This is a genomic window from Allobosea sp. CRIB-10, from assembly GCF_900112185.1.
Lineage (GTDB): Bacteria > Pseudomonadota > Alphaproteobacteria > Rhizobiales > Beijerinckiaceae > Allobosea.
Map to the genome: position 1 here is coordinate 112,184 of NZ_FOKP01000005.1, position 109,744 is coordinate 221,927.

Below are 109,744 nucleotides of genomic sequence, written 5' to 3' on the forward strand. Positions count from 1 at the left end.
ACCACCGGCGACACGGTCCGCCTCGGCGACACCGAGCTCGTCATCAAGGTGGAGAAGGACTTCACCACCTATGGCGAGGAGGTGAAGTTCGGCGGCGGCAAGGTCATTCGCGACGGCATGGGCCAGAGCCAGGTCAGGAACGCCGACGGCGCGGTCGACACCGTCATCACCAATGCGCTGATCCTCGACCACTGGGGCATCGTCAAGGCGGATATCGGTATCCGGGCCGGCCGCATCTGCGCCATCGGCAAGGCCGGCAATCCCGACATCCAGGCGGGCTTTGGCAATTTCGCCCCCGAGGAGACGATCATCGTCGGCCCTGGCACCGAGGTCATCGCCGGTGAGGGCAAGATCGTCACCGCCGGCGGCTTCGACAGCCATATCCATTATATCTGCCCGCAGCAGATCGAGGATGCGCTGATGAGCGGGCTGACCACCATGCTCGGCGGCGGCACCGGCCCGGCCCATGGCACGCTGGCGACGACCTGCACGCCCGGCCCCTGGCATCTCGGCCAGATGATCAGGGCGGCCGACGCCTTCCCGATGAACCTCGCCTTCGCCGGCAAGGGCAATGCCGCGCTGCCCGGCGCGCTCACCGAGATGATCGAGGCCGGCGCCTGCGCGCTCAAGCTGCACGAGGACTGGGGCACGACGCCGGGCGCGATCGACAATTGCCTCTCGGTTGCCGACGAATACGACATCCAGGTGATGATCCACACCGACACGCTGAACGAGTCGGGTTTCGTCGAGGACACGGTCGCCGCCTTCAAGGGCCGCACCATCCACGCCTTCCATACCGAAGGGGCGGGCGGCGGCCATGCGCCCGATATCATGAAGGTCGCCGGGCTGCCCAACGTGCTGCCGTCCTCGACCAATCCCACCCGGCCGTTCACGGTCAACACGCTCGACGAGCATCTGGACATGCTGATGGTCTGCCATCATCTGTCGCCGTCGATCCCGGAGGATCTCGCCTTCGCCGAAAGCCGCATCCGCAAGGAGACGATCGCCGCCGAGGACATCCTGCACGATCTCGGCGCGCTCTCGATGATGTCCTCCGACAGCCAAGCCATGGGCCGCATCGGCGAGGTGATCACCCGGACCTGGCAGACCGCCCACAAGATGAAGGTCCAGCGCGGCCCGCTGCCGCAGGATGCCGGCACCGGAGCCGACAATTTCCGCGCCAAGCGCTATGTCGCGAAATACACGATCAACCCGGCGATCGCGCACGGCATTTCCCGCCATATCGGCTCGGTCGAGGTCGGCAAGCTCGCCGATCTCGTCGTCTGGTCGCCGGCCTTCTTCGGCGCCAAACCCGATCTCGTCGTCAAGGGCGGCTCGATCGCCGCTGCGCCGATGGGCGATCCCAACGCCTCGATCCCGACGCCGCAGCCGGTGCATTACCGGCCGATGTTCGGCGCCTTCGGCAAGGCGGTGACGGCGACCTCCCTGGTCTTCGTTTCGCAGGCCGCCATGGCGAACGGCCTCAAGGGCCGGCTCGGCACCGACAAGGAGATGGTCGCGGTCGAGAACACCCGCGGCGGCATCTCCAAGAAGAGCATGATCCACAACGACGCGACGCCGGACATCCAGATCGATCCGGAGACCTATGCGGTGGTGGCGGACGGCGAGCTCTTGGTCTGCGAGCCCGCCAAGGAGCTGCCGCTGGCGCAGCGTTATTTCCTGTTCTGAGCGGAGTCCCCACCCCTCGGCCCTCATCCTGAGGAGCAGCCGGAGGCTGCGTCTCGAAGGATGTTCCAGTGCGCTCTGGAGCATCCTTCGAGACGCCGCTACGCGGCTCCTCAGGATGAGGGCTGTGTCTCGGCCGCATGCGGAAAGCCGCAGCGGAGCGGCGGCTCGGCGTGTAAGGTTGACAGGCGGAAGCACCTCCTTTCCTGTGTCGGCTAATAAAATCGGCCGTCCAGGGAGGTTACCTTGCTTCGTTTTTCTCGCGCCGCCATGCTCGTTGGTGTCGCTTTTGCCGCTCTCGCGACACCCGCTGCGGCGCAAGGCCAGGTTACCGTCTACTGCTCGATCCTGGAGGAGCAGTGCCGCGAGGGCGCCTCGATCTTCGAAAAGGCAACCGGCATCAAGGTCCAGATGGTGCGCAAGTCGACCGGCGAGGTCTACGCGCAGGTCAAGGCTGAGGCGACCAATCCGCGCGGCGACGTCTGGTGGGGCGGGCCGGGCGAGCCGCATCTTCAGGCCGCCGACGAGGGCCTGCTCGACGAGTACAAGTCGCCGAAGCTGGCCGAGCTGCATGATTGGGCCCGGCGCCATGCCGAGCAGTCGAAGTTCCGTACCTCGGGCATCTATCTCGGCGCGCTCGGCATCGGCTACAATCTCGAGACCCTGAAGGCCAAAAAGCTCGCCGAGCCGAAATGCTGGGCCGATCTGCTCGATCCAAAGTTCAAGGACGAGGTTCAGGTCGCCGATCCCAGCTCGTCGGGCACGGCCTATGTCTTCCTGGCGACGACCGTCCAGCGCCTCGGCGAGGAGAAGGGCTTCGAATTCCTCAAGAGCCTGCACAAGAACATCAGCCAGTACACCAAGTCCGGCATCGCCCCGGTCAAGGCGACGGCGCTCGGCGAGACGGCGGTCGGCATCGCCTTCATGCACGACATGCTGACGCAGAAGCTGCAGGGCGCGCCGATCGGCATCGTCGCCCCCTGCGAGGGCACCGGCTATGAGACCGGCTCGGTCTCGGTGATCAAGGGCGGCAAGAACCCGGAGGCGGCCCGCAAATTCGTCGACTTCACGCTCTCCCCGGAGGCGCAGGACATCAACGCGAAGCTCAAGATCAACTCGATCCCCTCGAACAGGAATTCCAAGCTCTCGCCCGACGCGCCGAAATTCGAGGAGATCAAGCTGATCGACTACGACACCCTGCGCTGGGGCAGCCCGGCCGAGCGCTCGCGCCTGCTGAAGAAGTTCGACGACGAGGTGAAGGCGCTGCCGCGCTGAGGGGCCGCGGGTTTAGCGCTTGCTGGCTCGCACGAAACGACGGTCGTCATCTGGGCGAGCGAAGCTCGTCCCGGGATCCATCGTAGGGCTCCGGCCCCCCTACGATGGATCCCGGAGCTGCGCGGCTTCGCCGCTTGTCCAGGATGACGCGGGATTCCGAGTCAAATCGGCGTGCTGCTGGGCGCCTGAGATCACCGCACCGGCGGGGCGTATTGCAGGCCGCCCTGCGTCCACAGCCGGTTCATGCCGCGCGGCAGGTTGAGCGGCGACTTGGCGCCGAGATGCCGGTCGAAGCTCTCGCCGTAATTGCCCACCGCCTTGACGATCCGCACCACCCAGTCGTTGGTCAGGCCGAGGCTCTCGCCGAACTTGCCCTCGGCGCCGAGCAGGCGCTTGATCTCGGGATTAGCCGATTTCACCATCTCCTCGACATTGGCCTGCGTGATGCCGAATTCCTCGGCGTTCAGCATGGCGTAGACGGTCCAGCGCACGATATCGAACCAGCCATCGTCGCCCTGACGGACCCAGGGGCCGAGCGGCTCCTTCGAGATCATCTCGGGCAGCAGGTCGTGCTCGGCCGGAGCCTTGAGCTTCATCCGGTTCGCCGCCAGCTGCGATAAATCGGTGGTGTAGGCGTCGCAGCGCCCGGCCTCATAGGCCTGGATCGTCTCGTCGAGGCCGGCATAGGCGATGACCTCGTATTTCATGCCGTTGTTGCGGAAATAATCGGCGAGGTTCAGCTCGGTCGTGGTGCCCTGCGCGACGCAGATCGAGGCGCCGTTGAGCGCCTTGAGCTCCTTCACGCCCGTGCTCTTGCGCACCAGGAAGCCCTGGCCGTCGAAATAGTTGATAGCGGTGAAGTTGAGGCCGAAGCCGGCGTCGCGGCCGAGCGTCCAGGTCGTGGTGCGCGACAATACGTCGATCTCGCCGCTCTGCAGCACCGTCAGCCGGTCCTTCGAGGCCAGCGAGATGTACTTCGCCTTCTCCTGATCGTTGAAGATCGCCGCGGCCAGCGCCCGGCACAGATCGGTGTCGAAGCCGCGCCATTGTCCCTGCGCATCCGGCAGCGAGAAGCCGGCGACACCCTGGCTGGTGCCGCAGATGAGATGGCCGCGCTGCTTGATCCGCTCCAGCGTCGTCTGCGCCTGGGCGGCCAGCGGAAGCGCCGCAGCGAGGCAGAGGCCGGCCAACGCGCTGCCGAAATTGCGGGCGCGCCGTGCTGAAATTCTGAGCATGAGATTCCCCTGATTATTGGCCTGTCGATCTAACAGCGCCGGCGTCGAGCGAGCCAGAAGTATTTATGCGGCTAATCGATTCCGTGCTGCATCCAGAGACGCGTCTCCCGCGTATCGGATCGGCCTGCAGCTGTGGAGACCCGTCCGGCATGTCCGATCCCGTCCTCGTTATCGCCCGTGCCAGGGTTCTTCCCGCCGAGCGCGAACGCTTCATCGCGGCGGCGCGCGATTGCATTGCGGCAACACGACGCGAGCAGGGCTGCCTCGGCTACGACATCTGTGAAAATCTCATCGACCCCGGCCATTTCGTCAGCGTCGAGAGCTGGGAGAAGCGCGCCGACGTCGACCGGCACATGCAGCAGGCTCACCTCAAGGCTTTTCTCGCCATCGCTAGGACTTGCGTCAGCGCCGCTCCGGTGATCGAAGTGGTGGAACCGCGATCGGTCGATCGCCTCTGATCCACACGGGTTTCGTCATGCAGCGTGCCATCTCCGTCGTCCGCAAGGCCGCGGTCAAGCAGGACCGGGTCGTCGAGACCCTCACCCTCGACCATGAGGACCGCAACCGCCGCCGCGTCGCGCTGAAGGGCGATGGCGGGCAGGACATCCTGCTCGACCTCGACAAGCCGACCGCGCTGAACGACGGCGATGCGGTCAAGCTTGAGGACGGCTCGCTCGTCCTGATCAAGGCGGCGGCGCAGAAGCTGATCGAGATCACCGCCGAGAACCCGCTGCGGCTGGCGCGTGTCGCCTGGCATATCGGCAATCGCCACACCCCGGCCGAGATCACCGCGAACGCGATCTATATCGAGCACGACCATGTGCTGGCCGAGATGGTTCGCGGTCAGGGCTGCGCGATGGCCGATGTCGAGCGGCCGTTCCAGCCCGAGCGCGGCGCCTACGACCATGATCACGCCAATTGCGGCCATGATCACCACGGCCATGATCATCACGGGCATGAGCACGGCCACGACCATGGTCATTCCCATGCCGGCCACGACCATGATCACAAGCATGCGCACGAGCACGCCCACGGCGCCGCCTGCGGCTGCGGCCATGATCACCACCATCATCATGACGACCACGGCCACAAGCATGACCATGGCCATCACGGCCACGAGCACAGTCACAAGGGCCACAAGCACGACCACTGAATAATGACCTGTCGTTCAGCCGCAGCCCTCATCCTGAGGAGCCGCGCAGCGGCGTCTCGAAGGATGCTTCAGAGGGCGCTGGAGCATCCTTCGAGACGCGATCTGCGATCACTCCTCGGGATGAGGGCTGACGATACTGCCGAGCGATCGCCATGACCGGGGCGCTGCTGCCCCTGATGGTCTGGCTCTCGCCGGCCTTTCCGGTCGGCGGCTTCGCCTATTCGCACGGGCTGGAATGGGCCTTCGAGACCGGCGATCTCACCGATGCCGAGGGGCTTGCCGACTGGCTCGATGCCCTCGTCGAGCACGGCGCGCTCCGCAACGACCTCATCCTCTTCGCCACCTCCTGGCGCGCGAGCGGCGAGGAGGACGGCAAGGCGTTGTGCGAGGTCGCGGAGCTGGCCCTCGCTCTGGCGAACTCGGCCGAGCGCCGGCTGGAGACGGTGACGCAGGGCAACGCCTTCGTCGCGGCGATCGCTGCTTCCTGGCCCTGCGCGTCGATCGACAGGCTGCGCGCCGCCTGGCCCGGCGACGTCGCCTATCCGGTTGCGGTCGGCGCCGCCGCCAGCGGCCACGGCCTGCCGTTGGCATCTTCGCTCGAGGCTTTCGCGCTCGCCTTCGTCGCCAATCTCGTCTCGGCCGCGGTCCGCCTCGGCATCGTCGGCCAGACCGACGGGCAGAAGGTCATCGCCCGGCTGACGCCGGTTTTGCGCGAGGCGGCCGTTCGGGCCGAGGCCATGGCGCTCGACGATCTCGGCGCCTGCGTTTTCCGCTCCGATCTCGCCTCGTTGCGGCACGAAACCCAGTATTCGCGGCTCTTCCGCTCATGACCACGGCCATCGCCATCGCACTGGCCTTGCTTCTTGCGGTCATCGCAGGCCTGCACGCCTATTGGGGCAGGGGCGGCCTTTGGCCGGCGGCGAGCGAGGATGAGCTGATCGCGACCGTCATCGGCAATGCCCGCGCGAAACGCATGCCGTCGCCCGGCCTGTGCCTGCTGGTCGCGCTGGCCATCGCGTTGACCGCCATGTGGCCGCTGCTTTTGGCGCGCATGGCCGGCCCGGCCGCCTTGCGTCCGCTGCTTCAACTCGGCGGCTTTGCGATCATGGCGGTGTTCTTGCTTCGTGGCGTCGCCGGCTTCCTGCCGGCCTGGCGGCGACTGCATCCGCGCGAGCCTTTCGCCAGTTATGACCGCCGCTATTATTCGCCGCTCTGCCTGCTGATCGCCGCGGGCTATGCGGTTCTGCTCCTGCAAGGACCTGATCGATGACCCGTTCTCCCCATGGCCCGCTGCGCGTCGGCATCGGCGGCCCGGTCGGCTCCGGCAAGACCGCGCTGATGGAGGCGCTGTGCAAGCGCATGCGCGACCGCTACGAGATCTGCGCCATCACCAACGACATCTACACCAAGGAGGATGCCCGCATCCTCACCGTCTCCGGTGCTCTGCCGGAGGAGCGGATCATGGGCGTCGAGACCGGCGGCTGCCCGCATACCGCGATCCGCGAGGACTGCTCGATCAACCTCGCCGCCGTCGCGGAGATGCGCGGCAAGTTCCCGACGCTCGACCTGATCCTGATCGAATCCGGCGGCGACAACCTCGCCGCCACCTTCTCGCCCGAGCTCGCCGACCTGACGATCTATGTGATCGATGTCGCCGCCGGCGAGAAGATCCCGCGCAAGGGCGGGCCGGGCATCACCCGCTCCGACCTGCTCGTCATCAACAAGACCGACCTCGCCCCGCATGTCGGCGCGGATCTTGCTGTGATGGACAAGGACTCGAAGACCATGCGCGGCAGGCGCCCCTATGCCTTCACCAATACGCGGGCAGGGGAGGGCGTCGACCTGGTCGTCGATTTCATCGAGACCGCCGGCGGGCTCAAGGCGCCGGTCCTGAGCTGAGGACGATTTCATGACGACGATGCGCGCGACGGGACCCTTCGCCATGCTGCTGACCCTCGCTTCGGCCCCCGCCTTCGCCCATACCGGCGCCGGGCCGGTCGATGGCTTTGTCCACGGCCTGATGCATCCGCTGACCGGGCTCGACCATGTGCTGGCCATGGTCGCGGTCGGCCTCTGGGCCGGGCTGGTCGGCGGCAAGGCGCGCATCGCCTATCCAGCCGCGTTCGTCGGCACCATGGCGCTGGCCGGCGCCTGGGGCATGGCCGGCGGCGAGTTGCCGGGCGTGGAGATCGGCATCGCCTTCTCGGTGATCATCCTCGGCGCCGCGGTCGCGCTGAAGGCCTCGCCGCCGTTGATCGCCGGAACCCTCGCTTGCGGCATCCTCGCCATCTTCCACGGCTTCGCCCACGGCGCGGAACTGCCGGAGAACGCCAGCGGCCTCGCCTATGCCGTGGGCTTCATGCTCGCGACGGCGGTACTCCATATCATCGGCATCGTCCTGGCCGGGGTGGTCGCCGTTCGCGCACCGCTCTTTGCCCGCGTCGCCGGCGGCGGGCTGGTCCTGGCCGGTCTTGCGATCCTCGCCGGGTGACGCGAGCGTCTCGGCATGTGACGGGGAGCAGCCCAGCGCGCATCGGATTGGCCCTTCAGGACAGCTCCCTCATGCCGGCCGGCGTCTCGATCTGCGCGCGATAGCACAGCGCGCTGCCGCGCGCGATCGTTGGCGGACGATCGATGTCGAGTGTTCGGTAGAGCTCGGCGATCGCGTCCGCGTCGGGATGGCTCAGGCTGAACGATCGCAAACGGGCGCCGAGATCGGCCATCGTCGCCATCGAGCGCGGCTTGCCGCGCCGGTCGATGAGCGATGGAGCCGCGCCGCCGAGCGGAAGCGAGCCGTCCTCCGGAATGGCGAAGTCGAACAGCGGCTCGGCCCAGGGCAGGGCGACTGTCCTGCCGAAGACATGTTCGCGACCGGCGATGACCACGTCGAGCGCGTCGGTCCGCGCCACCCAGCCACGCAGGCGGCGGCCGGCATCCCAATCCGCCCGGACCTGCCGCTGATCGTCCAGGCCGAACCAGCGCGGGCAGGGCGGTGTATCGCCTTGTGGATCGAGGGCGACGATTTCGAGATAGGTCGTGTCGCCAAGCTGAAGCAGGTGGTTGTGCGTGCCCATGTAGAGGTGGCGCTGCCCGAACGGAACGTCGAGGTCGAGGCATGCCCGCACATGCGCGACCCCCTCGGCCAGCGTCGGGGCGATGACCGTCAGATGGTCGAGCGTGAGCATCGTAGCCGCGCCGCCTCCCTCAGCTCGCATACCCCTTCACGCTCGACAGCGCCGTCATCACCCCGCGCAATTCCGCCAGGCCGCGCAGGCGGCCGACCGCCGGATAGCCCGGGAACGAGCCCTTCTTGGCGTCGTCGAGCAGTTCGTGGCCGTGGTCGGGGCGCATCGGGATGCGCCAGTGCTTCCAGCCGGCAGCCTTGCGCCGGGTCTGCTCGGCCATCAGCGCGTCGACCAGCGCGACCATGTCGGTGTCGCCGCCGAGATGCTCGGCCTCCATGAACGAGCCGTCCGGATCCTTGGCGACATTGCGCAGATGCGCGAACCAGATCTTGTCGGCGAAGCGGCGCGCGATTGCCGGCACGTCGTTCTTCGGATTGGCGCCGAGCGAGCCCGAGCAGAGCGTGAGCCCGTTCGAGGGTGAGTCGACCGCGCCCAGGATGAAGGCGATGTCGTCCTCGGTCGAGCAGATGCGCGGCAGGCCGAACAGCGGCCGCGGCGGGTCGTCCGGATGGATGCACATGCGGATGCCGACCTCTTCGGCGGTCGGGATCACCGCTTCGAGGAAACGCTTGAGATTGGCGCGCAGACCGTCATGGCTCATATCGGCATAGCGGGCGAGGATGCGCTTCAGCCCCGGCACGTCGTAGCGGTCATAGGCGCCGGGCAGCCCGGCCATGATGTTGGCCATCAGCTTGGCACGATCGGTCTCGGATGAGTGCTCGAACCAGGCCTTGGCCTTGTCCATCACCTCGGCGGAATGGCCCTCGTCGGCGCCCGGCCGCTGCAGCATGAAATGGTCGACGACGACATATTCGTGCAGGTTGAAGCGCAGCGCCGTGCCGCCGCCGGGCAAAGGCTGGGCGAGGTCGGTGCGGGTCCAGTCCAGCACCGGCATGAAATTGTAGCAGACCACCTCGATGCCGCAGGCGGCGAGATTGCGCAGCGACCGGCGATAATTGGCGAAGATCGTCTCGAGGTCGCCTTCGCCGATCTTGACGTCCTCGTGGATCGGCAGGCTCTCGACCACCGCCCAGCGCAGGCCGAGGCTCTTGTCGGCCTCGATGATCGCCTTGCGCTTCTCGATCTCCTCGACCTCCCAGACCACGCCATAGGGAATCTGGTGCAGCGCGTTGACGATGCCGCGCGCGCCCGCCTGCCGGGCCTGTGCGAGCGTCACCACATCGTCCGGGCCGAACCAGCGCCAGGTCTGTTCCATCGTCGTCTGTCCTCTTGGGGCGGGCCGATAGGCCTTTTATGTGGGTTTGCTTAGCCCGCCGCTCGCGGCGAAGGCGTCGACATGGTCACGTGCGATCGTCTCGATCGCGTCGAAGACGGTGCGCAGATGCGCACGCATGGTGCGCTCGGCCCGGGCCTCATCGCCCGCGCTGACGGCCTGCGCGATCTCGCGATGTTCGCCCAGGATCATCTCGGACCAGCCGCCGGTGTCGAGCGACAGGCAGCGGACCCGGTCGAGCTGGGCCTTGACGCTCTCGATCAGTCCCCAGACCGAAGGGTGGCCGGAGAGCCGCGCCAGTTCGGCATGGAACTCCTCGTCGCCGCGAAAGAAGCCGGCCCGGTCACCATCGGCGAGCGCCTGCTCCTGCGTTCGGATCAGAGCGGCGAGGGCGGTTCGCCCGGCCTCGTCGATGTTCTTCGCTGCCAGTGCGACCGTGCGGCATTCCAGCGTCTCACGCACGAACTGGCTGTCATAGACGGCGGCGAGATCGATCGGCGCGACGAAGGTGCCGACCTGCGGCACGACGACGAGGAAGCCGTCTTCGACCAGCCGCTTGAAGGATTCGCGCACCGGCGTGCGGCTGACGCCGAACTGCAGCGCCATGCGGGCTTCCGAGATCGACTCGCCCGGACGCAGTACCGCGTTCAGGATGTCGCCGCGCAGCGCCCGGTAGATCTGGTCGGTGCTCTGTCTCGCTGCGGCGATGCCCATTGCCAAGCTCTTGTTCACTAGTATACTAGGATACCGGCCCAAACGGAGGCGTCAACTCCGAAAGCGGCCAATTCAGTAAGCGCCGGTGCTAAAAGTGCTGCAAGAGCGCGCTTTTCACGGGCTGGGGAAACAGCAGGCGGTGCAACCGCCGGGAGGGGAGAACATGGCTCAAGACACCATCCATCGCCGCACATTCCTCGGCGGCGTCGCTGGCATGGCCGGTATCGCGGCCGCGCCCGGCGTCTTCGCCCAGGGGCTCAAGCTGCCGAGCTCGCCGGTCGCCCTGTCGATCGTCGACGTCGCCGGCAATCTGGCGCTGACCCAGAAGGCGTTCGAGAACTATCGCAAGGCCAAGCCGAACCTGGTCTCGCGCATCACCTTCACCAAGGCGCCCGCGCCCGAACTGCCCGGCAAGATCAAGGCACAGCAAGCGGCGAACCGGGTCGACATCGACATGGTGCTGACCGGCACTGACGCGCTCTCGGCCGGGGTCGAGCAGGGCCTGTGGATTCCGCTGCTGCCGCAACAGGCCGGCGCGCTGCCCAAGCTCGGCGAGATCTATCTCGACGGCGCCAACAAGATGCAGGGCCTGGCGAGCGGGCAGGGCGTGGTCGTGACCTACTACCCCTCAGGGCCGCTGCTTGAATACATGCCGGACAAGGTCAAGACCGTGCCGACGACGGCGCAGGAGCTGCTCGACTATACCAAGCAGAACAAGAACCGCTTCTTCTATGCCCGCCCGGCCAATTCCGGCCCCGGCCGCACCTTCATGATGGGCCTGCCCTATATCCTCGGCGACAGCGACCCCAAGGATCCGGTCAAGGGCTGGGACAAGACCTGGGCCTATCTCAAGGCGCTCGGCGAGAACGTCGAATACTACCCCGCCGGTACCGGCGCCGTGATGAAGGAGCTCGGCGAGGGCTCGCGCGACATGACGGTCACCACCACCGGCTGGGACATCAACCCGCGCGTCCTCGGCGTTGTGCCGAAGGAGGCGAAGGTCGGCGCGATCAAGGGCTTCCACTGGGTCACCGATGCGCACTACATGTGCGTCCCCAAGGGCATCGGGGACGACAAGCTCGCCGTCCTGCTCGACCTGATGAGCTTCATGCTCACCAAGGAGCAGCAGGCCTACACCTATGACGAGGGCTATTTCTATCCCGGCCCGGCGGTGAAGGGCGTCACGCTCGACATGGCCCCGGAGGAGAGCCAGAAGGCGATCAAGGAGTTCGGCCGGCCCGAATACGAGAAGCTGATCGCCGAGGCGCCTCTGGAGACCCCGCTCGACCCCGACAAGATGGTCGTCGCCTTCCGCATGTGGGACGAGCAGGTCGGCGGCGCCAAGCGCAAGTAATGCAAGCGACCCTCGAACGCTTCCCTGTTCGAGGGCCTGCCAATCAGCGCGGGTCGTCCCGGGCGACCGCAGGGACACCCGGGACCCATTCCTGAGCCTTTCCGATAGAGGCTCTGGCATGGATCCCGGATCTGCGCTTCGCTCCGTCCGGGATGACCAACCTTTTCCAATATCGGCCGCAACCTCCGGCCGACGCCCATCCGTTCGAACCCGATGGTCCTTCATGTCGATACATGCCGCGAATTTCCGTGAACTCAGGCTCGACCGGCTCTGCCGCGACTTTGGTACGCATAACGCCGTCAAGGATGTCTCGCTGACAATCAGGCAGGGCGAGTTCATCGCGCTGCTCGGCCCCTCCGGCTGCGGCAAGTCGACGACGCTGAACCTGATCGCCGGCCTGCTGCCGGCGACCGGCGGCGGCATCTGGCTCGACGAGAAGCGCATCGACCCGCTCCGTCCGGAGGAACGCGGCTTCGGCATGGTCTTCCAGAGCTATGCGCTCTTCCCGCATATGAGCGTCAAGAAGAATATCGGCTTCGGCTTGAAGATGCGCGGCATGCCGAAGGCCGAGAGCGAGCAGCGCATCGCCGACGCCGTCGCCCTGGTCCGCCTGCAGGGCCAGGAGGAGAAGCTGCCCGGCCAGCTCTCCGGCGGCCAGCAGCAGCGCGTCGCCATCGCCCGCGCCATCGCGGTGCAGCCGCCCCTCGTGCTGATGGACGAGCCGCTTTCCAATCTCGACGCGAAGCTGCGTCTCGAGATGCGCGCCGAGATCAGGCGCATCCACAATACGCTCGGTGCCACCACCATCTATGTCACCCACGATCAGGAGGAGGCGCTCTCGCTCGCCGACCGCATCGTGGTGATGCGCGATGGCGAGATCCGCCAGGTCGGCGGGCCGGAGGACCTGTTTTCGCGGCCGGACCATCTCGACGTCGCCGAATTCATGGGCTTCCGCAACAAGGTCGCCGGCCGCGTCGCCTCCGTCGCCGGCGAGCAGGCGACGGTCACCGTCGGCGAGGTCGGCGTCGCCGGGCGCGTGAGATCGACGGTTGCGGCCGGGCAGGGCGCCCATATCTCGATCCGGCCCGAGGACCTGCACCCGGTGGCGGATGATACTCCGGGGCTCAAGGCCAAGGTGGTCTCGACCGAATTCCATGGCCGCGAATTCGTCGGCTTCGCCCGGATGGCGGACGACACGCCACTGACCTTTCTGGCGGAGAGCCGCATCGCGCCCGGCACCGAGATCCGCCTCGCCGCGGCTCCCGATCGCGTCCTCGTTTTCGGAGAGGGCGCATGAGCATCGTGTCTGGCACGGCGCCCGGCACCGCCGAGATCCCGTTCAAGCAGCGCCTCGCCGCGCGCGGCCTCGACGGGCTGACGCTGCTCGTCCTGCCGGCGGTGTTCTTCCTGCTGGCGCTGTTCATCTACCCGTTCTTCTACGGGCTGTTCCTCTCGTTCAATCCCAAGGCCGGCGGCGCGCTGGCGAACTATCAGCGCTTCTTCTCGGATTCCTTCCTCTACGGCACGATCGCGACGACGCTCTGGCTCGCCATGCCGGTGACGATCGTGACGCTGCTGCTGGCGATCCCGATCGCCTTTCGCGTCAGGCTGATGAAGAACCAGCGCCTGCTCACCACCATACTGGTCATTCCGATCACGCTCGGCACCGTGCTGGTCGCCGAAGGGCTCCTGAACTATCTCGGCCCCCAGGGCTGGTTCAACCGGACGCTGATGACGTTCGGCATCATCTCTTCGCCGGTGAAGCTGCTGCACAATTACTGGGGCGTGATGCTCTCGCTGGTCATCACCGGCTTCCCCTTCACCTTCCTTTTGACGCTGTCCTATCTCTCCGGCATCGACCCGGCGCTAGAGCAGGCCGGGGCGACGCTCGGCGCCGGGCCCTGGGAGCGCTTCAAGCACATTCTCTTCCCGCTGCTGCTGCCCGGCCTCGCCATCACCTTCTGCCTCAGCTTCGTCCAGGCCTTCTCGGTCTTCCCCTCGGCGGTGCTGCTCGGCGCTCCGGCGGGGCCGACGCGCGTCATCTCGATTGCCGCCTACCAGGCCGCGTTCGAGGAATACGACTACTCGATGGCTTCGGCCGTCGCGATGATCATGGGCATGGTCCAGCTCGCCATCGTCGTCGCGGTGCTGGGCCTGCGCGGGATGCTCTATCGCGGCCCGGCCGGCGGCGGGAAGGGCTGATCCTATGGTCAAGGACACCCGCCTTTCGACCAAGCTCTGGGCCGCGGCCAACTGGACGCTGATCGGCTTCTTCATCGTCAACCTGTTCGGCATGATCGCCGCGGTGGTGACGAGCTCTTTCTCGACGCGCTGGTTGCGCTCCTGGCTGCCCGATGGCTGGACGACGCGCTGGTATGGCGCCGCCTGGGCCGAGTTCCAGCTCGGCGACGTGCTGACGGTCACCTTCCAGATCGTCTTCCTCGTCGTCTTCCTCTCGGGGCTGATCGGCGTGCCGGCCGCCTATGCGCTGGCGCGGCGCGACTTCCCCGGCAAGAAGCTGGTGATGCTGCTCTTCCTGCTGCCGCTCTTGGTGCCGCCGATCACCTTCGGCATCCCGCTCGCGACAGTGCTCTACCGCACCGGGCTCGCCGGCTCGATGTCGGGCGTGGTGCTCGCCAATCTCGTCCCGACCGTGCCCTTCGTCATCCTGGTGATGATCCCCTTCATCGAGCAGATCGACACCAAGATCGAGGCGGCGGCGCGCGTCTTCGGCGCCAACACCTTCAAGCTCTTCATCCATGTCCTGCTGCCGCTGCTGATGCCCGGCATCCTCGCCGCGCTGCTGCTGGTCCTGGTCCGCACGATCGCGATGTTCGAGCTGACCTTCCTCACGGCCGGCCCGACCAGCCAGACGCTGGTGGTCGCGCTCTACTACGCGGTCTTCGCCGCCGGCGTGCGCGCCGTGCAGTCGATCGACGCCATGGCGGTGATCTACATGGTGACGACGCTGGTCTGGCTCATCATCGCGCTGCGCTTCGTCAACCCGACGCAGATCGTGGCGCGGGCGAAGCGATAGGGAACCTCCCGCCACTTCCCGCATTCCTCCGCAGCCGGTCGAGCTGCGGAGGCGCTGAATGGTCACGAAGGGCAGAGAAGGCGCCAAGACGAGCCAGGGCCGCCTGCGCCGCGCGACCATCGACGATCTCACCATCCGCCGCGTCAGGGTCGGCCGCAATTTTGGCTATCGCGACGTCGATGGCGGCAAGATCACCGACGAGGAGACGCTGGCCCGCATCCGTTCTTTGGCGATCCCGCCGGCCTATGAGGATGTGCTGATCGCCGCCGATCCGCGCGCCCATCTTCAGGCCGCCGGTCGCGACGACGCCGGTCGCATCCAGCATCGCTACCATCCCGATTGGGAGAAGGTGCGCGAACGCCGCAAGCTCAAGCGCTTAGGCCGCCTGATCGATGCGCTGCCGAAGCTGCGCGAGCGCATCGCCAACGATCTCAAGGACCGCACGCTCTCGCGAAGCAAAGCGCTCGCCTGCGCCGCCGCGATCATCGACCGTTGCCATATCCGCGTCGGCAACGAGGTCTATGCCCGCACCAATGGCAGCCATGGCGCCTCGACCCTGCTCAAGCGCCATGTCGACGTCAGCGGCAAGCACGTCGGGCTCGCCTTCCGCGGCAAGGGCGGCAAGGACATCGTCTGCGGACGTGACGACGCCCCGCTGGCGCGCGCCCTGCTGCGGCTGAAGACACTGCCCGGCAAACGCATGTTCCAGTACCGCGCCGAGGACGGTTCGGTCGCGGTGATCAACGCCGGCGACATCAACGCCTATCTCAAGGAGGCGGCAGGCTTGCCTATTTCGAGCAAGGACCTGCGCATGCTCGCCGCCAATGCCGCGGCCGCCGAGCTTTTGCTCTCGACCGAGATCGCCGCCAGCGAGCGCGGCCGCAAGCGCCAGCTCGCCGACATCATGCGCGCCATCGCCGAGCGGCTGGTCAACACGCCGGCCGTGGTCCGCAAGAGCTATGTCCACGCGATCGTCGTCGACGCCTATGCCAGCGGCCGGCTCAGCCGCGCCTATCGCAAAGCGCGCGGGCGCGGCGGTTGCTCGCGGATCGAGCGAGCCTTGGGGATGCTGGCGGCGTGAGCGGGATGCATGACCGTCTGCTTGGGTCGGGTGGCGATAGGGGTTGAACCCACCGCCGCGCTGGTGATGCTCGGAGCAAATCACCCGAGGAAGCGCCAGGCATGTTTCTCACCAATTCCGACATGGTCGAGCTGATCGAGCTGCGTCACGCTCTCCACCGCGCTCCCGAGATTTCTGGCGAGGAGCGCGAGACGGCGAAGGCTATCGTGGGCTTCCTCGCGCCGAGCGCGCCCGACCGCCTCGTCACCGAGCTCGGCGGCCATGGCGTCGCGGCGATCTATGAAGGCGCCGAGCCCGGCCCGACCGTGCTGGTCCGCTGCGAGCTAGACGCTTTGCCGATCGAGGACCTGTCCGGCGTACCGCATTCCTCGCAGGTGCCGGGCAAGGGCCATCTCTGCGGCCATGACGGCCATATGGCGACCGTCGCGGCGCTATCGCGCGGGCTCGGCCGGCAGCGGCCGCGGCGCGGGCGCGCCATCCTGCTGTTCCAGCCGGCGGAGGAGACCGGGGCGGGCGCCGCCGCCGTAACTGCCGATCCGAAATTCAAGGAGATCGCGCCCGATTTCTCCTTCTCGCTGCACAACAAGCCCGGCCTGCCGCTTGGCGCGGTCAGGATTTCGGAAGGGCCGGCCAATTGCGCCTCGCGCGGTCTCAAGATCGTGCTGACCGGCCACACCTCGCATGCGGCGACGCCGGAACACGCGGTCTCGCCGATGAAGGCGCTGGCCAGGCTGATGCCGGAGCTGACAGCGCTCGGCCCGGGCGGCGCGCTCGAGGGCAATTATCGCCTCGTTACCGTCACTCATGCCACCATGGGTGAGCCGGCCTTCGGCATCACGCCCGGCCGCGCCGAGCTCTGGGCGACGTTGCGCACGCTCAACGATTCCCTGATGGGCTCGCTCTGCGCCGAGGCCGAGGCGCTGGTGCGCGAAGCGGCCTCCGCCGGCGGGCTCTCCGTTTCGATGGACTATCACGACGTCTTCCATCATTGCGAAAACCATCCCGAAGCGGTGGCGCATCTGCGCCAGGCCTGCGACGAGGAGGGCATCGCGCGCGGCGAGACGCCGCCGCAGCGCGGCTCCGAGGATTTCGGCCTGTTCGGCCGCTCCTCAAAATCGGCGATGTTCCTGCTCGGCTCTGGCGAGAATACCCCGCCGCTGCACAATCCCGACTACGACTTCCCCGACGCAATCATCGCGCCCGGTGCCCGCGTCTTCATGCGCACGATCCGCAATCTGCTGGGTTAGCCGTCGCCTGCTCCTGCGTGCTATGCGGCGCCTCGAACACAGCAGAGGTGCCCATGCGCAGGATCAGGATCATCGGCATCGGCGCCGGCAATCCCGAGCACGTCACGATCCAGGCGGTGCGGGCGCTGAACAGCGTCGACGTCGTCTTCGTGCCGGACAAGGGCGCCGAGAAGGGCGCCCTGCGCGAGCTGCGCGAGGAGATCTGCCGGCGCTATATCGAGCATGGCAACTGGCGCACCGTGCCGCTGACGGTGCCCAAGCGTGCCGAAGCGGGGAACGATTATCGCGGCAGCGTCGATGATTGGCATGCGGCGCTGGCCGAGAGCTATGAGCGCCTGTTCCGCGACGAGCTCGGCGAGGACCAGACCGGCGCGCTGCTGGTCTGGGGCGATCCCTCGCTCTACGACAGCACGCTGCGCATTATCGAGGCCGTGCGCACCCGCGGGCTGGAATTCGACTACGACGTCATCCCCGGCATCACCTCCGTCCAGGCGTTGGCTGCGGCGCACCGGCTGGTGCTGAACCGGATCGGCGAGCCCGTCACCATCACCACCGGCCGCAGGCTCGCCGAGGGTGGCTTCCGCGACGAGGCCGGCAGCACCGTGGTGATGCTCGACGGTGAGCAGGCCTTCGCCAAGATCGACCCCGTCGGCCTCGACATCTGGTGGGGCGCCTATCTCGGCGCGCCGCAGGAGGTCCTGGCCTCCGGCCCGCTCGCCGAAATCTCGGACGAGATCGTCCGCAGGCGCGAGGCGGCCCGTGCCGAGAATGGCTGGATCATGGACACCTATCTGCTGCGCCGGCCGGACGGCTGACCTGCGGCGTTTGCCGTTAGGCCACCATACCGGTATCATGTCGGAACGGCTGGCCGAGGGAGTTTCGCTCATGGACGTCCAGCTCCGCCTTCGCGACCCGATCGCGCCGCAGCTCGTCGCGGCCCTGCGCCAGGCGATCATCGCCAGCGAGCTGCGGCCCGGTGAGGCGCTGTCGGAGAAGGAGATCGCCGGCCGCTTCGGCGTCAGCCGCCAGCCGGTGCGCGAGGCCTTCATCAAGCTCTCCGAGGCCGGGCTGGTGCAGATCCTGCCGAGCCGCGGCACCTATGTCATGAAGATCTCGCTGCGCGAGGTCGCCAATGCCCGCTTCGTGCGCGAGGCCGTGGAATGCGCGCTGGCACGGGCTGCGAGCAAGCTGATCGATCCGAATGGCGTCGCGCTGCTGCGCCGCCTCATCGCCGAACAGAGCGCGGCGGCCGGGCGGAGCGACTACACCCGCTTCACCGTGCTGGACGAGGCCTTCCACCAGGCGATCGCCGAGATCGTCGATTGCGACTATGCCGGCAAGGTGGTCGAGAGCGCCCGCGCCCAGACCGACCGGGTACGCTATCTCTCGCTGCCCGGCACATCGCCGATCCCGCTGCTGATCACCCAGCACAACGCCATCGTCGACGCGATCGAGACCGGCGATGCCGACACGGCCGCGACTGCCATGCGCATCCATCTGCGCGAGATCCTGAACGCGCTGCCTCGCATCGCCGCCGAGCATCCGGAGCTGTTCGAGGACGAGGAGATGCCGGCCCATACCAAGGCGCTGCGTCAGCGATAGCTCGCTTCCCCGCCGCGATTTGCCGCCTTGCGGCCAGACGCGGCCGTCACGCCTTGCCGCGCTTCTTGCCGGCTTGCTCGAGATTGTGCTTGGCGTGGAGCGCCGCCATTTTTTCGATGAGCTCGATCGGAAGCGGCTCCTTCTTCGGCAGTTTCAGCGCCGATTTCGTCTTGGCGTAGCGCGCGAGCTCGTCGCTGAACGCCTCGAAGGACGGGATCGGCGGCGGACAGGCGAGCGAGTAGTGGTCCTTGTGGGCCGAGACATAGAAGATCCAGCCGCCATTCTGGCGAAAGGCCGGGATCTGGTAGCTGATGACGCCTTCGGCCCCCGGGGCAGCTCGCCTGATCGCGTCGCATATGGCCTGTACGCCGGTCCTGTTCTCCTCGCTCAGGCTGGCGAGATAATCGTCGATCGTCTTGAAGTCGGTCAGGGCCATCGCATGCTCCTCGGTCGGACACGCTTGCGTTGCAGTATCGATGCGTCGCTCGAGCTTCGCACGAACAGCCCCGTCAGGCGTCGCTTGTAGGGAATCCCACCACCATCGTTGAGTGGCGGGAACGGGATCGTGCTGGAGCGCGCAGCATTGATCCCCGTTCTTCACAGACACTCGGCTAACGGCATCACGACCTATTGACAGGTGGAGTCTCTTTGCCACTAAATCTGGTGGTCGATGGTCTCTCGAATCGCAAGATCGAGAGCTAAGAGGGAAGCCGGTGCGAAGCCGGCGCTGCCCCCGCAACTGTCAGCGGTGAGTTCGCGTCCATGTAAGTCACTGAGGCTGCAAGGCCTTGGGAAGACGGGCACGAGCGACGACCCGCGAGCCAGGAGACCTGCCGCGACGCTGGTTTTTCGTCCTCGGGCGGGGTGTCCCGGTGGTGCGCTTGGCAGGTCGCGGCCTTGGGTTGCCGCGCGCCTTCTCGACGCAACCGCTTTGGCCTTTGCCCCCAACATCTTGATTTTGGGGTTTGGAGCCGATGTCTCTTTCCATTGAAGTCGAACGGCCCAACGCCGTCTCGCCGGTCGCAAGCTCTGCTCCGCTGCTCCCCGCGGCGAACGAGCCCGGCTACCAGCTCATCCGCCGTAACGGCGCCGTGACGCCCTTCGATCCCTCCAAGATTGCGGTCGCGCTGACCAAGGCCTTCCTTGCCGTCGAGGGCTCCAGCGCCGCCGCCTCGCGCCGCATCCACGACGTCGTCGCCGAGTTGACCGAGCAGGTCGTCGCCGGATTGACGCGTCGCGCCGCCACGGGCCGCACCTTCCATATCGAGGACGTGCAGGACCAGGTCGAGCTCGCGCTGATGCGCGGCGAGCACCACAAGGTCGCCCGTGCCTATGTGCTCTATCGGGCGGAGCGCGCGCGCGAGCGCGCCAAGGCGGTCGCCGAGGCGAAGCCTGCCGCCGCCGCTGCGCCCTCGCTGCAGATGAAGCTCGCCGACGGCACGCTGGTTCCGCTCGATGCCGCGCGTCTCGACAAGGTGGTGCGCGAAGCCTGCGCCGGTCTGGACGGCGTCTCGTCCGAGCCGGTCCTGACCGAGGCGCGCCGCAATCTCTATGATGGCATCTCGCTCGACGAGTTGGCGCTGGCGCCGATCCTCGCCGCGCGCACGCTGATCGAAAGCGAGCCGAACTATGCGAAAGTCTCGGCCCGGCTGCTGCTCGACAAGCTCAGGCGCGAGGCGCTGAGCTTCGTCAGCGGCCGCGCCGAGCAGGCGACGCAAGGCGAGATGGCTGGCCGCTATGGCGATTACTTCGAAGCCTATCTGAAGGTCGGTATCGCCAACGAACTGGTCGATCCCGAGCTCGGCCGCTTCGACATCGCCCGCATCGCGGCGGCACTGAAGCCCGAGCGCGACCTGCAGTTCGACTATCTCGGCTTCCAGACACTCTACGACCGCTATTTCCTGCATGTCCGCGGCAACCGCTTCGAGCTGCCACAGGCCTTCTTCATGCGTGTCGCCATGGGGCTGGCGCTGCGCGAGATCGACCGCGAGGCGCGGGCTATCGAGTTCTACGACCTGCTCTCCTCCTTCGACTTCATGGCCTCGACGCCGACACTGTTCAATTCGGGCACGCTGCGGCCGCAGCTCTCCTCCTGCTTCCTGACCACGGTCGCCGACGATCTTGACGGCATCTTCAAGGCGGTGAAGGACAATGCCCTGCTCGCCAAGTACTCGGGCGGCCTCGGCAATGACTGGACGCCGGTGCGCGGCCTCGGTGCCCATATCAAGGGCACCAATGGCGAGAGCCAGGGCGTGGTGCCGTTCCTGAAGGTCGCGAACGACACTGCCATCGCGGTCAACCAGGGCGGCAAGCGGAAAGGGGCGGTCTGCGCCTATCTCGAGACCTGGCATGTCGACATCGAGGAGTTCCTCGACCTTCGCAAGAACACCGGCGACGACCGCCGCCGCACCCACGACATGAACACGGCGAACTGGATCCCCGACCTGTTCATGCAGCGCGTCGAGGCCGGCGCCGACTGGACTTTGTTCTCGCCGGACGAGGTGCCGGAGCTGCACGATCTCTATGGCAAGCCCTTCAAGGCCGCCTACGAGGCCTATGAGGCGAAGGCCGCGACCGGCGAGATCAAGGTGTTCAAGCGCGTGAAGGCGCTCGATCTCTGGCGGCGCATGCTGACCATGCTGTTCGAGACCGGCCACCCCTGGATCACCTTCAAGGACGCCTGCAACCTGCGCTCGCCACAGCAGCATGCCGGCGTGGTCCATTCCTCGAATCTCTGCACCGAGATCACGCTCAACACTTCGGCCGACGAGGTCGCCGTCTGCAATCTCGGCTCGGTGAACCTGGCCGCCCATGTCACGGCAGAGGGGCTCGACCAGGCGCGCCTCAAGCGCACGGTGACGACCGCGATGCGCATGCTCGACAATGTCGTCGACATCAACTTCTACACGATCCCCGAGGCGCGCCGCTCGAACCTGCGCCATCGCCCGGTCGGGCTCGGCCTGATGGGTTTCCAGGACGCGCTGCAGGCACTGCGCCTGCCGGCGGCGTCGGAGGAGGCGGTCGCCTTCGCCGACAGCTCGATGGAGGCGATCAGCTTCCACGCCATCTCGGCCTCGGTCGATCTCGCCGCCGAGCGCGGCCGCTATCCGAGCTTCGAGGGCTCGCTCTGGTCGAAGGGCATCCTGCCGATCGACTCGCTCGACATCCTGTCCGAGGCTCGCGACGGCGATGTCGAGCTCGACCGGTCCGCGACGCTGGATTGGGAGACCTTGCGCGAGCGGGTGAAGACCACTGGCATGCGCAACTCCAACACGATGGCGATCGCCCCGACCGCGACGATCTCGAACATCGTCGGCGTCTCGCAGTCGATCGAGCCGAGCTACAGCCAGCTCTACGTCAAGGCGAACATGTCGGGCGACTTCACCGTGGTGAATGCCGGGCTGGTCCACGACCTGAAGGCGAGGGGGCTCTGGGACGAGGTGATGGTCTCGGACCTGAAATACTATGACGGCAAGGTCAGCCAGATCGACCGTGTCCCGGCCGATTTGAAGGCGCTCTATGCCACCTCCTTCGAGATCCCGACGGAATGGCTGATCCGCGCTGCCGCGCGCCGGCAGAAATGGATCGACCAGGGCCAGTCGCTCAACCTCTACATGGCGCAGCCCTCCGGCCGGAAGCTCGACGAGGCCTACCGCCTGGCCTGGCGGCTCGGCCTGAAGACGACCTATTACCTGCGGGCGCTATCGGCGACCCATGTCGAGAAGTCGACGCTGAAGGGCACCGACGGCAAGCTCAACGCCGTTTCGGCCACCGTGCCGGTCGCGGCCAAGGCGGCCGCACCGATCATCGTCGACATCCCGCTGGAGAATGGCATGGCCGTGCCGAACGCCTGCTCGATCGACGATCCGACCTGCGAGGCCTGCCAGTAACGGCCGCTCCTTCTCCGGCGCCTTCATCGTCATGGTCGGACTTATCCCGACCATCCACGTCAAGACGTGGATGCTCGCCACAAGGGCGAGCATGACGGGGAAGGCTGACCTGCCTCATTCAATCGAACGGAACATCCCATGCTCGACTGGTCCGACACCAAGCCCACGCCCGCCGCCAACCCCGCCATCCTGACCAATACCACCCCCGCCGACGCCACCGGCCTCGGCGAGATCGATCGCAATGGCGGGCGCGTCAGCGTCGACGAGAAGCGCATGATCAATGCGCGTGCCGATGTGAACCAGCTCTTGCCGCTCAAGTACAAATGGGCCTGGGAGAAATACCTCGCCGGCTGCAACAACCACTGGATGCCGACCGAGGTCTCGATGCAGGCCGACATCGCGCTGTGGAAGTCGAAGGACGGCCTCACCGAGGACGAGCGGCGCATGCTCAAGCGCAATCTCGGCTTCTTCGCCGCGTCCGAGAGCCTCGTCGCCAACAACATCGTGCTGGCGATCTATCGCCACCTGACCAATCCCGAATGCCGGCAGTACCTGCTGCGTCAGGCCTTCGAGGAGGCGATCCACACCCACACCTTCCAGTACATCGTCGAGAGTCTCGGCCTCGACGAGGGCGAACTGTTCAACATGTACCGCGAGGTGCCCTCGATCACCGACAAGGCGGCCTGGGCGCTGAAGCACACGCAGAGCATCGAGAGCCCGGAATTCCGCACCGGCACGCCGGAGAACGACCAGGCGCTGCTGCGCGACCTCATCACCTTCTACGCGATCTTCGAAGGCATGTGGTTCTATACCGGCTTCGCGCAGATCCTCTCGCTCGGCCGGCGCAACAAGATGGTGGGGATCGCCGAGCAGTATCAGTACATCCTGCGCGATGAATCGATCCATCTGAACTTCGGCATCGACGTTATCAACCAGATCAAGATCGAGAACCCGCATCTCTGGACCAAGGCCTTCCAGGACGAGGTCCGCGGCATGATCCGCGATGCGGCCGAACTCGAGGCCGCCTATGGCCGGGACACGATGCCGAGGGGCTTCCTCGGTCTGAATGCCGCGCTCTGCGAGCAATACATGCATTTCATCGCCAACCGCCGCTGCGGCCAGCTCGGCCTCACCCCCGTCTTCGCCGAGACCGAGAACCCGTTCCCCTGGATGAGCGAGGCGATGGACCTGAAGAAGGAGAAGAACTTCTTCGAGACCCGCGTGATCGAGTATCAGAACGGCGGCGCGTTGAGCTGGGAGTGAGCCGGGTGAGCGAGGTTGGGGAGACGGCCTTGCCAGCGCCGCTGACAGTGCTGCTGCTCGCGCGCTCGGCGATCACGGCTCCGCCGCTGAAGGAGATGGAACGGCTGCGCGACGCGCTCGCGATGCACCCCGGCGTCGATGAAGCCTTGTTCGCCTTTTCCGAACAGGGCTCGCCCTCGCTGCGGCACGCACTCGACACGCTGACAGCCTCCGGCTGCGGCCGGCTGGTCATCCTGCCGATGCTGATCCCGGCCGAGCCGAACTTCCAGGCCTGGCTCACACGCACCCTGACGCGCTGGCGCTCGCGCGACGAGCGGCCCTGGCCTGCCATCGAGGTCGCGGCCTTGCTGCCGAACGAAGCGAGCCTGGTCTCGCTGCTCCACGCGGCGCTTGCGGCCGAGCGGACCGAACTGTCGCTCGGCGCGGCCAAGGCGTCGCCGGAGGGCTCGCTCGTGCCGGCCCAGAAGCGGCGCGTGCTGGTCTGCATGGGCGGCCCCTGCAATGTCGCGGGCGCCGAAGTGATCTGGGGCCACTTCCGCAACGAGCAGGATCGCCTGTCGCTGCGGACCTCCGGCGATGGCTGCATGAGCGCCAAGACGAGCTGTCTTGGACCGTGCAATCTGGCGCCGGTCGTCCAGGTCTGGCCTGAGGGCACCTATTATGGCGGCGTCGACGAAGCCGCGGTCGACCGCATCATCGCCGAGCATGTGCTAGGAAACACGCCGGTCGCGAACCTCGCTTATGAGCCGACCGGCAAGAAGCAGTTTCTGCGGGCTCGCGAAGCCTGACGCCGTCATGCGGGGAGGGGCGGATAGATAGGCGAAATAAACACCTCGTGATGGAGTGTTGGCAAACAGATAAAATCAATGGCTTATGATGATTTGTATGTAAGGTATGCTCGCAAAAATTCCCCGTCGATTTCATTTCGTTCTCGCGATTGAGGCGCTGACAGGCTCCTGGAATTCTCCTCTTTCTCGCTTGGTCGCGTTCCATGGCGCGAAGGCCATGCCGCTGGCGAAAGCGGGCGACGCGACGACCGGCGGCAGCAGTCCTTCGAAGCGCTCGTCGGTGCCCGGCAGAGACGCGCGGCGCGCCGGGATGCACCTCGGCGCCGACATGGCGGGCGAAGAGACGGATGATGCGCTCGCCTTCAGGAGGCGATAATCGCTCACCCGTATCGGCCAGGCCGTCGGCGAGGCGGTCGATCCACAGCCGACCGTGCCGATTGAGCATCACCTCGACGATGCTGGGGTCGTCGAGGAACTCGGCGATGGCTGGTCCGAGCGCGGTCCGCAGCATGCGGGCGCTGCGCAGGAGCGTATCGGAATTGCTGCGAGAGGTAGCCCATCTCCTTCCCGTATCGGCGCGGACGCGTCGTGAAGATCCCGTGCGGGGCTGATTAAGAAAGCCGCGAGTTCGGCGGATTCAACAAGCTTGGAGGCGTGGTCGTGGTCTAGAGTATTTCCGCATTTCTCCGAATCACGGAAATACTTTAGCTCATTATTTTATCGCATTTTCTTCATGCGAACTGGTATCCACTTCGCTCGAAAACGCTCTAACGCGCAAAAACAGGGCGGCGGCGGACCGCGTTCATGGTTGAAACGTCGGAGCTGAGCGGTGGCCACATCGGGCAGGCGAGCTCCCGGAGCTACTCGATTTGCAAGCATGCAATCCTCGCCCAGCGGCCCGCTGGATCACCGGGTGCGTGCGATCAGCTGCAGGCTATCGCCTGCGGGGGGCATTCTTGACGCCCCAATTGCCAATACTTGCGGGGATTGAAGCCTTGTTCAGGACGATAGCATCGGCGCGCAAGCAGACTCAGTTCGGCAGTCGCAGAATGCGTGACGCAACTTTCTCCGCCAGCGCGACCTCATGCGTGACCATGAGCAGTCCGAGGCCGCGCTCGCGGACCGCTTCGATCAGGATGGCGAAGACCTGCTTCTGGCTGATCGGATCCAGCCGCGAGGTCGCTTCGTCAGCGAAGAGGAAAACCGGATCGAGCAGCAGCGCCCGCAAGATCGCGAAGCGTTGCAATTCCCCGCCGGACACCTCGTTCGGACGACGATCGAGAAGCTCCTGCCCAAGACCGAAACGGCCCATACTCGCCTCGGCCTGAGACCAGGGGAGCCCGTGCAGCTTCAACAGGTCACCGAGGCCTTGCCGCAAGGTCTGGTGCGGCGCAAAGGCAGCTGGCGGATCCTGGTAGAGCTTCTGGAAGCGGATCTGAGCAATATCCGGTGCGCGCTGAACCTCGCCCCGGTCGGCCCGGACCAGGCCCAGGAGGATGTTGCCGATGGTCGTCTTGCCACAGCCGCTCGGGCCGACGATCGCGACGATCTCGCCGCGCCGGACCGAGATGTCCAGACCGTCGAAGAGTGTCCGCTCGCCGAAACGCTTGGCGAGCCCGCGCGCCGAGGCCACGGCCTCGCCGGCCGGCGGCAGGGCAGGGGCCGTCCAGCGGGCCGGGTCGGCGGCGATCAGCGTGCGGGCGTAGTCGTGGCGCGGCCGTTCCAAGACCTCTGCCGCCGGGCCGAACTCGACGAGAGCGCCGTCCTGCATCACGCCGATCAATCCGCCGAGCGCGGCTGCGACCTCGATGTCATGGGTGATCGTGAGCAGGAGGCGGCCCTGCTCGACCTCGCGGCGCAGCCTGTCGACGACGCCGTCGCGCAGAGCCGCATCGAGTCCCTTGGTCGGCTCGTCGGCAATCAGTAGCGAGGCGCCTGCGGCATGGGTAACCGCGATGGCGGCGCGCTGGCACATGCCGCCTGAGAGCTCGTGCGGATAGGCTTGCGTTCGATCGCCCAGCCCGACCTCGGCAAGGTCTGAACGCATGCTCGTCCCGGCTTCCGCCGAGCCGAGGCCGTGCAGGTATTCGTGGACCTCGCCGACCTGCCCGGCGATGCGCATGGTCGGATCGAGCGCGAGCCAGGGCTCCTGCGGCAGGATGGCGATCGTCCGCCCCCAACGCGCGCGCGTCTGCGCGGGGCTGGCGGCGAGCAGGTCGGCGTCGTCCAGCTTGATCTCACCACGCGCCGAGAGCCCCGTCGGCAGGCTTCCCATGATGGCATGAGCAACCAGCGACTTGCCCGAGCCGCTGGCACCGAGCAACGTGACAGGCCGGCCCTGCGAGATTTTTAAAGCGACGTCTCGGACAATCGTGGTGCCGCTGGCGCGGATCTCCAGGCCGGCGACTGTCAGGGACTGAAAGCGGACCGGGGCGTTCATCGAATATCGCTCCGCGTCGCGAGCTGGAGCCCGAGCACGAGCAGGAAGATGAGGAGGCCCGGCATCAGCACATGCAGTGGCGCCTCGGCATAGTATGGCAGCAGCTCGACGATCATCGCGCCGAGCTCAGGCGTCGGCGGGCGAAGCCCGACGCTGATCGCGCTCAAGGTCGAGATCGCGATGATCGCGGTCGACATGGCGAAGGCGGCGAGCGTGATCAGGATCGGCCGGATCTCGGGCAGGACAAGGCTGCGCAGGATATAACCGGTGCCGAAGCCGAGCAGCCGCGTCGCCTCGACATGGGGCTGCTTCAGCACGCCGGCCGCCGTGACGCGGGTGACGCGGTAGAACTCGATCCAGAGCGTCAGCGCGAGGCCGAGATAGAGCGGCCCGAAGGTGCCCGGCGCAAAGGCGAGCAGGATCAGCACCAGCAGCAGCCCCGGCAAAGCGAGGAGGACCGTCGAGAACAGTTCGAGCGCCCGTTCGAGCAGGCCCCCGCGCCAGGCGGCGAGCAGGCCGAGCAGGATGCCGGGCACGGCTGCCGTCGCGACGGTGAGCAGCGCCATGCCGAAGGAGAGGCGCGCGCCATAAGCGAGGCGGGCGAGCATGCTGCGGCCATAGTGGTCGGCGCCGAGCCAATAATCGGACCCGGGCGGCGCGAGGCTCGCTGCGAAATCCTGCTCGGTGGGATCGGCCGTGACCAGCAGCGGGCCAAGCAGCGCGAACAGCGCCAGCAGGCCGAGCAGAATGAGCCCGGTCGTGCGCGCCGGCGTCAGCCAGACGCGCTTCGCCGCTGGAATGAGGGTGGCGTCAGCGATGCTCATGCGCGTTTCGGCCTGGGATCGAGCCAGTGGCAGGCGAGATCGACCGCCATGGCGATGACGACGAAGAGCAGACCCATGGCAAGCGCCGTGCCCTGCACCATCGGCACGTCGCGGGCGATCACGGCATGGACCAGAGCATGGCCGATGCCGGGGATACCGAACAGCGTTTCCACCACGACGACGCCCTCGATCAGATAGATCGCCTGCAAAGCGAGATAGGAGACGACGGGAATGGCGGCGTTGCGCAGCACATGCCGGCGCACGACCACCGGCTCCGGCAAGCCCTTCAGCCGCGCGAAGGCGAAATAGGGCGTGCGCACCACGGCCGCGACGGCGTCGCGTGCGACGCGGCTGGAGACAGCGGCGAGGCCGAGCGCGAGCGTCAGCGCCGGCAGCGCCAGATCACGCCAAGTGCCATAGCCCGCCGGCGGGAACAGGCCGAGCAGCATGGCGAAGACGAGGATCAGGATCAGCCCGAGCACGAAAGGCGGCAGCGAGCGCAGGACGATCGCGCCGCCGAGCGAAGCGTTGTCGACCCAGCCGCCGCGCCTCAATCCCGCGAGCAGCCCGATCGGCGGACCGAGCAGCAGCGACAGCACGAGCGCCGATCCCGAGAGCCAGAGCGTCGCGCCGAGCTGGATCCGCAACTCCTTCGTGATCGGCAGGCCGGTGACGACGGAGTGGCCGAGATCGAGCCGCGCCAGCTGCCCGAGCGAAGCGCCGAGCTGGACGAGGAGCGGCTGGTCGAGGCCGAGTTCGCGCCGGACGATCTCGGCAGCTTCGGTGATGTTGGCGTCGGGCCCATAGCGGCCGGCTGCGATGCGCATGGCAGGATCGCCCGGCAGGGCCCGCACAAGCACGAAGCAGAGGATGCCGACGACGAGCACGACCAGCCCGGCCTGAAGCAGCCGGGCGAGAACGAGGCGTTGCATGCCTATTGGGCCCAGCGGATCGAGGCAAGCCCGTAGTTCACTTCGAGCGGGTCGATGCGCAGGCCGGTGACGCGCTTGTTGGCGACGATGGCGAGCTCCGACCAGGTCACCGGGATGCTCGGCAGCTCGCTCTGCAGGATCGCGATCGCCCGCTTCTGCATCGGCGCGCGTGCAGCGGGGTCGCTGGTCTGCGCCATTGTCTCGACCAGCGCGTTGAGCTCGTCACTGGACCAGCCGGTCGCGCCCCAGTCGCTGCCGCCTGACTTGTAGTCGTCGCGCAGCGTGCCAATGGCGTCCGGCACGATCGAGTAGAGCCGCGAGACCAGCCCCATCTCCAGCGTGCCGTCCTTGTGCCGCGCCGGGATCTCGGAGCTGTTGCCGACCGAGACCTTGGCGTCGATGCCGACCTGCTTGAGCTGCGCCTGGATCGCGGTGGCGATAGGCGGAAGCTCGGGCCAGCTCGCATAGGTCAGCAGCGTGAAGGAGAAGGGCTTGCCGTCCTTCTGCAGGATACCGTCGGCGCCCGGCGTCCAGCCGGCTTCGGCGAGCAGCGCCTTCGCAGCCGCCAGATCGCGCTTCAGCGGAGGAAGCTCCGGGTCGTTCCAGCCGGCCAGCGCCTTCGGGAAGAGCTGGGTCGCCGCGAGATCGGCGTTGCGCAGGATGACGCGCGTGGTGCCCTCGCGGTCGAGCGCGGCGCTGATCGCACGCCTGACCCGAACATCGCTGAACAGGGGCGAGGCAGCATTGACCTTGAGCATGCGCGTGCGCGGGATCGTGGCGATGCGGACGTCGAGATTCGGGTTGCGCTTCAGGCGCTCGACCGAGACCGGCAGCATCGAGAAGACGAGATCGGCCTCGCCGCTCTCGGCCATCAGGGCACGGGTCTCGCCCTGGCCGACGGCCTGATACTCGACCTCGGCAATGCCGGGCTTCGCGCCGGTCCATTCCGGAGCGGATTCGAGCTGCATGTTGAGCGGCGGCGTCAGGCTCTTCACGCGATAGGGGCCTGAGCCGACGATCCGCTCGACCTTGCCCGACGCGCCGACCGAAGACGGAGCCAGGATGATGGTGGTGAAGTTGACCAGATAGGCCGGCAGCGCGGCGAACGGCTTCGACAGGCGGATGACCACGTCCTGGCCGTCGGGCTCGACGCCAGCGACCGGCACCTGGCTGAACACGCCGGCGCCGCCATGGACCTTGCGCAAGCTGTCGGCGACGATCGTCGCGGTCACCGGGCTGCCGTCATGGAAGCGAGCCCCATCACGCAGCCGGAAGCGCCAGGCCAGACCATCCGCGCTGGCGGACCAGGAGGTCGCGAGACCGCCGGTCAGCTTGCCATCGGCATCGACAGAGACCAGCGTCTCCGCGACCTGCATGCGGCTGAAGACGAAGCCCGATTGGGCCGGATCGATGCCTGCGATTTCCCAAGGCCCGACGACCTTCAGTGGCTTGGCCGCGGCCATGCCAGTCATGGCCAGCACCGCGACGGCGATCGCAACGAACTTCCTCGACACGCACGGCTCCATGAAATGTTATAGTGTTGCGGCCATAGCTGTACCGTGACCGCCAGGCAAGCCTGAATCAGCCAGGGTGCGAGAGGCTCATCCGCCGGCGACAATCGGAGCAGTCGCCTTCGACCTCCATCAGGCGCGAGGCGGGCGTGAAGCTCGCCGCGGCCAGCGTCGATCCCAGCGTTTGCCCTACGGCCGGCGACGAAACTTCATCGACCTCGCCGCATGACCGGCAGACGAGACAGAGCAGGGTCTCGTTCTCCGCCGGTGGCCGCTTGAGCAGCACATAGGCGCTTTGGGTCGCCAAGCGGTGCACCAGGCCGATCTCCATCAGGAATTCCAGCGAGCGATAGATGGATATGGGCGACATGTGCTTGCTAGCGCTCAACGCCCGCTGGATGTCGTAGGCTCCTAGCGGACGAGACTGCGCAGCCAAGACGGCGAGCACCTGGGTCCGCAGCGGGGTCAGGCTCTGCCTGCGGGAGCGGGCGCGAGCCGTGCCGAGCGCGATCAGCCCGTCGAGATCCGTCGAACGCGTCATCTGAGCCATACGATGTGCTTATCCCCAGCACCGAAGCGAGCGGTTGACATGTTATGTTATAGTGTAACACATGATTTCCATCAATCTACCGCCGAGTGTCGCCATGTTCTCTGCCCAAGCCACAGACTCGCGCCTTCCCGTCACCGTGTTGTCCGGCTTTCTCGGCGCCGGCAAGACGACGCTGCTCAACCACGTCCTCAACAACCGCGAGGGCCGCAAGGTCGCGGTCATCGTCAACGATATGAGCGAGGTCAACATCGACGCCGACCTCGTGCGGGCCGGTGGCGGCGATCTCTCGCGCACCGACGAGAAGCTGGTCGAGATGAGCAATGGCTGCATCTGCTGCACCTTGCGCGACGATCTCCTGGCCGAGGTCGGCCGGCTCGCCCGCGATGGCCGCTTCGACTACCTGCTGATCGAGGGCACCGGCATCGCCGAGCCGCTGCCGATCGCCGCGACCTTCGAATTCCGTGACGAGGACGGCTTCTCGCTCTCCGATCTTTCCCGGCTCGACACCATGGTGACGGTGGTCGACGCGGTGAACCTGCTCAAGGACTATGGCTCGCGCGATTTCCTGCGCGAGCGCGGCGAGACCGCCGGCGAGGGCGACGAACGCACGCTGGTCGATCTCCTGGTCGAGCAGATCGAGTTCGCCGATGTCGTCGTGCTCAACAAGGTCGCTGACGCCGGGCCGGAGGCGGTGGCGCAGGCGAAGCTGGTCATTCGCGCGCTCAATCCGGATGCGCGCTTGATCGAGGCCGATTTCGGCCGGGTGCCGCTTACCCAGATCCTCGATACCGGCCTGTTCGACCATGAGAAGGCGCAGGAGCATCCGCTCTGGCACAAGGAGCTCTACGGCTTCAAGGATCATGTGCCGGAGACCAAGGAGTACGGCATCTCCTCCTTCGTCTACCGGGCGCGCCGGCCCTTCCACCCCGAGAAGTTCAACGCCTTCCTCGCGAAGACCTGGCCTGGCCTGATCCGGGCCAAGGGCCATTTCTGGCTGGCGACGCGGCCGGAATGGGTCGGCGAGATGTCGCTCGCCGGTAGCATCTGCCGGACCGAAGCGATGGGCTTCTGGTGGGCCGCCGTGCCGCGCCCGCGCTGGCCCGATCATCGCGAATGGAAGGCGATCCTGAACCGGCACTGGCACTCGGTCTGGGGCGACCGCCGGCAGGAACTGGTCTTCATCGGGGCCGGGGTCGACGAGCGTGCCATCCGCGCCGGCCTCGATGCCTGCCTGCTCGGCGAGACGCCGACCATCGCCTTCAAGCCCGAGCGCTATCGCGATCTGCCCGACCCGTTCCCGGCCTGGCGCCGGGCAAACGCCGCCTGAGGCAGCAGCTGTTCCTCCGCGCGCCGGGCAAGCGACAACGCACGCGCCCGGCACGGAGCAATTCAAACCATATATGCAATGTTATATCGTTGAGGTCAGCGATGCCGTGGGCGCGTGGGCGATGGGGTAACAGGTCGACGCTATGCGATTATCGCACGAGACGTCGAAGTCGGAGCGCAGTGCTGATATCCGGTCTGGCATTGATCAGCGCTTCCACCGCGGTGGCCCAGCCGCGGACGCGGACGGAGCCTTCCGAGATCCTGCTGGAGACGATCACTGTTTCGGGCAGCGGGCCCGGCACGATGAGCCCGACCTTCGAGCAGCAGCGCGAGCGCTTCCTGCGCCGCCCGGGCGCCGAGACCGTCGTCGACGTCGCCAATGCCGAACCCGGCCGCAAGTCCAATCTCAACGACATGCTGGTGCGCACGCCCGGCATCTTCGTGTCCGAGCGCGGTCCCGGCTTGAGCGGCTTCATCTCGATGCGCGGCAGCGACATCTCGATCGACGGCTCCCGCAATGGCCGCGGCATCAGGGGCTATATCGACGGCATCCCGCTCGGTCGCACCGATGCCGGCCTGACCAATGTCCTGATCGATCCGCTGGCGGCCGACTTCATCGAGGTCTATCGCGGCGCCAACAGCCTGCGCTACGGCTCGATCGCGACCGGCGGGGCACTCAACGTCGTGTCGAAGACCGGCCTGACCGCGCCCGGCAGCAGCGTCACGATCTCGGGCGGCAGCTTCCGCAATTTCGGCACTCAGCTCGAAACCGGCGGCTCCAAGGGCAATGTCGACTGGTATGTCCAGGGCAACGTCACCGGCAGCGACGGCTACCAGCGCCATACCCGCGACCGCAACTACCGCTTCAGCGGCAATATCGGCATCCAGCTGACGCCCAACATCGAGAACCGCACCTTCTTCTCGGCCGGCGCCACCCGCCAGGATCTCGCCGAGACGCTGGCGCTCAACACGCTGAGATGGACGCGCAAGACCGCGCCGGCGAACTCCTATCTCTTCGACGAGGACAGCAACTTCAACTACCAGCGGCTGGCCAATCGCACGACCATCCGTGACGGCGCGACCAGCTATGAGCTCGGGCTCTACGTCCTGAACACGCAGCTCGACCATCTGCCGACGCCCTTCGCCGGCATCGTCGACTATGGCTGGCGCGACTACGGCGCCTCCTTCCGCGTCGCGCACAAGACCAGCATCGCCGGCCTGCCGACCGAGTTCGTCGGCGGCGTCCGGATCAACTACACCGATGCCGATTTCGAGCGCTTCCAGCACAGGAACAACGGCCGAGACAAGGGCCGTAAAATTCATGACAACCGCTTCACCTCCTGGCTGGCGGAAAGCTATGGCGAGGGCTCGATCGAGCTGCTGCCCGGTTTCCGCGCCTTCGCCGGCCTGCAGGGTGTCTTCACCAACCGCGATCTCAACGACCGCTATCGCGGCGGCGTGGTTGCGGCGCTCGGCCCGACCGCTGTTGGCGGGCCGCAGCCGGGCCGCACGGCCGGGCTTCAGCAATATGATCGCGATTTCGGGGCGGCCAACCCAAAGTTCGGCGTGAACTGGGAGCACAGCGCCGGGCATTTCCTCTTCGCCAACATCGCGCGCAGCTACGAAGTGCCTTCGGGAGCCGATCTCTCCGACGTGCTGAGCCTGCAATCGCAGACCGGCCGCAGTCTCACACCCCTGCGCGCGCAATCGGCCTGGACGGCCGAGCTCGGCGCTCGCGGCGGCTGGGATCGCTTCTCCTACGACGTGACCTTCTACCACATGCGGCTCAGGAACGAGATCCTGACCCGCTGCGCCACAGAGATCAATGCGAGCTGCTCGACCACCGTCGCCTTCAACGCCGACAAGACGATCCATAACGGCATAGAGCTCGGACTGAAGACCAGGCCCTTCGTCGATGTCTTCGCGCCGGGTGACAGCATCTTCGCCAACGCGGTCTACAACGTCACCGACTTCGCCTTCGACGGCGATCCGATCTATGGCGACGGCCGCCTGCCGGTGATCCCGAAGCACCAGTTCTTCGGCGAGGTCGGTTACCGCCATCCTGCCGGCTGGTTCGTCTCGGGCAATCTGCGGGCGCTGAGCGACCGGCGCACCACCTTCGACGGTTCGGGCGGGCCGGCCTTCGTCGTCCCGGGCTATGTGCTGTTCGGCGCCAAGGCCGGCTGGACCTCCAGCGACAAGGCCTGGACGGTCTTCATCGAGGGCCGCAACCTTGCCGACCGCACCTATGTCGCGGAGTTCGCCTCGACCCCGACCGTGCCGGTGGTGCAGTCGGGCCCGCCGGGCCGCTTCGTTGCACGCACCTCGCCGCAGGTGCGTCCCGGTGACGGGCGTGCCGTCTATGCCGGCCTGACGCATCGGTTCTGAGCATGCGTAGGCAGATCCAAAGGGTGGGCGAAGCGCTGCGACGGCTTGCTCCGGTTGTCTTCGCCGCGCTGGCGACCTGCCTGATCGCCTCGCCCGGCCTCGCGCAGCCAAGCGGGGGAGAGCAGCCACGAGAACTGCGCCTGCTGATCGTGACCACCGACTTCGTCCTGCCCGGCAAACTCGACAAGGTCGCCCGCATCGCCGCAGCCGAGCGGGTGACGGTGAGCTCGCTTCGGCTCGGTGCGGCGCCCAAGCAGGCCGCGCGGCTGGACGATGTCGACCTCGTCATCCTCGACACGCCGCGCCCCAACGATCTCGCGCGCGTGCAGGGCGAAGTCGGCGCGGCTCTGGCCGCAAGCTCAGTCGCCTGGATCCGGATCGGCGGCGGGCCGCCCGCCTTCGGCAATCTTCCGCCGGAACAGGCCCGGCGACTGATCGGCTATTATGCCGGTGGGGGTGAGAGCAACCTGCGCCAGCTTGCGGCCTATGCGCGGACCTGGAAGGCAGGCGGCGATCTGAAAGCGTTTCCGGAACCTTCCCGCATCGGCGCAACCGGCATCTACCACCCCGATGCTCCCGGCTCGTTCGCCAGCCTCGAGGCCTATCTCGCCTGGGGCAAGGACCGCTGGGCGGCAGGCGCGCCCCGGCTCGCCTATGTGATCCATTCCGGACTCATCTCCGGCATGGAGACGCGAACCATCGACGCCTTCATCCGCCACGCCGAGTCGGCAGGGGCCATGCCGCTGGTCTTCTGGTTCGAGGCCGCCAAAGCCGACGGGCTGACCTCCGTGCTGAAGCCGGCGCAGGCGGATCTGCTGGTGATCGGCACCCATTTGCAGAACGGCGCGGCGCGTGCAGCGGAATTCCGCGAACTCGGCATCCCGGCGATCCAGACGACGGGGTTCCGCGGTGGCAATGCCGAGGCGTTCGAAGAGGCCAAAAGCGGCCTTTCCATGCAGATGGTGGCGCCCTTCCTTGCCGTGCCCGAGAGCTGGGGCGCAAGCGATCCAATCGTGATCGAGGCGCTGGAGGGCGGCGAACTCGCGCCGCTGCCGCGGCAGATGGATGCACTCGTCGCCAAGGCGTTGAAGCTGACGGTTCTGCGGCGCAAGCCGGCCGCGGAGAAGACACTCGCTTTGATGTTCTGGAACTATCCGCCGGGCGAAAAGAACCTCTCCGCCTCGGGCCTCAACCTGCCTCGAAGTCTGGAGGCGTTGACGGCGGCGCTGGCCAAGGCCGGCTACGATGTTCCGGCCACGGCCGAGGCGAGCCTCACGGCCTCGGCCCAGGCGATGCTCGGCGCCGTCTACCATCCCGAGCGCGCATCTGCGCTGCTGGCGGAGGGGCTCGCAGTGACGTTGCCGCTCGCTCGCTACGAGCAGTGGTTCGATACCTTGCCGCTCGATCGGCAGATCGAGGTGACGCGGCACTGGGGCGAGCCCGCCAACCATGCCGCCCTGCGCGAGGTCGACGGCGAGAAGGTCTTCGTGCTGCCACGCCTCAGGCTCGGCAAGCTCGCGATCATGCCACAGCTTCCGCGCGATGGCGTGCCGGGTGGCCATTACCACGACAGCAAGCTCGCGCCCGATCATCTCTATCTCGCGCAATATCTCTATCTGCGCGAGGCGTCCGGCGCCGACGCCCTGATCCATTTCGGCACCCATGGCACGCAGGAATGGACGCCGGGCAAGGATCGCGGCCTCTCGGTCGACGATTTTCCCTATCTCACGCTCGGCGACCTGCCGGTCTTCTACCCCTATATCCAGGACAATGTGGGCGAGGCCGTGCAGGCGCGGCGGCGCGGCCGTGCCGTCACGGTCAGCCACCAGACGCCGCCTTTCGCGCCGGCGGGGCTTTATGACGAGCTGCGCGACCTGCACGCGTTGATCCATGAATACCAGCAGCTCGAAGAGGGGCCTGTTCGTGACGCGACTGGTGAACGCATCATCAGGGCGGTGACGGCCGCCTCGATCCAGCGCGACATGGGCTGGGAGGACGCAGCGCTTCGGAGCGACTTCACGAACTTCCTGCCCCTGCTACACGATCACCTCCATCGTCTGGCCGCTCAGGCGATGCCGCTCGGCTTGCATGTCTTCGGCCAGTCTCCGGCTCCTGAGCAGCGCCTCTCGACAGTGATGCAGCAGCTTGGCAGTGACTTCTACAAGCTGCTCGGCCACGAGCCGGACGAGTTCTTCGCGGTTGAGGCCGAAGCGCTCAAGCGCAGTCCACCTTACGCCTTGCTCGGCCGGCACCTGCGCGAGGGCGAGCCTCTCGCGGCCATCGGCGATCCGGCCCTGCGCGCCACGGTCGAGCGCGGCGCGACGCTCGATCGCCATCTGGCGGAAAACCATGAGATCCCGGCCCTGCTGGCGGGGCTCGCCGGCGGCTTCGTCCTGCCGGGACCGGGCGGGGACCCGGTTCGCAAACCCGACGTGCCGAACGGGCGCAACCTCTTCCCGTTCGAGCCCGACAAGATCCCGACGCAGGCCGCGTTCGAGGCCGGCGAGAAGGCGCTGCGGCAACTGGTCGAGACCTACCGCGCCAGCCATGGCGGGCAGGCCCCGAACAAGCTCGCGTTCAGCCTCTGGTCCTCAGAGACCATGCGTCATCTCGGCGTGCTCGAGGCGCAGGTTCTGCACGCGCTCGGACTGCGTCCGGTCTGGGATGCGGGCGGGCGCGTGACCGCACTGGAGATCGTGCCCGCCGCCGAGCTCGGACGTCCGCGTATCGACGTGATGCTGCAGGTCACCAGCGTCTATCGCGACCAGTTCGACGGCTTCATGCGCCTGCTGGCGGAAGCGATCGATCGCCTCGCCGCGTTGGACGAGCCGGGCAATCCGGTCTTCACCAACAGCCGCGCCGTCGCAGCAGGTCTCGTAGCGCAAGGCCGCGAGCCGGCTGAGGCGGCACGTCTCGCCAGCCTGCGCATCTTCTCGGGCGAGCCGGGCGATTACGGCACCGGGCTCCCGGAAGCCGTGCTCGCATCGGCGTCCTGGAACAAGGACGACGCCCTGGCTTCAGGGTTCCTGAAGCGCATGCAGTATGGCTACGGCGCCTCGGACTGGGGCGTGAAGGTCAAGGGCGCCAACCTGCTGGCCGAGCAGCTGCGCGGTGTCGAGGCAGCGGTTCTGTCGCGCTCCTCGACCCTGCATGGGCTGCTCTCGACTGACCACCCCTTCGAGTTCCTCGGCGGATTGTCGCTCGCCGTCCGGCATCTCACCGGCCGCTCGCCGTCGCTCTACGTGTCCGATCTGCGCCAGCCCGAAGCACGCGTGACAGGCACGGCCGCCTTCCTCTCCGACGAGATGCGCACACGCTATCTCAATCCGCACTGGATCGGCGGCATGAAGCAGGAGGGCTATGCCGGCACGCTGGAGATCGTGAATGCGGTCAACAATCTCTGGGGCTGGCAGGTCACGGATCCCGCCTCGGTGCGGGCCGATCAATGGCAGGCGGTGCACGACACCTTCGTGCGCGATGCCCGCAAGCTCGATCTGGCGCGCTGGTTCGAGCAGAGCAATCCGACCGCGCAGGGCCAGCTGATCGAGAGGCTCGTCGAGGCTATCCGAAAAGGCTACTGGGACGCATCTGAGCAGACCCGGCGCGAGCTCGCGGAACGCTGGCGGGAACTCGCCGAGCAGCATGGTGTCGCGATCGGAGCACAACCGACGAAGGACTTCGTGGCGACACTGGCGTCGGGTTTCGGAGTCTCGGCTCAACCCCCGGCAGCATCGACGCCGCCGGAGTCGGCCTCGCTCCCTCCTTCGGGGCAAGCTGAAACCGTTTCCGGCCAGATGATGACCCCTGTTCCTCAGCCGCGCGATGCCGAGCCTGACTGGCGCCGCTGGCTCGGAGCGGCGCTGGTCCTGCTCTGCTTACTCGGCGGCGCCGTATCCCAGTCACTCGCCAACAGAAGCCGCAATGCAACCGGAGCAGCCTCTTGAACGCCTTCGAAGCGGGGCTTTACGACCTCGCCAAGCTCTTTCTCCTCCCCGTCCTCGTGCTCATCGTCGCGGCGCTGGCCTATGCCTTCGTGGCGTTGGGCAGCTTCCTGGTCGAGGCGCTGCAGCGTCGGCAGGGGCGCTACAACTCGCGGCTCGCGGCGTTTCACACGGTTAGCGGCGCCGCGAGCGACGATCTCGAACTCTGGATCATGCAGCGCCTGGAGTGGCTGCGGATCGTCGCGCGTTCGGCCCCCATGCTGGGGCTGGTGGCGACGATGATCCCGATGGGGCCGGCATTGCTCGCTCTTTCGAATAACGACGCCAAGGGCATCGGCGACAACCTCGCCGTCGCCTTCGCGGCCGTGATCCTGGCTCTAGTCGCGGCAGCGATCGCGCATCTTGTCCTGACGGTTCGGCGGCGCTGGTTGCTTCAGGAACTGCGCATAATCGAACTGGGCCGGGAGCGAGACTGATGCGGTTTCTCGACGAAGAGGAAAACGACGATCCGCTGCTCTCGGTCGTCAACCTGATCGACGTCTTCCTGGTCGTGATCGCGATGCTGATGATCGTCATCGTCCGCAATCCGCTCAACCCTTTCGTGGCCGAGAACGCGGTCGTGGTGGAGAATCCGGGCAAGCCGGAGATGCGCATCACGGTGAAACAGGGACAGGAACTGACCCGCTACGAATCCAGCAGCGAGATCGGCCGAGGCCAGGGCGTTCGCGCCGGAATCGCCTACAAGCTCCCGGATGGACGGATGATCTACGTGCCTGAGGGGCAGTAAGAAACATGATGCGGCAAGAACGGGCGACAAGGAAAGGGCTTCGCTCATTCTCTTTCCTGCGGCTCTGGGTCGGCAGCACCGCTTCCAGCCTCGCCACGCCGAGCGGTTTCAAGTGTTCGGCGCCTCGCCTGGGCTGATCCCGTCCGGGCCGAGCCGAAGCCCTGGGGGGCTGCGTGATCGCTGAGAAAGCTCGGCTTATCGTCCCGCGGCCGTCGTGAATTGCTGCCGACATCTCTCTACGGCGAGGGGCTTGACCCGACGAGAGCGGCAACCAAAATCAGGGCAGCCGCCGATAGTGACAGCCTGCCACAGGCGGCGATCGACCGAACCGGATCCATGTTGCTTCCAGGAGGATATGGCTATGGCAACGTTGGCAACCGCTCCCGGCCCTGGGAGGACTGCATGATGACATCCGACGACTTCGAACGGCCGGTTGTGATCCTGACCGGCTTTGGCCACCCGACGGCGATCGCGTCGGCCATGGAGGCCTACATGTTCTTGGCCGACTGGCCGGCGCGCAAGCGCGACCCAGCCCATGGGTTTGTCTTGAAGGCCTGCCTGGCTGCGATCCGCGGCGAGATCGAGCCCGACACGGCGCGCGGATTGTTCGCGTCATGGGCCGAAAAACACGATCTGCTCGCACCCGATATCGCTGCGTTCGTCGGCGGCCGAAAAGAAGGCTCGCGAGGCGTCGCCTGACCCGGATGAGCCCGGCGTCGCGAGCGGGCCGGGCCATTCTGGACGATACGCGGAAAACTCCGAACTGCCCCCTATGCGCCGATCAGGCCGGCGCTAACGCTTGGCCGTCTGGCGCCAACTGCAGACATTGGAAGGTCGCCCGGAAGTGGACATCAGACCGGCCTGGATCAGAGGACGGTTATTGTCGCGAAACGCTGCGCGCCAACAGAAGCAGCGCGAGCGCCGCGGCACCTGAAAGCGTGACCAGCACCGCCGTGCTCGCCGCGAGCCCCGCGCGCTCCATCATCACGGCGAATGTGAGCGGCGCTGCGGCGCGGATCGCGAGACCGGGGGCGGACAGCTTGCCAAGCATCGCGCCATAACCGGCAGGACCAAAAAGCTGGAGAGGCACTGTCCCGCGCACGATCGAACTCAGTCCCATGCTGACGCCATAGGCGATCGTGAACAGCGCGGCGAGCACGGCCGTGCCGCCGCCGATGACGAGCAGAACGAATCCGAACGGCATCAGCGCTCCCGAAACCCAGGCGGTCGTCACCGGTGCCACATTCGTGCCGAACAGCATCTCGATGAGCCGCGCGGTCACCTGTGATGGGCCGACCATGGCGCCCAGCGCAACCGCCAGCGCCGCGCTGAAGCCGAAGCCCTGCAACAGCGTCAGCATGTGAACGGACATCGCCGAGACGACGAAGCCCTGCAGCGAGAACGCAATCGCGAGGAGGACAAAGGCGCGTTTGCGAGCTGCGCCGCCGAGATAACCGACAGGGTTCGGCGTCTCGCCCGGCTGGATTGGTTTTGCGGCCGTCGCCCGGCCGCGGGGCAAGGCAAGCGCATGCAGCGGCAGCGCCAAGGCCAGATAACCGAGCGCATAGATCTGGTAGATCACGCGCCAGTCCGCATGCGCCAGCAAAGCGGTCGTCAGCGGCCAGAACAGTGTCGAGGCAAAGCCGCCGATCAGCGTCAGCTTGCTGATTGCCCGCCTGGCGCCGGCTCCATGGGCCTGGGTGAGCGCTGTGAAGGCCGCGTCATACAGGACGAGTGTGGCGACCATCTCAAGGACGATCATGGCCGCGTAGTAGCTGAGCAAACCATCGGCCTTCGACAGGGCAAGGAGCGCCAGGCTCGCCAGCACGCTGCCGATGCTCATCATGCGGCGCGTGCCGTAGCGGTCGACCAGGCGTCCGGCAAGGGGAGCGGCAAGACCGCCTGCGAGCAGCCCGAGAGCGAAGCCGCCATAGGTCCATTCGGGCGCCCAGCCGAAGCTCGCGGTCATGCCGGGCGCGAGCACGGCAAAGGCGTAGTAGAGCGCGCCGTAGCCGGCTACCTGCGTGACGCCGAGCGCGAGGATGAGCGCGAGCCCGGCCCGAGCGGCGGGATTCGTCTCCGATGCGGCCAGCGTCGTCATTGGGCTGGGGCGGCCTCGTTCGCCTTCGCGGAGCTCCCGCAACCGCAACTGGATTGGCCCTGTGCCTTAGCCGCGGCATCGTCCGCGCAGCAGGCTTCCGTCGCGGCCGGCGCCGCTCCACCGCAGCATCCGCCGGAGCTCGCTGGCGCGGTCGTGCAGACGCCGGTCTCCGGCAGGACCAGCCGTACGTCATCGGCAGCGGCCAGATCGCCAGCGATCGCCGCGACCACCGACCGAACCTGCTCGTAGCCCGTCGCCATCAGGAAGGTGGGCGCTCGCCCATAGCTCTTGACACCGACAGTGTAGAAGCCGGACTCGGGGTGGGACAGTTCGCGATGTCCATGCGGTGGCACCGAGCCGCAGGAATGCAGATTCGGATCGACCAGCGGCCCGAGCGCCCGAGCGCTTTCCAGCCAGGGATCGAGCTCGACGCGCAGCTCGCGGGTCAGCGAAAGATCGGGACGCTGACCGGTGCAGGCGACGATCCGGTCGACAGGCCCGATCGTTCGACTGCCTGCGGATGTCTCGCCCTCGATGACGATCTGCCCGGCCGCTTCGCGAACGGCAACACAAGCGAAGCCGGCGACGAGCTCGACCCTGCCGCCGTCGACAAGTTGTCGGAGCCTCCGGCCGAGGTCGCCACGTGCGGCAAGCTGGTCATTGGCTCCTCCGCCATAGACGCGTGACAGATTGGTGCCGCGCGTCGCCCACACCGCCCTGGTCGCGGCATCCTGCTTTGCGAGCTCGGCAAGGTCGAGCAGCACATTCGCGGCGGAATGGCCGGCGCCGACAACCAGCGTGGTGCGACCGACGAAGCTGGCGCGGTCGCGGCCGAGAACATCCGGTATCCCATAGTCGATCCGCTGGACCTGAGCTTGCTCGCCTTCCGCTGCAATGCCGCCGGCCCCGAGCGGATTGGGCGATGTCCAGGTCCCGGAAGCGTCGATGACCGCGCGAGCAAGCTCGCGGCGAACGCGGCCGTTCTTGTCCGTGACCGACAGCTGGAAGGGGTGCAGCTCGCGATCCCGGCTGACGACCTTGTCGATGCCTCGCCGGCCGATCGCCGTGACGCGGGCGCCGCACTCGATAACGGGGGCCAGTGCGGGCGTCTGCGCCAGAGGCACGAGATACTCGCCGACGAGCTCAGCGCCTGTCGGATAGGCCGCAGCATCCGGCGCGCGCCAGCCTGTCGGCTCGAGCAACGCCCGCGCGGCGCGGTCGATGTTGAACTCCCAGGGCGAGAACAGGCGAACATGGCCCCAATCGGAGACGTTGGCGCCAGCCTGGGCACCGGACTCGTAGACCTTCACGGCCAGGCCGTGGGCGATGAGGTTGGCGGCCGCGGCGAGCCCGACTGGCCCTGCTCCGATGACCGCGACGGGAAGCTCTGTCATTCGATCTTCCTCCTGTTATCCTAGAATCATGGAATTATCTGGCAAATAAAAAGGCCGATCAGGCAGCCTTTCCGGAGGCTGCCGAGCAGCCTTCCTCGATGCAGCATTCGTCGGCAAGGAAGCCGAGCAGCGCTTCCATCGCCGGATAGACGGCCCGGCAGATCAGCGTCGTCGCCTGGCGCTCCTGGGAAACCAAGCCATTCTGAACGAGACGCTGAAGATGATGCGAGAGCGTCGAGGCTGGGATGCCGAGACGCTCCTGAATCTGATTGACCGGCAGGCCGCCATGGCCGGCGCGGACCAGGACGCGGTAGAGCTGAAGACGCGTCGGATTGCCGAGCGCTTCGAGCTGCCTTGCTGCTTCTTCGACATTCATGGAAATAAACTGCATCGTCACAAGGATGCCGTCAAGGCGTATTTCGACGAATGCCGAATTACTCGGCTGCGCGGACCTTTGGGCGGGCGCCGCCGCGCTCGTACCAGCCTTTCGAGCGGTTCACGATCCAGACCACGCTTAGCATGACCGGAACCTCGATCAGCACGCCGACCACGGTGGCGAGCGCTGCACCGGAGTTGAAACCGAACAGGCTGATCGCGGCGGCAACGGCAAGCTCGAAGAAATTGGAAGCTCCGATCAGGGCGGATGGGCCGGCGACGCAATGCTCCTCGCCGGCGATCCGGTTCAGGAGATAGGCGAGTCCGGCGTTGAAATAGACCTGGATCATGATCGGCACCGCCAGGAGCGCGATCACCATCGGCTGCGCCAGGATCTGCTCGCCCTGGAAGCCGAAGAGCAGCACGAGCGTCGCGAGCAACGCTATCAGCGAGACCGGGCCGAGCCGTGCAAGCAAGCGATCCAGCGCCGCCTGCCCACCGCTCGCCAGGATGCGGGCCCGGACGAGCTGCGCGACGATCACCGGAATGACGATGTAGAGGATGACGGACAGGACGAGCGTGCCCCAGGGCACGGTGATCGCGGAGAGGCCGAGCAGGAGGCCGACGATCGGCGCGAAGGCGACGACCATGATCGCGTCGTTGAGCGCGACCTGGCTGAGCGTGAAATGCGGCTCGCCTCTGGTGAGGTTCGACCAGACGAAGACCATCGCGGTGCAGGGCGCCGCCGCGAGGATGATGAGGCCGGCGATGTAGCTGTTGATCTGCTCGGCCGGCAACCATGGCCGGAACAGCCAGGCGATGAAGAGCCAGCCCAGCGCCGCCATCGAGAACGGCTTCACGGCCCAGTTGATGAAGAGCGTGACGCCGATGCCGCGCCAATGCCGCCCGACCTGGCCGAGCGCCGCGAAGTCGATCTTGAGCAGCATCGGAACGACCATCAGCCAGATCAGCACGGCGACGGGCAGATTGACCTTGGCGATCTCTGCCGCGCCGATGGCCTGGAAGATGCCGGGCACGAGATGCCCGAGCGCGATGCCGGCGACGATGCACAGCGCGACCCAGATGGTGAGATAGCGTTCGAAGGTGGACATGACGACCTCAGGCCAGAGCGACGGGGCGGCCGGAGGCGTCGACGACAAGCTCGCCGTCCTCCTTGCGGAACTCGCCCCGCTGCGGCGGCAGCAGGGGCAAAACGGCCTCGGAGGGCCGGCACAGCCGCACCCCCTTGGGCGAAATGACGAGCGGCCGGTTGATCAGGATGGGATGGGCTTCGATCGCGTCGAGCAGTGCCTCGTCTGAAATGCCCGCGTCGCCAAGGCCGAGCTCGGCGAAGGGCGTGCCCTTCTCGCGCAGGATGTCCCGCACGGTCAGCCCGGCACGGCCGAGAAGCTGCGTCAGCAATGCCCGCGCCGGCGGCGTCTTCAGGTATTCGATGACATGTGGTTCGACGCCCGCATTGCGGATCAGGCCCAGCGTGTTCCGGGAGGTTCCGCAGGCAGCGTTGTCGTAGATGATGACGTCCATCACGCCAGCTCCGGGCGACCGCCGCTCGCTCCGTCGAGGCTGCCGATCCGCCGGACCTGCTGTGCCAGCGCCATCTGATCGAGACTTGCGACCGGAAGCGACAGGAGGACGTTGATTCGGTTCCTGAGATAGCGCAGCGCCGTCACGAAGGCGCGCTCGCGCTCGATCTCGCTGCCCTGCGCATTCGACGGATCCTCGATGCCCCAATGCGCCGTGATCGGCTGGCCCGGCCAGTAGGGGCAGGCTTCACCGGCTGCCTGATCACACACGGTGATGACCATATCCATGATCGGGGCGCCGGGCGCGGCGAACACGTCCCAGGTCTTCGACGACAGTCCCGCGGTCGGAATGCCCTCGGCCTCCAGCACTTTGAGCGCCATCGGCTTGGGACCGGGACCGCCTTCGCTCCCGGCGGAGAAGGCGCGAAAGCGTCCCTCGCCGAGATGGTTCAGCAGCGCCTCGGCCATGATCGAGCGGGCGGAATTGTGCGTGCAGAGAAACAAGACGTTGTGGATGCGATCAGGCATCGGTCGTGACCTTCGATGGGCAGCAGGGGGTGAGCTCGGCAAGGAGCGGAGCACAGATCTCGGCACGGCCGCCGCAGCAATCCTTGAGGAGAAACGCGACGACCGAGCGCAGGGCGTCGAGATCGGCGCGATACACGATCGAGCGACTGAAGCGCTCGGAACGGATGAGCCCCGCGCGGCTCAAGATGCCGAGATGCGACGACATCGTATTGTGCGGAACCTCCAGCCGCCGGGCGACCTCGCCGGCTGGCAGGCCGTCAGGCTCCGCCGAGACCAGTAGGCGAAACACGTCGAGCCGGGTGCTCTGGGCCAGTGCGGCCAGCGAAAGGATGACTTGCTCATTCTCCATATGTCGAGACTTATCGACATAATACTCTCGATGCAAGCCACTGGCCGCTGAACCCTGGCCTCAGCTGCGGCGCGCTGGCGAGTCCGAAGAGATCAAAACTGAACAGCGCGCCATGTCAGGTCATGGGGCGACCGCTGCGGAAGCGGACACTCAAGAACGCGGCAATGCGGAGCTCCTCCGCATCAGACCCATATCGTGGTCGACACCTCCGGCCGAACCCGATGGGGCGCTTATCCCGTCTTGCACGGCCGGCAACGACCTTCCGGGCTGGCTGGCAAGCGGCCGGAAATCGCCAGCCGCTTCCAAAGCGCAGAAAATCACATGTCGGGATCGTCGAGCATGTCGGGCGGGACGACGTCCGACGAGGTCAGGACAACTTCCTTGTCGGTCTTGTTTTCCCACCAATGGGCGTGGCCCTGGCCGAATTCCGGCGTCCATTCGCCTTCGCGGTGCAGGATCGGCACGGCGCAGAAGGAGCTGTGCTCGACGATCTCGCCCTTGACCACATAGACGATCGAGGGACGGTCGTCGTGCTGGTGGGTCGGCACGACGCCGCCGACGGCCACGGTCAGCCGGCGGGTGCGCAGGCGCAGATCGCCGGTGCCGCGCCAGCCTGTCAGGTTCACGATCGACAGGGTCTCGCGCTTGATCCCGACATCGGGCGCCTCGGCGATCTTGCGCGGCTCGGTCAGGACCTTGTCCTTCGGGCAGCTGCCCGCCTGCGCGGTTCCGGCGCCAAGGATCGCAAGGGCGGCGGCGAGGGCGGCGCGCCGGGCAGGGCGGCGGTTTGAAACTGGGCGATTCATCATCTCTCTCCGGATCGGGGCGGCGCCGGACCATTCCGGCGCCTGCCGATGAAATCGCTGGTTTTCCAAGATGTTGGAAATGCTTCCGGCCTGTGCTTTCGATAGCCGCGGAGCATGTTCGCCATGGCGGCGAGGCCGACGCGAAGAGCCGGCCGCGGAGCGCGTCCGCGGCCGGTCCTGGTCCGGACTGCGTCGATCAGGCCGACCTGGCCCGCGCCTCCTGCGTCTCGAAGACGAGGGCGAGCAGATGGCCGTAGATGGCATGGCCGATCAGGCTCATCAGCGAGAGCAGGCCGTTCTCGCCGATCAGCAGGAAAGGCAGGCCGGCGAGCGGCGCGAAGACGCCGAGGGCGATGAAGTAGGTCGCGACGCCCCAGAGCCAGCCGGCAGCGGGAGGGCCGACCCGCAGGATGCGCGAGACGATCCAGTAGCCGAGCGGATAGAACAGGAAGCCGGTCAGGAAATGCAGGGCCTTGGCCCAGACGTCGGGCACATGCAGGCCGAGCTGGTGGTGGAACAGCGACTTGATCAGCGCCGGCGGCTCGAGCGGAAAGCCGGCGAGCAGCGCCGTCGGCCAATTCGCCCAGACCTCGTAGAAGCCGGTGGCGGCGAAGCCGCCGAGCATCAGGTGCCAGAGCGAGCGGGCGGGGGGGACGAGGCCGTCCTGCGGCCGGGCATCGGTGAAGGTCATGGACATGTTTCGGGCCTTTCGCGAGGGCTTCGGGGCTTGCGGTCAAGATCAGGCGGCCTCGCGCCGCTGCGCCGGCATGGGCGGCGGCTCGGCGCGGGCGATCTCCTGGCCGGTAATCAGCCGCGCGCCGCGCTCCCAGGTCAGGTAGGACCAGAGCCAGCTCGTCGCGACGCTGACGCGGTTGCGGAAGCCGACCAGGAACCAGACATGCGCCAGCGACCAGAGCAGCCAGCCCAGCAGTCCGGTCAGGCGCAGTCGGCCGAGATCGACGACCGCGGATTTGCGGCCGATCGTCGCCATGGCGCCGCGGCTGCGATACTGAAACGGCGCGGGCGTGACGCTTCCGGCGAGGCGCGCGGCGATCAGGGCGCCGACATGGCTGCCGGCCTGCTTGGCGGCGGGGGCCACGCCGGGCAGCAGCCGACCTTGCCCGTCGGCATGCGCCGCGGCGTCGCCGATGACGAAGATCTCGGGCGCGCCCGGCACTGAGAAGTCCCGTCCGACGCGCACCCGTCCGGCCCGGTCGGTCTCGGCGGCGAGCCAGCGTCCCGCGGCAGAGGCCTTGACGCCGGCCGCCCAGACGATGGTGCCGGCGGACATGTGCCGGCCGCCGACGGAAACACCCTCGGCGGTGACCTCGCCGACGGCCTTGCCGAGCTCCAGCGTGACGCCCATGGCCTGCAGCGAGGCTGCCGCGGCCTGGGCCAGATCCTCGCGGAAGCTCGGCAGGATGCGCTGCCCCGCCTCGATCAGCACGATGCTGGCGCTCTCCGGCGTGATCGTGCGGAAGTCGCGGGGCACGGCCTTGCGCGCCAGCTCGGCGATCGCGCCGGCGAGCTCGACGCCGGTCGGGCCGGCACCGATGACGAGGAAGGTCAGCAGCGCCCGGCGCTTGGCGGGATCAGATTCGAGCTCCGCCTTCTCGAAGGCGAGGAGGATACGGGCCCGCAGGCGTGTCGCATCGTCCAGCGTCTTGATGCCGGGGGCCAGGGCGGCCCATTCCTCATCGCGGCCGAAATAACTGTGGCGTGCGCCGGTGGCGAGAACGAGATGATCGTAAGGTACGCGGCGTCCGCCTTCGGTCAGGACGAGGCGCTGCTCCCGGTCGATGCCCGTGACCTTGTCGAGCATGACCCGGGCATTGGCCTGGCCGCGCAGCACCGAGCGGATCGGCGCGGAGATATCGGCCGGCGACAGCGCCGCCGTGGCGACCTGGTAGAGCAAGGGCTGGAACAGGTGGAAATTGCGCCGGTCGATCACCGTGACCTCGGCGCGCGCCCGTCTCAGCGCCCGCGCCGCGGCGAGACCGCCGAAGCCGGCGCCGACGATGACGATCCTCGGCAGGGCGGCCGATGCATGGGCGTGCGCCATGGCTCGCTCCTTCTCTGGCAGGGTTGCAGCGTTCAGTGCGCGGTCCAGCCGCCGTCGACCGGCAACGCAGCCCCGGTGATCGAGGCCCCGCGAGCGGAGGCGAGGAAGGCGGCGAGCGCGCCGATCTCGTCGACTGTGGCGAAGCGCTTGTTCGGCTGCTGCGCCAGCAGGACGTCGCGCACCACCTGCTCGCGCGGGATGCCGTGAGCGAGGGCCTGCTCGTCGATCTGCTTCTCGACCAGGGGCGTCCAGACGTAACCCGGGCAGATCGCATTCGCGGTGACGCCGAATTCGGCGGCCTCGAGCGCTACCGTCTTGGTCAGGCCGACCAGGCCGTGCTTGGCGGCGACATAGGCCGCCTTGAACGGGGAGGCGACCAGGCCATGGGCGGAGGCGATGTTGATGATCCGGCCATAGCCGCTCTCCTTCATCGCGCCGAGCACGAGCCGCGTCGCGTGGAAGGCGGCCGAGAGATTCAACGCCAGGATCGCGTTCCACTTCTCGACCGGGAACTCCTCGACCGGCGCGACATGCTGGATGCCGGCATTGTTGACGAGGATGTCGATCTTGCCGAAGGCGTCCACCACTCCGTCGACCAGCCGGGCGACGCCGGCAGGCTCCAGCAGGTTGCTGTCGTCATAGCGGACGTCGACTCGGAACCGCTCGGCGATATGGCGGCGGACCTTGTCGATCTCGCCCACCTCGCCGAGGCCGTTGATGACGATGCGCGCGCCGGCCTTGAAGGCCCGCGAGGGGGCTGGTTGCCGTCATATAGCTTTCCATCCCTCGAAACCCCTGGCCTATTTGGCCAACGAGCTCGACTCGACGATCACCACCTATGCCTGGGACAGCGAGAAGGGCGTGCTGACGCCGTTGCAGATCGTGCCGGCCGCTCCTCAGGATTTCACTGGGGACAACACGGCGGCAGGGATCGCGACATCATCAGACGGTCGCTTTCTCTATGTATCCAACCGAGGCCACGATAGTATTGCCATCTCCGCGATCGGCGCGGAGAACGGCCTGCTGAAGTCTGATAGCTGGACCTCGACGCAGGGGAAGCAACCGCGATTTTTTGCGCTCTCCCCGACCGGCGATCATCTTTATGCGGCCAACGAGAACAGCGATACGATCGTCGACCTTGCTATCGACAGGATATCCGGACGTTTGACACCGACAGCTCAGATCATCCGTACGGGAAGTCCGACCTGCATCGTGTTTCGTCATGCCTGACCGAGGCCGCCTGACAACGGGGGACAGAGCATTCCATCAAAGTACCCAACTATTCGATCAATTTCATCTTGTGTGGGTCGCCGGTCGCGCGCTTCTCCCTTCCCGACGAGCCCAAAGCGCTCGAGTGCGATGCGCGCGAGGTCAACCGGTCCGACCCGCACGGGAAGACCATGCACAGCGGCGGCATGAGACAGAATGAGCTTGGTTGTCCGAGATCGATAACAAGAGTAACTGGGCCTGCACCCAGCGCCGCTCGCTCACGACCAAGGAGAACACGACCAAGGAGAATGAGCCGCTCGCGATCGAGCGACACTATGCTGCACGTTCCAAGTTGTCGCCTTAGCAAGTCCAGCGTGGCAGCTTTGGAGCGCAAAGGAGCCTTGCCGACGTCGCGCATGTCGTCGATATGAGGTCGATGAGGTCCCCGAACGTCTTCAGCCGCACGATGCGCGAGTCGTTCGGAGCCTCGCCACGATCAATCTGACGCTCGGCCTCGGTGGCCCAGCGTCGCGCATCATCCCGGCGCAGGAAGGTCTCGCTCACATAGCGTCCCTTGCGTCGGACCTGGACGCGCCAGGACCCGGAGGAGAGCTTCGTGAAGGTGGCCATTTTTCGTGTGCGCTGCGTGTGATCTCAGCGATCGAACGTGGCAAAAAGCGTCGCATCACGGCGTGATCTCGTGTGCGCTCGGACCGACCCAACAAGTTGATGTTGCGGAAAAAATCATGAAAAATCAAGAGCTTAGATTCTCCGTGGCACCTATGATGGATTGGACTGATCGGCATTGCCGGATCGTCCATCGCCTGCTGTCGCGGCGTGCCCGGCTCTATACCGAGATGGTGACGGCGCAGGCGGTGGTGCGCGGCGACCGGCAGCGGTTGATCGGCTTCGACGATGTCGAGCACCCGGTCGCGCTGCAGCTTGGTGGCAACGATCCGGCGCTGCTGGCGCAGGCGGCGAAGATCGGCGCCGATTTCGGCTATGACGAGATCAACTTGAACTGCGGCTGCCCCTCCGACCGCGTCCAGGGCGGGGCCTTCGGCGCCTGCCTGATGCGCGAGCCGCAACTGGTCGCCGATTGTGTCGCGGCGATGAAGGCGGCGGTTTCCATTCCCGTTACGGTGAAGTGTCGGATCGGTGTCGATGACCAGGATCCCGAGGCTGCGCTCGACGCGTTGACCGCCGCCGTGCGTGCGGCCGGCGTCGATGCGCTCGTCGTCCATGCCCGCAAGGCCTGGCTGCAAGGGCTCTCGCCCAAGGAGAACCGCGAGATCCCGCCACTCGATTATGAGCGCGCCTATCGCCTCAAAGCGGCCAATCCCGACCTGATCGTCTCGCTCAACGGCGGCATCCGCCAGCCCGGCGAATGGCTGCCGCATCTCGCCCATCTCGACGGCGTCATGCTCGGCCGCGAGGCCTATCAGAACCCCGAAGTGCTGCTCGCCGTCGATCCGCTGCTCTTCGGCGAGGATGCGCCGGCCGCGGACGCCTTCGACATGCTGGAAGCGCTAGAGCCTTACATTGCCGCCCATCTCGAACGGGGCGGGCGTTTGCATGCCTTCACGCGCCATCTCGTCGGGCTGTTCCCGGGCCGGCGCGGCTCGCGTCTGTTCCGCCGCCATCTCGCCGAGCATTGCGTCGCGGCAAGCGCTGGACTTGCCGAGCTGCGCGCTGCGATCGCCCATGTCGAGCGCGAGGCTCCGCCCGCGATTGCAGCCGAGTGAGCACCGATGACTGAACAGCCGATCGATCCCGCCCTCGTCGCCCGGATCGAGACGAGTTTCGCCAAGCAGGCGATGATGAGGACGCTCGGCGCCCGGCTCGTGCGCGTCGCGCCGGGCGAGGTCGAGATCGCCATGGCGGCTGCGGCACATCTCTCCCAGCAACACGGCTTCGTCCATGCGGGGGCGGTCGCGACCATTGCCGACAGCGCCGCCGGCTATGCCGGGCTCACCACCATGCCGGCCGGCAACGGCATCCTCACCGCCGAGTTCAAGATCAACCTGCTGGCGCCCGCCACCGGCGACGAGCTGATCGCCAAGGGCAGGGTGGTCAAGGCTGGCCGCACCCTGACGCTCGCCATGGCCGAGGTCTTCGCCGTGACGGACGGCAAGCCCAAGCTCTGCGCCATGCTGACGGCGACGCTGATGGCGATCGTCGCGCGCGAGGGCGTCAGCGACTAGTCGAAGCGCGCGAGCCGGCGGCGATCGGCGGGGTACCCCGCTCGGGCAATCTCCTGCCCGTTTGCTCGTCTTCTGGACCTTTACGATCTGAGGTCAGCTCGAAGCGGGCGAGGGCGCGGTCGAGGCTCTCGCAGACGTCTCCATGCGGACGTCTTCGTTCGCGTCGGCCGGATCGAATTCGCCCGTGACCTGGTTCGCCAGGGCAAGCCATGCCGCCGACCAAGAGGCGTCAGCCATATGCGCGACGCGATCGACAGCGCATCGGGAGATGGGAAAGCCGTCATCGCCAGGGATGACGCGGGCTTGACCATCGATACCGCTCACTGGACCGGGCCGTGGCTGGCAGGCAAGCCGCCGGCCGGGCAGGATCGCAACGCGGCCCCCGATGCTCGGCAGGAGTTCCCGGCCAAACCCGGCCTGCAGCGCGACGCCTCGCGCCCCGGCCGGGCGTCGCTGCGCCGCCGCTTCATCCCGCTGGCGAGCGGTTTTGCGGTCGCGGCCCTGCTTCTGCTGGTGCCTCGGAATGCGGATCGGCTCGAGCCTGCTCACGTCGGACAGCTTGCGCCGGCGGCCCTGTCATACGGCGAAGCCCCGGTCGCCGCCGCGGCGGCGCCATCGCGGCGGCATCCCGAACCGGACGCCGGCAGAGCGCCGGCCCAGGCGCAGCCTGCAGCTGCGGCGCCGGAGCTGGACGAGGCCAGGAGCACGATCGCAGCCCTGACTGCGCAATTGCGGGACGAGGCCGCCAGGAGCGAACAGTCGTTGCGACGGGCGCAGGATGAGGCCGCCGCCAAGGCGCGGGAGGCCGCAGCCGCGCGAGACGAGCTAGTCGCAGCCGCGGCGCAACATCGCCGGGCCATGGATGGCGAGCGTGCGCAGCATGCGGCGCTGGCGGATCAGCTTGCGGCGTCGCAGCGTGAATTGCAGGCACGGTCGGTGCAGCTGCGTAGTGCGAACGAGGACATCGAACAGCTCAAGCAACTGGCGACGGCTATGACCTCCCAGCCGCTCCAGGAGCGTCAGAAGGCCGCCGCTGATGTGCAGGAGCTGGCTGCCGCGCGTCAGGAACTCGATTTGCTCGCCACCCAGCATCGCCAGGCGCTCGAGCAGGAACGCGCGCAACGGACGGCGCTGGCGGCCGAGCTCGCGGGGGCCCAGCGCGAGGCCGCCGCACAGGCGGCGCAGCTGCGCAAGGCGGGCGAGGAAGCAGCGCAGCTCAGGCAGGCAGAGTCCGCCAGGGCCGCGCAAGCGCTGGAGCTGGAGCGGCAGAAGACTGCGGCCGTTGCGCAGGAGCTGGCGGCCGCACGGCAGGAGTTGGGCTCACTTGCCGCCCAGCATCGCCAGGCGCTCGACCAGGAACGCGCGCAACGGACGGCGCTGGCGGCCGAGCTCGCGGGGGCCCAGCGCGAGATGGCGGCACAGGCGGCGCAGCTGCGCAAGGCGGGCGAGGAGGCAGGGCAGCTCAGGCAGGCGGAGGCCGCCAGGGCCGCGCAAGCGCTGGAACTGGAGCGGCAGAAGGCGGCCGCCATAGCGCAGGCCGTGGCCGCGCGTCAGGCGCTGAGCGCGGCCGCAGCGCAGCATCGTCAGGCCCTCGACGATGAACGAGGGCAGCGCATCCCACTGGCGGCCGAGCTCTCCGCCGCGCGGCGCGAGACCGAGGCGCAGGCGGCGCAGCTGAGACAGGCGGAGGCCGCGAAGGCGCAGGAGCTTGAACGTCAGAAAACGGCGCTGCTCGCACAGGTCGCGGCGGCGCGGCAGGAGCAGGTCGCCAGCATCGCACAGCATCGTCAGATGCTCGAGCAGGAGCGCGTACAGCGCTCTGCGCTTGCAGCCGAGCTGTCGGCGGCGCAGCGCGAGCTTGAAGCCCGGACTGCGCAACTGAGCAAGGCGCGCGACGAGGCCGGACGGCTCGGGCAAGCGAGCGAAGCCGCGATCACTGATCTGCGTCAGCTTCTCCAGCAGGAGCGCGACCGCGCCGCGACCATGGCGCAGGAACTGGCGTCGCTGCGCCCCGCGCCGGCACGTCCCGCGCCCCCGGTCGGCGAGCCGTCCAAGCCTCTGCAAGCCGTGGCTGCCGTCACGGCAGCGCAGCCCGTGGTCGCCGAGGCGCGCAACAGCTCAGAGGCGGCGCGTTTGATCGCCAGGGCCAGCGCATTGCTCGGCCAGGGCGACATCGGCTCCGCCCGGATCGTGCTGGAGCGCGCGGTCGAGATCGGCAGCGCCCGGGCGAGCTTCATGCTCGCGGAGACCTATGATCCGCGCGTCCTGTCGGCCTGGGGAACCTATGGCACGCGTGGCGAAGTGACGAGGGCGCGCGCGCTCTACGCGAGGGCGCAGGCCGGCGGCATCGCGGAGGCGAAGGATCGCGTCGAGGCGCTGCGGCAGGCACCGGATGGCTGAGACAGCGGCCGGCCGCCATGCGACAGGGAGGTCGAGAATGAGCATGATGCGGGGACGACATCTCTTCCTGCTGATCGCGCTTGCAGGACTGGTCGGGGCGGTGCCGGCATTCGAGGCGTCTCTGGCGCAGACCTCGCAGGTCAGCGCTCCTACGCAGCGACGCATGATCCGGCCGCCGCCGACCGAACAGGAGAAGATGAACGCCTGGACCGTCGGTCTCGCGGCGGGGCTGCTTGAGGGCGCGCCGCTTCGCCTGGGGGCCGAGATGGCCCGCGTCGTCGATGACGGGCCGAACCTGCACCTGCTCCCGATCGTCACCCGCGGCGCCACCGAGAACCTGAACTCGCTGCTCTATCTGCGCGGCGTCGACACGGCGATCATCAATTCCGATGCGTTGGAGGAATACAAGGCCCAGATGCCGCAGATTCGGCGCAAGGTCACCTATGTGCTCAACCTCTTCCCCTCGGAGCTGCACGTCTTCGTGCGGCCGGAGATCCAGAGCCTGCAGGATCTCGCCGGCAAGAAGGTGAATTTCAACACGCTCGGAACCGCCGCCGCCTATTCGGGGCCGCTGATTTTCAGCCGTCTCGGCATTGCCGCGCAGAACACCTTCATCCCGCATCAGCTCGCGCTCGAGCAGATGCGCAAGGGCGAGATGGCCGCAGTGGTCTTCATCACCTCGAAGCCGGTCGACGCCTTCGTCCGCGGGCGCTTCGAGCCCGGCTTCAAGTTCCTTCCCGTGCCCTACGACAGCAAGTTCGAGGACTATTACCTGCCGGCCGTGCTCGAGGCCGGCGAATATCCCGGATTGATCAAGGCCGGCGAGCGGGTCTCGACGATCGCGGTGCCGACTGCGCTGGTCGCGTTCAACTGGGCGCCGCAGACCAATCGCTACGAGCGCGTCGCCCGCTTCGTCGACCAGCTCTTCAGCCGTGTCGACAAGCTGCAGGCGCCCGGCTTCGACCCGAAATGGAAGTCGATCAATCTCGCCGCGACCGTCCCCGGCCTCGACCGCTTCCCGGCCGCCCAGGACTGGCTGGATCGCAAGGCGCAGACGCAACGTGCGAGCCAATGAAGCTGATCATGCTCTCAGTCGTCTTCGAGATCGCAAGCGAGATCGCCCTCGCGCAGGGCGCCCCCGATCCGATGGCGCAGCTTCGTGCCTGCTCGCTGCTCGACCCGGCCGAGCGGCCTGCTTGCCTGAACAAGCTGCCGCAGCCGGGGAAGGTACCCGCGCCTGCGGCAGGCGACGCCGAAGGCTGGATCATCAGCGAGACCACGTCCCCGGTCGACTACACGCCCATCGTCACCGCAACCACTTTCGCCCAGGGCAATGCAAACCCTGCGCTGAAACAGCTTTCCATTCACTGCCGCGGCGGCCGGACTGAGATGGTGGTCGCTGGGGCGGCCGTCTCCGACAGCGGCGTCGACTACGCTCTGTCCTATCGCCTCGACGGCGGCCAGCCTGTGTCGGTGGCGGCGGGGCGACCATCCTTCGGGACCGGCGTTGCTTTCAGGGGCGATGTCGTCGGCCTGCTGCTGTCGCTTCCCGATGACGGCGGCATTGCGATCCGTCTCGGCACGCGCGCAGGCGCGGTCCATGACGGGCATTTCAGCCTGGTCGGCCTGAAGGCGGCGCGCGACAGGGTTGCTGTGGCCTGCAAATGGCCGCGCACTCTCGCCAGGCCACGTAGCGAATAGTCCTCGAACCATGGGTGGAATGCGATGACGATCAGCTTCAAAGATGCTCTCGGCACGGTCTTGCTGGCCGGCCTCGCTTTCACCTTCGTCGCCCCGCCTGCGACGGCGCAGGCCACGAAGCACAGCGCCGTGCAAGCGCCGAAACCGCCGGTACCCGACAGGAAGCCGCACCGGCTGATCCTGCAGGTGAACACGAACGAGCCGGCGACGATGAACCTCGCGCTCAACAACGCGACCAATGTGGCGCAGTACTATCAGGAACTCGGCGAGAAGGTGGAGATCGAAGTCGTGACCTTCGGCCCCGGGCTGCACATGCTGCGCGACGACACCTCGCCGGTGAAGGCGCGCATCAAGGCGATGGCGACGAGCACGCCGGCCATCACCTTCAAGGCCTGCGGCAACACCCAGGGCAATATGAGCAAGGCTGAGAACAAGGAGATCGCCCTGATCCCGGAAGCTGCGGTGGTGAAGTCCGGCGTCGTGCGGGTCATGGAGCTGCAGGAGAAAGGCTGGACCTATGTCAGGCCGTAATCGGCCAGGACCGGCGCTCTGAAACGGGCGCCCGGCCGCTAGATGATCTTCTGCCGAGGCGCGTTCGCGCATGCCTGCCCTGCCGGCTGAACCTTGCCCTTTCCGGTGAGGGAGCTAAGAGCACTCCGTCTTTTCCAGATTGAGTGCATGATGATCGCTGGCATTGCCTTGAATGACTTGATTTTCCTTGCGGTGTCGCTGGTCGCGGCCGGCGCTGCCACTGGCCTGCTCGCTGGTCTGTTCGGCGTCGGCGGCGGCGCCGTCATCGTGCCGGTGCTCTACGAGGTCTTCAAGGCCATCGGCGTGCCGGACGAGGTGCGCATGCCGCTTGTCGTCGGCACCTCGCTGGCGGTGATCATCCCGACCTCGATCCGCTCCTACCGGGCCCATCTCGCCAAGGGCCTGGTCGATACCTCGATCATCAAGATCTGGGCGGTGCCGGTCGTGCTCGGCGTCGTCGGCGGCAGCGTGATCGCGCGCTACGCCCCGCCGGACGTGTTCAAGGCGGTCTTCGTCGCAGTCGCCTTCGCCAGCGCCATGCGTCTGCTCTTCGCCTCCGACCGCTGGAAGCTTGGCGACACCATGCCTGGACCGTTCCTGATGCGCATTTACGGCCTGGTTATCGGTGTGCTTTCGTCCCTGATGGGCATCGGCGGCGGCCAGCTCTCCAGCCTGTTCATGACCTTCTATGGTCGGCCGATCCACCAGGCGGTTGCGACCTCCTCGGGCCTCGGCATCCTGATCTCGATCCCGGGCGCCCTCGGCTACATCTATGCCGGCTGGCCGAAGATGGACCTCCTGCCGCCGCTCTCGCTCGGCTATGTCTCGCTGATCGGCTTCCTGCTCTTCATCCCGACCTCGATCTGGACGGCGCCGATCGGCGCGCGCCTGGCGCATCGCCTGTCGAAGCGCCGGCTGGAGGTCGCCTTCGGCATTTTCCTGCTGGTGGTCTGCGCCCGCTTCTTCTGGTCGCTGATCGCCTGAGCGGGAGACGGGTATGGTTGCCGTCCGTCCCTGCGAGGAAGCCGATCATCCCGCCCTTGCCCAGCTGATGGGCGCGATGCAGGCGCACTACGGCGTGCCTCGCCCGCCGGACGATGAGATCCGTGCCGGCCTGGCGAACCGGCCGGCGGGAACCGAGCTGCTCATCGCCGAGCATGACGGCAGAGTCGTCGGCTTCGCTGCCTTCTCGGCGATCTACCCCGGGCCGGGTCTCAAACCCGGCTTCTTCCTCAAGGAAATCTATGTGGCGGAGGCAGCCCGTGGCCTAGGCGCCGGCAAGGCGCTGCTCGCCGAACTGGCGCGGCTTGCGTTGGGGCGCGGCTTCGGCCGGATCGACTGGACGGCGGCGCGCGACGATGAGCGCCTGCTGCGCTTCTACGAGAGCCTTGGCGGGAAGCAGCACCCGGAAAAGGTCTTCTTCAGGCTGACCGGCGAGGGGCTTGCCCGTCTCGCGGAGGGCTGAGCCGCTCGTCCAGTGTGGCCATGATCGCGAGCCGCTCGGCCTCCGAGAGCCGCGACCACTGCGCGATCTCCTGCAAGGTCCGTCCGCAGCCCTGGCAGAGCTTGCTCGCCGGATCGATCACGCAGACCTTGATGCAGGGGCTGGAGACCGCGCTCATCGCCCGCCCCAGCCGATGACGATGGCGAGGCCGAGATAGATCGCGATCTCGCCGAGCTGTTGCGCCGCGCCGAGGATGTCGCCGGTCTGGCCGCCGATCAGGCGGATGGCGGTGCGCGATAGCCAAAGCGTGGTCAGCGCTGACACCGCGAGACCGAGCACGATGCCGGTGAGGGGGAGGGCGCCGGCCGCGACCAGGACCAAAGCGAGCCCGGCCGACAAGCCGTAGGCGACCGGCAGCACTGACCGCTCGGGCTGTCCGACCGCGGCAGAGGCGCCGTCGCGCCGGGTTGGCGGGGTCGTGGCGAGGATGCGGAGGCCCTCGACGCGCGACCAGGGCGCGGCGACGAGGACGGCCGCCGCGACCGTCCAAGCGCCGGCCCCTTGCAGGATCGCGGCGAGCGCGCTCACCCGCAGCAGCAGCGACAGGCCGAGCGCCAGCGCTCCGAAGGTGCCGACGCGGCTGTCCTTCATGATCTCCAGCCGCCGCTCCGGCGTATGCCCGCCGAACAGGCCGTCGGCCGAGTCGGCGAGCCCATCCTCGTGAAAGGCGCCGGTCGTTACGACGAGCGCGGTGACGGCGAGGGCTGCGGTCAGCAAGGCATTGACGCCGGCAAGGCCTGCAAGCAGCGCGATCAGCGCCGCCGGCAATGCGATCACCAGCGCTGCGAAGGGCAAAGCCCGCGGCACCAGCTGGAAGTCCGGCAGGGCATGCACGTTTTCGCCTGGCAGCGCCGGCACCGGCAGGCGCGAATAGAAGCGGATGCAGGTCGCGGTCGCGATCAGCCAGCCCGGCCAGGCGGGCGGCGTCACCTGCGTCGCATCATCGCTGTCGGTTTGCGTCACGCTGCCCCCGGATTGTCTTCGTCCGCTCCAGCCTATAGCAGCAGCGGCTGCGCGGCGGCGATCTCGTGCTGCCCGATTCTCTAGATCATCGCGCGTCCGAACAGACGCGGTCACGATGATCTATCACATTGTTATAGCATCGGATTATTCCGAAAAGTGGATTCCACTTTTCGGTCCGATGCTATAGGTTTTCAAGATCGGCTCCTCAGATGTCTGCGATGCCCGCCTCCGGCCTGCCCTTCGACGATATCCGCAACCTCATCGCCAACATGCCCGGCCCCGATATGGCGGCGGCCAACACGGTGCGCGCCCGCGATAAGGAGCTGACCAAGCCGGCCGGCAGCCTCGGGCGGCTGGAGGAGATCGCCGAATGGCTCGCCGCCTGGCAGGGCAAGGCGCCGCCGCGGGTCGACCGGCCGCTGGTCTGCGTCTTCGCCGGCAACCACGGCGTCGTCGCCCAGGGCGTCTCGGCTTATCCCCAGAGCGTGACGCGCCAGATGCTGGAGAACTTCGCCGCCGGCGGCGCCGCGATCAACCAGATCTGCGCCGCTTATGATCTCGGCTTCAAGGTCTTCGATCTCGCGCTCGACCTGCCGACCGGCGATTTCACGGAAGGAGACGCGCTCGACGAGCGCGCCTGCGTCGCGACCATGGCCTTCGGCATGGAGGCGCTCGCCGGCGGCGCCGACCTGCTCGCGCTCGGCGAGATGGGCATCGGCAACACCACATCGGCCGCCGCGATCTTCGCCGCGCTCTATGGCGGCGGCGCGGCCCAATGGTGCGGCCGCGGCACCGGCGTCGACGACGAGGGCTTGAAGCGCAAGATCGCCGCGGTCGAGGCCGGGCTGAAGCTCCACGCCAACCATCTCAGCGATCCGCTCGAAGTGCTGCGTCGCTTCGGCGGCCGCGAGATGGCGGCGATCTGCGGCGCCATCCTCGCCGCCCGCCTGCAGCGCATTCCGGTGATCCTCGACGGCTATGTCGTCACCGCCGCCGCCGCGATCCTGCACGCGCTCGACTCCTCCGCGCTCGACCACTGCATCGCCGGTCATCTCTCGGCGGAGGGCGCGCATGCGCAGGCGCTGGTCAAGCTCGGCAAGCAGCCCCTCCTGGCGCTCGACATGCGGCTCGGGGAAGGGACGGGCGCCGCACTCGCCGCCGGGCTTGTGAAGGCAGCGGCCGGGGTCCATTCCGGCATGGCGACCTTCGCCCAGGCGCAGGTCTCGCAGAAGGGCGAGTAACGAAAAAGACGCGCCGGACATCGAGCCCGGCGCATCTTTGGCTCGTCAGGCGCCGAAGCGCTCGATCACCTCGGCCAGTGGCATGTGCCCCTTGAAGGCGCCCTTGCCGGCCGGCGTCTCGCCGTTCTCCAGCGCAGCCGCGAAGGTGACAGCTGGATCCGCCTCGACCCGCTGGCGCAGCGCCTGCAGCTTCGGCCAGCGCGAGATGTCGGCGACCTCATGATACTCCAGCCAGCGCGCCACGCCGGCGAGCAGGCCGTCGGCGAGGCTGTGCTTGTCGCCGACCAGCCAGTTCCCACCGTCCAGCATCTCTTCCAGCCGGTCGTGGCGTTCGATCACCTGCTCCCGCCCGAAACGCCGCAGCGCCGCCTCGAAGTCGGGGGCGGGCTCGGGCAGTTCCAGCGCGACCCAGAGCGGGGTGAAGGCGCCGGTGAAGCCGGTGTTGAGGAAGCCCATCAACTGGTGCATCCGGTCGGCTTCGGCTGAGAGCGGATCGAAACTGATCTTCCGCTGCGTGTCGCGCGCCTCGAGATAGGCGGCGATCGCCATGGTCTCGGTCAGCGGGCGGCCCTGATCTGTGATCAGCACCGGGGTCTCGACGCGCTGGTTGATCCGCTTGTAAGGCGGCTCGCGCATCTCGCCGAGCATGTCGACGCGGCTCAATTTGTAGGGCTGGCCAAGCCATTCGAGAGCCGCGACCAGGCCCATAGACGTGCCGGACGGGTAGCCATAAACGAGGATCGGTTCCATGTTGCGTTTTCCATTGGGGTCGGGAAACGCTGCGCAGCGGGGTGGAACCTAGTCGCTCGCCGCCCCAAGTAAATTACGCACTTTTCTGTAACCAGGCGCGGAACGGATCATGAAGGACGTCGTGTCCGACTGCTCGATCGAGAGCGTCATGCGGGTATTGAGCGGCCGCTGGCCGACCCTGCTGCTCTACTATCTCAAGGACGGGACCAAGCGCTTCAACGAGCTCCGGCGCGATAATCCGACGGTGTCGCACCGCATGCTGGCGCTGGAACTGCGCAAGCTCGCGGCGGCTGGCATCGTCCGGCGGATCGACCATGACGGCTACCCGCGCCGGGTCGACTATGAGCTGACGGAAGCGGGCCTGCGTCTCGTGCCGCTGATCGACGCGCTCGGTGACTGGTGGGAGGAGGTCGAGGTCGAGCGGAAACGTGCGGCAGGCGTGCGTCACGCCGCGTAGCGCTTCCGCGGCAGGAGAGCTTAGGCCGCTGAGCGCTCGCCGGGCTGCGGCAGGGCCGGCAGCGTATCCATCACGCGTTCGGCCGGCAGCGTGATCGTGACTTCGGTGCCGGCGCGGGGGCTCGACTTGATGCGGAAGCCGCCGCCATGGAGGTCGATCAGCCCCTTCACGATCGGCAGCCCCAGGCCCGAGCCCTGTTCGGCCGTCTTGATCGCCAGCGAGCCGCGTCCGAAGGTCTGCATCACCACCGGGATCTCGTCCTCGGGGATGCCGGGGCCGGTATCGGTGATCGAGACATATTGTCCGCCGGTCGCGGTCCAGCCGACCTTGATCGAGATCTCGCCACCCTGCGGGGTGAACTTGATCGCATTCGCCAGGATGTTGAGCACGGCCTGGCGGATGGCTCGCTCGTCGGCCCAGATCCGCGGCAATTCAGGCTCGGTCGCCTGGCGGATCGTCTGGCTCTTGGCCTTGGCGCGCAGGTTCAGCATGTGCGCCGCATCGTCAGCGATCGCGGCGAGGCTGATCGCCTCCTCGTTGAGTTCGTATTTGCCGGATTCGATGCGGGAGAGGTCGAGGATCTCGTTGATCAGCGCCAGCAGGTGCTGGCCGGAGGAATGGATGTCGCCCGAATATTCCTTGTAGGAGCCATTGGCATGCGGGCCGAACACCTCGTTCTTCATCACCTCGGAGAAGCCGAGGATGGCGTTGAGCGGCGTGCGCAGTTCATGGCTCATTGTCGCCAGGAAGCGCGACTTGGCAAGGTTGGCCTCCTCCGCCTTGCGCCTGGCCTCGTCGGAGTTGGCCTTGGCGGTTTCCAGCTCGGTGATCAGCGCGTCCTTCTCGGCCCGGAATTCGATCGTCTCGACCGAGGTCGAGTAGAGTCGGTTGGTCAGGAAGATGAAGAAGAGCTGGGCGCAGGCCGCCATCAGCAGCATGGTGACGCTGTCGATGTCGCTGCGCCCGCTGAAGGAGAGGACGATCGCGCCGACGATCGGCACGAGGCCGGAATAGACCGCAATCGGCATCGTCGCAGCGAGCGTGACCATCAGCGCGCTGACGATCAGCAGCGTCGTCATCAGGAAGAAGCGGGCGCCGGGCGCATCGACGCCGACGAAAAGCCCGGCAAGCAAGGCCCAGGACAGGCCATGCAGCAGTTCGGCGGCGGGCAGGAGCTTGCGCCAGAAGCCGACGCGCGCGGCAGCAGAGGGCTCGGCCAGGAAACGCCGGCACAGCACGGCGGTGACGCCGGTCGACAGCACCACCAGCGTGAGCCAGCCCGAGACCGTATAGAACGGCACCCAGACGCACGCCGCTGCCGCCACCAGGAAGGCGAGCAGCAAGGTGCCCGCCGAACCGTTCAGCCGATACTGCGCGAAGACGCGGACGAGCTCGTAGTCGAAGGCGCGCTGCAGCCCGGTCGACGAGGTCAGCTTCTCGCGCGCCGACCGGACCTCGCGGTTGATCAGCTTGCGGCGCGCGAGCACGGTCGGATCGGGTCCGCGACCGCGTTGCACCTGTTCGGCTGTCAGTTCCGCCATGGTCCGAAGGCAAACGCTCCCGCCCGGCGGCGCAACCGTCGCGCCCCGGCTCGCCATGATTGGCGAGAAATCGTTAAGCTTGTCCTGATGGCGCGCTTCGGATTCAGGACAAGCAATTACGGACCGTTCGGCTGGCGGCGGGTCGGCCGCTCGGTCGACTTCGTCGTAGCCCTTGGATTCCTTCTGCTTTTGGCGATCGCGGGCGCCGTTCTGCAATACCGGCTCGGCTCTGGCCGCAACCTCGCCGGGGCGGCCGAGGCGATCGATGGCGATTCGTTGCGGCTGCTTGGCGAGGAGCTGCGCCTGGAAGGTATCGATGCGCCGGAATATCGGCAGATTTGCCGCGACCGCTCCGGCGGCGAGGTCGCCTGCGGCCGGCAGGCACGGCGCGCGCTCGCCGCCATGCTGGCGCTCGGCAATGTCAGCTGCACGGTCTCGCGGGCCGATCGCTATGGCCGCGGGCTGGCGCGCTGCAAGCAGGGCGATGCCGAGATCAATGCGACGCTCGTCCGCCAGGGCAATGCGGTCGCCTACGGCGCCTACCAGGCCGAGGAGGCCGAGGCGAAGGCGGCCGGGCGCGGAATCTGGGCGTTGAGTTTCGAGCGGCCGGAGCAGTGGCGCAAAAGCCATCCGCGCTGAGCTGCCGGGCGGCCATGCGGATTCCTCAATCCCGCTGCCGGCTCAGGTATTTTCGTCTCCGGCAATGGCGACCTAAAGAAGGATCCTCTTTCCGCCTGCCTCAATGCTGGATTCGCCACCGGATGACACCGCTGCCCGCTCGGCCGCCCGCTCGTGAGTTCCTGGCATGATCGGCGCGATCCTGCTCGCTCTGGCGCCGATCGCGCTCCTGATCGCGCTCGGCCATGCCATGCGCCGCCTGCGCTTCCTGCCGGACTCGTTCTGGCCGCAGGCCGAGCGCCTGAGCTATTACGTGCTGCTGCCGGCTCTCTTCATGCACGCTCTGGCGATGGCCGATCTCAGGGGGCTGCCTGTAGCCACCCTGGCCCTCACCCTGATCGCAGCGATCATCACGGTCTCGGCGCTTCTCGTGTTGGCCAAACGTTGGCTCGGCTACAGCGACGCCGCCTTCACCTCGGTCTTCCAGGGCGGCATCCGCTTCAACAACTATGTCGGCTTGAGCGCCGCGGGCAGCATGCTGGGCCCATCGGCCCTGCCGCTCGCGGCCGTTGCCAACGCCGCGATCGTGCCGACCGTCAACGTGATCTGCGTCCTGGTCTTCGCCCGCTGGGGCTCGGCCCAGCCGACGCTGCGTGGCATCCTGCGGGGCCTCGCCCTCAATCCGCTATTGATGTCCTGCGTGCTCGGCATCGCCATCCAGCTTTCCGGCCTGGGCCTGCCACCCGGCGTCGAGGGCTGCCTCAAGGCGCTCGGCCAGGCCTCGCTGCCGATCGGCCTGCTCTGCGTCGGCGCGGCGCTCGACTGGGGCGCGTTGGGTCGCGGTCTGAAGCCGGCGCTGGTCGCCTCCGTCGCCAAGTTCGTGCTGATGCCGCTCACGACCTATGCGGCCTTGAAGGGCTTCGGCCTCGGCGGCCAGGCGGCGACGCTCGCCATCTTGTTCCAGGCGCTGCCGACGGCCTCCTCCTCCTATGTGATGGCGCGTCAGCTCGGCGGCGATGCGCCGCTGATGGCCGGCATCTGCGCGTTGCAGACCGTGCTGGCTGCGGTCGCGGTGCCGCTCGCGCTGATCCTGCTTGCGCCTGGATAGAGTTGCCGTGCCGCTCACATCACGCCGACGGTGATCTTCGTTTTCTTCGCATGGGCCGCTCTCGGCGCGGTGACCAGATAGGTCGTATGGAAGCCGCCCACTCTCTCGGAGGCGGTGAACCAGAATGTGCGGGTCTCGTCCTTGGGGACGCGCAGCTTCAGCTTGCCCTTGACGCTGACATCGTCCGCGTCGGAGTTCACCCAGGTCGAGAACTTCATGTTCGTCGGCGAGACGAAGACATCGGCCTGCAAGGCCGTGACCTGGAGCTCGGCCCATCCGTCCTTCATCAGGATGATGTTGAACTCATGGCTGCTGGCGGTGGACCTTTCCCCGAACGAGGGAGCGCTGGCGGCTTTGCCGCCGAAGCTGGCGATCTCGGTCAACTTGGCCATGATGTCCCTCCGGACGCTCGATGCGGGAGCGTCGGAGCATTGGAGAGGGAAACGCGCCGGCGTTCGTCGTGCGAATGCATGAGATCGCCGCAGCCGCGGGACTTCGGCGTTATGGGCGTGGCGAGCCGCAGCCATGTTCGTGCCGTCTTGTCCGGCTTTGTCTTGACAGGGCAAGCTCGCCGCCCTGAATGCGGCTGTGGCGTCCTGGGCGAAGAGGCAAGGCATGAAGCTCTATGATGGCGGGCGCGCGCCCAATCCGCGGCGGGTCCGCATCTTCTTCGCCGAGAAGGGCTTGCCCTTGCCCGAGCTCGTCCCGGTCGACATCGGCAAGAAGGAGCATAGGACGCCGGAGTTCACCCGGATCAATCCGTCGCAGCGCTTGCCGGTGCTGCTGCTGGAGGACGGGACGGCGCTCGCCGAGACCATCGCGATCTGCCGCTATATCGAGAGCCTGCACCCGGCGCCGGCCCTGTTCGGCGCCGCTCCGAAGGAGGCGGCACTGATCGAGATGTGGAATCGCCGCATCGAGCTCGGGCTGTTCACAGCAGTCGCGGCCGTGTTCCGCCACAGCCACCCCGCCATGGCCGAGCTCGAGGAGCAGGTGCCGGAATGGGCCGAGGCCAATCGCGAGCTGATCGACGATCATCTCGTGCTGCTCGACCTCCAGCTCGGCGCCAACCGCTTCGTCTGCGGCGACGAGCTGACGGTGGCCGACATTACCGCCGGCATCGCCATCGATTTCATGAAGCCCTCGCGCATCCCGCTGCCGGAAGACTTCGCCAATATCCGGCGCTGGCATGGCGAGCTCTCGGCCCGGCCGAGCTGGAAGGCCTGATCATGCGCCTGCTGGCGGCCCTGCTCGCGCTGATGCTCCCGCTCGCCGCTGCGGCGGCGGAGAAGCTGACGGGCGAGCAGATCAACCGCGCCTTCACCGGCAACACCGTCAGTGGCCGCTATACCGGCGGCGGGTTCTTCACCGAATACCACGATCCCGACGGCCGGGCGCTCGGCAATAATGGCTGGCAGGAGAACCGCGACGCCTGCTGGATCACCAAGGGTGACGCCGTCTGCTATTATTACGGCCCGCCGGAGGAGCGGACGACGCATTGCTTCACGGTCGAGCTCACCGACCGGCTCTACATCCTACGCAATCTCGACAATGGCCGGATCAACGCGGTGGCGACCATCGAGCTCGCGAACCCGCGCAATCACAGCGATGGCGGCAAGCCCTGGTACTGCGACGGGCTGATCTCCCGCGGCCCGCAGGCGCCGATGTCGCGGCGGGTGGCCGCACGGTGATGCGGCTCCGCGCGATCGCGGTGTTCCTGCTGCTGTGCGCCGGTGCGACTGGCGCCGGTGCGGTCGAGCGGCTAACCGGCCAGGACATCCGCCAGCTTTTCGAGGGGAACACTGTCGCCGGGCGTTACAGCAATGGACCGCCGTTCAGCGAATACCATCACAAGGACGGCCGCGTGACCGGCCATAACCGGCACGTGAACAACACCGACGCCTGCTGGACGACGACGGAAGACGCCGTCTGCTACTATTACGGCCCCCATGAGACGCGCCGGACCTATTGCTTCTGGGTCGAGCGCAGCGGCACGCTCTATGTGCTGCGAACCTATCGCTCGGGCCGCATCAACGGCGTCGCCACCATCCAGCCCGGCGATTCCGAGAAGCACGCCGCCAAGGCGCCGCCCTGGCATTGCGACGGGCTGATTTCGCAGCACCCCGGCGGGGCGCGCTTGGCCGGTCGATGAGCGGGCAGGGGGCCGGCTCGCCGGAGGCGCTCGACGACGTTCTCGCCGACCTGCGCGCCTGCCGGATCTGCCGGGACGAGCCGGTCCATCTGCCGCGCCTGCCGCATGAGCCGCGGCCCGTGATCCAGGCTGAAGCGAGCGCGCGCCTGCTGATCGCAAGTCAGGCGCCGGGAACGCGGGTCCATGCCAGCGGCAGGCCGTTCACCGACCGCTCCGGCGACCGCCTGCGCGACTGGCTCGGCCTTGATCATGCCCGCTTCTACGACGCCTCGCGCGTCGCGATCGTGCCGATGGGGCATTGCTTCCCCGGCCTCGACGGCAAGGGCGGCGACCTGCCGCCGCGCCGCGAATGCGCGCCGGCCTGGCGAAGCCGCGTGCTCGCCGGTCTGCCGAACATCGAGCTCGTGCTGGTGATCGGCCGCTACGCTCAGGCCTGGCATCTCGGGGGCAAGGCGGCCGCCGACCTGACGGCGACCGTCGCCGACTGGCGCAATATCGTCGCCGGGGAGCGCCGGCCGCGCATCCTGCCATTGCCGCACCCCTCCTGGCGCAACAATGGCTGGCTCAGGAAGAACCCCTGGTTCGAAACCGAGCTGGTGCCGGTGCTGCGGGCGGAGGTGGCGCGGCTGGTCGGCTGAGCCTTACGGCTCCAGACGCTTCAGCAGGCTCGAGGTGTCCCAGCGCCCGCCGCCGAGCTTCTGCACATCGGCGTAGAACTGGTCGACCAGCGCGGTGACGGGCAGGCGGGCATGGTTGCGGCGGGCTTCGTCGAGCACGATGCCGAGATCCTTGCGCATCCAGTCGACGGCGAAGCCGAAATCGAACTTGTCGGCGTTCATCGTCTTGCCGCGGTTCTCCATCTGCCAGGAGCCGGCGGCGCCCTTCGAGATCACCTCCAGCATCGCCTCGACATCGAGCCCGGCGCGCTTGGCGAAGTGGACGCCTTCGGACAGGCCCTGGACCAGGCCGGCAATGCAGATCTGGTTGACCATCTTGGTGAGCTGGCCGGATCCGGCGGGGCCCATCAGCCGGCACATGCGCGCGAAGCTGGCGATCACCGGCTCGACCTTGGCGTACACAGCCTGGTCGCCGCCGCACATCACGGTCAGCACGCCGTTCTCGGCTCCCGCCTGGCCGCCGGACACCGGCGCGTCGATGAAGCCGAAGCCGGCGGCGGTCGCCGCGGCGTCGAGCTCGCGCGCGACATTGGCCGAGGCGGTGGTGTGATCGACGAAGACCGTGCCCTTGCCCATCGCGGCGAAGGCGCCACCTTCACCGATCGTCACCGAGCGCAGATCGTCGTCATTGCCGACGCAGCAGAACACGATCTCCTGGCCCTCGGCCGCCTGGGCCGGCGTCGGAGCATAGACGCCCGCATGCTGCGCCACCCATTTCTGCGCCTTTTCCGGCGAGCGGTTGTAGACCGTGACATCATGGCCCTTGGCCTTGAGATGGCCGGCCATGGGATAGCCCATCACGCCGAGACCGAGGAAAGCGACTTTGGCCATGAGGTGCTCCGCTGCATCGTCGAAAAGGTCATTGCGGCTTTAGCGCGCCGGGGAAGGCGAGGGAAGCGATGCCGATGCGATTGCAGCGATCGTGATTCCGCAGGGATCGTGCATGGGGAGGCGGCAAGGCGCCCGCTTGCCGCCTTCGCCGAAATCGGTCAGGAACCCGCCATGACCATCACCAATGACGACGAGCTTCAGGGGCTGCGCGAGATCGGCCGTATCGTCGCCGATACGCTGGCGGCGATGGGGAAGGCGCTCGAGCCGGGCATCACCACGGCCGAGCTCGACGCGATCGGCCGCGACATGCTCGAGCGGCACGGTGCGCGGTCGGCTCCCGAGACCGTCTACGGCTTCCCGGGCGCGACCTGCATCAGCATCAACGAGGAGGTCGCGCACGGCATTCCCGGCGGGCGCCGGATCCTGGCGGGCGACCTCGTGAACATCGACGTCTCCGCGCAGAAGGCGGGCTATTTCTCCGATACGGGCGCGTCCTTCACGGTGCCGCCGGTCGATCGCCGCATCGAGAAGCTGTGCCGCGACGGCAAGCGCGCGCTCTGGGCCGGGCTCGGCCAGGTCGGCGCTGGCAAGCCGGTCGCCGGGATCGGCGAAGCCGTCGGGCGCTTTGCCCAGAAGAACGGCTATACGCTGGTGCGAAACCTCGCCAGCCACGGCATCGGCCGCTCGCTGCACGAGGAGCCGAAGGAGATCGCCACCTGGCCCGAGCGCTCCGAGCGCCGCGTCATGCAGAAGGGGCTGGTCTTCACCGTCGAGCCGTTCCTGTCGCTCGGCGCCGACTGGGCCGAGCATGCCGAGGGCGACCGCTGGACGCTCTATTCCGAACCGCGCGCGCCGACGGTCCAGTACGAGCACACCGTGGTCGCGACCGCCAACGGTCCGCTGGTGCTGACCTTGCCGGGCTGAGCATTCAGCCTGCGCCCCAGTCTTCATGCGCATGGCGAATGCGGACGACCAGCACATCGCCACCCGCTTCGACTCGATAGATGACGAGATGCGCCTTGAACGGGTAGATGCGCATCGGCGGGGACAGCTCCATCCGCTCTCGCGCGATGTGCGGATAGGCAGCGATCATATCGAAGATCGCGAACAATTCGTCATGGTATCGTCTGGCCTGCGTCGGGCCGAACAGGCGTATTCCCTGCTCGGCAATGCCGATGATGTCTTCTTTCGCTGCCAGCGATAGGCGAAAGCGCACTATCGATTGCCGGGCGGAGTGGCGACGCGCTGAAGGGCCGTAGCGAAGAGCGCGTCGCTCGAATCTGTGCTGATCCCGCTGCTCAGACCCTCGTCGACGAAGCGCTGCATCGCGGCGATCTTGTCGTTGCGCTCCTGATCGCGCCGGATCAGGTCGCGTACATAGTCGCTCGCATTGGCGTAGCGACCGGTTTCAGCCTGCGCCTCGACCCATTCCTTCATCGAGGCCGGCAGGGACACGTTCATCGTCGCCATATTGATCTCCGTAAAGATTAATATGGCAATCTTTGGCAAAGATTGTCAAATGTCACCGCAACGCCATATGCCGCGTCAGCCTGATCTCGATCCGGTCCCAGACGCGGCGGATGATCTCGGTCAGCACGAGATAGATCAGCGCCGCATAGAGATAGATCGACAGGTCGAAGGAGCGGGCGAAGGCGAGGCGCGTCGCGCCCATCAGGTCGAACAGCGTTACCAGCGAGGCGATGGCGCTCGCCTTGATCATCACGATCAGCTCGTTGCCGAGCGGGCGCAGCGCCAGGATCATCGCCTGCGGCAGGATCACCCGGCGCAAGGTCGCCCAGCGATGCAGGCCCAGCGCGAGTGCGCCCTCGAACTGCCCGCGCGGGATCGACTGGATCGCGCCGCGCAGGATCTCGGCCTGATAGGCGGCGGTGTTGATGGTGAAGGTGAAAAGCGCGCAATAGAACGGCTCGCGGAAGAACCACCACAGCCCGATATCCTGCCAGAATACCCGGAGCTGGCCGAAGCCGTAATAGACTAGGAAGAGCTGGCAGAGCAGCGGCGTGCCGCGGAAGAACGTGGTGTAGCCGTTGATCGCGATCTGCGCCCAGCGCGGCCCGTAGAGCCTGGCGATGGCGAGGCCGAGCGCCAGCACGAAGCCTAACGCGACCGAGAGCACGACCAGCTGGAATGTGATGCCGAGGCCGCTGGCCATGCGGCAGCCATAGTTCTGCAGGACCTCGCTGCCGATCAGATAGCCGGGATATTCGCACCAGGTCATCGCGTCGCTCCGCCGAAGGCGGCGAAGCCGCGATTGGTGCGTTGCTCGAGCTTGCCGATGCCCCAGGCCGAGACCAGCGAGAAGAAGAAATAGAGCATCATCGCCGTGCCGAAGAACAGGAACGGCTCCTTGGTCACGACATTGGCGCGCGTCGCGATGAACATGATGTCCTGCAGCGTGATCACCGAGATCAGCGAGGTCTCCTTCAGCAGCACCATCCAGTTGTTGCCGAGGCCGGGGAGGGCGACACGGATCAGCTGCGGGAAGACGACGAGCCGGAAGGCCTGCGCCTTCGACAGGCCGAGCGCCGCCGCAGCCTCGCGCTGGCCCTTCTGGATCGAGTTAAGCGCGCCGACCCAGACCTCGCTGGAGAAGGCGGCGAGCACCATGCCGAGCGCGACCATGCCGGCGACGAAGGGCGGGATCGAGAAGCCGCTCCAGACCTTCTGCAACAGCACCTGGATGCCGAAATAGATGATGTAGAGCGTGAGCAGCTCGGGCACGCCGCGGAAGACGGTGGTGTAGATCGTCGCCAGCGAGCGCAGCAGCATGCTGTCCGAGCGCTTCCACAGCGCGATGATCAGGCCGAGCGCCAGGCCGAAGGGCAGGGTCGCGAGCGCGACCGAGATTGTGTTGGCCGCGCCTTGCAGCAGGGCCCAGCCCCAGCCGCCTGGGCCGAAGCCGAGCAGTGCGAGTTTATCGAACATGGGAGGGCCGGCGCGCGAGGGACTGGAGCGTTTCCAGGCGAAGTGGCTACCGGTTCGCCGTCCGGAAACGCGACAATACAAGGAACTGGTGCAAGTCCGCGCTTCGAAGAAGAGTGGATTTGCGCCAGAACCCGCCGGCCTGGGCCGGCCGGCGGGCAGGCGTCAGCAGAAGTTAGATCACTCGTACTTGAACCACTTGTCCTCGAGCTTCTTCAGCGAGCCGTCGGCGACGGTCTCGGCGATCGCCTTGTTGACCAGGTCCTTCAGCGCGGTGTCGGCCTTGCGCACGGCGCCGGCGACGCCCGCGCCGTGGATCGCGTCGTCGCGCGTCACTTCGGCGATCTTCTTGCAGCAATCCTTTCCCTGGCCCTTGAGGAAGTCGGCGAGGGCGAGCGCGTCGGCGACGATATAGTCGAGGCGGCCGTTGAGCAGGTCGAGATTGGCCTCTTCCTGGGTCGGATAGAGGCGCGCGCTCGAGTCCTTATAGAACTTCTCGACATAGTTGGCGTGGATGGTCGAGCCCTGCGCGCCGATCGACTTGCCCTTCAGGGTGGCGGGCGAGATGTCGTTCGACTTCGTGGCCTTGGGACCGATCATCCAGATCGGCGTCTTGCTGTAAGGCGTGGTGAAGTCGACCTGCTTCTTTCGCTCCTCGGTGGCGTTCATGCCGGCGAGGATGATGTCGTACTTGTTCGCCTGCAGCGCCGGGATGATGCCGTCCCAATCCTGCACGACCCAGCTGCACTTCACCTTCATCTTCTCGCAGAGAAGGTTGCCGTAATCGATCTCGAAGCCTTCCAGCTCCTTCTTGGCGTTGAGGTTGTTGTAGGGCGGATAGGCGCCCTCCGTGCCGATTCGGATTTCCTTCCACTCCTTCGCCTGGGCGAGTGCGCCCGTAGCGCCGGCGACCGTGAGCGCCGCGGCTGCGACGAATTTTGCGAAACCTTTCATGGGACCTCCCCTTGGATCTGGCCGACCGGGCGTTTCGAGTTCCCGGATCGGCTTGTGCGCGACAGCTTGTGCGATCATCGGGGCGGGCCGCAAGTAGGCTCTTGCAGCTTTTCCGAGCGTGCCCGCACAAGGATCGTGCAAGGCAAGGCGCTGTTCTTGTTATGGAAACCGAACCGCAGCAGCCGTTTTCCCGCGCTCTTGCGCAGGTGGCCGCACACGGAATTTGTTGCAGCGCTCAGCGCGCCTGCTCGGCGAGGACGCTTTCGCAGCGCTCCAGCCCCCAGTCGAGCTCGTCCCGGCTGATCGTCAGCGGCGGCGCGAAGCGGATAGTGCGCTCATGCGTCTCCTTCGTCAGGACGCCGGCATCGGCGAGGCGGGCGACGATCTTTTTCGCATCACCGGCGCCGGGCGCGATCTCGACGCCGACCCAGAGGCCACGGCCGCGCACCTCGCTGGCAAGGCCCGCCGTCATCGCGGAGAGCCGCTGCTTCATATAGGCACCGAGCTCGGCCGAACGCTCGACCAGCTTCTCGTCTTCGATCACGCAAAGCGCCTCATGGCCGATCGCTGCGGCGAGCGCGTTGCCGCCGAAGGTCGAGCCGTGTGAGCCCGGCCCGAACAACTGCATCACCGCGCGCGAGGCCAGGAAGGCCGAGACAGGGTAGACCCCGCCGCCGAGTGCCTTGCCGACGATCAGCCCGTCCGGCTTCACGCCCTCGTGCTGATGCGCGAACCAATGGCCGGTGCGGCCGAGCCCGGACTGAATCTCGTCGAGGATCAGGAGGACGTTGTTGCGGTCGCAGAGCGCGCGCAGCGCCGTGAGATAGCCGTCCGGCGGCAGCACGATGCCGGCCTCGCCCTGGATTGGCTCGATCAGGATCGCGGCGGTGTTCGGCGTGATCGCGGCCTCGACAGCGGCCGCATCGCCGAAGGGCACGCTGATGAAGCCGGGCGCGAACGGGCCGAAGCCGTCGCGATAGCTCTCATCCGTGGAAAAACCGACGATCGTCGTCGTGCGGCCGTGGAAGTTGTTGTCGGCGACGATGATCTCGGCCTTGCCGTCGGCGATGCCCTTGACCTTGTGGCCCCAGCGCCTGGCGGCCTTGATCGCGGTCTCGACCGCTTCGGCGCCGGTGTTCATCGGCAGCGCCATCTCCTGGCCGGCGACGGCGCAGAGCTTGGCCAGGAAGGGGCCGAGCGGCTCGGTGTGGAAGGCGCGGCTGGTGACGGCGAGGCGCTTGGCCTGCTCGTTCAGCACCTTGAGGATGCGCGGATGGCCGTGGCCGAGACTGACGGCTGAATAGCCGCTCATCATATCGAGGCGCCTGACGCCGGCGACGTCGGTGAGCCAGACCCCTTCGCCATGGGAGAGCATGATCGGGAGGGGTGCGTAGTTCTGGGCGCAGACCTCGCGTTCGAGCACGATCGCATTCATGGCGGTTCTCCCTCGTTTCCCCGAGGGTAGGCCCGCTCAGGCGACGGAGCCGGCTGGAAGCGCCGGCTCCCGCAGCCGAATCTGTCGAGTTTGCGACAGATTCGGGCGACGGCGAGTGCTGCGGTCGCTGGGACAGATCAGGGCAGGGTTGTTCCGTTCTCCGCGAGCCAGGTGTCGTCCAGCCATTTTTCGGTCTTGCGATGGCCGGGCAACGTCACCCAGACGATGTCGCGCTCGAACACCATGACCTTGCGGTCGGCACCGACGATGACCCACATCCAGCGCCCATCGGCCCTGTTGCGCATCTTCACCTTCATGCCGGTGAGCGTGAGGTTTTCGGTCTTCCCGTTGCGCACGACGCGCAGTGGTTCATCATGCGGCTCGATCCAGCTGATCTCCTGCGCCGGCAGCAGTTCGGGCGCCGCCACGCGCAGAAAATCCATGGCGATGGCCCGGGTTTCCTCGCGCGACGGGAGCTGGCCACCGGCCAGGTCGAGATCCATGCGGGTAAAGCCCTTCAGGCGGCCATCTGCGGCGATCACCGTGCTGAAATGCTCGCCGCCGAGGACGGCGTTGCGGCCGTCGCTCCGCTGATAGCGGACAAGTTCGGCCCGCTCACCGTCGACCGCGACACGGCGCCGGGCCATCTCGGCATAGCCGGCCGGCATGAAGGCGCCGGCCGTCGCGGCGGCGGGTTGGACTGTGAGAGTTGCAGTCGTCACGGCGTTGCCTTTCTTCGGGTTCGTGAAGGCGAGGGCGGTGCTACCGGTAGGGGCTGGCTGGCAGACAAGGAGCGCGATCGCGCCGGCCAGCGGGATTGCGATGCGGCCGGGCGTCATGAGCGGACCTCGTTGCCGGAGGCGGCCACGCGATGCGCAGGAGGGGCGCTGGCGCGGCGTGCCAGCGGCATCACCAGATAGACCATGCCGAGCACCATGGGCGGGACGGCGAGGGCGGTGACGGACCAGATCGGCCAGCTGGCGGTCAGCGGCGCCAGGGCCAGCAGCAGGGCGTTGATCAGCAGATAGGCGCCGAGCATCAGCGTCCCCAGGAAGCGCAGACGGGCCAGAAGGGGATTTGGGGCAGGTGTGGGCATGGCGGTCTCCATAACGGAACGTTCCGTTTCGTTTTGTTTGATAGATACGGTCCGTATCGATATCAAGGCTTCTGCTGCAAGGTCCCGCTTGCAGCGCAAGGCTTGCCAGTCTGTGCCGACAGCGCTGTCGCGGGAGCAACGCAGAAGGGAAGGCAATATGAAGGCTGAAAAAGCCGCGACCCCGATCCGCCGCGCCTCGATCGGTGCGCGGCGCAATCCGGCCTCGCAGGCGGCGATCCTCGCTGCCGCCCGCGCGGTGCTGGCGGAGCAGGGCTATGCCGGCTTCTCGATCGACGCGGTCTCGCGCCGGGCCGGAGCCGGCAAGCCGACGATCTATCGCTGGTGGAAGAACCGCGCCGATCTGCTGATGGAGGTCTATGCGGCGGAGAAGGCGCGGATCCGGGCGGTGCCGACGGGCGATCTTGCCCGCGATCTCACCGAGCATACTAAGCAGCTCTGGGCTTTCTGGTGGGGCACACCGTCCGGGCGCACTTTCCGGGCGCTCCTCGCCGAGGCCCAGAGCGACCCCGATGCGCTTGCGGCGCTGCGCGAGAAATTTCTGCCGGAGCGCTTGCTGGATGTCCGCGGCCTCTTCGCCGCTGCCGCAGCGCGCGGCGATATTCCGACCGAGGAGATCGAGGCCAGGCTCGCGCTCTATATCGGCTTCAACTGGTTCTACGTGCTGACCGACCAGCTCGAGGCCGGTCAGGCCGCGATCCCGGTGGCGATGCGCCTGATCGCAGCGTCGTCTCGATCCTAAAGAGCGTGAGTCGTCCCGGGCGACCGCAGGGAGACCCGGGACCCATTCCGGAACCTCTTTCGGACAAGCTCAGGAATGGATCCCGGATGGGCGCGGCTGCGCCGCTTGTCCGGGACGACCTAGTTTGTTGGTCGGCGGGGAGGCGATATCAGGCCGCCGCCTGCCGACGTCCCCGCGCATCCCAAGCTGTCACCAGCCAGATCGCGAAGCCCGCCAGTGCAAGGCCGGCGCCGACCCAGCCGGTCGAGGTCCAGCCATAGCCGGCGGCGATCGCCATGCCGCCGAGCCAGGGGCCGAGCGCATTGGCGGTGTTGAAGGCGCTGTGGTTCAGCGCCGCGGCCAGCGTCTGCGCATCCTGCGCGACATCCATCAGCCTGGTTTGCAGGGGCGTGCCGAGTCCGCCGCCGCAGCCGATCATGAAGGCGACTGCCGAGATCGCCCAGATATTGCCGGCGGCGAAGGGATAGAGCGCCAGCGAGCCGGCGGTCCAGATCAGGATGATCGCGATCGAGGCCATCGGCATCCGGTCCGCCAGCCAGGCGGCGGCGAGCGTGCCGATGGTCAGGCCGAGGCCGAAAATCGCCAGCACCAACGGCACCATCGTCGGCGCGACCTGCGTCACCTCGATCAGCGTCGAGGCGATGTAGGTGTAGACCGCGAACAAGCCGCCGAAGCCGACCGCGCCGATCGCCAGCGTCAGCCAGACCTGGCGATGGCGCAGCGCGCCGAGCTCGCGCAGGGCGCTGGCGCCGGGCTGTGGCCTGTCCTTCGGCGCAAACAGCGCGATCAGGACCACCGTCGTAAGCGCCAGCGCCGCGACGACGCCGAAACCCCAGCGCCAGCCGAGCGCCTGGCCGAGCCAGTTCGCCAGCGGCACGCCGAGGATCGTCGCGATCGTCAGGCCGAGCATCACCCGCGCCACGGCGAGTGCGCGCCGGTTCGCCGGCACCAGCGAGGCGGCGACCAGCGCCGCGACGCCGAAATAGGCGCCGTGCGGCAGGCCGCTGAGGAAGCGGAACAGCAGCATCCAGCTATAGCTTGGAGCGAGCGCCGAGAGCCCATTGCCGAGGGCGAAGGCGGCCATCAGTCCAATCAGCAACGTGCGGCGCGACAGCTTCGTCGCCAGCACGGCGATGATCGGGGCGCCGACGACCACACCGGCGGCATAGGCGCTGATCACATGCCCGCCCGTCGGCTCGTCGATCCCCAGTCCCACCGAGAAATAGGGCAGCAGGCTCATCACTGCGAACTCGGCCGTGCCGATGGCAAAGCCGCCCATCGCCAGGGCGAACAGGATGAGGCCGACACGCGGCGCGGCGGTGGAGCGGGCAGGGCGCGCGAACGCGTCTCCCGTGCTCGAGAGGCTCATGACGATGGTCCGGAGATGGATTGTTTTATGGCGCCGCGCGATGGCGCGCATTGCACTGCAGCATATGGCTCAGGTCATGCGTGAAGCGCAAGCGCTTGTTGCTTCAACACGATGTGAGGGCGGTGGCCATGCTGACTGCGCATAGCGCTGCGCTACTCCTCCAGCAGCGGGTAGCCCTCGAAATCCTTCAGCGCCTTGAGCGCGAACGTGGTCGCGATCCGGGCGATGCCGAGCTGGTTGTCGGCGAGCCAGGCGCCGGTCAGTTCCTCATAGGCGGCGAGCGAGGGTGCGACGATGCGGGCGAGATAGTCGGCCTCGCCGCTGATCACCAAAAGCTCGACGACATCCGGGCAGGCGCGCAGCACCTTCTCGACCCGCTCGCGCCGGCCGACCGAATGATCGCGCAGCGAGATCTGCGCGAAGGCGATGATGGCGTGGCCGGCGAGCTCGGGCGACAGCCTTGCGCCATAGCCGGCGATCAGCCCGGAGGTCTCCAGCCGGCGCATTCGCTCCAGGCAGGGCCGGGCCGAGAGCCCGACCCGTTCCGACAGGGCCTGGTTGGTGATCCGGCCCTCTGTCCGCAGGATCGCGATGATCTGGCGATCGATCGCGTCGAGCTGGAGCGCCTTTCGCTTCACGGCCTGCCCTTGCCGGCGGCACGGGCCTCGGCGATCAGGCAGAGCTCGAGGAACAGCACCTGCGCTGCGCATTGCGCCGTATTGCTGGTCGCATCATATTGCGGAGCGACCTCGACCACGTCGGCGGCGACGATGTTCTGCCCCTTCAGGCCGCGCAGGATGGCGAGCGCCTCGCGCGGGGTCAGGCCGCCGACCTCGGGCGTGCCGGTGCCCGGCGCGAAGGCGGGATCGAGCGAATCGACGTCGAAGGAGACATAGGTCGGCCCGTCACCGATCACGGCGAGCGCCTTGGCGATGACGGCGTCGAGACCCATGCTGTCGACCTCGTCGGCATGGATCACGGTCATGCCGGACTCGTAGGAGAACTCCCAGAGATATTCGGCGCCGCCGCGGATGCCGATCTGGATGACGCGCTCGGGGTCGAGCACGCCGTCGAGCACCGCCTGGCGGAACGGCCCGCCATGGTGGAATTTCGAGCCCTCATAGGGTCCGGACGTGTCGCAATGCGCGTCGATATGGACCATGCCGACCGGGCGCTTCTCGCCGACGGCCTTCAGGATCGGATAGGTGATCGAATGGTCGCCGCCGACGCCGAGCGTCGAGACGCCGGCCTTCACGATCTGCTTGAAGGTCGCCTCGATGTCCTCATGGCAGCTCTCGAGCGAATAGCGCGAGCGGAACGGCACGTCGCCGATATCGGCCGCCTTGATCTGGTTGAACGGCGCGGTGCCGTTGACATGGTCCATCGGCCCCATCCGCTCGACGGCGCGCACTGCGCGCGGGCCGAGGCGCGTGCCGGCCCGGTTGGTGACGCCGAGATCCATCGGCAGGCCGATGATCGCGACGTCGAGCCCGCCGAGATCGGGCTTGCTCAAGGCGTCCGGCCGATAGGGTGCGTTGATGAAGGTCGCCACATCGGAGAACGGCCATTTGCGCCGGTCGCCCTGGAACTGGCCGGCGGCGACCTTGGCGAAGCGGGGATCATGGATGTCGGCGCCGCTCGCTCCGGCATAGCGCGCCCTGAGTTTTGCGAGTTTATCCTGGTCCATCGCTTGGTCCCCGAGGTTTGAGCCAGCCGCGATAATGCGCCAGCAGGCCGAAGAAGGGCAAAGTGAGCTTGACGTCGAACCGGAAGCGGCCATCGGCGTCAACCGTCTCGCGCGCCTCGGCCGATGGCATGAGAAAGCGCGGCAAGGGCAAGCCGAAGACGCGCCAGCCCGCGATCGGCAGCACAAGGCCGTCGTGGTTTCCCACCGCCGCGAGGGTGAAGGAGAACGCGCCGAAGGCTTCCCGCAATTCGCCGTTGCGATCAACGCTCAGGCGCGACTGGAAGCGCTGGCCGGCGAAGTTGCGTGTCCAGATCTCGCAATTCTCGTCGAGCGAATCGCCTCTGCTGACGCTGACCGTAACCGGCAGCTCCGTCCCGGCGGCAGGCAGGCCGAAGACCCTACAGATCAAGCCGATCCCCGCCCCGTTTCCGCGCGTGACTTCGGCCCGGCCCTGCCAGACCGGCTCGGCATCGTTGGCGTGGAACGCCCGGATTGCCGCGGGCATCATCGCGACCGCCTGCGCTCCCAGCACGGTCTCGAACAGGGCAGGACCGATAGCGCGCTCGTCCTGGCTGGTGCTGATCGCGTAAGGCGTCATCTCGGCCTCGATCATGGCGAGATCGAGCGCCTCTGCGGCTGAGCGCGCGCCCGGGGCGATCGCATCCGCGAGCATGGCGCGCACCGCCGCAGCCGCCGCCAGCGTCGGCACTTGCGGGCCGTCATCGTTCTCGGCCAGCAGCGACCAATAGGCCCGGCGTGGCCGCCCCTTGCCGTCGATGCCGCTGATCGCGACCCTCATGCCGCCGCGATCCGAGGTCCAGAGGCGTGTGATCCTGCGGGCCTTCACGAGATAGGGCACGAGCGGCGCAAGATCCCTGACCCAGCCGCGGCGCCGCAGCCAGGCGAGCAGCGCCAACCCCCATTGCTCGATGCCGGCTTCCAGTCCGGCCGCAAAGCTGACGCGCGAGCGTATGGCGAGGGCGGGGCCAAGCGTCTCAGCGTCGACCGTCTCGACCGGCGCGACCCGTCGCGGTCCGAGCCCCGGCATGTCGATGACCTCGCCGGTCTCCCAGCCGGACGTCGTCTGCAATTTGCCTTCGCGCCAGACCGGCACCGGCTTGCCGGCATAGCTCAGGACCGCAGCGATGACCGCCGGCCCGACTTCGCTGCGTCCGCCCGGCGTGATCGCGATGTCGATGCTGTCGAGCCGCTGCCAGCCTTCGCTCAGCTCCCGCGCCGCGGCGGCCGAGAGCGCCGGCGTCGAGCTGGCGCCGGCGAGCGCGACCAAGCCGCGCTGCTTGGCGAGCGCGTCGAGCTGTGGGCCGTAGCCGCTGAGATAGCTGCGCGCATCGGCGAGGTCGACGACGTGGGCGCCGAGCAGCAGCGCCGCGGTGGGAACTTCATAGCCCTGCTGCTGGAACGGCCCGGAGGCGTCGATCACCAGCCAGGGCTTCAGCGCGGCGAGCGAGGCGACGAGCTCCCTGTCGCGGTCGAGCCCCGCGCCGCTGACCGGCACACTCGCCTCGGTCGCCAGTCCCTGCGCCAGCGCCTCGGCCTTGTCGGCGCTGCGCGAGGTCAGCACGAGCTCTATTCCGGCCATGCGCGCGAGATGGCGCGCCAGCCGCCGGCCGAAGACGCCGGTCGCGCCAATCAGGACGACGCGCTTCACGGAGCGTCCGGCAAGGTGAAACGGTGGCGCGTCGCCGGATCGGGCATCTCGCAGGAGGTTTTCTGGCCGAAGAGCCGGTAGCGATTGCGCGCGACGCGATCGTAAAGCCAGTCGCGCCAGCGCTTCGGCAGCGCGCGGCCGAGCAGCAGTAGGCGCACCGGCCCGTTCAGATGGCGAGCGAGCGCCAGAACGCCCTCGGACTTCGCCAGCGCCAGCCCGTTCTCGATGAAGAGGAAGCTGTCCGGCTCGTCAGGGTCGATGCCGTGCGCCTGCGCGAGCGAGCGCCCTTCCTGCGACTGGATCGCGACGAAGCGAATGTCGTGGTCGCGCTCATGCCGCAGCGTGTAGCGCACGCCGCCTGAGCAGAGAACGCAGACGCCGTCATAGAGCCAGATCGGGGCGGGGATGCTGGTCATCGGGCCTCTTTACGGGAGAGGTTGACCGGGCGGAGAAAAAGTTTCATGCGCTTCCTGCGCAGCGGTGCCATGCTCTGCGTGCAATTGTCGAGCGACCTGAGACAGTTGACGATCTTGCAACGATTGGGGGGAGTGCTGCGCAAATCTTGTGCAAGTATAGATTCGAAGCGAGCCGACTAACCGTGGGTCAACCCGGGCCGCCGCTTCCGATCACCGCTGCATAACACCAAGGTCGTCCTACAAATGTCGCCTGCGCTGGTGCTATTGCTGCCGGGGCGCGGCGATGAACGTCGAAACGAGGAGATGCCCCATATGAAGCGTCGTCAATTCCTGCAGGTCGCTGGTACCGGTGCGGCAGTGTCCGCTGTCGCCATGCCGGCTGTCGCGCAGTCCAATCCCGAGGTGAAGTGGCGCCTGGCGTCGAGCTTCCCGAAATCGCTCGACACGATCTATGGCGGCGCCGAGGTCATGGCCAAGATGGTCTCGGAGCTGACCGACGGCAAGTTCCAGATCCAGGTCTTCGCCGCCGGCGAGATCGTGCCGGCCCTGCAGGCGGCCGACGCGGTCAGCAACAACACCGTCGAGATGTGCCACACCGTCTCGTATTACTATGTCGGCAAGGATCCGACCTTCGCGGTCGCGGCTTCGGTGCCGTTCGGCCTCAACGCCCGCCAGCAGAACGCCTGGCTCTTCCAGGGCGGCGGAAACGAGCTGTTCAACGAATTCTACAAGAAGTTCAACATCTACGGGCTGCCCTGCGGCAACACCGGCGCCCAGATGGGCGGCTGGTTCCGCAAGGAGATCAAGAGCGTCGCCGACATCAACGGCCTGAAGATGCGTATCGGCGGCATCGCCGGCTCGGTCCTGCAGAAGCTCGGCCTCGTGCCGCAGCAGATCGGCGGCGGCGACATCTATCCCGCGCTGGAGAAGGGCACGATCGACGGCGCCGAGTGGGTCGGCCCCTATGACGACGAGAAGCTCGGCTTCGCCAAGGTCGCGCCCTACTACTATTATCCGGGTTTCTGGGAGGGCGGCCCCTGCGTCCACGCCTTCGTCAACCTGGAGAAGTGGAACGCGCTGCCGAAGGCCTACCAGGCTGCGCTGACCGCCGCCTGCACCTATGCCAACACCCAGATGGCGGCGAAGTACGACGTGCAGAACCCGGCCGCGCTGAAGCGTCTCGTCGGCGCCGGCACCCAGCTGCGTCCGTTCCCGCAGGACGTGATGGAAGCGTCGCTCAAGGCCTCGAACGAGCTCTATGCCGAGATCTCGGCCAAGAACGCCGACTTCAAGAAGGCGATCGACTCGATGGTCGCCTTCCGCGGCGACCAGTACCTCTGGTGGCAGGTTGCGGAGCTGACCTTCGATATCTTCCAGGTCCGCAACCGCGGGAAGTAACGATCGCCGTCAGCGGCGACGGAACGAAGCCCGGCCGAACGGCCGGGCTTTTTTTGAGCGATGTGGTGCGACAATACCAAGATGGGTTAGACCAAATACCTATGCGAAAACCGCATGGGCGCTATGTCGCACGCTTGCGCTCGCGGTTGAGATGCCCTTTCCTGACGCCCTTGGGCGCGAACCGGAAACACCGGCGCGCCTTGCACGCTCTGGGAGGAGCTCTTCACGATGAAGCGTCGTCAGTTTCTGAAGGTCGCCGGTGCCGGCGGCGCCGCGAGCGTCATTGCGGCTCCGGCCATTGCGCAGTCCATGCCCGAGGTGAAGTGGCGCGTCACCTCCTCGTTCCCGAAATCGCTGGACACGATCTACGGCGCTTCGGAAGTGCTGGCCAAGGCGGTTTCCGAGGCGACCGACGGCAAGTTCCAGATCCAGGTCTTCGCCGCAGGCGAGATCGTGCCGGCGCTGCAGGCGGCCGACGCCGTGACCAACGGCACGGTCGAGATGTGCCACACCGCTTCGTATTATTACGTCGGCAAGGACCCGACCTTCGCCTTTGGCACCGCCGTGCCTTTCGGTCTCAACGCCCGCCAGCAGAACGCCTGGTTCTATCATGCCGGTGGCATGGACCTGCTCAACGAGTTCTACAAGAAGTACAACATCTACGCGCTGCCCGGCGGCAATACCGGCTGCCAGATGGGCGGCTGGTTCCGCAAGGAGATCAAGACGGTCGCCGACCTGCAGGGCCTGAAGATGCGCATCGGCGGTTTCGCCGGGCAGGTGATGAGCAAGCTCGGCGTCGTGCCGCAGCAGATAGGCGGCGGCGACATCTATCCGGCGCTGGAGAAGGGCACCATCGACGCGGCCGAATGGGTCGGCCCCGCCGATGACGAGAAGCTCGGCTTCAACAAGGTCGCGCCGTATTACTACTATCCCGGCTGGTGGGAAGGGGGCGCCTCGCTGCATTTCTTCATGAACACGGCGAAATGGGAGGCCCTGCCGAAGGTCTACAAGTCGATCCTGACCACGGCCGCCGGCCTCGCCAATATCGACATGCAGGCGAAATACGATGCGCGTAATCCGGCGGCGCTGAAGCGCCTGGTCGGCGGCGGCGCGCAATTGCGGCCGTTCTCGCAGGAGATCCTCGAGGCCTGCCTCAAGGCGTCCAAGGAGGTCTATGCCGAGACCAGCGCCAAGAATCCCGACTTCAAGAAGATCTACGACGCGATGTCGGCCTTCCGCGGCGATGAATATCTCTGGTTCCAGATCGCGGAATACACCTACGACAACTTCCTGATCCGCGCCCGTGCGGGCAACATGCTCTGAGAAGAGGGCGTTCTGCCGGTTCGCCGGCCAACTTTGGAATCCCCGGCCGTGAGGCCGGGGATTTTTGATTCAGACGCTGCCGGCGCGCTCGATCACCAGGACACGCGCCGGGCCAACGGGGTGGGCGACATGGGCGTCGCCGTCCTGCGCATGGAAGATGTCGCCGCGCACGAGCCGCTGCACGGCTTCGACACCCTCGGCGCGGGTGTGCATGTCGACCTCGCCGTCGAGGACGACGAAGACCTCGGGGCCGTCATTCACGTGCCATTTGTAGGGCTGGTCGGTCCAGTGCAGCCGGATGGTGGCGTCGTCGATGCGCTCGATGTCGAGCGCCTCCCAGGCGCGGCTGCCAGTGAAGTCCTGCGGCTTGATCGTCCTCATTCCCGTTTCTCCAGATTGGAAGAGGCCTGGAATCTTCACCGGCGGCGGCGCCCATGCCATAGGCAAGATGCCGGCGATGCCTGCGATCGGCGGTTTCTGGAGGGATCTCGCTTGCGAAACGACGGTGAGCTCGACGCCATCGACCGGAAGCTGCTCGCGCTGCTCCAGGCCGATGCGCGCGCCTCCTTCACGGCGTTGGCGCGCGAGGCCGGGCTCTCGCGCACCGCGATCCAGGAGCGCATGGCGAGGCTCGAGCGCGAGGGCGTCATCCTCGGTTACGGCGTCAGGCTCGCCGACAGGCCAAAGGCGCCGGCCACGCGGGCAATCCTGTCCTTGCACATTCGCACGCGCCCCTGCGCGGCCGTGCTCGATCGCTTCAGGCACTGGCCGGAGATCGTCGCCTGCTATTCGCTGGCCGGTCCCGTCGACGCGATGCTGGTGGTCGAAACAGAGGACGCGCCGTCCCTGTCCCGACTGGTCGACAGGCTGAGCGCCGTGCCCGGCGTCGGTGAGATCGCGACGGCGCCGATCCTGGCGGAGAGCGCCAGGGCCGGCTGAGCCGCGGCTGCCCTAGCCCGGCCTTGTTCGAAGCGCTATCCTGCCGATCTCCGCAAATCGGGGCACTCATGAAGCTGCCACTCGCCATCATCGTCGCCACGCTGGCCCTGCCAGGGCTCGCTGCCGCCCAGTCGATCGGCGAGCCGCTTCCCGGCCGTGGACCGGTCAAGGCCAAGCCAGCTGCCGCGCGTCCTGCGCCGGCGCAGGCGACACGCCCCTGCCCGGAATATGGGCCGGGCTTCGTTCGCGTCGAGGGCTCCTCGGCTTGCGTCCGCGTCGGCGGCGGTGTCCGCGTCGAGTTCGGCAAGACGTCCGGCCGTCGCGACTATGGCTCTGGCGCCGGTGCGATGCTGTATGGCGAGGCGCGCGGTCAGACCTCGGCCGGCGAGGTCCGCGCCGTGATCAGCGGCCGGGGCAGGCTTGACAACAACCTGAATAATGGATGGCAGCGCTGGTGAGGTCAGCGTCATTCTCGGGCTGAACGAAGCGCAGACCCGAGAATCTCCTGACGAGAAGGTGCCTATAGGCGCCTCTTCCGGCCTGCGATGCTCAGGACAAGCCCGAGCATGACCGGTGAAAAGAACAAAGCCCCGGATCGCCGATCCGGGGCTTCATCGTTTCAGGGCGCCACCTTACTGGAGGTTCAGCGTCGGCGGGGCGTTGAGGTCGAGCCCCGGCAGCCCGCCGCCGGAGCCGCCCAGGCCCGGAATGCTGATGCTGTCGAGCTGCTTGTTGATCTGCTGCTGGTCGAGCTGCACGCCGGAGCTCTTGTAGTGCATCACCATCTGCGGGAAGAGCACGACGAGCGCGACCATGATGCACTGGATCACCACGAAGGGCACCGCGCCCCAGTAGATCTGCCCGGTCGTCACCGGCTCCATCATCTTGCCGGTGATCTTGTCCTTGTAGGCATTCTTCGGCGCCACCGAGCGCAGGAAGAACAAGGCAAAGCCGAAGGGCGGGTGCATGAACGAGGTCTGCATGTTCACGCCGAGGATGATGCCGAACCAGATCAGGTCGATGCCGAGCTTCTCCGCCGCCGGGCCGAGCAGCGGCACGATGATGAAGGCGAGCTCGAAGAAGTCGAGGAAGAAGGCGAGCAGGAACACCATCACGTTGACGACGATCAGGAAGCCTGTCGCGCCGCCAGGCAGCCCGACGAGCAGATGCTCGACCCAGACATGGCCGTTCACCCCGTAGAAGGTCAGCGAGAACACGCGCGCGCCGACCAGGATGAACAGCACGAAGGCCGAGAGCTTGGCCGTTGATTCCGTCGCCTGGCGCAGCAGATCGAAGGTCATGCGCTTCTTGCTCAGAGCGAGCAGGATCGCGCCGGTGGCGCCCATCGCGCCGCCCTCGGTCGGCGTCGCGACGCCGATGAAGATCGTGCCCAGCACCAGGAAGATCAGCGCCAGCGGCGGCACCATCACGAAGATCACCTGCTCGGTCATGCGCGACAGCAGGTTGAGCTTCAGGAGCTTGTTGAGCAGCGCGATCACGAAGGCGACCGCGACGGCGATCGACATGGTCAGGATGACGAAGTCCGCGCCGGCGCCGACCTTGGTGAAGAATTTCATATAGGCGATGGCGAGCGCGAAGGCGATGATCGTCACCACCAGCAGCGAGAAGCGGCGGGTCTGCCCGTCGGCGTCGCGCAGTGTCTGCGCCTCGGGCGGCAGGCCGGGCGCGCGTTTCGGCCACACCATCGTGACCAGGAAGACGTAGCCGGCATAGAGGCCCGAGAGCACGAGGCCTGGGATGAAGGCGCCCTCGTACATGTCGCCGACCGAGCGGCCGAGCTGGTCGGCGAGCACGATCAGCACCAGCGAAGGCGGGATGATCTGCGCCAGCGTGCCCGAGGCGGCGATCACGCCCGTCGCGAGGCGCCGGTCATAGCCGTAGCGCAGCATGATCGGCAGCGAGATCAGGCCCATCGAGATGACGGAGGCGGCGACGACGCCGGTGGTGGCGGCGAGCAGCGCGCCGACGAAGATCACCGCATAGGCGAGGCCGCCGCGGATCGGCCCGAAGAGCTGGCCGATCGTGTCGAGCAGGTCCTCGGCCATGCCCGAGCGTTCCAGCACCAGCCCCATGAAGGTGAAGAATGGGATCGCCAGCAGCACGTCGTTGTTCATCGTGCCGTAGATGCGCTCGGGCAGGGCCTGGAGGAAGTTCTCCTGGAACATGCCGAGCTCGATGCCGACCACCGCGAAGAACAGGCCGTTGGCGGCGAGCGCGAAGGCGACGGGATAGCCGAGCAGCAGGAAGAACACGAGCGCGACGAACATCACCGGCGCCATGTTGGTGCGCAGGAAGTCGCCGATCCCCGCGGCGTGGGCGTCGCCGGTGTGCAGGCTAAGGAAGGCGACGAGCGTGAGCGTGAGCAGCAGCGCGGCGGCGCGGACGGAACGGGCTAGGATCATGGAACGGGTCCGGGAAACGGCGGCTTGGCTCACGGGGCGAGGCCCTCGGCCCGGGCCTGCTCGAGCAGGCGCTGGGCCTCGGCTTCGGCGGCGGCGGCATGGCCGCGCAGCGTCTCGTCGTCGTCGAGCTTGCCGCGCATGATGGCGATCTGCTTGATCACCTCAGAGATGCCCTGCAGCAGCAGGAGGAAAAAGCCGATGATCACCAGCCCCTTGGCGGGCCATTGCGGCAGGCCGCCGGCCGAGAGCGACTGCTCGTTGACCTGATAGGAGCGCATGAAGAACGGGCCGGAGTGGTAGACGATCAGCGCGCAGAACGGCAGCAGGAAGAAGAGATGGCCGATCAGGTCGATCCATTGCTGCACGCGCTTGGGCAGCAGATTGTTCACGATGTCGATGCGGATATGCTCCTTCACCTGCAGCGTCCACGAGGCGCACAGCAGGAAGACCGCGCCGAACAGCACCCATTGCAGCTCGAGCCAGGAATTCGAGGAGACGTTGAACAGCTTTCGGACGATGGCATTGACGGCCGAGACGATGACGGCAACGAGAATCAGCCACGCGACGGATCGACCGATCTTGCGGTTCAGGCTGTCGATCGCGCGGCTCAAAGCGAGGGGTCCTTCCACCTCAGTCCTCCCTGACCTCGTGGATTGCGGCCGCATCATGCGGTTTGCGAAGGGCGGTTATACGATTGCTACATGCCGTACAACATTGCGCCGCGCAAGGCGCTGTGGATCAGTCCTTTCGCCGACGCGGCTCCGCGCGCAATGCGAGCAAAGCGGCGACCAGCATCAGCCACATCATCGCCATTAGCGCCGGTGGCCAATGCGCCACCAGCGCGCTGATCAGGGCGGCCGCGATTGCGCCGGAGCCGAGCTGGATCGCGCCCGCGAGACCGGCGGCCGAGCCGGCGAGCTCGGGCCGCGCCGAAAGCGCCGCGGCGGTGGCTCCCGGCAGGGTCAAGCCGTTGCCGACCGCGCTGATGGCGAGCGGCAGGAACAGGGTGAGCGGCGTCCACCAGGGTGTCAGCGCGATTGCCAAAGCCGCCGTGATTGCCACGAACGAGATGATCAGGCCGATCCAGGCCATCCGCGCGGTCCCGTGCCGGAGCACCAATCGGGACATCGCGAAATTGCCCACCATGTAGCCGAAGGCGTTGAGGATGAAATAGGCGCCATAGACGTCGGAGCCGCGCCCCATCGTCTCGACCACGATGAACGGGGCCGCGGCGATGAAGGCGAAGAAGGCGGCCGAGGTCATCGCCAGCGCGATCACATTGCGGATGAAGCTGCGGTCGCGCGCCAGATCCGGAAAGGCCCGGAAGATGCCGATGAGCGAGGTCCGCATGCCGACATTCGGCGCCGTCTCGGGCAGGCGCAGCTGGACCATCACCAGGACGATCGCGGCCGTAGCGGTCATCGACCAGAAGATCATGCGCCAGCCGAAGCTGGTCTCGATATGGCCGCCGAGATAGGGCATGATCATCGGCGCCACGACCATCACCATCGTCACGGTCGCGATCTGCCGTGCCGCCTGGTCGCGGCCTGCCGTGTCGCGGATGATCGCCCGCGCCAGGGCGAAGGTCGTGCCCGCCCCGGCGCCTTCGAGGATCCGGGCGAGCAGCAGGGCGCCCGTGGTTTCCGCCAGCGCGCCGAGCACCGAGCCGACCATGAACACGGCTGTGCCGGCGAGCACGCAGGGACGGCGCCCGAAGCGGTCGGAGAGCGGGCCGACGACGAGCTGCGTCAGCGCGACCGCCACCAGGAACAGCGTCAGCGTCAGCTGGATGGTCGCGTAGCTGGTGGAAAAATTGCGGGCGAGCGCCGGCGTGGCCGGGGCCAACATGTTGAGCGCGATCGGCTGCAGCGTCGAGATCGCGACGAGCACCGTGAGGGACGGTTTTGCCGTCATAGCGGCTTGTCGCCCTCCGGCTTCAATTGCGAATCGTGGCGGATACGTTGGCGGTGCAGAGTGTAGAGACCGCTGCCGACGATCAGGGCGATGCCGGCCAGGGCGATGCGGTCCGGCGTCTCGCCCCAGACCAGCCAACCGATCAGGACCGCGATCGGGACGACGGAGTAGCGATAACCCGCGACGATGCCGACATCGGTGTTGCGGAAGGCGCTGATGATGCAGAAGCCGCCCGCTGTCACCAGCAGCGCGGCGAGGCCGAGATAGAGCAGCTCGATCCGCCAGGGCGACTGCCAGGTTTCGAACATGCCCAGGCCGAGGCTGAGTGCGCCGACGATCACCGTCGAGGTCAGGGAAACGACAGTCGACGGGATGTCGCTGCTGATAAAGCGGGTTGTCAGATCGCGGATGGCGACGAGACCGGCGCCGGCGAGCGCGATCAGTGCGGCTGCGCTGAAGCCGTCAGTGCTCGGGCGCATCACGATCAGGACACCAATGAAGCCGACCATCAGCGCCATCGTCCGGCGCCAGCCGACCGTTTCAGTCCGCAGCAGCACCGCCAGCAGGACGATGAGCAAAGGCGAGGCCATCACGATCGCGGTGATGTTGGCGAGCGGCAGCAGGCCGAGGGCCCAGATGAACGTCAGCGCACACAACGCCTCGACGATCCCGCGTCCCAGCACCAATGGCCTCAGCCCGAGCGGCAGCTTGCGCATGTCGCCCATCATTGCGACCGTGATGATGCCCACGACAATGGCGAAGGCGGTGCGCAGCGCCACCGCCTGTCCGGTGGGGAAGGCTTCGCGGGCGAGCTTCATCAGGGCGTCGTTGCAGCAGAAGAGCGACATCGCCGTTGTCATGGCGATGATTCCGCGGCGGTTCTGGGCGGCGGTGGCCAAGGTGTTTCCTGTCGAGCCCGAACAGGCTCAGGCGTCGAAGCGGGAAAGGGAGAAGGCGGAGAGATCGAAGGCGCTGCGGCCGCTGGTCGAGAGATCGGCCAGGATCTCGCCGATCGCGCTCGCGAACTTGAAGCCGTGGCCGGAGCAGGCCGAAGCGAACACCGCCTGCGGTACGCCGGGCACGGCGTCGATGACGAAGTCCTCGTCGGGCGAGACTGTATAGACGCAGCCCTTCACCGTCAGTGGCTCGCCATTGGCGTCGGGCAGATAGCGCGCCAGGCATTCGCGGATCAGCCTGACCTGGTTCGGACTCGGCGTCCGGTCCGGCTGGCGTGGGTCCATCGGCTCGCGTGCGAAATGCGGCCCGCCGAGCTTGAAGCCGGGGTGCTCGTAGAGCGGGAAGCCGTAGAAGGTGCCTTCCTCGGCGCTGAGGATGAACACCGGGAAGGCGCCCTCCCGGAACAGCTCGGGGCGGCGCATGGTGAACCAGCCGATCGCCTGGCGCACCGTCGTCATCGGGCGCGCGAGCTGCGGCACCGCGTCGGCGATCCAGCCGCCGGAGGTGATCACCAGGCGCCCGGCCGAATAGGTCGTCCGTTCGGTCCGCACGGTGACGCCGCCATCGGCGGTCGGCTGCCAGTCGAGCATCGGCTCGCCGGTGCGGATATCGGCGCCCTTCGACTGCGCCAGCCCCACATGGGCGTAGATCGCCTTCTCCGAGGCGACGAAGCCGCCGCCCGGCTGCCAGAGGCCGAGATAACCATCTGGCACATGAAAGGCGGGGAAGCGGCGCATGATCTCGTCGCGGCCGAGCATTTCGTGCTCGAGACCATGGTCGAGGCAGGATTGCAGCGAGGACTCGACCGGGCCGAGGCCTTCCGGCGCAAGATCGAGCGAACCGGTGACATGCAGCAGCTTCAGCCCGGCGTCGTCCCCGGTCTCCTGCCAGAGCTGGTGCGCCCGCTTGACGATCGGCACATAGTGCGAGCCCTCGAAATAGGCGAGGCGGATGATCCGCGTCAGCCCGTGCGAGGAGCCCATGGCATGGCCGAGATCGAAGCGCTCGAGGCCGAGCACCCTGAGCCCGCGCTTCGCCAGGTGCCAGCAGGCGGCCGAGCCCATCGCGCCGACGCCGACGACGATCACGTCATATTGCGAGGAGCTCATCGAGGGTCCCTGAGGCAGCCGGCTTCACCCGCCGGTCGACATCTGCCTACAATCTAGGCGCGCAGGCAATCGTGGTCCATCCCGCGCAATGGATGAGCGCATCTGCACGCGGGGCAGGGGTGGTGCCCGGCGCGCCGGAAAATCGGGCCTTGCGCTGGTCGCCGCAGCTTTTTGTTAACCTTGCCGGGCGCATGCTCCGTTATCCTGTCTCGCCTCGGGAATGCCTATGCTTGCTCGCTCCGTCTGGCGCCTGTTGGGCCGCGCCGGCCCCGCTGCCGCGCCGGCTGCGTCGCAGGCCGCAGCGGCGCCTCCGCCGCCTGCGACACCCGCCGAGACGTCGATCAGCGAGGCGATCAACGAGCTGGAGAGCGACGTCGTCGCCGCGATGCGGCGCCTCAATGACGGACTTGACCAAGCCGAGCACTGCTCCGAGCGTTCGGAAATCCGCTCCCGCGAGATCCGCGGCGGGATGGCCGAATTGCGCGAGGCAGCCCTCCAGGCGAGCGAGAATTCGTCCGCGCTGGCCACCGCGACCCTGCAGGTGTCGGAGGCCGCCGAGCGGGTCGGTGCCGCCATGTTCGGTGCACGCGACATGCTCGACAACGCCGCCGAGCGTGCCGCCGAGGCGACGGCGATGATCAACGGGCTCGCGGTTGCGACCAGCGAGATCCGCTCGATCGTCGACGCCATCGCCGAGATCGCCCGCCAGACCAATCTGCTCGCCCTCAACGCCACGATCGAGGCCGCCCGTGCCGGCGAGGCCGGCAAGGGCTTCGGCGTCGTGGCGCAGGAGGTGAAGTCGCTTTCCCTCGGGGTGCGCGATGCGGTCGACCATATCCGCAGCCAGGTCGACCGGCTGAACCAGACCGCTCAGGGCTCCGCCGCCGTGGTCACCGACGCCTTCCGCCTGGTCGGGGAGGTCAATCCGGTGATGGCGACCGTCGGCGAGGCCTCGCAGGAACAGGCGGCAGCCGCGGCCGAACTGTCGCGCAGCGCCGAGGCGACCGCCCGCTTCATCGATACGGTGCGCGACCGCGTCGGCGAGGTCGACCGCGTCGCGCTCGCTGCCGCGCAGGAGAACATCGACGCTAGGCGGGCGTTGGCCGAGGGCGCGCGCCAGGCGGAAGGGTTGCTGGAGCGCTTCGTGCCGACGCTGCGCCATACCGTCTTCGCCGATCGGCGCCAGCACGATCGCTTCCCGGCCGATTGCCCGGTCAGGCTCGACATCGCCGGGCGCAGCATCGCAGGGCGGACTATTGATCTGGGTTTCGGCGGCGCGCTCCTCTCGATCGCAGACCCAGAGCTGAAGCAGCGTGCGCGGGGCTCAATTACGATCGAGGGCTTGCCGCTGCTGCCCTGCCGGGTGATGGCGCGCAGCGATCTCGGCTTCCACATTGCTTTCGAGCGAGGTGAGGAGGCGGCGCATGCGGCGCTGCACCGGCGGCTCGGCGAGATCGAGGAGGGCTATCGCCCGCTGATCGAGCAGGCGCAGGAATTCGCGCATCGGGTCGCCGCTTTGCTCGAAGCGGCGCTGCGCACCGGCCGCCTCAGCGAGGAGGATCTGTTCGACACGGACTATGTCCCGGTGCCGGACTCCAATCCGCGTCAGTTTACGAACCGGGCACTGCCCGTGCTGCAGGCGATCCTGCCGGCGGTGATGGCGCAGGCCAAGGCGAGCGATCCGCGCCTCGTCTTCACCCTGCCGATCGACCGCAACGGCTATGTCCCGGTGCATCACCCCGAATATTCGCAGCCGCAGCGGCCGGGCGATCCGGATTGGGATCCCGCCTATAGCCGCGACCGCCGCATTTTCGACGACCGGGCCGGGATCACGGCCGCCCGTTCGGCACGCCCCTTCATCATCCAGTCCTACCAGCGCGACATGGGCAGCGCCGGCATCCAGTTGATGCGCGAGGTCGATGCGCCGGTGCGCGTCGCCGGCCGCCATTGGGGCGGCGTGCGCATGGCGTATCGGATGGCCTGATCAGCCGCGTCCCGCCGCCAGGATCGCGTCGATCCAGCGCTGCGAGGTCAGGGCTTCCTCGCCCGTCACCACCGGATCGCGCCCGCCCTCGATCGCATCGAGGAAATCGGCGATCACGGCACGATGGGCGTCATGCGGGAAGTCCATGATGTTGGCGCCGCTGCCGGTATTGCCCTCGGCTTCGACCACCTCGGATCGACCGTCGAGGAAGGAGAGCTGCAAACGCCCGCCGACCAGCGCCGCATGGCCCTTGCTGCCGATGATCTCGATGCGCTCGGGATGGCCGGGGTGGGCGGCGGTGGTGGTCACCAGCGTCGCCGGCGCGCCGTTGTCGGTCTCGAGCAGGGCGCCGACATAGTCCTCGGTCTCCATCCGATGGAGCGAGGTGGTGCGCACCTGCGCCGCGACGACCCTGGACACGCCGACCAGCGAGCGGAACAGGTCGAAGGAGTGAATCGCCTGCGTCAGCAGCACGCCGCCGCCATCGCGGGCCATCGTGCCGCGGCCGGGCTCGTCGTAATAGCTTTGCGGGCGCCACCACGGCACCTGCAGCAGACCGGCCTCGACCGTGCCGAGCTCGCCGCCGTCGAGCGCCGCCTTGAGCCGCAGGCTCGCCGGTCGGAAGCGGTGCTGCAGCACGACGCCGAAGGTCTTGCCGGCGCGCCTTGCGGCCGCGACCAGCTCTTCCCCGCGCGCGACAGTCAGTTCCAGCGGTTTCTCGACCAGCACATGCTTGCCGGCCGCCAGGCAGCGCGCCCCGACGTCGCGATGGCTCGCCGGCGGCGTCAGCACGATTACCGCCTCGACGGCCTCGTCTGCCAGAACCGCGTCGATGTCGGTGGTGCCGGGGAAGGGGAACTGGCTGCAGTATGCGTCGAGCCGTTCCTGCGAGCGGCTGACGACATGCCGGACATCGACCCTGTCGGCCAGATCGATCAGGCTGCGCGAGTGGGGCAGGGCGGCGGGGCCCAGCCCGATGACGGCGATGCCGAGCTTGCGTGTCACTTTGCCTCGGTTCCTCTTACGGGCAGGCGCACCGCCCGGTCCTGCGCATGCAAGGCGAGCCGGCAGACGGTGAACATGTGCTGCTGCGTCGCGGCCGTTTCGCTGCGGTTTTCGATGTCGGCGAGCAGCGCGCGGAAATAGGTCAGCGGCTCACCCGAGGCGTCGATATGGCGGGTGCCGGCCTTGTCGACCAGGAAGACATGGTCGGTGCCAGGCCGGCCGGCGATGTCGACATATTTGCGTAGCTCGATCGTGCCCTCGGTACCGAGGATGGTGAGCCGCCCGTCGCCCCATGTCGGCAGGCCGTCGGCGGTGAACCAGTCGACGCGGATAAAGCCGTTGGCACGGTCGCTGCGCAGCAGGATCTCGCCGAAATCCTCGAAATCGGGCAGGTCGGCCAGGCCGAAATGGCCGGTGCCGGAGGCTGCGATCTCGGCATCGGGCGAGCCGGTGAAATGCAGGAACTGGTCGATCTGGTGCGAGGCGATGTCGGTGAGGATGCCGCCGAAATAGCGCTTGTCGAAGAACCAGCCCGGCCGGATCGCCCGGTTGAGACGGTGCGGACCGAGGCCGACCGTCTGGATCACACGCCCGATCGCGCCGTCTGCGATCAGCTTGCCGGCGACGATCGTGGCCGGGACGATGAAGCGTTCGGAGAAGCAGACCGAGAAGATGCGGCCCGTCGCCGCGACGACCCGTTCGACCTCGGCGAGCTGCTCGAAGGTCGTGACGCCCGGCTTGTCGACCATCACATCCTTGCCGGCGCGCATCGCGCGGACGGCGAGGCCGGCCCGCTCCGAGGGGATGCCGGCGCAGGCGACGAGGTCGACCGAAGAATCGTCGAGCAAGGTCTCGGCTCGCACCTCCCGCAATTGCGGGAAGCGCTCGCGGAAGCCGGCGAGCACGCGCGGATCGCTGGTCGCAGGATCGAAGCCGGCGCAGTCCGCGCCGGCCTCCAGCAGGCCGCCGACCATATGGTAGATATGGCGGTGGTCGAGGCCGATGGCAGCAAAGCGCATCTTACTTGCGCATCCTATTTGGGCGCGTGGCCGACGCCGATCTCCTGGTCCCAGCGCCGGAAGGCGGCGACCAGGCGCTCGGGCGTCAGCGGCGGGCGGGTCGGCAGGCTGGAGATCAGCCCGTCATATTCGGGCCGGCCGAATTCCTTGAGCACGTCCTGGCTCTCCTTCGGCGCCATCGCGAGCGTCACGCCCTTGATCGCCGGGCCGGGGTAGAAATAGCCCTTGTCATAGGTCGCCGCCTGCGATTCCGGCTTCAGCAGATGCGACATCAGCGCGAGGATCACCGGGATCTTGGCCGCTGCCACCCCCTTCGGGATGCACATGAACTGGGTGTCGGGGATCCAGTGCGTGTTAGCGATGGTGAAGACCTTGGCCTCCTTTGGCACGATGCCGAGCGCGCGCGGATTGATGTCCCACCCAAGCGTCGAGACGATGCAGTCGCGCGTGCCGTCGCCGAGTTCCTTCATCGTCGCGGCGGTGCCGGTCGGATAGTAGTCGATCGCGGTCCCGAGCTCCTTGAGATAGGCCCAAGTCTTGGTCCAGCCGTTCATCGGGTCGCTCGGATCGCTGTCGCCGAGGATGTAGGGCATGCCTTGCAGGAAGGTCCAGCCGGGGCCGGAGTTGAGCGGGCGTGCATAAGTGAAGCGGTTAGGGTTCTGCTTCACATAGGCGAGGAATTCCTCGGCCGTCTTGGGGACGGTCTTGAGCTTGTCGGACATGTATTCGAACAGCGGGCCGGACGGCGAATAGACGACGGCGACACCTTCGTTCTGGCCGAAATTGCGCTGCATCATCAGCGCCTGCTCGTGATAGATGTCCTCTGCCTTGGGCAGGCTCGCGGTGTGCGACTTCCAGACGTCGACCCACAGGCCCTGCTGGATGCCGTCCGACATCGCGCCCGGCCCGGTCAGGACCATGTCGATGTCGACGCGGTTGGCGTCCTGTTGCGCCTTGAGCTTGGCCGGCAATTCTGGCGAGGGCGCCCGCGAGAAATTCAGGCGCGAGATCAGCTTCGGATTGTCTTTGGCGAACGTCTCGATCGAGCCCTGTGTGAGCTGCAGATTGCCGGCGACGTCGATGATGTTGAGCATCACCGGGCTCGCAGGGGCGCCTTGGGCGAAGGCGCCGCCGGCGGAGAGCGCGGCGAGGCTGGAAGCGCCGGCGATCACGCCGCGCCGAGTCGGATGTCTCATGCTACCTCCCTGTGATGGCCTGCTTTGCTGCGGCCTTGCCGGTATACTAGTACACAAGACGCAGCCGGCAAGATGCGACGAAAGCAGGGGCGGGATGCGCCTGGGGGAGCAGCACGGGGCACGGCGAAATGCTGGATGCTGGGCGGCACGACGTGTGGCGCCGGGGCAGCCGCTGGGAGCGGGCAGGCCGCCTTCCTCAGCCTGCCGCTGGATCTGGGTGGCTGTTGCTCGCGCCGAGCTCGGCCCCCGTCACAAGGCCGAATTCGTCGCCCGCAGCCGGTCCACGACTTCCGCGAGGACGTACCAGACGAAATTCGGCGTCGTTTCGACCATGAATCGGAACTGCTTCGAGGTAACCAGCGCGATTTCGGACGGCTCCATCGCTTTGGCGGTCGCCGATCGCTTTTTCTGGTCGATCAGCGAAATAACGCCGAAGGCTCGCCCTGCGCCGACCTGTTCGATGAGCTTTCCGCGGCTGCTGACTTCTATACTGCCGGTGAGGACGATGTAGGCATGGGCGGGTTCGTCGCCCTCGCGAAAGGCCACGTCCCCGGCGCCATATGTGATCACCGTTCCCAGGCCGCGCGCGAGCTGGCGGAAGTCCATGGGCGCAGCGGTAGGCCTAGCCGTGGAGGAATGCTCGTTCATCGCTCGAACTCGCTCTCTGATCGGTGGCGGATCACTGTAGCGCAGGAACCGGCGCGCTCCAATCGATCCACCGGGTGGCGGCCGGTGAAGACGGGGTCTTTCGAGGCTCCTCCGAAAGGCGGTGAACGGACGCCTGCGGCCGGCTTTCGAATGTGCCCCAGACCCCTGCAATGTCGACAGCGTTCGCGATGAACGCTACGTCATCGTCAGGCTGGCTAACGGGTGGGGGAATGCGCGACATCGGAGCTAGCCTCGCTGGTGCGCTCATCCTGTTCTTCGCGCGCTTCATCACGGCGGTGCGCGGACGCTGGGACGGCGTCGCGCCGACCGATGAGCAGCGCATCTACTTCGCCAACCATGCCAGCCACGGCGATTTCGTCCTGATCTGGACGGTGCTGCCACGCCGCATGCGCTTCGCAACCCGGCCGGTGGCCGGCAGCGACTACTGGCTGAAAAGCAATCTGCGTCGCTTCATCGGCCGTGATGTCTTCAACGCCGTCCTGATCGACCGCGACCCTGCGACCCGGACCAGCGACCCGATCGTCCAGATGACGGAGGCACTCGACGCCGGTTCGTCCCTCATCGTCTTCCCGGAGGGGACGCGCAACACCACCGACGCGCCGCTGCTGCCGTTCAAGAGCGGGTTGTTCCATCTGGCGCAGGCGCGGCCGAACGTGACGCTCGTGCCGGTCTGGATCGACAATCTCAACCGCGTCATGCCGAAGGGCGAGTTCGTGCCGGTGCCGCTGGTCTGCACCGTCACCTTCGGCGCGGCTCTCACCCTTGCCGAGACCGAGACCAAGCAGGATTTCCTGGCGAGGGCTGAAGGAGCGCTGCTTGCTCTGTCACCAAAGGTGAGCGCGCCATGACGATGCCGCATCCCGATCTCCTCGCCGTGCTGGCCGGCCTGCTCGGTGTCCTGATCGTGGCGTCGACGGTCGGCTATATGCTGCAGCGCCGGCTGTCGCCGGATGGCTCGAATGCCGTGGTCGAGAACCTGAACGATCGCATCCGCGCCTGGTGGATCATGATCGTGCTGATGGGCTTGGCGCTGATCGGCGGCAAGGCCGGCGTGACGCTGCTCTTCGGCTTCTGTTCCTTCGCCGCGCTACGCGAGTTCATCACGCTGACCGACACCCGCCGCGCCGACCATTGGGCGCTGGCGGCCGGCTTCTTCATCGTGCTGCCGGTGCAGTATTACCTGATCTGGATCGACTGGTACGGCCTCTATTCGATCTTCATCCCCGTCTATGCCTTCCTGCTGATGCCGATCATCGCCTCGCTGCGCGGCGACACCGAGCATTTCCTCGTGCGCATCGCCGAGGTGCAGTGGGCGCTGATGATCTGCGTCTTCTGCATCTCGCATGTGCCGGCGCTGCTCAGCCTCGACATCCCCGGTTTTCAGGGCCGCAACGTCCTGCTGATCGCCTTCCTCGTCATCGTCGTGCAGATGAGCGATGTCCTGCAATATGTCTGGGGCAAGCTGCTCGGCCGCACCAAGATCGCGCCGAAGCTGTCGCCGTCGAAGACGGTCGAGGGTTTCGTCGGCGGCGCGCTCAGCGCGACGGCGGTCGGGGCGGCGCTGTCCTGGATGACTCCGTTCACCCCGCTGCAGGCCGCCTTCCTGGCGCTGGCGATCGTGCTGATGGGCTTCTTCGGCGGGCTCGTCATGTCGGCGATCAAGCGCGACCGCGGCATCAAGGATTGGGGCCATCTGATCGCCGGCCATGGCGGCTTCCTCGACCGGCTGGATTCGGTGGTGTTCTCCGCCCCGATCTTCTTCCATCTCGTTCGCTATGGCTGGTCGACCACGTGAGCCCGCCGCTCGCGCGCCTGATGCGAAGCAGCATCGTGCATGTCGGCTTCGCCTTCCTCGCCATGGGCAGCTGGGCGGCCTTCGCCAACCGCGCCCATCCGATGCCGGCGCCGCTCCTCGCTGGACTGATCCAGGGGACGCTGTCGGCGCTCATCACTCTGCTGCTGAAACGGGGCATCGAATATCTTGCGAGCCGGTTCAGCGGCCTGGCCGCGCTGCTGGCGCCGCCCGTGATTGCCGGTGTCGTGTCCGCCAGCCTGCTGACCGTCATCCACACGATCGGCGGCACGCCCGAGATCATCAGGACCATCGCCGTCCCGCTCACGGTCGCGACCAGCTATGCGGCGCTCTACAATTTTTCGCTGTGGCGGATCAGGAAGGCGATGAACCATGGCGCAGAGTGACGATCGACGCCCGCTCTCGAGCCGCGACACTGGCTGGGCCCGGGCGATTGCGCGCCGGCTGAGCGCGACCGGGATCACGCCGAACCAGATCTCGACGGTGAGCATGGCGATGGCGGCTGTCGCCGGCGCTGCCTTCTGGCTCGCGGGCACCGCGGCGACAGGATCGCGCATCGCGTTGCTGCTCGCCGCGGCGCTGTTCTGCCAGCTCAGGCTGCTCTGCAACCTCTTCGACGGCATGGTTGCGATCGAGGGCGGCAAGCAGGCTGCCGACGGGCCGTTCTGGAACGAGTTCCCTGACCGGATCGCCGATATCCTGATCCTGGCAGGCGTCGGCTATGGGATCGGCGCCCCCGCTTTGGGCTGGGCCGCGGCGGCCTTGGCCGTGCTGACGGCCTATACCCGCGAGCTCGGCCGCAATTGCGGGCTTCCGGCCGATTTCTCCGGCCCGATGGCCAAGCAGCACCGTATGGCGACGATCACGGCCGCGGCGCTCCTCTCCCTGCTGGAGCCGTTCTGGCGAGGCCAGAACGAGGTGATGACCGCCGCGCTCTGGCTGATTGCGGTCGGCGCCGCCGTGACCGCGCTCAGGCGGGCGGCGACCATCGTGCGCGGTTTGCGCGGGCGCTGAGGCCGCCTGACTGCGGTGCGGGCGCGCTCAAAGGTCCAGCGCCTGCGAGAACGTCTTAAGGTACTTCATGCCGGTATCGCACATGATGGTGACGATGGTGGCACCCGGCCCGAGCCGCTCGGCCAGCCGTAGCGCGGCCGTGACATTGGCACCGGTCGAGGTGCCGCAGAACAGACCTTCCTCGGCGGCCAGGCGAAACGCCATCGCCCTGGCTTCTTCCGTCGAGACCTGTTCGATCTCGTCGGCGATGCCGTCATGCCAGAGCGGCACGACATAGCCCGCGCCGATCCCGTCGATCTTGTGCGCGCCGGATGGCCCGCCTGACAGCACGGCCGATTCCGCCGGCTCGACCGCGACGAAGCGGATCTTGCCGTCATATTGGCGCAGCCTCTCCGAAGTGCCGCGCAGTGCCGCCGCCGTCCCGACGCTCTGGACGAAGGCGTCGATCCGGCCGCCGGTCTGCTCCCAGATCTCGTCGGCGAGCCTGGTATAGGCCGCCAGTTGGTCGGTGTTTTCCATCTGGGCGGTGATGTAGGCGCCCAGTTCACCCGCGATGCGATGTGCCTCGGCGATCATGTCCTTGGTCAGCTTTTCGGTCTGCTTGCCGTTTTCGCTCGGCACGATCGTCAGCTTGGCGCCGAGCAGGCGCATATGGTCGAGCTTCTCCTTGGAGAAGGCGTCCGAGGTCACGAGGTGGAGCGGATACCCCTTCACCGCGCAGACCAGCGCCAGCGAGACGCCGGTGCTGCCGCCGGTGTATTCGACGACCGCGCCGCCCGGCTTCAGGCGACCATCGGCTTCCGGCGCCTCGATCATCGCGAGCGCCATCCGGTCCTTCATGCTGCCCGTCGGATTTCGGGCTTCCAGCTTGAGCAGGATGCGGGCGCGATTGGTCGGGACGATAGTGCGCAGGGCCAGCAGCGGCGTGTTGCCGATCGTTTCGAGAATGGTGGTGGGCGTGGGGTTCATCGATCGTCTCGCAGATTGTCCGTGGCTAGGAATGTGGGCGGACGCTAGACCTGAGCAGGCGAGGTCACTATCGTCGTAAATGACAATCTTGAGGTCATTTACGCCATGCACTTGACCGTGCTCGCCCTCGACGGCGTCTTCGATACCGGCCTGACGGTGCTGCTCGACACCTTCTCCACCGCGAACGAGCTGGCGGCGATGCAGGAGATCGATCGGCCCCTGTTCGATGTGCAGCTCGTCGGTGTCAGCGGGCAGGTGCGCACCGCGATGGGGCTGACCGCATGTGCGGCCTTGCCGGATACGGCGCGCAAGCCGGACTGGGTGATCGTGCCGGCCTTGAACGCCAAGCAGCCGGACCGGCTGGTCGAGGCGCTGGGGCGACCCGACGTCGCCGAGGGGCTCGCTCACCTGCGCGGCTGGCAGGCGGAAGGGGTGGGGGTGGCAGGGGCATGCATCGGCACCTTCCTGCTGGCGGAGGCAGGGGTTCTGGACGGACGCGAGGCGACGACGACCTGGTCGCTCGCACCATTGTTCCGCCAGCGCTATCCGCAGGTGAGGCTGGACGATTCACGCATGCTGATTCCGGCCGGCCGAGTGGTCACGGCGGGGGCGATGATGGGGCATCTCGACCTGGCGCTATGGCTGGTGCGTCAGGCAAGCCCGCATATGGCGGCGCTCGTGGCGCGCTTCATGCTGATCGACAAGCGTTCGTCGCAGGCGCGCTACATCATCCCCGACCATCTCGCCCATGCCGACCCTCTCATCGAGCGCTTCGAGCGCTGGGCACGCGCCAATCTGGCCGCCGGCTTCTCGCTCCAGGAGGCGGCGAGCGCGCTCGCGGTCAGTGCGCGAACCCTGCAGCGGCGCACCGAGGCGGTGCTGGGCAAGTCGCCACTCGCCTTCTTCCAGGACATGCGGGTCGAGCGTGCCCGGCATCTCGTCTCGATCGGGCAGAGCCTGGACGAGATCGCGGGAGAAGTCGGCTATGCCGACACGGCGACCTTGCGCACGCTGCTGCGGCGCCGGCTCGGCCGCGGCGTCCGGGAATTGCGGACCGAAACGCGCCCGTAAGACTAGCCTCCCGTCACGCTCATATGCCGGCCGACCGCGGCGCGGGGGCGGCGCCGGTCGATGACGAAGTCGTGGCCCTTGGGCTTGCGCGAGATCGCTTCTTCCATCGCCCGGTAGAGCAGGGTGTCGTCGCTGGAGGCGCGGATCGGCGCGCGCAGATCGGCGGCGTCTTCCTGGCCCAGGCACATATAGAGCGTGCCGGTGCAGGTCAGGCGCACGCGGTTGCAGCTCTCGCAGAAATTATGGGTCATCGGCGTGATGAAGCCGACGAGGCCACCGGTCTCGCGCACCCGGACGTAGCGGGCAGGGCCGCCGGTCCGGTAGGCATCGTCGTCCAGCGTGTAGCGGTCCATCAGCCTGGCCCGCACCATCGAGAGCGGCAGGAACTGGTCGAGCCTGGCAGGCTCGATATCCCCGAGCGGCATCACCTCGATCAAAGTCAGGTCTATGCCGAGCCCATGGGCCCACTGCATCAGCCCCTCGATCTCGTCCTCGTTGACGCCCTTGAGCGCGACCGCGTTGATCTTGACGCGCAGGCCGGCGGCGCGGGCCGCCTCGATCCCGGCGAGCACTTTCGACAGGTCGCCCCAGCGCGTGATCTTGCGGAATTTCTCGGGATCGAGCGTGTCCATCGAGACGTTGACGCGGCGCACCCCGCAATCGGCCAGCTCCTGCGCATAGCGGGCAAGCTGCGAGCCGTTGGTGGTCACGGTGAGCTCGTCGAGCGCGCCTGAGGCGAGATGGCGCGAGAGCGAGCGGAACAGGTTCATGATATCGCGCCGTACCAGCGGCTCGCCGCCGGTGATGCGCAGCTTGCGCGTGCCGCGCGAGACGAAGGCGCTGGCGACGCGGTCGATCTCCTCGAGCGTCAGCAAGTCGCGCTTGGGCAGGAAGGCCATGTCCTCGGACATGCAGTAGACGCAGCGGAAATCGCAGCGATCCGTCACCGAGATGCGCAAATAGGAGATGTCACGGCCGAACGGGTCGGTCAGTGGCGCGCGTATCAAGGGTTTGATCGGGTCATGCAGCACGATGGCTGAAATCCTCGGGCGATCGCGGTCTTGCGGCGCAGTGCGCCTGCCGTTGCTCTGATATAGGTAGCGAGCATTGTCGGCGGCAAGCCCGCGGTCAAGCCGGTTGATCGTCGCAAGCGCTTCTGGAGAAACACGAAGATGTCAGATTGGCCGAGCGAGATCCGCCTGTCGAAGGACCGCCGCACCCTGCACGTCACCTTCGAGAGCGGCGAGAGCCATGCGCTCCCCGCCGAATTGCTGCGGGTCGAGAGCCCTTCGGCCGAGGTCCAGGGCCATAACCCGACCCAGAAGCAGACGGTGCCGGGCAAGCGCGAGGTCGAGATCCTCAAGGTCGAGCCGGTTGGCCACTACGCGGTGAGGCTGACCTTCGACGACATGCACGACACCGGCATCTATGGCTGGGACTATCTGCGCGAGCTCGGCCGCAACGGCGAGGCGAAGATGCAGGCCTATCTCGACGATCTCGCGGCGAAGGGGCTGTCGCGCGAACGGGGTCGAAGAGTTTAGCGCGCGCCGGCTCGATCGAACGAACCGAACCAGTGTCCCGGACGTAGATGCTCCCGAACGCGCCTGACGCGCACCAGGGAGGATGTCATGCAAGCGAGGGTCATCATCACCGGCTTGGGGCTGGCGGTTTTTCTGTCGGGCTGCATGACGATGGGCGGGCCGGCCGTCAAGGCGCCCGAGCCGTTGAAGGCGATCGATGTGGGCCGCTTCTACAGTGGTCTCTGGCATGAGATCGCCCGTCGCCCGATGGCGATCACCGATGGCTGTGTCGCCGGTGCGACGGAATACAAGCGCGACGCCGGTGCCGGCATAGAGGTTCTGGATTCCTGCCGGATGGGCACGCCCGCGGGCGAGCTCAAGACGATCGGCGGGCCGGGCCGTATCCTCGATCCCGGCACGAACGCCAAGCTCAGGGTCGACTATCGTCTGTACGGCTTCATTCCGGTCACGCGCGACTATTGGGTGCTCGATCGCGCCAACGACTACAGCTGGTTCATCTCGGCCGATCCCGAGTTCCGCGACCTCTATATCTTCTCCCGCGACCCGCAGATCGGCGAGGCGCAGCGGCGCAGGCTCGTTGGGCGTGCCCGGGCGCTGGGCTACGACGTGAGCAAGCTCGAATTTCCCGAAATGCCGCCGCGGTGAGCCCGCCGACCTGACCGAAGAGCGGGTGTGAGCCGCGCCGTCCTTGCAGGCGCCCCATGCCGGTGCGGCGGCCCCGCTTCGGCGCGCCGGGAAGGCCAATCCATCGACGAAAAAAGGCCGGCACGAGGCCGGCCTTTTCCAAATCCCGATGCGGTTGCCGCTCAGCGGGCGACGACGACGCGGGTGCCGACCTTGGCGCGCTCGTAAAGGTCGATCACGTCCTCGTTCAGCATGCGGATGCAGCCCGAGGACACCGCCTGGCCGATCGTCTCCGGCTCGTTCGAGCCGTGGATGCGGTAGAGGGTCGAGCCGAGATACATGGCACGGGCGCCCATCGGGTTCTCCGGGCCGCCGGGCATAAAGCGCGGAAGGTCCGGCCGGCGCTTCAGCATCTGCGCGGGAGGCGTCCAGGTCGGCCATTCGGCTTTGCGGGTGATCGTCTGGGTGCCGCCCCACTCAAAGCCCGGGCGGCCGACGCCGACGCCGTAGCGCACGGCCTTGCCGTCGGGGAGCACATAGTACAGCCGGCGCTCGACGGTGTTGATCACGATCGTGCCGGGACGCTGGCCACCATTGTAGGAAACGACCTCACGCGGAATCGCGGTCGCCTGGGCCTTGGCGGGGTCGACGTAACTGACGAGCGGCTGACGGGTGAGCGGATCGATTTCGGCGACGGCGGCGGTCGCGGTGGCCGCGACGGCCGTGCCGGCGATCAGGGCCAAACGGAAGAAGCGGAGCATGGCGGCCTCGGGGGCGGTTCGGGGTGGCGGGCGCGAGGAAAGGTGACGGAAAAACGTCAACAATTCCCCAAATCTCTGGCAGAGCGAAGGCTGTCGTTCAATCGATCGGCGTTCACATCGGCGCGACCTCTCGAGCTTTGAAGGCGTCCGTTGCGGGGCTGCAACAGGCGCAGGCGTCTGCTTTGGCGGTTGCGGTGATTTGGGCGATTTTCGGACAAAAGCGCGGCGCCGAGAAAAAGTTCCCTGAGGCGAAATGCGGCTGAACCGGGATGCGGGATCGACGGCGGAACATCCGTTGCGCTGGGACGTTGAGATGCCGCCGCTCGCTTGGCGGTGACTTCGAGGCCTGCCGACAGATGATTTCCGACGACAATGAGGAACAGCGCATTATCCGGATTGCGCGGGCGCTCTGCCGTTCGGCACGTATTGATCCCGACTCGGCAATCGATGAACGCACCCGTCCGCTTCTTCCCGGGTCCTCCACGCACAGCGCGGCGCCGCTGCCGGCATGGGTGGCCTTTCGCGATTCGGCACGCGCTTTTGCCGCCAGCTATCCGCGCGAGATCGTGAGCAGTCTCTGATGACTTCTCCGATTGCCGTTAACCGGCCGTTCGCCTAGTCTTCAGATCGAGGGGCAACTTCCGATTGCAAAGCCGGGCCGGCTCTGGTCCGCTTCTGCGAAACGCCGGGAGGTTCGCCATGCCTGCCTGCCAGTTCAATGCCGGGCCTGAAGAACTCGCTGCCCTCGGGACAGCCTTCCGCGATGCCTGGCGGCATGTCGGCCCGATCTATGGGCCGTTCGAGAACCCCCATCGCGAATGGCTGGCGCGCCTGATTCTCGGCCTGCGCCGCTCCGGTCATTCCGGCGACATCGCCTTGCTCGCGATCGAGCAGTTCATGGCGACCGCACCGCTGGCCGAATGGGCGAACGGTGCGAGAGACGCCCGGCAACAGCCAGGACCCATCGTGCGGAATTGAACGCGCGCCTCGCGTCTGCCCTCGGCGTCCTGCCGTAAAAACTCCCAGGAAGCCGTTTCGGAACGTGCCCGGCTCGCGGGCAACGTTGCCGTAATCTTCGCACGCAAATTGGGCCGTGCTGACCCGGTCCGACGCCCGGTCCCGTGGTCGCAAGGAGCCGGTGAACCGGTCTCCACCTGTTTGGCCTGATGCGTCGGCGGCCACCGCGGCCGCCGCAAGGAGTCTTTGATGAAGCGTTCCATCCCGATGGTCGGCCTGCTGGCCCTGCTCGCAGTTCCGGCCATGGCGGCCGATCGTCGCGTGCCCGTCCAGCAATACCAGCCGACCTATTCCCAGCCGCGCGCCTACAACTGGAACGGCCTCTATGTCGGCGCCCATAGCGGTGCCGGCTTCGACCGCTTTCAAGGTGTCCGCAAGAAGAGCCGCAGCGAGGTCCTGCTCGGCGGCCAAGTCGGCTACAACCTGCAGATGGGCGGCCTCGTCACCGGTCTCGAGGCCGACATCTCGATGAACGGGCTCGGCAAGGGCGCCAAGCGCACCGGCGGCACCAGCGCCGACATGCGCTATGTCAGCACGCTGAAGGCGCGCGCCGGCTTCGCATTCGATCGCTTCCTGGTCTACGGCCTCGGTGGCGTCGCCTATGGCAGCCTGAAGGCGAGCGACGGCCTGGTCTCGAAGGAGAAGAGCAAGGTCGGCTATGTCGTCGGCGCCGGCGCCGAATACGGCATCACCGACAACCTCTCCGCCAAGCTCGAATACAACTACGTCTCGCTCGGCAAGCAGAACTTCCAGTTCGCCAATGGCCGCACCCGCGTCGGCGTCAACGAGCATCTGGTCAAGGCCGGTCTGAACTACCGGTTCTGAACCTCGAACCTCCGGATCGGGAAACCGATCCGGATCGCCTTGCAGCCAATGGCTGCGCCCGGGCATGGATGGAGCGTGATGCGTCTGGATATTTCGCCCCTATTCCGGCATCACGTTCCATCCGTGCACCCTGATTGACCTTTTCATGCGCGCCCTGATCGTCGAGGACGAGCCACAATTGATGGCTTTCCTGTCCTCGCTCCTGACCAATGCCGGGCTGATCGCCGACCGCACGACCACGATCGATGCGGCGCTGGCGGCCCTGCGCTCGACGCCGTTCGACATCGCCATCGTCGACCGGCGCCTTCCGGACGGCGACGGCCTCTCGATCGTCAAGGCGCTGAGCACCTCCGACACGCGGCCCGCCTTCCTGGTCCTGACTGCCCGTGACGCCAAGGCCGACGTGATCGAAGGCCTGAACACCGGCGCGGATGATTATCTGATCAAGCCGTTCGAGCCGGAGGAGTTGCTGGCGCGCTTGCGCGTCATCATGCGCCGGCGCAATCCCAAGCGCTCGCTGGTGATCACCGCCGGCAATCTCGCGCTCGATCTCGAAGGGCGCTGCGCGAGCGTCGGCTCCGAACTGCTTGATCTGCGCCGGCGCGAGGCGCTGATCCTGGAGGCGCTGGTCCAGCGCGTCGGCCGCGTCGTCACCCGCGACGTCCTGATCGAGGCGGTCTACGGCTTCGACGACCTGATCGAGTCCAACACGCTGGAGGCGCAGATCTCGCGGCTGCGGCGCAAGCTCAAGGAGGCCGGCGCAGGAGTCGAGATCACCTCGCTGCGCGGCATCGGCTACATGCTGAGGGTGTCGGAAGCGGTGTGCTGAACCACCCGTCTTTCCGGGGCAGGCCGAAGGCCTGAGCCCGGAACCCAGAACCGATGCCGCTTCCGGAAAAGCGCGCCCGCCATAGCGCTATCATCACAACCCGCATCGGTCTGGATTCCGGGCTCATCGCTGCGCGAAGCCCCGGAAAGACGAGCGCCTCAAACGGAAGCGCGGCGCTTCAGCCGTCTCCGCTCTCGCACGGTGGGAAGACGAGGCGCACGGTGGTGCCGCCGCCCGCCCGGCCGAGGATGGCGAGCGTTCCGCCATGGGCGGCCATGATGTCGCGCACTATCGTCAGGCCGAGCCCGGCGCCGGTCGAGTTCGGCGACATCCGGTTGAACGGTTCGGCCGCTTGCGAGCGGTCGGAGGCATCAATTCCGATGCCGTCATCGCTGACCTCCACTACGGCGCCGTCGATCACCTTCACCAGAATCGTCGATTTCGCCTGGGCATGCCGGAGCGCGTTGTCGACGAGATTGGCGATGGCGGCTCGCACCGTCGGTTCGTTGGCCTCGATCAGCGAGCGGCGCTCGCCTTCCTCCTCCAAGGCGACATCGGCGCCGTTGCTCAGGATCAGCGGCGCGAGATCGGCCAGCACGGCGCGGGCGATGCGATTGAGCTGCAATGGCTCGAACGGCAGTTCGGTGCTGTGCAGCCGGGCGAGCTGAAGCATCGACGAGACGATGGTGGTCAATCGGCTGACATCGGTGGTGAGCGCGAGCCGCATCTGGTCGTTCGGCAGCGCATCGATCCGGCCGCGCATCACGGTGAGCGGCGTGCGCAATTCATGCGCGACATTGTTCATGAAGCGCCGCTGCACCTCCATATTGCCGGCGATCTTGTCGAGCGCGACGTTGAGCGCCGTGGTCAGCGGCATCAGCTCGATCGGGGTTTCTTCGGTCGGCAGCAGGCCGCGCGGTGCCTTCGGGTCGATCCTGGCCGCAGCTTCGGCGGCGCTGCGCAGGCGGGCGCCGATATAGGACACCGACATCGCGATCGCGCCGGCGATCAGCAGGCCGAAGACCACCGAGATCGCCAGTGCCGAGCCGGCGATTGCGCGGAGGTAGTGGGCGAGGATCAGGTCCCAGCCCGGCACGCCACCGCCGGTCGCCACGATGAAGCGCGTGCCGTCCTTTTCGATCACATCGAAGGCGAGCGCATTATCGCCGCCGACCCGCATCTGCGCCGCGATGGTCGGGCCGTCGAGCCGGATGTCGATCGGCAGGCCCGGCCGCAATTCTGGCGCATACTCGACAACCGAACGTCCGTCGGAGACCAGGTACCAGAGCGAGGGGCTGGTACGCTCGATCCGGGTGAGCCCGGCGGTCTTCTCGACCTGCAAGGCGGTGCCGGAGGGCTGGCGGACGCTTTGCTGGATGATCTGGGAGGTGACGTCGTTGCGCAGGACGCCGGGATCCTCGGTGATCAGGGCAAAGGCGATGACGGAGCCGATGAAGGCGGTGAACAGGACGATGCCGAGCAGCGACAGGCGCAGCGTAAGGGCGCGCGACAGCGAGGTCATGACCGGGCTCCGCCGCCATGCCGTGCAGCCTGTCTCGGTTGGCGCTGGATCGATACGGCGTTGTGAGTCGTCACGGAACCTCGATGCGGGTATGGCTTGCGCAACCGGGCGCTCGCCTCTTCCTGTCTCTGCATGGACCGTATCGCCATTGCCGTTCAACTCTCTCCCGGAGCTGCCGGCCTGATGTCTGCGCTGCGCGTCATCTGGAGTTGGCCGTCGCTGCGCGTGATGCTGGCCACGTTGCTGGCCTTCGTGCCGAATCTCGTGCTCGCGCAAGGAGCGACGACGAAAGGGGATATTCGGGCCGGCCAACTGCCGACTTCGTCCCGCCAGGACATTTTCCGTTTCGTCGAAGGCGTATTCGATACGGCCAGCAAGACGGTCAGCCTGCCGATCGAGCGCTCGCTCGCGCTGTTCGGCGAGCCGAACGCCTATATCATCGGGGGCGAGCTCAGCGGCTCCTTCGTGGTGGGCGGGCGCCATGGCAGCGGCGAACTGCGCTTCTCCGACGGCATTCCGGTGCCCGTGAGTTGGTCGGCGCTGTCGGTCGGCATCGGCCTCGGCGCCGATTACGGCCGGGTGATCATGCTGGTCTACGGGCTCGACCGATACGAGGATGTGTTCGGCACCTATGCCAGCCTCGGCGGCAGCGCCCATTTCCTCGCCGGTGCCAACGCCACGATCCTGGCCTCCTCGCGGGCGCGGATCGTGCTGATCTCCTCCGGCCTCGGCCTGCGCTTCTCCGGGGACCTCAGCCGCATCGTCATTGAACCTGCGGGCCCGCCGGAACAGTTGCGCCCGCCCGGCCGGATCTGCGCCACGCCGGCCGATTGCCCGCCGCCCGGCCGCTGATTGGTCTTCCACCAACGGGCCTGCTTCCTAGCGGCGCCGGTCGAGCAGGCGATGCGCCGTGACATGCAATTCGTCGAGCTGGCTCGCGATTTCGAGCGCGATCAGGCCCATCTCGCGCTCGTCTGCCGCTTTGCGGACATAGAGCGGCTCCG

115 protein-coding genes, 2 pseudogenes and 1 riboswitch (2 of these 118 cut by a window edge) are annotated in these 109,744 nt (G+C 67.1%); of the genes and pseudogenes, 61 read left to right on the forward strand and 56 right to left on the reverse strand.

Translation table 11 applies throughout. The features are described from left to right. Together ureC and BMZ69_RS09095 are read left to right on the forward strand one after the other, a co-directional pair. A protein-coding gene (gene ureC / locus BMZ69_RS09090; protein WP_092156248.1) for an urease subunit alpha crosses the window boundary here: on the forward strand, positions 1-1,689 show its 3' portion. The gene continues 48 nt to the left of window position 1, outside the view; only the last 1,689 of its 1,737 coding nucleotides appear in the window; its start codon lies off the left edge, out of view; it ends in the stop codon at positions 1,687-1,689. A gap of 243 nt (positions 1,690-1,932) precedes the next feature. Next, complete coding sequence (locus BMZ69_RS09095; protein WP_244543288.1) at positions 1,933-2,961, forward strand: ABC transporter substrate-binding protein; 1,029 nt, start codon at positions 1,933-1,935, stop codon at positions 2,959-2,961. Positions 2,962-3,152: 191 nt separating this feature from the next. On the opposite strand, the gene BMZ69_RS09100 is transcribed toward BMZ69_RS09095, so the two are convergent. Next, positions 3,153-4,196 (reverse strand): amino acid ABC transporter substrate-binding protein, encoded by a 1,044-nt coding sequence (locus tag BMZ69_RS09100; RefSeq protein WP_092156250.1) that lies wholly within the window; start codon positions 4,194-4,196, stop codon positions 3,153-3,155. Positions 4,197-4,345: 149 nt separating this feature from the next. On the opposite strand from BMZ69_RS09100, the gene BMZ69_RS09105 reads away from it, so the two are divergent. The 6 genes from BMZ69_RS09105 (at position 4,346) to BMZ69_RS09130 (ending at position 7,840) form a co-directional block, all read left to right on the forward strand. Continuing rightward, entirely contained in the window at positions 4,346-4,654 is a 309-nt protein-coding gene (locus BMZ69_RS09105) for a putative quinol monooxygenase (protein WP_175506730.1), read from the forward strand. Positions 4,655-4,671: 17 nt separating this feature from the next. Beyond that, positions 4,672-5,349 (forward strand): urease accessory protein UreE, encoded by a 678-nt coding sequence (locus BMZ69_RS09110; RefSeq protein WP_092156252.1) that lies wholly within the window; start codon positions 4,672-4,674, stop codon positions 5,347-5,349. 152 nt (positions 5,350-5,501) lie between these two features. Then, positions 5,502-6,179: an urease accessory protein UreF gene (locus tag BMZ69_RS09115; protein WP_092156253.1), complete on the forward strand. Its 678-nt coding sequence runs from the start codon at positions 5,502-5,504 to the stop codon at positions 6,177-6,179. Beyond that, positions 6,176-6,619 carry a DUF3995 domain-containing protein gene (locus BMZ69_RS09120; RefSeq protein WP_092156254.1) on the forward strand — a complete coding sequence of 148 codons (444 nt, stop codon included), beginning with the start codon at positions 6,176-6,178 and terminating at the stop codon, positions 6,617-6,619. Before BMZ69_RS09115 ends, BMZ69_RS09120 begins: the two co-directional genes overlap by 4 nt. Then, positions 6,616-7,248: an urease accessory protein UreG gene (ureG, locus tag BMZ69_RS09125; protein WP_092156255.1), complete on the forward strand. Its 633-nt coding sequence runs from the start codon at positions 6,616-6,618 to the stop codon at positions 7,246-7,248. The genes BMZ69_RS09120 and ureG overlap by 4 nt, the downstream gene beginning before the upstream one ends. Before the next feature lie 10 nt (positions 7,249-7,258). Continuing rightward, complete coding sequence (locus BMZ69_RS09130; protein ID WP_092156256.1) at positions 7,259-7,840, forward strand: HupE/UreJ family protein; 582 nt, start codon at positions 7,259-7,261, stop codon at positions 7,838-7,840. Positions 7,841-7,895: 55 nt separating this feature from the next. On the opposite strand, the gene BMZ69_RS09135 is transcribed toward BMZ69_RS09130, so the two are convergent. Genes BMZ69_RS09135 through BMZ69_RS09145 form a run of 3 tightly spaced genes read right to left on the reverse strand, consistent with a single transcriptional unit; the run spans position 7,896 to position 10,482 of the window. Beyond that, positions 7,896-8,534, reverse strand: coding sequence for a VOC family protein (locus BMZ69_RS09135; RefSeq protein ID WP_092156257.1), 639 nt, complete (start codon positions 8,532-8,534; stop codon positions 7,896-7,898). A gap of 19 nt (positions 8,535-8,553) precedes the next feature. Then, positions 8,554-9,750: a mannonate dehydratase gene (uxuA, locus tag BMZ69_RS09140; protein ID WP_092156258.1), complete on the reverse strand. Its 1,197-nt coding sequence runs from the start codon at positions 9,748-9,750 to the stop codon at positions 8,554-8,556. Positions 9,751-9,786: 36 nt separating this feature from the next. Continuing rightward, positions 9,787-10,482, reverse strand: a complete 696-nt coding sequence (locus BMZ69_RS09145; RefSeq protein ID WP_092156259.1) for a GntR family transcriptional regulator — start codon at positions 10,480-10,482, stop codon at positions 9,787-9,789. 163 nt (positions 10,483-10,645) lie between these two features. Between BMZ69_RS09145 and BMZ69_RS09150 the strand changes: the two genes are divergently transcribed. From BMZ69_RS09150 to BMZ69_RS09185, 8 genes are all read left to right on the forward strand, one after another. Next, a complete protein-coding gene (locus BMZ69_RS09150) occupies positions 10,646-11,836 on the forward strand; it encodes an ABC transporter substrate-binding protein (RefSeq protein WP_092156260.1) in 1,191 nt (396 codons plus the stop codon). A gap of 223 nt (positions 11,837-12,059) precedes the next feature. Then, positions 12,060-13,133: an ABC transporter ATP-binding protein gene (locus BMZ69_RS09155; RefSeq protein WP_092156261.1), complete on the forward strand. Its 1,074-nt coding sequence runs from the start codon at positions 12,060-12,062 to the stop codon at positions 13,131-13,133. Then, the gene (locus BMZ69_RS09160; protein ID WP_092156262.1) at positions 13,130-14,038 is read left to right on the forward strand and encodes an ABC transporter permease; all 909 of its coding nucleotides are present in this window, start codon (positions 13,130-13,132) and stop codon (positions 14,036-14,038) included. Before BMZ69_RS09155 ends, BMZ69_RS09160 begins: the two co-directional genes overlap by 4 nt. 4 nt (positions 14,039-14,042) lie before the next feature. After that, a complete protein-coding gene (locus BMZ69_RS09165) occupies positions 14,043-14,873 on the forward strand; it encodes an ABC transporter permease (RefSeq protein WP_092156263.1) in 831 nt (276 codons plus the stop codon). 58 nt (positions 14,874-14,931) lie between these two features. Beyond that, positions 14,932-15,954, forward strand: coding sequence for a DNA topoisomerase IB (locus tag BMZ69_RS09170; protein ID WP_092156264.1), 1,023 nt, complete (start codon positions 14,932-14,934; stop codon positions 15,952-15,954). Between the two features lie 101 nt (positions 15,955-16,055). Beyond that, positions 16,056-17,201, forward strand: a complete 1,146-nt coding sequence (locus BMZ69_RS09175; protein WP_092156265.1) for an amidohydrolase — start codon at positions 16,056-16,058, stop codon at positions 17,199-17,201. Between the two features lie 53 nt (positions 17,202-17,254). Beyond that, positions 17,255-18,016: a precorrin-6A synthase (deacetylating) gene (cobF, locus tag BMZ69_RS09180; protein ID WP_092156266.1), complete on the forward strand. Its 762-nt coding sequence runs from the start codon at positions 17,255-17,257 to the stop codon at positions 18,014-18,016. 70 nt (positions 18,017-18,086) lie between these two features. Further along, positions 18,087-18,803, forward strand: a complete 717-nt coding sequence (locus tag BMZ69_RS09185; RefSeq protein WP_092156267.1) for a GntR family transcriptional regulator — start codon at positions 18,087-18,089, stop codon at positions 18,801-18,803. Positions 18,804-18,849: 46 nt separating this feature from the next. Here the strand turns inward: BMZ69_RS09185 and BMZ69_RS09190 are convergent, their stop codons facing one another. After that, on the reverse strand, positions 18,850-19,239 hold the full coding sequence (locus BMZ69_RS09190; protein ID WP_092156268.1) for an iron chaperone: 390 nt from the start codon (positions 19,237-19,239) through the stop codon (positions 18,850-18,852). Between the two features lie 218 nt (positions 19,240-19,457). Further along, positions 19,458-19,656, forward strand: a riboswitch (cobalamin riboswitch). A 121-nt stretch (positions 19,657-19,777) separates the two neighbouring features. On the opposite strand from BMZ69_RS09190, the gene BMZ69_RS09195 reads away from it, so the two are divergent. From BMZ69_RS09195 to BMZ69_RS09205, 3 genes are all read left to right on the forward strand, one after another. Next, on the forward strand, positions 19,778-22,693 hold the full coding sequence (locus BMZ69_RS09195) for a ribonucleoside-diphosphate reductase subunit alpha (RefSeq protein WP_092156269.1): 2,916 nt from the start codon (positions 19,778-19,780) through the stop codon (positions 22,691-22,693). Positions 22,694-22,831: 138 nt separating this feature from the next. Further along, on the forward strand, positions 22,832-23,956 hold the full coding sequence (locus BMZ69_RS09200) for a ribonucleotide-diphosphate reductase subunit beta (RefSeq protein WP_092156270.1): 1,125 nt from the start codon (positions 22,832-22,834) through the stop codon (positions 23,954-23,956). Between the two features lie 5 nt (positions 23,957-23,961). Then, on the forward strand, positions 23,962-24,744 hold the full coding sequence (locus tag BMZ69_RS09205) for a (2Fe-2S) ferredoxin domain-containing protein (RefSeq protein ID WP_244543289.1): 783 nt from the start codon (positions 23,962-23,964) through the stop codon (positions 24,742-24,744). A 225-nt stretch (positions 24,745-24,969) separates the two neighbouring features. Here BMZ69_RS09205 and BMZ69_RS32090 read toward each other — a convergent pair. The 6 genes and pseudogenes from BMZ69_RS32090 to BMZ69_RS09235 form a co-directional block, all read right to left on the reverse strand. Then, positions 24,970-25,255: pseudogene (locus BMZ69_RS32090) on the reverse strand (P-type conjugative transfer ATPase TrbB); the annotation flags it as partial. Between the two features lie 519 nt (positions 25,256-25,774). Beyond that, positions 25,775-27,184, reverse strand: a complete 1,410-nt coding sequence (locus BMZ69_RS09215; RefSeq protein ID WP_092156271.1) for an ABC transporter ATP-binding protein — start codon at positions 27,182-27,184, stop codon at positions 25,775-25,777. Next, positions 27,181-28,008: an ABC transporter permease gene (locus BMZ69_RS09220; RefSeq protein WP_092156272.1), complete on the reverse strand. Its 828-nt coding sequence runs from the start codon at positions 28,006-28,008 to the stop codon at positions 27,181-27,183. Before BMZ69_RS09220 ends, BMZ69_RS09215 begins: the two co-directional genes overlap by 4 nt. Then, positions 28,005-28,940 (reverse strand): ABC transporter permease, encoded by a 936-nt coding sequence (locus BMZ69_RS09225; RefSeq protein ID WP_092156273.1) that lies wholly within the window; start codon positions 28,938-28,940, stop codon positions 28,005-28,007. Before BMZ69_RS09225 ends, BMZ69_RS09220 begins: the two co-directional genes overlap by 4 nt. Positions 28,941-28,942: 2 nt before the next feature. Next, a complete protein-coding gene (locus BMZ69_RS09230) occupies positions 28,943-30,454 on the reverse strand; it encodes an ABC transporter substrate-binding protein (protein ID WP_244543290.1) in 1,512 nt (503 codons plus the stop codon). A 67-nt stretch (positions 30,455-30,521) separates the two neighbouring features. Then, positions 30,522-30,992 carry a Fur family transcriptional regulator gene (locus BMZ69_RS09235; protein WP_175506732.1) on the reverse strand — a complete coding sequence of 157 codons (471 nt, stop codon included), beginning with the start codon at positions 30,990-30,992 and terminating at the stop codon, positions 30,522-30,524. Between the two features lie 103 nt (positions 30,993-31,095). On the opposite strand from BMZ69_RS09235, the gene zigA reads away from it, so the two are divergent. The 6 genes from zigA to BMZ69_RS09265 all read left to right on the forward strand — a co-directional run bounded on the left by zigA (position 31,096) and on the right by BMZ69_RS09265 (position 40,142). Continuing rightward, a complete protein-coding gene (gene zigA, locus BMZ69_RS09240; RefSeq protein WP_092156456.1) occupies positions 31,096-32,328 on the forward strand; it encodes a zinc metallochaperone GTPase ZigA in 1,233 nt (410 codons plus the stop codon). A 179-nt stretch (positions 32,329-32,507) separates the two neighbouring features. Then, entirely contained in the window at positions 32,508-34,715 is a 2,208-nt protein-coding gene (locus BMZ69_RS09245; RefSeq protein WP_175506733.1) for a TonB-dependent receptor family protein, read from the forward strand. Positions 34,716-34,717: 2 nt separating this feature from the next. Then, complete coding sequence (gene cobN, locus BMZ69_RS09250) at positions 34,718-38,659, forward strand: cobaltochelatase subunit CobN (protein ID WP_092156277.1); 3,942 nt, start codon at positions 34,718-34,720, stop codon at positions 38,657-38,659. Next, complete coding sequence (locus tag BMZ69_RS09255) at positions 38,656-39,132, forward strand: MotA/TolQ/ExbB proton channel family protein (RefSeq protein WP_092156278.1); 477 nt, start codon at positions 38,656-38,658, stop codon at positions 39,130-39,132. Before cobN ends, BMZ69_RS09255 begins: the two co-directional genes overlap by 4 nt. Continuing rightward, positions 39,132-39,443, forward strand: a complete 312-nt coding sequence (locus BMZ69_RS09260; protein WP_092156279.1) for a DUF2149 domain-containing protein — start codon at positions 39,132-39,134, stop codon at positions 39,441-39,443. The genes BMZ69_RS09255 and BMZ69_RS09260 overlap by 1 nt, the downstream gene beginning before the upstream one ends. Before the next feature lie 405 nt (positions 39,444-39,848). Beyond that, positions 39,849-40,142, forward strand: a complete 294-nt coding sequence (locus BMZ69_RS09265; protein WP_092156458.1) for a DUF982 domain-containing protein — start codon at positions 39,849-39,851, stop codon at positions 40,140-40,142. 178 nt (positions 40,143-40,320) lie between these two features. Here the strand turns inward: BMZ69_RS09265 and BMZ69_RS09270 are convergent, their stop codons facing one another. The 11 genes and pseudogenes from BMZ69_RS09270 to BMZ69_RS09320 form a co-directional block, all read right to left on the reverse strand. Continuing rightward, a complete protein-coding gene (locus BMZ69_RS09270) occupies positions 40,321-41,544 on the reverse strand; it encodes an MFS transporter (RefSeq protein ID WP_092156280.1) in 1,224 nt (407 codons plus the stop codon). After that, on the reverse strand, positions 41,541-42,938 hold the full coding sequence (locus BMZ69_RS09275) for an NAD(P)-binding protein (protein ID WP_092156281.1): 1,398 nt from the start codon (positions 42,936-42,938) through the stop codon (positions 41,541-41,543). The genes BMZ69_RS09270 and BMZ69_RS09275 overlap by 4 nt, the downstream gene beginning before the upstream one ends. A gap of 58 nt (positions 42,939-42,996) precedes the next feature. Then, positions 42,997-43,314 carry an ArsR/SmtB family transcription factor gene (locus BMZ69_RS09280; protein WP_092156282.1) on the reverse strand — a complete coding sequence of 106 codons (318 nt, stop codon included), beginning with the start codon at positions 43,312-43,314 and terminating at the stop codon, positions 42,997-42,999. A 58-nt stretch (positions 43,315-43,372) separates the two neighbouring features. Then, entirely contained in the window at positions 43,373-44,425 is a 1,053-nt protein-coding gene (gene arsB, locus BMZ69_RS09285) for an ACR3 family arsenite efflux transporter (RefSeq protein WP_092156460.1), read from the reverse strand. 7 nt (positions 44,426-44,432) lie between these two features. Continuing rightward, positions 44,433-44,858, reverse strand: coding sequence for an arsenate reductase (glutaredoxin) (arsC, locus tag BMZ69_RS09290; protein WP_092156283.1), 426 nt, complete (start codon positions 44,856-44,858; stop codon positions 44,433-44,435). Then, positions 44,858-45,385 (reverse strand): arsenate reductase ArsC, encoded by a 528-nt coding sequence (locus BMZ69_RS09295; protein WP_092156284.1) that lies wholly within the window; start codon positions 45,383-45,385, stop codon positions 44,858-44,860. The genes arsC and BMZ69_RS09295 overlap by 1 nt, the downstream gene beginning before the upstream one ends. After that, positions 45,378-45,734 carry an ArsR/SmtB family transcription factor gene (locus BMZ69_RS09300; protein WP_092156285.1) on the reverse strand — a complete coding sequence of 119 codons (357 nt, stop codon included), beginning with the start codon at positions 45,732-45,734 and terminating at the stop codon, positions 45,378-45,380. The genes BMZ69_RS09295 and BMZ69_RS09300 overlap by 8 nt, the downstream gene beginning before the upstream one ends. 317 nt (positions 45,735-46,051) lie before the next feature. After that, positions 46,052-46,540, reverse strand: a complete 489-nt coding sequence (locus BMZ69_RS09305) for a cupin domain-containing protein (RefSeq protein ID WP_092156286.1) — start codon at positions 46,538-46,540, stop codon at positions 46,052-46,054. Positions 46,541-46,736: 196 nt separating this feature from the next. Beyond that, positions 46,737-47,231, reverse strand: a complete 495-nt coding sequence (locus BMZ69_RS09310; RefSeq protein ID WP_092156287.1) for a hypothetical protein — start codon at positions 47,229-47,231, stop codon at positions 46,737-46,739. A gap of 48 nt (positions 47,232-47,279) precedes the next feature. Further along, positions 47,280-48,602 carry an NAD(P)/FAD-dependent oxidoreductase gene (locus BMZ69_RS09315; RefSeq protein ID WP_092156288.1) on the reverse strand — a complete coding sequence of 441 codons (1,323 nt, stop codon included), beginning with the start codon at positions 48,600-48,602 and terminating at the stop codon, positions 47,280-47,282. Positions 48,603-48,634: 32 nt separating this feature from the next. Then, positions 48,635-49,342: pseudogene (locus BMZ69_RS09320) on the reverse strand (3-hydroxybutyrate dehydrogenase); the annotation flags it as partial. On the opposite strand from BMZ69_RS09320, the gene BMZ69_RS09325 reads away from it, so the two are divergent. From BMZ69_RS09325 to BMZ69_RS09370, 9 genes are all read left to right on the forward strand, one after another. Then, the gene (locus BMZ69_RS09325; protein WP_244543301.1) at positions 49,326-49,832 is read left to right on the forward strand and encodes a lactonase family protein; all 507 of its coding nucleotides are present in this window, start codon (positions 49,326-49,328) and stop codon (positions 49,830-49,832) included. The pseudogene BMZ69_RS09320 and the gene BMZ69_RS09325 sit on opposite strands and share 17 nt — an antisense overlap. A gap of 725 nt (positions 49,833-50,557) precedes the next feature. Next, positions 50,558-51,556: a tRNA dihydrouridine(20/20a) synthase DusA gene (gene dusA, locus BMZ69_RS09335; RefSeq protein WP_092156291.1), complete on the forward strand. Its 999-nt coding sequence runs from the start codon at positions 50,558-50,560 to the stop codon at positions 51,554-51,556. Positions 51,557-51,562: 6 nt separating this feature from the next. Then, on the forward strand, positions 51,563-52,015 hold the full coding sequence (locus BMZ69_RS09340) for a PaaI family thioesterase (protein ID WP_092156292.1): 453 nt from the start codon (positions 51,563-51,565) through the stop codon (positions 52,013-52,015). 237 nt (positions 52,016-52,252) lie between these two features. Then, entirely contained in the window at positions 52,253-54,415 is a 2,163-nt protein-coding gene (locus BMZ69_RS09345) for a coiled-coil domain-containing protein (protein WP_092156293.1), read from the forward strand. A 37-nt stretch (positions 54,416-54,452) separates the two neighbouring features. Next, positions 54,453-55,490 carry a TAXI family TRAP transporter solute-binding subunit gene (locus tag BMZ69_RS09350; protein ID WP_092156294.1) on the forward strand — a complete coding sequence of 346 codons (1,038 nt, stop codon included), beginning with the start codon at positions 54,453-54,455 and terminating at the stop codon, positions 55,488-55,490. 8 nt (positions 55,491-55,498) lie between these two features. Further along, complete coding sequence (locus BMZ69_RS09355) at positions 55,499-56,116, forward strand: hypothetical protein (RefSeq protein ID WP_244543292.1); 618 nt, start codon at positions 55,499-55,501, stop codon at positions 56,114-56,116. A gap of 24 nt (positions 56,117-56,140) precedes the next feature. Beyond that, a complete protein-coding gene (locus tag BMZ69_RS09360; protein ID WP_139219010.1) occupies positions 56,141-56,647 on the forward strand; it encodes a DsrE family protein in 507 nt (168 codons plus the stop codon). Positions 56,648-56,797: 150 nt separating this feature from the next. After that, entirely contained in the window at positions 56,798-57,631 is an 834-nt protein-coding gene (locus BMZ69_RS09365) for a sulfite exporter TauE/SafE family protein (RefSeq protein ID WP_092156462.1), read from the forward strand. 13 nt (positions 57,632-57,644) lie between these two features. Then, on the forward strand, positions 57,645-58,112 hold the full coding sequence (locus tag BMZ69_RS09370) for a GNAT family N-acetyltransferase (protein ID WP_092156296.1): 468 nt from the start codon (positions 57,645-57,647) through the stop codon (positions 58,110-58,112). Here the strand turns inward: BMZ69_RS09370 and BMZ69_RS09375 are convergent. Together BMZ69_RS09375 and cobS are read right to left on the reverse strand one after the other, a co-directional pair. After that, positions 58,069-58,269: a DUF1289 domain-containing protein gene (locus BMZ69_RS09375; RefSeq protein WP_092156297.1), complete on the reverse strand. Its 201-nt coding sequence runs from the start codon at positions 58,267-58,269 to the stop codon at positions 58,069-58,071. The two genes, BMZ69_RS09370 and BMZ69_RS09375, sit on opposite strands and share 44 nt — an antisense overlap. Continuing rightward, positions 58,266-59,114, reverse strand: a complete 849-nt coding sequence (gene cobS, locus BMZ69_RS09380; RefSeq protein ID WP_244543293.1) for an adenosylcobinamide-GDP ribazoletransferase — start codon at positions 59,112-59,114, stop codon at positions 58,266-58,268. The genes BMZ69_RS09375 and cobS overlap by 4 nt, the downstream gene beginning before the upstream one ends. A gap of 209 nt (positions 59,115-59,323) precedes the next feature. Here cobS and cobT point away from each other — a divergent pair, with 209 nt between their 5' ends. Next, entirely contained in the window at positions 59,324-60,355 is a 1,032-nt protein-coding gene (gene cobT / locus BMZ69_RS09385; RefSeq protein ID WP_092156298.1) for a nicotinate-nucleotide--dimethylbenzimidazole phosphoribosyltransferase, read from the forward strand. Between the two features lie 45 nt (positions 60,356-60,400). Here the strand turns inward: cobT and BMZ69_RS09390 are convergent, their stop codons facing one another. Beyond that, complete coding sequence (locus BMZ69_RS09390) at positions 60,401-61,105, reverse strand: glutathione S-transferase family protein (RefSeq protein WP_092156299.1); 705 nt, start codon at positions 61,103-61,105, stop codon at positions 60,401-60,403. 109 nt (positions 61,106-61,214) lie between these two features. On the opposite strand from BMZ69_RS09390, the gene BMZ69_RS09395 reads away from it, so the two are divergent. Next, positions 61,215-61,562, forward strand: coding sequence for a winged helix-turn-helix transcriptional regulator (locus BMZ69_RS09395; RefSeq protein WP_092156300.1), 348 nt, complete (start codon positions 61,215-61,217; stop codon positions 61,560-61,562). A gap of 20 nt (positions 61,563-61,582) precedes the next feature. Here BMZ69_RS09395 and BMZ69_RS09400 read toward each other — a convergent pair whose 3' ends face one another. Then, positions 61,583-63,049, reverse strand: a complete 1,467-nt coding sequence (locus tag BMZ69_RS09400; RefSeq protein WP_348272461.1) for a sensor histidine kinase — start codon at positions 63,047-63,049, stop codon at positions 61,583-61,585. Positions 63,050-63,190: 141 nt separating this feature from the next. On the opposite strand from BMZ69_RS09400, the gene BMZ69_RS09405 reads away from it, so the two are divergent. Further along, the gene (locus tag BMZ69_RS09405) at positions 63,191-63,742 is read left to right on the forward strand and encodes a thermonuclease family protein (RefSeq protein WP_092156302.1); all 552 of its coding nucleotides are present in this window, start codon (positions 63,191-63,193) and stop codon (positions 63,740-63,742) included. Between the two features lie 166 nt (positions 63,743-63,908). Then, complete coding sequence (locus BMZ69_RS09410; RefSeq protein ID WP_092156303.1) at positions 63,909-64,829, forward strand: AEC family transporter; 921 nt, start codon at positions 63,909-63,911, stop codon at positions 64,827-64,829. Between the two features lie 14 nt (positions 64,830-64,843). Here BMZ69_RS09410 and BMZ69_RS09415 read toward each other — a convergent pair whose 3' ends face one another. Beyond that, complete coding sequence (locus BMZ69_RS09415; protein WP_092156304.1) at positions 64,844-65,221, reverse strand: hypothetical protein; 378 nt, start codon at positions 65,219-65,221, stop codon at positions 64,844-64,846. Between the two features lie 223 nt (positions 65,222-65,444). Between BMZ69_RS09415 and BMZ69_RS09420 the strand changes: the two genes are divergently transcribed. Genes BMZ69_RS09420 through BMZ69_RS09435 form a run of 4 tightly spaced genes read left to right on the forward strand, consistent with a single transcriptional unit; the run spans position 65,445 to position 67,619 of the window. Beyond that, positions 65,445-66,056, forward strand: coding sequence for a glutathione S-transferase family protein (locus tag BMZ69_RS09420; RefSeq protein WP_092156305.1), 612 nt, complete (start codon positions 65,445-65,447; stop codon positions 66,054-66,056). Positions 66,057-66,058: 2 nt separating this feature from the next. Continuing rightward, the gene (locus BMZ69_RS09425; RefSeq protein WP_092156306.1) at positions 66,059-66,520 is read left to right on the forward strand and encodes a hypothetical protein; all 462 of its coding nucleotides are present in this window, start codon (positions 66,059-66,061) and stop codon (positions 66,518-66,520) included. Then, on the forward strand, positions 66,517-66,981 hold the full coding sequence (locus BMZ69_RS09430; RefSeq protein WP_139219011.1) for a hypothetical protein: 465 nt from the start codon (positions 66,517-66,519) through the stop codon (positions 66,979-66,981). Before BMZ69_RS09425 ends, BMZ69_RS09430 begins: the two co-directional genes overlap by 4 nt. After that, positions 66,978-67,619, forward strand: coding sequence for a uracil-DNA glycosylase family protein (locus BMZ69_RS09435; protein ID WP_092156308.1), 642 nt, complete (start codon positions 66,978-66,980; stop codon positions 67,617-67,619). Before BMZ69_RS09430 ends, BMZ69_RS09435 begins: the two co-directional genes overlap by 4 nt. A gap of 3 nt (positions 67,620-67,622) precedes the next feature. Here BMZ69_RS09435 and BMZ69_RS09440 read toward each other — a convergent pair whose 3' ends face one another. Further along, complete coding sequence (locus tag BMZ69_RS09440) at positions 67,623-68,489, reverse strand: NAD(P)-dependent oxidoreductase (RefSeq protein ID WP_092156309.1); 867 nt, start codon at positions 68,487-68,489, stop codon at positions 67,623-67,625. Positions 68,490-68,660: 171 nt separating this feature from the next. Here BMZ69_RS09440 and map point away from each other — a divergent pair, with 171 nt between their 5' ends. Further along, on the forward strand, positions 68,661-69,413 hold the full coding sequence (gene map, locus BMZ69_RS09445) for a type I methionyl aminopeptidase (protein WP_092156310.1): 753 nt from the start codon (positions 68,661-68,663) through the stop codon (positions 69,411-69,413). 4 nt (positions 69,414-69,417) lie between these two features. Here map and BMZ69_RS09450 read toward each other — a convergent pair whose 3' ends face one another. The 8 genes from BMZ69_RS09450 to BMZ69_RS09485 form a co-directional block, all read right to left on the reverse strand. Further along, positions 69,418-69,705 carry a type II toxin-antitoxin system RelE/ParE family toxin gene (locus BMZ69_RS09450; protein WP_092156311.1) on the reverse strand — a complete coding sequence of 96 codons (288 nt, stop codon included), beginning with the start codon at positions 69,703-69,705 and terminating at the stop codon, positions 69,418-69,420. After that, positions 69,705-69,959 carry a type II toxin-antitoxin system ParD family antitoxin gene (locus BMZ69_RS09455; RefSeq protein WP_092156312.1) on the reverse strand — a complete coding sequence of 85 codons (255 nt, stop codon included), beginning with the start codon at positions 69,957-69,959 and terminating at the stop codon, positions 69,705-69,707. The genes BMZ69_RS09450 and BMZ69_RS09455 overlap by 1 nt, the downstream gene beginning before the upstream one ends. 52 nt (positions 69,960-70,011) lie before the next feature. Next, positions 70,012-70,728 (reverse strand): ABC transporter permease, encoded by a 717-nt coding sequence (locus BMZ69_RS09460; protein ID WP_092156313.1) that lies wholly within the window; start codon positions 70,726-70,728, stop codon positions 70,012-70,014. Then, the gene (locus BMZ69_RS09465) at positions 70,725-71,435 is read right to left on the reverse strand and encodes an ABC transporter permease (protein WP_092156314.1); all 711 of its coding nucleotides are present in this window, start codon (positions 71,433-71,435) and stop codon (positions 70,725-70,727) included. Before BMZ69_RS09465 ends, BMZ69_RS09460 begins: the two co-directional genes overlap by 4 nt. Positions 71,436-71,612: 177 nt before the next feature. Next, complete coding sequence (locus BMZ69_RS09470; protein ID WP_092156315.1) at positions 71,613-72,386, reverse strand: transporter substrate-binding domain-containing protein; 774 nt, start codon at positions 72,384-72,386, stop codon at positions 71,613-71,615. 235 nt (positions 72,387-72,621) lie between these two features. Next, positions 72,622-73,821 (reverse strand): ornithine--oxo-acid transaminase, encoded by a 1,200-nt coding sequence (rocD, locus tag BMZ69_RS09475; protein WP_092156316.1) that lies wholly within the window; start codon positions 73,819-73,821, stop codon positions 72,622-72,624. 137 nt (positions 73,822-73,958) lie between these two features. Continuing rightward, entirely contained in the window at positions 73,959-74,489 is a 531-nt protein-coding gene (locus BMZ69_RS09480; RefSeq protein ID WP_210188008.1) for a hypothetical protein, read from the reverse strand. A gap of 167 nt (positions 74,490-74,656) precedes the next feature. After that, the gene (locus BMZ69_RS09485; RefSeq protein ID WP_139219012.1) at positions 74,657-74,917 is read right to left on the reverse strand and encodes a hypothetical protein; all 261 of its coding nucleotides are present in this window, start codon (positions 74,915-74,917) and stop codon (positions 74,657-74,659) included. Between the two features lie 157 nt (positions 74,918-75,074). On the opposite strand from BMZ69_RS09485, the gene BMZ69_RS09490 reads away from it, so the two are divergent. Next, positions 75,075-75,677, forward strand: a complete 603-nt coding sequence (locus BMZ69_RS09490; protein ID WP_092156318.1) for a TetR/AcrR family transcriptional regulator — start codon at positions 75,075-75,077, stop codon at positions 75,675-75,677. A gap of 148 nt (positions 75,678-75,825) precedes the next feature. Here the strand turns inward: BMZ69_RS09490 and BMZ69_RS09495 are convergent, their stop codons facing one another. The 5 genes from BMZ69_RS09495 to BMZ69_RS09515 all read right to left on the reverse strand — a co-directional run bounded on the left by BMZ69_RS09495 (position 75,826) and on the right by BMZ69_RS09515 (position 80,818). Beyond that, complete coding sequence (locus tag BMZ69_RS09495) at positions 75,826-77,046, reverse strand: MFS transporter (protein ID WP_092156465.1); 1,221 nt, start codon at positions 77,044-77,046, stop codon at positions 75,826-75,828. 152 nt (positions 77,047-77,198) lie between these two features. Continuing rightward, positions 77,199-77,684, reverse strand: coding sequence for an Lrp/AsnC family transcriptional regulator (locus BMZ69_RS09500; protein WP_175506734.1), 486 nt, complete (start codon positions 77,682-77,684; stop codon positions 77,199-77,201). Then, complete coding sequence (speB, locus tag BMZ69_RS09505; protein WP_092156320.1) at positions 77,681-78,733, reverse strand: agmatinase; 1,053 nt, start codon at positions 78,731-78,733, stop codon at positions 77,681-77,683. The genes BMZ69_RS09500 and speB overlap by 4 nt, the downstream gene beginning before the upstream one ends. Next, positions 78,720-80,402: an SDR family oxidoreductase gene (locus BMZ69_RS09510; protein WP_092156321.1), complete on the reverse strand. Its 1,683-nt coding sequence runs from the start codon at positions 80,400-80,402 to the stop codon at positions 78,720-78,722. Before BMZ69_RS09510 ends, speB begins: the two co-directional genes overlap by 14 nt. Beyond that, a complete protein-coding gene (locus BMZ69_RS09515; RefSeq protein ID WP_092156322.1) occupies positions 80,399-80,818 on the reverse strand; it encodes a thiol-disulfide oxidoreductase DCC family protein in 420 nt (139 codons plus the stop codon). Before BMZ69_RS09515 ends, BMZ69_RS09510 begins: the two co-directional genes overlap by 4 nt. 312 nt (positions 80,819-81,130) lie before the next feature. Here BMZ69_RS09515 and BMZ69_RS09520 point away from each other — a divergent pair, with 312 nt between their 5' ends. Together BMZ69_RS09520 and BMZ69_RS09525 are read left to right on the forward strand one after the other, a co-directional pair. Next, positions 81,131-82,216: a TRAP transporter substrate-binding protein gene (locus tag BMZ69_RS09520; protein ID WP_092156323.1), complete on the forward strand. Its 1,086-nt coding sequence runs from the start codon at positions 81,131-81,133 to the stop codon at positions 82,214-82,216. Between the two features lie 228 nt (positions 82,217-82,444). Next, a complete protein-coding gene (locus BMZ69_RS09525; protein ID WP_092156324.1) occupies positions 82,445-83,539 on the forward strand; it encodes a TRAP transporter substrate-binding protein in 1,095 nt (364 codons plus the stop codon). A gap of 69 nt (positions 83,540-83,608) precedes the next feature. On the opposite strand, the gene BMZ69_RS31050 is transcribed toward BMZ69_RS09525, so the two are convergent. Next, positions 83,609-83,920 carry a cupin domain-containing protein gene (locus tag BMZ69_RS31050; RefSeq protein WP_139219013.1) on the reverse strand — a complete coding sequence of 104 codons (312 nt, stop codon included), beginning with the start codon at positions 83,918-83,920 and terminating at the stop codon, positions 83,609-83,611. Positions 83,921-84,031: 111 nt separating this feature from the next. Here BMZ69_RS31050 and BMZ69_RS09530 point away from each other — a divergent pair, with 111 nt between their 5' ends. After that, a complete protein-coding gene (locus BMZ69_RS09530) occupies positions 84,032-84,478 on the forward strand; it encodes an Lrp/AsnC family transcriptional regulator (RefSeq protein ID WP_175506735.1) in 447 nt (148 codons plus the stop codon). A gap of 68 nt (positions 84,479-84,546) precedes the next feature. Next, positions 84,547-84,936 (forward strand): porin, encoded by a 390-nt coding sequence (locus BMZ69_RS09535; RefSeq protein WP_092156326.1) that lies wholly within the window; start codon positions 84,547-84,549, stop codon positions 84,934-84,936. Between the two features lie 174 nt (positions 84,937-85,110). Here the strand turns inward: BMZ69_RS09535 and BMZ69_RS09540 are convergent, their stop codons facing one another. The 5 genes from BMZ69_RS09540 to solA form a co-directional block, all read right to left on the reverse strand. Next, positions 85,111-86,802: a TRAP transporter large permease gene (locus BMZ69_RS09540; protein ID WP_092156467.1), complete on the reverse strand. Its 1,692-nt coding sequence runs from the start codon at positions 86,800-86,802 to the stop codon at positions 85,111-85,113. Positions 86,803-86,930: 128 nt separating this feature from the next. Then, positions 86,931-87,530, reverse strand: coding sequence for a TRAP transporter small permease subunit (locus BMZ69_RS09545; RefSeq protein WP_092156327.1), 600 nt, complete (start codon positions 87,528-87,530; stop codon positions 86,931-86,933). A 109-nt stretch (positions 87,531-87,639) separates the two neighbouring features. After that, on the reverse strand, positions 87,640-88,815 hold the full coding sequence (locus BMZ69_RS09550) for a multidrug effflux MFS transporter (RefSeq protein ID WP_092156328.1): 1,176 nt from the start codon (positions 88,813-88,815) through the stop codon (positions 87,640-87,642). Then, positions 88,812-89,714, reverse strand: coding sequence for a DMT family transporter (locus BMZ69_RS09555; RefSeq protein WP_092156329.1), 903 nt, complete (start codon positions 89,712-89,714; stop codon positions 88,812-88,814). The genes BMZ69_RS09550 and BMZ69_RS09555 overlap by 4 nt, the downstream gene beginning before the upstream one ends. 27 nt (positions 89,715-89,741) lie before the next feature. After that, complete coding sequence (gene solA, locus BMZ69_RS09560; protein ID WP_092156330.1) at positions 89,742-90,881, reverse strand: N-methyl-L-tryptophan oxidase; 1,140 nt, start codon at positions 90,879-90,881, stop codon at positions 89,742-89,744. Positions 90,882-91,107: 226 nt separating this feature from the next. Here solA and BMZ69_RS09565 point away from each other — a divergent pair, with 226 nt between their 5' ends. Then, positions 91,108-92,865, forward strand: coding sequence for a methyl-accepting chemotaxis protein (locus BMZ69_RS09565; protein ID WP_139219015.1), 1,758 nt, complete (start codon positions 91,108-91,110; stop codon positions 92,863-92,865). Here BMZ69_RS09565 and BMZ69_RS09570 read toward each other — a convergent pair whose 3' ends face one another. From BMZ69_RS09570 to BMZ69_RS09585, 4 genes are all read right to left on the reverse strand, one after another. Then, entirely contained in the window at positions 92,866-93,870 is a 1,005-nt protein-coding gene (locus BMZ69_RS09570; RefSeq protein ID WP_092156332.1) for a Gfo/Idh/MocA family protein, read from the reverse strand. Continuing rightward, the gene (locus BMZ69_RS09575) at positions 93,867-94,889 is read right to left on the reverse strand and encodes a Gfo/Idh/MocA family protein (protein ID WP_092156333.1); all 1,023 of its coding nucleotides are present in this window, start codon (positions 94,887-94,889) and stop codon (positions 93,867-93,869) included. The genes BMZ69_RS09570 and BMZ69_RS09575 overlap by 4 nt, the downstream gene beginning before the upstream one ends. A gap of 14 nt (positions 94,890-94,903) precedes the next feature. Further along, a complete protein-coding gene (locus tag BMZ69_RS09580) occupies positions 94,904-96,085 on the reverse strand; it encodes an ABC transporter substrate-binding protein (RefSeq protein ID WP_092156334.1) in 1,182 nt (393 codons plus the stop codon). Positions 96,086-96,334: 249 nt separating this feature from the next. Next, positions 96,335-96,691, reverse strand: coding sequence for a Crp/Fnr family transcriptional regulator (locus BMZ69_RS09585; protein WP_175506736.1), 357 nt, complete (start codon positions 96,689-96,691; stop codon positions 96,335-96,337). Positions 96,692-96,963: 272 nt separating this feature from the next. Here BMZ69_RS09585 and BMZ69_RS09590 point away from each other — a divergent pair, with 272 nt between their 5' ends. From BMZ69_RS09590 to BMZ69_RS09605, 4 genes are read left to right on the forward strand one after another with little or no spacing between them, the layout of a single operon-like run. Continuing rightward, positions 96,964-97,602 (forward strand): lysophospholipid acyltransferase family protein, encoded by a 639-nt coding sequence (locus tag BMZ69_RS09590; protein ID WP_092156336.1) that lies wholly within the window; start codon positions 96,964-96,966, stop codon positions 97,600-97,602. Beyond that, positions 97,599-98,549: a phosphatidate cytidylyltransferase gene (locus tag BMZ69_RS09595; protein WP_092156337.1), complete on the forward strand. Its 951-nt coding sequence runs from the start codon at positions 97,599-97,601 to the stop codon at positions 98,547-98,549. Before BMZ69_RS09590 ends, BMZ69_RS09595 begins: the two co-directional genes overlap by 4 nt. A gap of 20 nt (positions 98,550-98,569) precedes the next feature. After that, positions 98,570-98,953, forward strand: a complete 384-nt coding sequence (locus BMZ69_RS09600; protein WP_244543294.1) for a hypothetical protein — start codon at positions 98,570-98,572, stop codon at positions 98,951-98,953. Beyond that, positions 98,940-99,581, forward strand: coding sequence for a CDP-alcohol phosphatidyltransferase family protein (locus BMZ69_RS09605; RefSeq protein ID WP_092156339.1), 642 nt, complete (start codon positions 98,940-98,942; stop codon positions 99,579-99,581). Before BMZ69_RS09600 ends, BMZ69_RS09605 begins: the two co-directional genes overlap by 14 nt. Before the next feature lie 27 nt (positions 99,582-99,608). On the opposite strand, the gene BMZ69_RS09610 is transcribed toward BMZ69_RS09605, so the two are convergent. Continuing rightward, positions 99,609-100,550 (reverse strand): PLP-dependent cysteine synthase family protein, encoded by a 942-nt coding sequence (locus BMZ69_RS09610; protein ID WP_092156340.1) that lies wholly within the window; start codon positions 100,548-100,550, stop codon positions 99,609-99,611. Between the two features lie 105 nt (positions 100,551-100,655). Here BMZ69_RS09610 and BMZ69_RS09615 point away from each other — a divergent pair, with 105 nt between their 5' ends. Then, positions 100,656-101,621: a GlxA family transcriptional regulator gene (locus BMZ69_RS09615; protein WP_092156341.1), complete on the forward strand. Its 966-nt coding sequence runs from the start codon at positions 100,656-100,658 to the stop codon at positions 101,619-101,621. A gap of 2 nt (positions 101,622-101,623) precedes the next feature. On the opposite strand, the gene moaA is transcribed toward BMZ69_RS09615, so the two are convergent. Continuing rightward, positions 101,624-102,655, reverse strand: a complete 1,032-nt coding sequence (moaA, locus tag BMZ69_RS09620) for a GTP 3',8-cyclase MoaA (RefSeq protein ID WP_092156342.1) — start codon at positions 102,653-102,655, stop codon at positions 101,624-101,626. 138 nt (positions 102,656-102,793) lie between these two features. Between moaA and BMZ69_RS09625 the strand changes: the two genes are divergently transcribed. Together BMZ69_RS09625 and BMZ69_RS09630 are read left to right on the forward strand one after the other, a co-directional pair. Then, positions 102,794-103,162, forward strand: coding sequence for a gamma-butyrobetaine hydroxylase family protein (locus tag BMZ69_RS09625; protein WP_092156343.1), 369 nt, complete (start codon positions 102,794-102,796; stop codon positions 103,160-103,162). Between the two features lie 87 nt (positions 103,163-103,249). After that, entirely contained in the window at positions 103,250-103,807 is a 558-nt protein-coding gene (locus BMZ69_RS09630; RefSeq protein ID WP_092156344.1) for a lipocalin family protein, read from the forward strand. 161 nt (positions 103,808-103,968) lie between these two features. Here the strand turns inward: BMZ69_RS09630 and BMZ69_RS09635 are convergent, their stop codons facing one another. Then, the gene (locus BMZ69_RS09635; RefSeq protein ID WP_092156345.1) at positions 103,969-104,547 is read right to left on the reverse strand and encodes a L,D-transpeptidase; all 579 of its coding nucleotides are present in this window, start codon (positions 104,545-104,547) and stop codon (positions 103,969-103,971) included. 356 nt (positions 104,548-104,903) lie between these two features. Between BMZ69_RS09635 and BMZ69_RS09640 the strand changes: the two genes are divergently transcribed. The 4 genes from BMZ69_RS09640 (at position 104,904) to BMZ69_RS09655 (ending at position 107,218) form a co-directional block, all read left to right on the forward strand. Next, positions 104,904-105,128 (forward strand): hypothetical protein, encoded by a 225-nt coding sequence (locus tag BMZ69_RS09640; protein WP_092156347.1) that lies wholly within the window; start codon positions 104,904-104,906, stop codon positions 105,126-105,128. A 118-nt stretch (positions 105,129-105,246) separates the two neighbouring features. Next, the gene (locus BMZ69_RS09645; RefSeq protein WP_092156348.1) at positions 105,247-105,525 is read left to right on the forward strand and encodes a hypothetical protein; all 279 of its coding nucleotides are present in this window, start codon (positions 105,247-105,249) and stop codon (positions 105,523-105,525) included. 228 nt (positions 105,526-105,753) lie between these two features. Beyond that, positions 105,754-106,389 carry an outer membrane protein gene (locus BMZ69_RS09650; RefSeq protein ID WP_092156350.1) on the forward strand — a complete coding sequence of 212 codons (636 nt, stop codon included), beginning with the start codon at positions 105,754-105,756 and terminating at the stop codon, positions 106,387-106,389. Between the two features lie 145 nt (positions 106,390-106,534). Then, positions 106,535-107,218: a response regulator transcription factor gene (locus BMZ69_RS09655; protein ID WP_092156352.1), complete on the forward strand. Its 684-nt coding sequence runs from the start codon at positions 106,535-106,537 to the stop codon at positions 107,216-107,218. A gap of 178 nt (positions 107,219-107,396) precedes the next feature. Here the strand turns inward: BMZ69_RS09655 and BMZ69_RS09660 are convergent, their stop codons facing one another. Then, positions 107,397-108,740 (reverse strand): sensor histidine kinase, encoded by a 1,344-nt coding sequence (locus BMZ69_RS09660; RefSeq protein ID WP_092156354.1) that lies wholly within the window; start codon positions 108,738-108,740, stop codon positions 107,397-107,399. Positions 108,741-108,872: 132 nt separating this feature from the next. On the opposite strand from BMZ69_RS09660, the gene BMZ69_RS09665 reads away from it, so the two are divergent. After that, a complete protein-coding gene (locus tag BMZ69_RS09665; protein WP_092156356.1) occupies positions 108,873-109,592 on the forward strand; it encodes an EipA family protein in 720 nt (239 codons plus the stop codon). A gap of 27 nt (positions 109,593-109,619) precedes the next feature. Here BMZ69_RS09665 and BMZ69_RS09670 read toward each other — a convergent pair whose 3' ends face one another. Then, positions 109,620-109,744, reverse strand: partial view of a lysophospholipid acyltransferase family protein gene (locus BMZ69_RS09670; RefSeq protein WP_092156357.1) — the final stretch only. The gene runs 559 nt beyond the window's last position; 125 of the gene's 684 nt are visible here — the last part of the coding sequence; its start codon lies off the right edge, out of view — the gene reads right to left on this strand; its stop codon occupies positions 109,620-109,622.

Bases quoted from the DNA above. Each gene is read 5' to 3' on its own strand.
- BMZ69_RS09105 (WP_175506730.1), top strand. From the start codon at position 4,346: ATGTCCGATCCCGTCCTCGTTATCGCCCGTGCCAGGGTTCTTCCCGCC.
- BMZ69_RS09485 (WP_139219012.1), bottom strand. From the start codon at position 74,917: ATGCCCACACCTGCCCCAAATCCCCTTCTGGCCCGTCTGCGCTTCCTG.
- BMZ69_RS09655 (WP_092156352.1), top strand. From the start codon at position 106,535: ATGCGCGCCCTGATCGTCGAGGACGAGCCACAATTGATGGCTTTCCTG.
- BMZ69_RS09435 (WP_092156308.1), top strand. From the start codon at position 66,978: ATGAGCGGGCAGGGGGCCGGCTCGCCGGAGGCGCTCGACGACGTTCTC.
- BMZ69_RS09495 (WP_092156465.1), bottom strand. From the start codon at position 77,046: ATGAGCCTCTCGAGCACGGGAGACGCGTTCGCGCGCCCTGCCCGCTCC.
- BMZ69_RS09185 (WP_092156267.1), top strand. From the start codon at position 18,087: ATGGACGTCCAGCTCCGCCTTCGCGACCCGATCGCGCCGCAGCTCGTC.
- BMZ69_RS09305 (WP_092156286.1), bottom strand. From the start codon at position 46,540: ATGAATCGCCCAGTTTCAAACCGCCGCCCTGCCCGGCGCGCCGCCCTC.
- BMZ69_RS09235 (WP_175506732.1), bottom strand. From the start codon at position 30,992: ATGACGCGTTCGACGGATCTCGACGGGCTGATCGCGCTCGGCACGGCT.
- BMZ69_RS09370 (WP_092156296.1), top strand. From the start codon at position 57,645: ATGGTTGCCGTCCGTCCCTGCGAGGAAGCCGATCATCCCGCCCTTGCC.
- BMZ69_RS09490 (WP_092156318.1), top strand. From the start codon at position 75,075: ATGAAGGCTGAAAAAGCCGCGACCCCGATCCGCCGCGCCTCGATCGGT.
- BMZ69_RS09605 (WP_092156339.1), top strand. From the start codon at position 98,940: ATGGCGCAGAGTGACGATCGACGCCCGCTCTCGAGCCGCGACACTGGC.
- BMZ69_RS09460 (WP_092156313.1), bottom strand. From the start codon at position 70,728: ATGACCTGGTGCGAATATCCCGGCTATCTGATCGGCAGCGAGGTCCTG.
- BMZ69_RS09520 (WP_092156323.1), top strand. From the start codon at position 81,131: ATGAAGCGTCGTCAATTCCTGCAGGTCGCTGGTACCGGTGCGGCAGTG.
- BMZ69_RS09535 (WP_092156326.1), top strand. From the start codon at position 84,547: ATGAAGCTGCCACTCGCCATCATCGTCGCCACGCTGGCCCTGCCAGGG.
- cobT (WP_092156298.1), top strand. From the start codon at position 59,324: ATGTCTGCGATGCCCGCCTCCGGCCTGCCCTTCGACGATATCCGCAAC.
- BMZ69_RS09590 (WP_092156336.1), top strand. From the start codon at position 96,964: ATGCGCGACATCGGAGCTAGCCTCGCTGGTGCGCTCATCCTGTTCTTC.
- BMZ69_RS09660 (WP_092156354.1), bottom strand. From the start codon at position 108,740: ATGACCTCGCTGTCGCGCGCCCTTACGCTGCGCCTGTCGCTGCTCGGC.
- BMZ69_RS09615 (WP_092156341.1), top strand. From the start codon at position 100,656: ATGCACTTGACCGTGCTCGCCCTCGACGGCGTCTTCGATACCGGCCTG.
- BMZ69_RS09650 (WP_092156350.1), top strand. From the start codon at position 105,754: ATGAAGCGTTCCATCCCGATGGTCGGCCTGCTGGCCCTGCTCGCAGTT.
- BMZ69_RS31050 (WP_139219013.1), bottom strand. From the start codon at position 83,920: ATGAGGACGATCAAGCCGCAGGACTTCACTGGCAGCCGCGCCTGGGAG.
- BMZ69_RS09355 (WP_244543292.1), top strand. From the start codon at position 55,499: ATGCTCTCAGTCGTCTTCGAGATCGCAAGCGAGATCGCCCTCGCGCAG.
- BMZ69_RS09525 (WP_092156324.1), top strand. From the start codon at position 82,445: ATGAAGCGTCGTCAGTTTCTGAAGGTCGCCGGTGCCGGCGGCGCCGCG.
- BMZ69_RS09115 (WP_092156253.1), top strand. From the start codon at position 5,502: ATGACCGGGGCGCTGCTGCCCCTGATGGTCTGGCTCTCGCCGGCCTTT.
- BMZ69_RS09130 (WP_092156256.1), top strand. From the start codon at position 7,259: ATGACGACGATGCGCGCGACGGGACCCTTCGCCATGCTGCTGACCCTC.
- rocD (WP_092156316.1), bottom strand. From the start codon at position 73,821: ATGAATGCGATCGTGCTCGAACGCGAGGTCTGCGCCCAGAACTACGCA.
- BMZ69_RS09315 (WP_092156288.1), bottom strand. From the start codon at position 48,602: ATGGCGCACGCCCATGCATCGGCCGCCCTGCCGAGGATCGTCATCGTC.
- BMZ69_RS09480 (WP_210188008.1), bottom strand. From the start codon at position 74,489: ATGCCGGCCGGCTATGCCGAGATGGCCCGGCGCCGTGTCGCGGTCGAC.
- BMZ69_RS09155 (WP_092156261.1), top strand. From the start codon at position 12,060: ATGTCGATACATGCCGCGAATTTCCGTGAACTCAGGCTCGACCGGCTC.
- speB (WP_092156320.1), bottom strand. From the start codon at position 78,733: ATGGACCAGGATAAACTCGCAAAACTCAGGGCGCGCTATGCCGGAGCG.
- BMZ69_RS09270 (WP_092156280.1), bottom strand. From the start codon at position 41,544: ATGACGACGCTGGCCGCATCGGAGACGAATCCCGCCGCTCGGGCCGGG.
- BMZ69_RS09215 (WP_092156271.1), bottom strand. From the start codon at position 27,184: ATGAACGCCCCGGTCCGCTTTCAGTCCCTGACAGTCGCCGGCCTGGAG.
- BMZ69_RS09325 (WP_244543301.1), top strand. From the start codon at position 49,326: ATGCGCGCGCCGGCCTTGAAGGCCCGCGAGGGGGCTGGTTGCCGTCAT.
- BMZ69_RS09160 (WP_092156262.1), top strand. From the start codon at position 13,130: ATGAGCATCGTGTCTGGCACGGCGCCCGGCACCGCCGAGATCCCGTTC.
- BMZ69_RS09145 (WP_092156259.1), bottom strand. From the start codon at position 10,482: ATGGGCATCGCCGCAGCGAGACAGAGCACCGACCAGATCTACCGGGCG.
- BMZ69_RS09110 (WP_092156252.1), top strand. From the start codon at position 4,672: ATGCAGCGTGCCATCTCCGTCGTCCGCAAGGCCGCGGTCAAGCAGGAC.
- BMZ69_RS09640 (WP_092156347.1), top strand. From the start codon at position 104,904: ATGATTTCCGACGACAATGAGGAACAGCGCATTATCCGGATTGCGCGG.
- BMZ69_RS09275 (WP_092156281.1), bottom strand. From the start codon at position 42,938: ATGACAGAGCTTCCCGTCGCGGTCATCGGAGCAGGGCCAGTCGGGCTC.
- zigA (WP_092156456.1), top strand. From the start codon at position 31,096: ATGTTCTCTGCCCAAGCCACAGACTCGCGCCTTCCCGTCACCGTGTTG.
- BMZ69_RS09390 (WP_092156299.1), bottom strand. From the start codon at position 61,105: ATGGAACCGATCCTCGTTTATGGCTACCCGTCCGGCACGTCTATGGGC.
- BMZ69_RS09420 (WP_092156305.1), top strand. From the start codon at position 65,445: ATGAAGCTCTATGATGGCGGGCGCGCGCCCAATCCGCGGCGGGTCCGC.
- uxuA (WP_092156258.1), bottom strand. From the start codon at position 9,750: ATGGAACAGACCTGGCGCTGGTTCGGCCCGGACGATGTGGTGACGCTC.
- BMZ69_RS09395 (WP_092156300.1), top strand. From the start codon at position 61,215: ATGAAGGACGTCGTGTCCGACTGCTCGATCGAGAGCGTCATGCGGGTA.
- arsB (WP_092156460.1), bottom strand. From the start codon at position 44,425: ATGTCCACCTTCGAACGCTATCTCACCATCTGGGTCGCGCTGTGCATC.
- BMZ69_RS09295 (WP_092156284.1), bottom strand. From the start codon at position 45,385: ATGCCTGATCGCATCCACAACGTCTTGTTTCTCTGCACGCACAATTCC.
- BMZ69_RS09190 (WP_092156268.1), bottom strand. From the start codon at position 19,239: ATGGCCCTGACCGACTTCAAGACGATCGACGATTATCTCGCCAGCCTG.
- BMZ69_RS09120 (WP_092156254.1), top strand. From the start codon at position 6,176: ATGACCACGGCCATCGCCATCGCACTGGCCTTGCTTCTTGCGGTCATC.
- BMZ69_RS09595 (WP_092156337.1), top strand. From the start codon at position 97,599: ATGACGATGCCGCATCCCGATCTCCTCGCCGTGCTGGCCGGCCTGCTC.
- BMZ69_RS09225 (WP_092156273.1), bottom strand. From the start codon at position 28,940: ATGCAACGCCTCGTTCTCGCCCGGCTGCTTCAGGCCGGGCTGGTCGTG.
- BMZ69_RS09100 (WP_092156250.1), bottom strand. From the start codon at position 4,196: ATGCTCAGAATTTCAGCACGGCGCGCCCGCAATTTCGGCAGCGCGTTG.
- BMZ69_RS09600 (WP_244543294.1), top strand. From the start codon at position 98,570: ATGCGAAGCAGCATCGTGCATGTCGGCTTCGCCTTCCTCGCCATGGGC.
- BMZ69_RS09360 (WP_139219010.1), top strand. From the start codon at position 56,141: ATGACGATCAGCTTCAAAGATGCTCTCGGCACGGTCTTGCTGGCCGGC.
- BMZ69_RS09410 (WP_092156303.1), top strand. From the start codon at position 63,909: ATGATCGGCGCGATCCTGCTCGCTCTGGCGCCGATCGCGCTCCTGATC.
- BMZ69_RS09665 (WP_092156356.1), top strand. From the start codon at position 108,873: ATGGACCGTATCGCCATTGCCGTTCAACTCTCTCCCGGAGCTGCCGGC.
- BMZ69_RS09165 (WP_092156263.1), top strand. From the start codon at position 14,043: ATGGTCAAGGACACCCGCCTTTCGACCAAGCTCTGGGCCGCGGCCAAC.
- BMZ69_RS09175 (WP_092156265.1), top strand. From the start codon at position 16,056: ATGTTTCTCACCAATTCCGACATGGTCGAGCTGATCGAGCTGCGTCAC.
- cobF (WP_092156266.1), top strand. From the start codon at position 17,255: ATGCGCAGGATCAGGATCATCGGCATCGGCGCCGGCAATCCCGAGCAC.
- BMZ69_RS09350 (WP_092156294.1), top strand. From the start codon at position 54,453: ATGAGCATGATGCGGGGACGACATCTCTTCCTGCTGATCGCGCTTGCA.
- BMZ69_RS09415 (WP_092156304.1), bottom strand. From the start codon at position 65,221: ATGGCCAAGTTGACCGAGATCGCCAGCTTCGGCGGCAAAGCCGCCAGC.
- BMZ69_RS09580 (WP_092156334.1), bottom strand. From the start codon at position 96,085: ATGAGACATCCGACTCGGCGCGGCGTGATCGCCGGCGCTTCCAGCCTC.
- dusA (WP_092156291.1), top strand. From the start codon at position 50,558: ATGAAAAATCAAGAGCTTAGATTCTCCGTGGCACCTATGATGGATTGG.
- BMZ69_RS09630 (WP_092156344.1), top strand. From the start codon at position 103,250: ATGCAAGCGAGGGTCATCATCACCGGCTTGGGGCTGGCGGTTTTTCTG.
- BMZ69_RS09265 (WP_092156458.1), top strand. From the start codon at position 39,849: ATGACATCCGACGACTTCGAACGGCCGGTTGTGATCCTGACCGGCTTT.
- BMZ69_RS09365 (WP_092156462.1), top strand. From the start codon at position 56,798: ATGATCGCTGGCATTGCCTTGAATGACTTGATTTTCCTTGCGGTGTCG.
- BMZ69_RS09260 (WP_092156279.1), top strand. From the start codon at position 39,132: ATGCGGTTTCTCGACGAAGAGGAAAACGACGATCCGCTGCTCTCGGTC.
- BMZ69_RS09340 (WP_092156292.1), top strand. From the start codon at position 51,563: ATGACTGAACAGCCGATCGATCCCGCCCTCGTCGCCCGGATCGAGACG.
- BMZ69_RS09565 (WP_139219015.1), top strand. From the start codon at position 91,108: ATGCTTGCTCGCTCCGTCTGGCGCCTGTTGGGCCGCGCCGGCCCCGCT.
- BMZ69_RS09195 (WP_092156269.1), top strand. From the start codon at position 19,778: ATGTCTCTTTCCATTGAAGTCGAACGGCCCAACGCCGTCTCGCCGGTC.
- BMZ69_RS09610 (WP_092156340.1), bottom strand. From the start codon at position 100,550: ATGAACCCCACGCCCACCACCATTCTCGAAACGATCGGCAACACGCCG.
- BMZ69_RS09575 (WP_092156333.1), bottom strand. From the start codon at position 94,889: ATGCGCTTTGCTGCCATCGGCCTCGACCACCGCCATATCTACCATATG.
- BMZ69_RS09515 (WP_092156322.1), bottom strand. From the start codon at position 80,818: ATGACCAGCATCCCCGCCCCGATCTGGCTCTATGACGGCGTCTGCGTT.
- BMZ69_RS09470 (WP_092156315.1), bottom strand. From the start codon at position 72,386: ATGAAAGGTTTCGCAAAATTCGTCGCAGCCGCGGCGCTCACGGTCGCC.
- solA (WP_092156330.1), bottom strand. From the start codon at position 90,881: ATGAGCTCCTCGCAATATGACGTGATCGTCGTCGGCGTCGGCGCGATG.
- cobN (WP_092156277.1), top strand. From the start codon at position 34,718: ATGCGTAGGCAGATCCAAAGGGTGGGCGAAGCGCTGCGACGGCTTGCT.
- BMZ69_RS09220 (WP_092156272.1), bottom strand. From the start codon at position 28,008: ATGAGCATCGCTGACGCCACCCTCATTCCAGCGGCGAAGCGCGTCTGG.
- BMZ69_RS09150 (WP_092156260.1), top strand. From the start codon at position 10,646: ATGGCTCAAGACACCATCCATCGCCGCACATTCCTCGGCGGCGTCGCT.
- BMZ69_RS09310 (WP_092156287.1), bottom strand. From the start codon at position 47,231: ATGACCTTCACCGATGCCCGGCCGCAGGACGGCCTCGTCCCCCCCGCC.
- BMZ69_RS09135 (WP_092156257.1), bottom strand. From the start codon at position 8,534: ATGCTCACGCTCGACCATCTGACGGTCATCGCCCCGACGCTGGCCGAG.
- BMZ69_RS09405 (WP_092156302.1), top strand. From the start codon at position 63,191: ATGGCGCGCTTCGGATTCAGGACAAGCAATTACGGACCGTTCGGCTGG.
- BMZ69_RS09645 (WP_092156348.1), top strand. From the start codon at position 105,247: ATGCCTGCCTGCCAGTTCAATGCCGGGCCTGAAGAACTCGCTGCCCTC.
- BMZ69_RS09465 (WP_092156314.1), bottom strand. From the start codon at position 71,435: ATGTTCGATAAACTCGCACTGCTCGGCTTCGGCCCAGGCGGCTGGGGC.
- BMZ69_RS09200 (WP_092156270.1), top strand. From the start codon at position 22,832: ATGCTCGACTGGTCCGACACCAAGCCCACGCCCGCCGCCAACCCCGCC.
- BMZ69_RS09345 (WP_092156293.1), top strand. From the start codon at position 52,253: ATGCGCGACGCGATCGACAGCGCATCGGGAGATGGGAAAGCCGTCATC.
- BMZ69_RS09440 (WP_092156309.1), bottom strand. From the start codon at position 68,489: ATGGCCAAAGTCGCTTTCCTCGGTCTCGGCGTGATGGGCTATCCCATG.
- BMZ69_RS09170 (WP_092156264.1), top strand. From the start codon at position 14,932: ATGGTCACGAAGGGCAGAGAAGGCGCCAAGACGAGCCAGGGCCGCCTG.
- BMZ69_RS09280 (WP_092156282.1), bottom strand. From the start codon at position 43,314: ATGAATGTCGAAGAAGCAGCAAGGCAGCTCGAAGCGCTCGGCAATCCG.
- BMZ69_RS09550 (WP_092156328.1), bottom strand. From the start codon at position 88,815: ATGACGGCAAAACCGTCCCTCACGGTGCTCGTCGCGATCTCGACGCTG.
- BMZ69_RS09300 (WP_092156285.1), bottom strand. From the start codon at position 45,734: ATGGAGAATGAGCAAGTCATCCTTTCGCTGGCCGCACTGGCCCAGAGC.
- map (WP_092156310.1), top strand. From the start codon at position 68,661: ATGACCATCACCAATGACGACGAGCTTCAGGGGCTGCGCGAGATCGGC.
- arsC (WP_092156283.1), bottom strand. From the start codon at position 44,858: ATGGACGTCATCATCTACGACAACGCTGCCTGCGGAACCTCCCGGAAC.
- BMZ69_RS09375 (WP_092156297.1), bottom strand. From the start codon at position 58,269: ATGAGCGCGGTCTCCAGCCCCTGCATCAAGGTCTGCGTGATCGATCCG.
- BMZ69_RS09625 (WP_092156343.1), top strand. From the start codon at position 102,794: ATGTCAGATTGGCCGAGCGAGATCCGCCTGTCGAAGGACCGCCGCACC.
- BMZ69_RS09455 (WP_092156312.1), bottom strand. From the start codon at position 69,959: ATGGCGACGATGAACGTGTCCCTGCCGGCCTCGATGAAGGAATGGGTC.
- ureG (WP_092156255.1), top strand. From the start codon at position 6,616: ATGACCCGTTCTCCCCATGGCCCGCTGCGCGTCGGCATCGGCGGCCCG.
- BMZ69_RS09425 (WP_092156306.1), top strand. From the start codon at position 66,059: ATGCGCCTGCTGGCGGCCCTGCTCGCGCTGATGCTCCCGCTCGCCGCT.
- BMZ69_RS09635 (WP_092156345.1), bottom strand. From the start codon at position 104,547: ATGCTCCGCTTCTTCCGTTTGGCCCTGATCGCCGGCACGGCCGTCGCG.
- BMZ69_RS09585 (WP_175506736.1), bottom strand. From the start codon at position 96,691: ATGGACTTCCGCCAGCTCGCGCGCGGCCTGGGAACGGTGATCACATAT.